This is a genomic window from Streptomyces sp. NPDC002734 (assembly GCF_040295685.1).
In the GTDB taxonomy this organism is placed as follows: Bacteria; Actinomycetota; Actinomycetes; order Streptomycetales; family Streptomycetaceae; genus Streptomyces.
This window is the reverse complement of sequence record NZ_JBEOVU010000020.1, coordinates 1-112741: the sequence shown is the minus strand read 5'-3', so window position 1 is coordinate 112741 and position 112741 is coordinate 1. Positions and strand designations below refer to the sequence as shown.

The window sequence follows — 112741 nt, the reverse complement described above, 5'->3', positions numbered from 1 at the left end:
GCCACCGGGGCCGACCCCACCGGGGAAGCGGCCACCGCCCCGTTAGGCTCGCACCGTGTCGTACGCAGGCCCGGAATTCGATCCCGCTCCCCCGCCGCGTCCCCGCCGGGGCCGCCGCGCGCTGATCGCCGCCCTGGTGGTGGCGCTGGCCGCCGCGGGGGTGGCCGTCCAGCGGGCGGTGACCGGCGGCCCGGACGACGGCGGCCGCGCCGACGCCGCCTCGTCGCCCGACTCCCGTAACCAGGGCAGCGGTTCACCAACAGACGACGCCAAGTCACCTACCCCCGAGGGAAGTTCCGCGCCGTCCGCCTCCTCCACCGCCCGGCTGCCCGCCCGTTCGGGTCCGCTGCGCGGCAAGGTGGTGGTGATCGACCCGGGGCACAACACCGGCAACGCCGCGCACACCGCCGAGATCAACCGCACCGTGCGGATCGGCAACGGCGGCAAGGAGTGCGACACCACCGGCACGTCGACCAACGCCGGTTACGCGGAGGCGAAGTTCACCCTCGACGTGTCCCGGCGGCTGCGCACCCTGCTGGAGGAGCAGGGCGCCACGGTGAAGTTGACGCAGGACGGCGACCGCCCGTGGGGGCCGTGCATCGACGAGCGGGCGGAGATCGGCAACGAGGCGAAGGCGGACGCCGTGGTGTCGGTGCACGCCGACGGCTCGTCGGCGGACGCCCGCGGTTTCCACGTGATCCTGCCCGGCGCGGTCACCGGGGGCGGCGCGGACACCCGTCCGATCGTCGGCCCCTCCCGTGAGCTGGGGGAACGCGTCGCGGGCAACTTCGTGCGGGCCACCGGCAGCGCGCCCTCCGACTACGTGGGCGACGGCACCGGGCTGGTCACGCGGAAGGATCTGGGGGGTCTCAATCTGTCGAAGGTCCCCAAAGTGTTCATCGAGTGCGGCAACATGCGGAACAGCAAGGACGCCGCGCTGCTGACCAGCGGCAAGTGGCGTCAGAAGGCCGCACAGGGCATTTCCGACGGAATCGTGGGGTTCCTGGGCGGATGAGCGTCGCACGTGCGTGGACCTGCCCACCGGGTGACCGCGGTGTCGGTGCGAACGGTAGGGTCCAATCCTCGGCAGAGCCCGGTACGACACGACGACACGAGACGACGAAGGACTTGTAGTGAACATCCGCTCCCTCACTCGGGGCGACGGCGTGGTGATCGGAGCAGCGCTGTTGCTGTTCATCGCGTCGTTCCTCGACCTCGTTGACAACGACTACGGCATCTCCTTCACGGCCTGGAGCAACCTGGCCGTCGCGCTGGGCGTCTTCATGGGCGGCGTGATCGGCGCCGCGCTGATCGTCGTCAACCGGTGCCTGCCCCAGCCCCGCAAGGTGGCCGGTCACGACCTCGGGACCGTCGGCGTCGCCTTCACGGTGTTCGTCTTCTGGTACCTGCTGTGGATGCTGCTGGACTCCGAGGGCGGCGCCGGCGCCGGGCTGATCCTCGGCTTCATCGCGGCGCTGGTGCTGGCCGGCGGGGCGGTCGCCGGGGGCGCGGTGGAGGCGCTCAAGGCGCCGCTGATCAGTGCCACGCCACGGCCGGCCGCGCAGCAGCCCTACGGTGCGCAGGCCGCGCAGCAGGGGTACGGCTACCCGGGGGCGCAGCAGCAGCAGTTCGGCGGCCAGCCGCAGCAGGGGCCGGGTCCGCAGGGCCAGCCGCAGCAGCCGTCGCCGGAGTTCTCGCCCTTCTGGTTCGCCGTGCCGGCGCCGCGTGCGCTGTACGCGGAGGACGGTTCGCCGACGCAGATCGCCGAACTCGCCCCGGGCGTCTGGTACCTGGCGGTCGACCAGCGGGGTCCGGGTCTGATCGCGCAGACCCAGGACGGCCGCCGTGGTCTGCTGCAGGACTCCTCGGGCATCCAGCGGGGCTGACGGCTCCCGTCAACTCGTGACAGGGCCCCCGCCGGTGACCGGCGGGGGCCTTCGTCGTACCGCGTCAGGGCTGGGCCGGGGCCTGCCTCACTGGTCGCTCTGCAGCTGACCGGCGGACGGCACCTTGTCCTGCACCTCGGCGCCGGCGGACTTGCCCGCGTCCTTCACGTCGCTGATCATGCTGTCGAAGTTGTTGACGATGTCGTCGGTGTTGTCGCCCTTGCGGAGCTGCTTGGGCAGGTCCTTCAGCTTGTCGAGGCCTTCCTCCAGCGGGGCGACCGCCTTCGAGAGGGTGGGGTCCCCCTTGGCGTTGTCGAGCGCCGCCTTGAGGCGGTTGTAGGTGAAGACGCCGGCGAGACCGGCCTTCACCAGGGACAGCCGGCGGCCGTCGGCGCCCTTCTTGAACTTGCCCGAGCGGAACGGCTTGACGATCCACTGGTAGGTGGCGCCCGCGGCGAGGCCGGCGTTCACCACGAAGCGGGTCTTGGCGAACTTCTGCTTCTCGGCGGAGCTGGTGGGCGTGGGCTCGGCCCGCATCTCCTGGGCCTGCGCCTGGTTCGCCTCGGCCTGCATCTGCGCCATGGCCTGGTCGTCGACGGACTTCGGTTGCGCGTGCGTGTTCGCCTGGGGGGAGGAGGTGGAGTGCTCCTCGCTGCCGCAGCCGGCGGTGCCGGCGACGAGGGCGCAGCACAAGGTGACGGCCAGTACCAGGCGGCGCATCGTGACGGGCATGGGTGTGCCTCCGGGGAAGAGAACGGTTCTCCCCGCAGCGTCACGCACCCACCGGCCCCGGGCGACCCCAGCGCCGCCGTCCGGGTGCTCCCGGCCCTCCACCCGGGGACACGGGGGTCCTCGGCGGCCTCGTGCGGGCGCCGGAGACGGCGTACGACGAGGTGGAGGACGGCGGCGTCGGACGAGGTGCGGAACGGCGGCGTCAGGCGAGGTCGGAGGCGCTGTCGCAGCAGTCGGGGTCCAGGCCCCGGGGAAGGCGGTCGCCGCCGAAGACGGCGCAGGTCGCCTCGTGGCCGCCCAGTGCCGCGACGGCCAGCAGCAGCGACCCGGCGGTCCAACTGGTGAGTTCCTCGGGCCATATGGCGCGGTCCTCGAAGACCAGCCCGGTCCAGTACAGCCCGGACTCCTCGTCGCGCAGGTGCTGCACGGACTGGAGGATCTCCAGCGCCCGGTCGGACTCCCCCGCCGCCCACAGCGCGAGCGCGAGTTCGCAGGACTCGCCCCCCGTGACCCACGGGTTGGGGACGACACAGCGCACCCCGAGCCCGGGGACGACGAACTCGTCCCAGCGCGAGGCGATCCGCTCCCGCGCCTCGGCGCCCTCCATCGCCCCGCCCAGCACCGGGTAGTACCAGTCCATGGAGTAGCGGTTCTTGTCGAGGAACCGCTCGGGGTGGAGCCGGACGGCGTGCCGCAGCGCGCCCACCGCGAGCTCCCAGTCGGGCTGCGGCTCCTCCAGCTGCTCGGCGACCGCCAGCGCGCACCGCAGCGCGTGATGGATGGACGAACTGCCGGTCAGCAGCGCGTCGTTCACCGCGGTGCCGTCGTCCTCGCGCTTCCAGCCGATCTGTCCGCCGCTCTGCTGGAGCCGCAGCACGAACTCCACGGCGGCGTGGACGACCGGCCACATCCGGTCCAGGAAGGTGTCGTCGCCGGTGGACAGGTAGTGGTGCCAGACGCCGACCGCCACGTAGGCGACGAAGTTGGACTCCCGGGACCGGTCGGTGACCTTGTCGTGGGCGCCGTCGGCGTAGGCGGCGTACCAGGAGCCGTCCTCGTTCTGGTGCCGGGCGAGCCACAGGTAGGCGCGTTCGGCGGCGTCGTGCTCGCCGGCCGCGTCGAGGGCCATGGCGGCCTCGGTGTGGTCCCACGGGTCGAGGTGGTGGCCGCGGAACCAGGGGATGGCGCCGTCCTCGCGCTGCACGGCGAGCAGGCCGCGCACGGTGGTGGCGGCCTGCTCGGCGGTGAGCACCCCGGGAAGGACGAGGTGCTCGGTACGCGGGGTGGTCACTTCGCGTCAGCCCCGACAGGCTCGTCGGCCCCGGCCCCGGCCGCGTCGGTCCCGGCGACGCCCGCGGCGGCGGCCGGCAGGTGCGGCTTGGTCGCGTACGCCACGAAACTCTTGCCCATGACCGGGTTGAGGGCGCGCTCGGCGACCCGGGTGGCCAGCGGCTTCTTCATGATGTCCCAGACCAGCAGCTTGTGGTACGCCCGCACCGGCAGCGCCTTGTCGTTGTCCACGCCGAAGGCGCACTTGAGCCACCAGTAGGGCGAGTGCAGCGCGTGCGCGTGGTGGGAGCCGTAGGGGCGCAGGCCGGCCTCGCGCATCTTGGCGAGCAGCTCGTGCGCCCGGTAGATGCGGATGTGGCCGCCCTCGACCTCGTGGTAGGCGTCGGAGAGCGCCCAGCAGACCTTCTCCGGCCCGTAGCGCGGCACGGTGACGGCGATGCGGCCGCCCGGCTTGAGGACGCGGACCATCTCGGCGAGGACGCCCTTGTCGTCGGGGATGTGCTCCATCACCTCGGAGATGATGACGACGTCGAACGAGGCGTCGGGGAAGGGCAGGTTGAGGGCGTCGCCCTCCATGGCGGTGGCGGTGGCGCCGGCCGGGGCCTCACCGGCCTCCTTCATGGCGGCGAACCACTTGGCGACCTCGCGGATCTCCTCGCCGTTGCGGTCGAGGGCGACGACCTGGGCGCCGCGCTTGTAGCACTCGAAGGCGTGCCGGCCTCCTCCGCAGCCGAGGTCCAGGACTCGGTCGCCCGGGGCGAGCGGGAACCGGGAGAAGTCGACGGTCAGCACGGGGTCCTGCTTTCGCGGTAGTGGCCGGTGGTCGGGGTGGGGGTGACGGGCGCGGCGCGGCCCGTCCGCCGGCGTGCGACGGCCTCGCGGTAGTGGGCGACGGTGCCCTCGGCGGCGCGCTTCCAGGTGAAGTGTTCCAGCACGCGGGCGCGGCCGGCGGCGCCGAGGCGGGCCCGCAGCGCGGGGTCGTCGAGGAGACGGCCGAGGGCGGCGGCCAGCGCGCCGGGGTCGCCGGGCGGCACGGCCAGGCAGGTCTCGCCGTCGGGGCCGGCGACCTCGGGGATGGCGCCGCCGGTGGTGGCGACCAGCGGGGTGCCGGTGGCCATGGCCTCGGCGGCGGGCAGTGAGAAGCCCTCGTACAGCGAGGGCACGCAGGCGACCTCGGCGGAGCGGACCAGGTCGACGAGTTCGGCGTCGCTGATGCCCTTGACGAACGCGACGGCGTCCTCGAGGCCGTAGCGCTCGATGGCCTGGGCGACGGGCCCGTCCTCGGCCCGCTTGCCGACCACCACCAGGTGGGCGTGCGGCTGTTCGGTGCGCAGCTTGGCGAGGGCCTCGACGAGGAAGACCAGGCCCTTGAGCGGGACGTCGGCGCTGGAGGTGGTGACGATCCGGCCGGGGACCTTGGCGACGGCCGCGTCGGGCGAGAACAGGTCGGTGTCGGCGCCGATGTACACCACGTGGACGCGTTCGGGTCTGACGCCGAGGTGGTCGACGATCTCCTGCCGGGAGCTGCCGGAGACGGTGAGCACCGAGGACAGGCGGCGGGCGACGCGCTTCTGCATCCGGGTGAAGCCGTACCAGCGGCGCACCGACAGGCGGCGCTTCCAGCCGTCGGCGGCGTCGAGGTCGAGCTGCCGGTCGACGGTGATGGGGTGGTGGACGGTGGTCACCAGGGCCGCGCCGAGGTCGCCGAGCTGGCCGTAGCCGAGGGTCTGGTTGTCGTGGACGACGTCGAAGTCGCCGCGGCGGGCGCGCAGCAGGCGGCGGGCGCGCAGCGAGAAGGTGAGCGGCTCGGGGAAGCCGCCGGTCCACATGGTGGCGACCTCCAGCGCGTCGACCCAGTCCCGGAACTCCTCGCGGCGCGGGGTGCGGAACGGGTCGGGCTGGCGGTAGAGGTCGAGGCTGGGCAGCTCGGTGAGGGAGAGCCCGGCGAGGTCGTCGCCCTCGTCGAGGACCGGGTAGGGCTGGGAGCCGATCACCTCGACGCTGTGGCCCAGCCGGGCGAGTTCGCGCGAGAGGTGGCGCACGTAGACGCCCTGTCCGCCGCAGAACGGGTTGCCCTTGTAGGTGAGGAGCGCGATGCGCAGAGCCGGCTGACCGTCGGCGGCCATGGCCTCAGCGGTCACGTACGGCCCCCTTCTCCTGAACTGTCCCGCGAGGTTACGTCGCGGCGGCTACCGGCAACAAGTCTCGGATGATCACTCGCGATCACCGGTCATCACCGGTGATCACAAAAGAGACTGTCCGAATCTACCCGCTGGTAGCCGGACGGGGGAAAGTCTGCCAGGTGATGCTCGCCACGGCGCGGGCAGCCCGACGTCCTTGCTGACATGGGGAGATGTCCGGTTCGGGCCGGCGCCCGTCCGCCCGCGCGGCGCTCCACGGCGCTCTAGGCCGCGCGCAGTCCGGTCACCTCCCGGACGGCCGCGCCCGCCTGGTCGAGGACGGTGACCTCACGCTGCGTCATGTTCGGGTCGGCCGCCCGATGCCGCAGCGCGTCCGCCAGCGCGGACGGGGTGAGGCGGGCCGCCTCCGGGTCGGACAGCAGCGCGGCGAGCACCTCGTGCGCCAGCGCGGCCGCACGGCGCCCGGCGGTGGCGGCGTACTGGGCGAGGATCACGGCGGTCATCGCCCAGTCGAGGCCGGGCGGACCCTCCGTGGCGGCGGCCCAGTCGATGACACGAGGGCCGGCGGAGGTGAGGAGGACGTTCTCGGGGTGCAGGTCGAGGTGGAGGATCCGCGTGGCCGGGTCCTCGGCGACGCGCGGCGGCACCCGGTGCAGCCGGGTGAGGAGCAGGGCGAGCAGGGTGCCGGCCTCCTGCGGCGTGACCAGGCCGGCGAGCAGCGCGCCGGCCAGGGTCGGCCCGTCCAGCCGCTCCAGCACCAGGTCGGTGCGGGCGGCGTGCTCGTCGCGGGGGCGCACCAGCGGTACGGGGTAGCCGCACGCGTGGAGGTGGGCCATCAGGGCGCTCTCGGCGTCCGTGTCCCCGACGGCGGCGTCGCGGTACCTGCGCAGGACCCACCGCTCGTCGAGCACGTACACGTCGGCGGTTCGGCCGACTCCGATCAGCACCATTCCCGGAATCTAGCCGTACCGCCGCCGTCGGTCGAGGGCCCCTCGGCCCTGTTCGCGGCCACCATGGCCGGATATATGCCCCCGTAGCGGCCCTCCGGCGGCCCTCGTGCCGCCGCCACGGCACGCCGGGGGCCGGAGCGGGCGGTTCCGGCCGGTACCGCGCCCCTGCCGGCGCCGGGGCGTGCCGGTAGAGTGGCCCGGTCGTCATCACACCCGTTCGGGGGGAAGCCGGTGTAAATCCGGCGCTGACCCGCAACCGTGAGCCGCCGCAGGACGGTGGCGAGCCGGAATGCCCCGACCGACCGTGACCGGCTCATGGCCGCCGGCTCCCGCCGGTGGCCGGCACCGTCGAGGTATACGGAGCCGAGCCGCCGGGCCCGCACCCTGCGCCCGTCGCTGCCTGGCTCCCCCACAGGGAGAGGCACTCCGCCGATCATGAACGTTCGCCGCGCCGCAGCGGTCCTGGCCGCTGCCGCCGTACTCGGCGCCGGAACGGCCCCGGCCGCCTTCGCCGACGACCCGGCGCCCGCCGCGTCGCCGTCCGCGCCCCCGGAGATACCCGCCGGTCTCCACGGCTCCACCGACCCCACCTACGACGGCGTCTGGCGCCAGTCGCTGACCCTGCTCGCCCAGGACGCCGCCGGCGTGAAGCCCTCCGCCGAGGCGGTCGGGTGGCTGACCGGACAGCAGTGCGCCGACGGCTCGTTCGCCGCGTTCCGCCCGGCCCCGTCGAGGGCCTGCGACCCGAAGACCATGGTGGACAGCAACAGCACCGCCGCCGCGGTGCAGGCGCTGGCCGCGCTCGGCGGGCACGACGACGTCGTCGGCAAGGCCGTCGACTGGCTGGCCTCCGTGCAGAACAAGGACGGCGGCTGGGGCTACAACCCCGGCACCCCCTCCGACGCCAACTCCACCTCCGTGGTGACCGGCGCGCTGGCCGCCGCGGGCAGGAAGCCGGCCGAGACCGTCAAGGGCGGCAAGTCGCCCCAAGACGCGCTGCTGACCTTCGCGCTGCCCTGCGAGGGCAAGGACGCGGGCGCCTTCGCCTACCAGCCCGACAAGTCCGGCAAGCTGCTCGCCAACGCGGACGCCACCGCCGCCGCGGTGCTGGGCTCGCTGGGCGCGGGTCTCGGCGGGGAGAAGGCGAAGCCGGCCGGTTCCGCCGCGAAGTGCGCCGAGGCGACGACCCCGGAGCAGGCCGCAGAGAACGGCGCCGCCTACCTGGCCGGGCCGCTCACCGAGGACGGCCACCTGACCTCCGCGCTGCCGGGCGCCGACCCGCAGCCCGACCTCGGCAACACCGCCGACGCGGTGATCGCGCTGGCCTCCACCGGTCACGCCGACCAGGCCGAGAAGGCCCTGGGTCACCTGCGGGACAACGGCGTCGCCTGGGCGAAGCAGACCGGCCCCGCCGCCTACGCCCAGCTGGTCCTGGCCGCCGAGGCGATGGGGGCCGACCCGCGCGACTTCGGCGGACAGGACCTGGTGAAGCTGCTGAACGCCACCGGCCCGGAGCCGAAGGCCGACCGGACCGACGCGAAGCCGGCGGGGAAGACGCCCGCCGAGGACGGCGTCTCCCCCGCCGTGTGGTGGGCCGGTGGCGCCGTGCTGGTGCTCCTGGTGGCCGCGGCGCTGCTGCTGACGGTCCGGAAGCGCCGGCCGTGAGGCTTCCGCGCACCCTTGCCGCGGCCGTCCTGGCGCCGCTGACCTGCGCCCTGCTCACGCAGGGCGCGGGCACGGCCCAGGCGGCCGGGTACCGGTACTGGTCCTACTGGGAGCTCGACGGGCAGAAGTGGGCGTACGCCACCCAGGGCCCGGCCACGCTGCGCCCGCAGGACGGGTCCACGCAGGGCTTCCGCTTCTCGGTCAGCGAGGACTCCGCCGACGCGGCCACCCCGCGGAACAGCAAGCCGTTCGCGGAGATCTGTGACGGCACCCCCGAGCGGGACGGCCGCAAGCGGATCGCCCTGGTGATCGACTTCGGCACCGCGTCGGACGCGCCCGGCGGCGAGAAGCCGCCCGCGGGCCGCACCGTCTGCGCGAGCGTGGCCGAGGACGCCTCCGCCGCGGACGCGCTGGCCGCCGTGGCCGCGCCGCTGCGCTACGACAGCAGCGCCATGCTGTGCGCCATCGAGGGCTACCCGCGGCAGGGCTGCGGCGAGCAGGTCGCCACCGCGGACCGCTCCGACGACGCCGCCGCGAAGGGCTCCGCCGACGCCGACGCCGACCCGGGTACCGACTCCGGGGCCGCCGAGGCCTCCGAGCCGGGCCCTTCGCTCGGCCTGTGGGCGGGCGCGGGCGCCGTGCTGGTGCTGGGCGGCGCGGCCGTCTGGCAGGCCCGGCGCCGGCGGGGATGACGGGACGACAGCGATGACCGTGACCGCGAACCGGGACGCCGCCAGGGCCCGCGCCTCCGCGCTGCACCCGGGCGCCTGGTGGGTGTGGGCGCTGGGCCTGGGCGTCGCGGCCTCCCGCACCCGCAACCCGCTGCTGCTGGCCCTGCTGATCGGGGTCAGCGCCTACGTGGTCATGGCCTGCCGCTCGAACGCCCCCTGGGCGCGTTCGTACGGCGCGTTCGTCAAGCTGGGTCTGCTGGTGCTGGGGATCCGGCTGGTGTTCTCCCTGGTGTTCGGCACCGCGATCCCCGGCACCCACCTGCTGTTCCGCCTCCCCGAGGTGCCGCTGCCCGACTGGGCGCAGGGGATGCGCCTGGGCGGCCCGGTGCACCTCGAGGAGGTGCTGTTCTCCCTGTACGACGGGCTGCGGCTGGCCACCCTGCTGGTCTGCGTGGGCGCGGCGAACGCGCTCGCGGACCCGTCGCGGCTGCTGAAGGCGCTGCCGGCGGCGCTCTACGAGGTGGGGGTGGCGGTGGTCGTCGCGACGACCTTCGCGCCGCACCTGATCGGCGACGTGCTGCGGCTGCGCGCCGCCCGGCGGCTGCGCGGGCGGCCGGACCGGGGTGTGCGGGGCCTGCTCCAGGTCGGCCTGCCGGTGCTGGAGGGCGCGCTGGACCGTTCGGTGGCCCTGGCCGCGGCGATGGACGCGCGCGGTTACGGCCGCACCGCCGCGGTGCCCGTCGCCGAGCGGCGCGTCACGGCGGCGCTCACCCTGGGCGGGCTGCTCGGCGTCGCCGCCGGGTCGTACGGCCTTCTGAGCGCGGTCGGCGGGGTGTACGGGCTGCCGCTGCTGCTGGCCGGGATCACGGCCGCGCTGGCCGGGCTGTGGCTGGGCGGCCGCCGCACCCCGCGCACCCGCTACCGGCCCGAGCGGTGGGGGCCGCGTGCCTGGCTGGTCTCCGGCTCGGGCGTCGCGGTGGCCGCGTTGACGGTCCTCGCCGCGGCGCACGACCCGGCGGCCCTGCTCCCCCCGGTGACGCCGCCGACCGCGCCGGTGCTCCCGCTGTGGCCCGCCGCCGCCGTGCTGCTGGGGCTGCTGCCGGCCTTCCTCGCCCCGCGCCCGCCCACCGGCCCCGCAGGCACCTCCGCCTCCGCGCCCGCCGGCACCTCCGTCTCCGCGCCCCCGCCCGCCTCCGTACCGAACGGCAAGGACCGACGACCGTGATCCGTTTCGAGGACGTCTCCGTCACGTACGACGGCGCGCGCGAACCCGCCGTCCGAGGGCTCGACCTCTCGATCCCCGAGGGCGAACTCGCCCTGCTGGTCGGCCCGTCGGGTGTCGGCAAGTCGACGGTGCTGGGCGCGGTGAACGGCCTGGTGCCGCACTTCACCGGCGGCACCCTGCGCGGCCGGGTGACGGTCGCCGGGCGTGACACCCGCACCCACAAGCCACGTGAACTGGCGGACGTGGTCGGCACGGTGGGCCAGGACCCGACGGCGCACTTCGTCACCGACACCGTCGAGGACGAACTCGCCTACGGCATGGAGTCGCTGGGCCTCGCCCCGGACGTGATGCGCCGCCGCGTGGAGGAGACGCTGGACCTGCTGGGTCTGGCCGACCTGCGGGAGCGGCCTCTCTCCACGCTGTCCGGCGGGCAGCGGCAGCGGGTCGCCATCGGGTCGGTGCTCACCCCGCACCCGCGGGTGCTGGTCCTGGACGAGCCGACCTCCGCGCTGGACCCGGCGGCCGCCGAGGAGGTCCTGTCGGTGCTCCAGCGGCTGGTGCACGACCTGGGCACCACGGTGCTGATGGCCGAGCACCGGCTGGAGCGGGTCGTGCACTACGCGGACCGGGTGGTGCTGCTGCCGGGCCCCGGCGAGGCCCCGGTGGTGGGCGGCCCGGCCGAGGTGATGGCCACCTCCCCCGTGTTCCCGCCGGTGGTCGAGCTGGGCCGCCTGGCCGGCTGGTCCCCGCTCCCCCTCACCGTCCGCGACGCCCGCCGCACCGCCTCCGGCCTGCGGGAACGGCTCGCCGCCGCCGACGACACGACGCCTCCGGTGCCGGTGCCCGCCGCCCTCGCCGTACCCGCCCTCACCTCCGGTCCCGCCCGCCGCCGCTGGTGGCCCGCGCGCCGCCGGACCGCGGAGCCGGCCCCCGGCCCGGTCGGGGCGGCCGGCGCCGCCGCGGTCACTCCCCCGCCGGCGCCGGGGACCTCCGACGAGACGCGTGCCGCTACGGCAACCCCGGCGGCCGCGGAGGCCGCCCCGGTGCCCGCCGTGGTGGACCGGCTGGTGGTGCGCCGCGGCACCCTTGAGGCGCTGCGGTCGGTGTCGCTCACCGTGTCGCCGGGCGAGACCGTCGCCCTGATGGGCCGCAACGGCGCCGGCAAGTCCACCCTGCTGTCCGCCCTGGTCGGCCTGGTGGAGCCGGCCTCCGGTGTGGTGCTGGCCTGTGGCGCCGTCCCGCACCGCACCCGGCCGCGTGACCTGGTCCGCCGGGTCGGCCTGGTCCCGCAGGAGCCCCGCGACCTGCTGTACGCGGACACCGTGGCCGCCGAGTGCGCCGCCGCCGACCGCGACGCGGGCACCGAGCCCGGCTCCTGCCGGGCCCTGGTGAGCGAACTCCTGCCGGGCATCGCGGACTCCACGCACCCCCGCGACCTCTCCGAGGGCCAGCGCCTCACCCTCGCCCTGGCGGTCGTCCTCACCGCGCGTCCGCCGCTGCTGCTGCTCGACGAGCCGACCCGCGGCCTGGACTACGCGGCCAAGACCCGCCTGGTCGGCCACCTGCGCCGGCTGGCCGCGGAGGGGCACGCGGTGGTCCTCGCCACCCACGACGTGGAACTGGCCGCCGACCTCGCCCACCGCGTGGTGATGCTCGCCGACGGCGAGGTCGTCGCCGACGGCCCCACCGCCGAGGTGGTGCTGGCGCTGCCCGCCTACGCCCCGCAGGTGACCAAGGTCCTCGCACCGCAGCGCTGGCTGACCGTGCGCCAGGTCAGGGAGGCGCTGGCATGACCGCCGCACCCCCGACGCCGGCCCCGGCGGCCGCCCCCGCCGCGGCGCCCGCCCGCACCCGTGCCGTCCGTCTCGGCGGGCGCTCCGCACTGACCCTGCTGCTGGTCAGCTGCGTCGGCCTGGCCGGTTTCCTGTGGCCGCTGCTGGCGCCGCCCGGCTCCTCGGTCGCCGCCCACCAGCAGGACGCCCCCTGGCTGTTCGCCGGGCTGCTGCTCCTCCTGGTCGCCGTCACCACGGCCACCATCGCCGAGTCGGGCCTCGGCGCGAAGGCCGTCGCCATGCTGGGCGTGCTCGCCGCGGCCGGCGCCGCGCTGCGGCCCATCGGGGCGGGCACGGCCGGACTGGAGCCGACGTTCTTCCTGATGGTCCTGGCCGGTCGGGTCCTCGGCCCCGGCTTCGGCTTCGTCCTCGGATCGGTGACCCTCTTCGCCTCGGCCCTGCTGACCGGCGGGGTGGGCCCCTGGCTGCCGTTCCAGATGCTCTCGCTGGGCTGGTTCACCCTCGGCGCGGGCCTGCTGCCCCGCCGGCTCGGCGGCCGGGCGGAGATCGCGGTGCTCACCGCCTACGGGTTCCTCGCCGCCTTCGGCTACGGGACGCTGATGAACCTGTGGGGCTGGCCGTTCATGACGGGCCAGATCGCCCCGGCCGTCGCGCCCGTCCCCGGCGCCCCGCTCACCGTCAACCTGGCCCATTTCGCGGCCTACTGCCTCACCACGTCGATGGGCTGGGACCTCGGCCGCGCCCTGCTCACCGCCGTGCTGAGCGTGACCGTCGGGCCGGCCGTCCTGCGGGCGCTGCGCCGGGCGACGCGGCAGGCGGCGTTCGAGGCGCCGGTGACCTTCGAGAAGCCCTGAGGGACGCACGGGAACGGCAGGGCCCGGCCCCGCGTGCGCGGGGGCCGGGCCCTTTTCCGTGGCGTGGACCGCGTCAGGAGATGAAGTCCGCGATGTCGCCGAGCACGGAGGTGTCGGCGAGGAAACCGATGTGCGTCTGGCAGAGCACCGGGTTGTTGTCGGCGCCCTCCAGCCGGGTGCTGGTGTACGGGAGGATGATGCCGTCGCAGGCCGAGTACCAGGTGGCGTACGCGGTGCTGCCGGGCGTCTCGTCGCCCGAGGAGATCTGGGAGATGAACGAGGAGCCCGGGTACATCTGCTGGCAGGTCACGTAGATCAGGCAGGCGCCGGCGTAGGTCGTGCCGTGGTTGGCGCCGGCGATCGAGGCGAGGTGGCTGACGTTGGCGTTGCCACCGAGGACCTTCAGGTAGTACTGGCTGACCAGGCCGCCCATCGAGTGGTTGACGACGGCGACCTTGCTCGCGCCGGTCCGCGACTTGACGTTCTGGACGAACGACGCGAGGCCCTGGGCGTTGCTCACGTTGTTGCCGTAGGAGTTGTACTCGTAGGCGAACAGCCTGTCGCTGGACCAGCCCTTGGCGCGGAACACCGACATGGCGGTCACCCAGTTGGACGCGTTGCCGGTGTAGCCGTGGACGAAGACCACCGGCGTGCTGGTGCTCAGCGGGGTGACCTCGGCCGCCGAGGTCCGCGGGGCCGCGGCGGCGGGACCGGAGACGGTGAAGGCGATGGCGAAGGCGGCGAGGACGCCGAGGAGACGGCGCAGGGGGCGGCGCATGGAACCCTCCGAACGGGGGTGGGGAAACCGACGCCGCCCAGAGTCGCGCCGCCCGTCCGCCCACGGCATCGGCGAAACTGCCGGTCTTGCGGAGGGCCGGCCGTCCGGGACGTCAGGGCGTCGGCGCTCCGGGGTCGGCAGGCGGCCCGTCCGGCGGGAGGAGTTCCTTGGCGAACCAGTGCTCGGCGTAGATGTCGTCGTTGTGCGGCGCGGTCTCCCGGTAGCCGAGCCGCGCGTAGAGCGCCCTCGCCTCGACCAGGTCGCTGCGGGTGTCCAGGATCATGCGCCGCGCGCCCAGCGCCCGGGCCGCGTCCTCCGCCGCTCCGACCAGCGGCGCCGCGCCGCCCCTGCCGCGGAACCCGGGCAGCAGGAACACCCGCTTGAGCTCGGCGACGCCGGCCTCGGCATCCAGCAGTCGCACGCCCGCCGTCCCCGCCGCCACGCCGTCGTGCCGCGCGACCAGCAGGGTGCCGTCCGGTGGCCGCAGCGCCTCCCCGGCGTCGGCGGCGATCTCCCGCGCCAGTTCCTCCGGATCGGTGCGCCGGCCCTCGTGGAGCAGGTACCAGCGGTCGCTGACCTCCGTGTAGTACGCGCTCCACAGGGCGACGGCGTCGGCCGAACCCACGTCCTCCACAGCCACCGACCAGGTCCCGGACACGCGCCCCGTGCGGGGCAGCGCACCAGGAGGACCGGGCGGCGGCGTGGGCGACGGGGTCGCGGAGGGAGACGGGGCCGGGGTCGGCGCGGGGGTGTGCGTGCGGTGCATGCCTCGATCCTGACGACGCGCCCCCGGCCCGCCAACCGATTTACCGCCCGCCCGGTAACAGCACTCCGTTTCCGCCCCGCCGCGTCGGACGGATTTGTAGGGTTTCGGCCATGCGACGAATTCCCCGACTGTTCCTGGGCGTCACGGCCGCCGTGCTGCTGACCGCCGGCTGCGGCCCCGAGGACGAGGCGGCCACGGGCGGCCCGGCGGACAAGCCGGGAGCCTCCTCCAGCCCGGCGCCGGCCCGCTCCACCGCGGACACCGGCCCGCTGGCGGTGCGGATCACCGGCCCCCAGAAGGGCGTGGCCACGAGCGGCTCGGACATGGAGGACCCGCCCGGCAAACCGGGCAGCGGCGCCGACTTCGTCAGCCAGGTCGAGTACGCGCTCCAGGGGGACCTGCTCAGCGACGCCCTGGTGGAGGGGAGGACCACCGCGGTCTGCCCCGACGGCGTCACCCGGAGGGCGAACGCCTCCAGCGCGTGCACCGTGACCTACGAGGGCGTCGAGATCCCCTACACCGTCACCATCGGCGAGTCCTACGAGGAGGGCGACATCCTCACCCCGTACCGCGCCGAGCCGAAGAAGCGGCTGCTGGTCGCCGAGCGCGTCCACCACGCGTTCTGGGAGCAGTTCGGCGGGTCCGCCGGCATGACGCTGAGCTGCGAGAAGATGCCGGTCGCCGAGGCCGTCGACGACGGGGCCCCCACCGGGCACGTCTGCCGGACGATCCGCGAGGGCGGGAGGGCCGCCGACTACGAGGTGACCGCCGATTCCTCCGGCCCGCGCTTCGGCCGCGTCCAGGACTGACCCGGCGGAGGGCCCGAACACCTGCGGCGCTCCCGCCCGGGGCGGCCCGGCCGGACGACAATCCTCGCAACGGGTGGGCGCACGGCCCGCCCGCCCGCCCCGCATCCTGAGGAAGGGTCACGCCCGATGAGCGACTCGGCTCGCTGGAACGACGTCGACGACTACCTGTCCCACCTGCTCGCCCCCGAGGACGAGGCGCTGGCCGCGGCGCTGCGCGACGCGGAGGCGGCGGGTCTGCCGCCGATCAGCGTCTCGGCCACCGCCGGGAAACTGCTGCGCCTGCTGGCCGAGACACAGGGCGCGCGGAACATCCTGGAGATCGGCACGCTGGCCGGGTACAGCACCATCTGGATGGCGCGCGCCCTGCCCGCCGACGGCCGCCTGGTCACGCTGGAGTACGAGGAGAGGCACGCGGAGATCGCCCGCGGGAACCTCGCCCGGGCGGGCCTGGACGGCGTCGTGGAGGTGCGGGTGGGCCCGGCGCTGGAGTCGCTGTCGAGACTGGCCGACGAGAACCCGCCCCCGTTCGACCTGGTCTTCGTCGACGCCGACAAGGTCAACAACGCGCGCTACGTGGAGTGGGCGCTGCGGCTCACCCGGCCGGGCGGCCTGATCGTCGTCGACAACGTGGTGCGCGCCGGCCGTATCGCCGACGCCGGGAGCGACGCGCCGGACGTCCGCGGCACCCGCGAGGCGCTGGAGCTGATCGCCGGGCACCCGCGCCTCAGCGGCACCGCGCTGCAGACCGTGGGCACCAAGGGCTGGGACGGCTTCGCGCTGGCACGGGTGGTCTCCTGACGGAGCGCCCGCCTCCGCCGCCGGTGCTGCACCGGCGGCGCCGATCACACCTCGTGGTAGAAGCCCACGTTGACGCTGCGGGGGGACGTGCGGTCCTGGACGACGACCTCGCCGGAACCGCCGGGCGGCAGGGCGACGGAGCCGCCGTAGGGCACCGGGTGGGTGACGCCGCCCATGAGGACGCCGACCTCCGAGGACGGGTCCGGCTGCGAGCCGCGCAGCCAGGTCAGGTGCCAGGCGCCGTCGGACCCGTACTGGAACTCGAGGTGGACCCGCGAGACGAACAGCCAGTCCGACGGGGTGCCCAGCCGGCAGACCGCCTTGTCGCGGCCGACCCGCAGGATGGAGCCGGGGGCACTGGGCGCGTCGGCCATCTGCATGCCGGCCGTGGCGCCCTCGTCGGTGCCGGAGACGGCCGCCATGGTCAGTTCGAGCACTGCGCTCAGCTCCTCGGGTGCGTACGGGCGGGACCGGTGCCGATGATAGATCGGCCGGATGCCGCTCGTCCCCCGGTCGGCCTCTCCTGGACAATGGACCCATGACCGATCGCAAGCCGCCGGGTGTGAACTTCGAGTCCTGGGTGGACCGGCAGATCCGCGAGGCGGAGGCCCGCGGGGAGTTCGCCGATCTCCCGGGTGCCGGGAAGCCGCTGCCGGATCTGGGCGCCACGCACGACGACCTGTGGTGGGTGAAGCGGAAGATGGCCCGCGAGGGCCTGTCCGTCCTGCCCCCGGCGCTGGCCCTGCGCAAGGAGGCGGAGGACGCCTACGAGGCCGCGCTGGACGCGCCGTCGGAGCGGGCCGCGCGCAAGATCCTCGAGGACGTCAACGTCCGGATCCGCGACATGATGTACAAGCCGCCGCCGGGCCCGCCGCTCGGCCGCAAGCCCTTCGACGTGGAGGGCGTGCTGGCCGAGCGGCGGGCCCGGCGGGGGTGAGCTCTGCGGTGCGCCGCGTGGGTCAGAGGCGCAGCAGCCGCTCGGTGAGCTCGCGGTAGTCGCGCAGGATCAGCCGCAGCTGCTCGGTGTCGGCGGCCGGGTCGGCCGTCTCGTCGCCCAGGGAGTGCCAGGCGGTGCGCAGCGTGCGGCGCCGCGCGGCCAGGCAGGACGTGAGGCGCTCGGACACCTCGTCCAGGACCTTCTCGGCCTCGGCCACCGAGCCACGGGGCTCGTCGACGAAGCCGCCGACCACGTGGTGCAGGCGGGTGGACATCTTGTCGGTGTCCTCGTGCGGGAACAGGCGGTGCAGGGTCTCGCCCGGACCGTCGTCCGTGTGGTGCTTGCCGCCCTGTGCGCCGCCACCATGGGTCAGGCCGCCGTGGGCCTTCTCGCCACCGTGGGTGCCGGAACCATGGATGCCGTCGCCATGGGTGCTGTCGCCATGGACGCCGTCGCCATGGGTGCTGTCGCCATGGGTCGGGGTGCCGTGGCTCGTGGCGCCGTACGTGGTGGCGTCGTGGGAGGCGTCGCCGTAGGACGGGTCGCCCTGGGCGGCGTCGCTGTGCCCGTGCGGTCCGTCGTGCGCACCGGTGACGCCGCCGAACGGCCCGCCGACCGCGGTGCCCGTGCCGTGCGAGGTGGTGTGGGCCGTGGTGTGGGCGCCGAGGGTGTCCTGGGTGCCCGTGGTGGAGGAGTCCGTCGTGGGGACGCCGGCGCCCCGGGCGCCGAGGTCGTCCGTGCCGACGCTGTGGGCGCCGGTGCCCGCGGCGCCGGCGGTGTCCGGGGTGCCCTGTCCGCTCCGCGCGCCGAGGCCGTCTGTGGTGTCGTGGCCGTCCTGGAAGATCTTGCCGTCCTTGATGCCCTGGCCGGCCGACCGGTCGTGCTCGTCGCGCAGGTCGTGGTTGTCCGCGGTCGGCGGGACGCCCGGGTCGCTGAGCGGGCGGACCGGCGTGACGGCGGTGTCGGACGCGCCGTGACCGTACTGGCCGTCGCCGTTCTGCGCGCCGTACGCGCCGTCGCCGTACTGGCCCCCGTTCTGGCCGGCCGCGTACTGCCCGTTGCCGTTCTGGCCGGTCGTGTGCTGCCCGTCGGCGCCGTGGCCGTCGGTGTACTGCCCGTCGGTGCCGAGGCCGTCGGCGTGCTGTCCGTCGGTCGCGCGGTGGGCGCCGTCCGTCGTGCCGTCGGTCCCGTGCTCGGTGGTGCGGTCGTCGTGGGTACGGCCGGTGAGTCGTTCGGTGATGCGGTCTGTCATGCGGTCGCTCATGCGTCAGCTCCCCTTCGCGTGGTTCCGGGTGAGGGCCCCGGGCAGGTGGGACCGGGTCGTGCCGCCGTCGCTCCCGTGCTGCCCGTGGGAGGTGTCGCGGGCGCCGGTGGTGGAGCCCGTGCGGTGGCCGCGGTCGTGGATCAGTTCGTCGAAGAGCGCGCGGGCCTCGACGAGGGCCTCGCGCAGTTCCTCGGTGGCGGAGCTGCTGTCCGCGGCGCCGCCCGCGGCGGCGAGCGCGGCGCGGTGGATGCGCCGGTAGCCGTTCACGTGGTGCGGGTGGTGGACGGAGAGCGCGGAGACCTGCTCGTCGTAGTCGTTGCCGCCCGGGAAGCCCCGGCCGGCGGCCACCTCGGCGAGCAGGCGGTCGGCCTCGGCCACCGACTCGCGCGGCGACTCGACGAAGCGCTCCTGCGCGGCCGCCCACCGGGTCTCGTACTGCTGGCGCTCGGCCGCCTCCAGCGGTCGCGTGCGCAGCTGACCGTGGCGCTCGACGCGGGCGGAGAGTTCGCGCTCTGCGGCGCCGGTGTCGCCGTCGTGACGGGCGACGGTGCGTTCGTACTCCGGCCCGAATCGCCTGCGCAGGTTCCGGCCGCCGTTGGCGTTGCGGGACTTGGCGAGGAAGGCCGCGATCAGTACGACGGCGGCCACGACGACGATCAGAGCGATGATCACGCCTTTGGACATGGATGCCTTCCGGGGTCGCTCCCGGCCCGCTCTGCACGCGGACCGCTTCGTCCCGTTCGTCTTGCCTCGGCCTCATCGCTCAAACGGCGCTTTCGGGGCGGGGCAGGCGGAAGGGCGCGCTCGCGGAGGTTCCCCGGTGTCGGTCAGGCGGCCCGCCAGTAGCGGTGCGAGGTGGAGCCGCCGGCCCGGCGCGGACGTTCGGCGTCCGATCCGGACAGCTCGCCGTTCAGTTCCTTCACCAGCTGGATCAGGTCCCTGGGCCGGTCGGGTCCCCACCAGTCGCCGAGCAGTTCGGCCATGGACTCCTCGCGCGCCCGGGACAGCCGGTCGGCCACCTCGTGCCCGGCGGGCGTCAGTTCGAGATTGATCCCGCGCCGGACCGCGAGGCCGCGTTCCTCGACCTGCCGTCCGGCCGCCATGATGCGCTCCAGCGGCACCTTGCTGTACTCGGCCAGCACGGCGGGTTCGGTCCATCCGTGGCGCCGGGTGCGCAGCAGCAGCCAGCTCGCCGCGGGCACCAGGTCGTAGCCGGCCCGTTCGGTGATCCCCCGGTAGACGTCGCGTCGTCCCTCGCGGCTGGCGAGCACCGACAGCCCTCGCGCCGCCTCGTCGCGGGAGGAGCGGTACACGGGGTTGCTGGCCAGCGTCTCCGTGCCGTCCGGCGCCGTCACCGAACCGCGCAGCGGGTCCTCGCGCAGCGCGAGCGCCAGCAGGAACGCCAGGGCGGCGACCGGGGCGGCGTAGAGGAAGACGTCGGTGATGGCGTCGGAGTAGGCGCCCAGGACCCGGTCGCGCAGCGCGGCGGGCAACGCCCCGATGCCGCGCGGGTCGGCCTTCAGGCTCTCCACGCTCACCCCGGGCGGCAGCGTGACGCCGCTGAAGGCGCTGACCAGTTTGTTCTCGAGGCGTCCGGCGAAGACCGTGCCGAACACCGCCACGCCGAAGGAGGCGCCGATGGAGCGGAAGAAGGTCGCGCCCGAGGTGGCGACGCCGAGGTCCTGGTAGGAGACCGCGTTCTGCACGATGAGCACCAGCACCTGGATGACCAGGCCGAGACCGACACCGAAGACGAAGAAGTACGCGCTCATCACCCAGGTCGAGCTGTTCACGTCCAGCAGGTGCAGCAGGACCAGGCCGAGCGCGGTGATCAGGGTGCCCGCCACCGGGAACGCCTTCCAGCGCCCGGTACGGCTGACCACCTGCCCGGAGGCGGTGGAGGCCAGCAGCAGGCCGACCACCATCGGCAGCATGTGCACGCCGGACATGGTCGGCGAGATGCCGTGCACGACCTGGAGGAAGGTCGGCAGGTAGGTCATCGCCCCGAACATCGCGAAGCCGACGATGAAGCTGATCGCGGCGGTCAGGCTGAAGGTGCGGATCGTGAAGAGCTTCAGCGGCAGCACCGGTTCCTCCGCCCGCCGCTCGACGGCCACGAAGGCGACCGCGAGCACCACGCCCAGTACCGCGAGCGAGACGATCCGCCAGGAGCCCCATGCCCAGGTGGTGCCGCCCAGCGAGGCGACCAGCACCAGGCAGGTGGCGACCGAGGCGATCAGGAGGGTGCCCAGGTAGTCGATGCGGTGCTTCTCCCGCCGGCGCGGGATGTGCATGACGGTGGCGATCACGGCCAGCGCGACGACGCCCAGCGGCAGGTTGACGTAGAAGACCCAGCGCCAGCTCAGGTGCTGGGTGAACAGTCCGCCGAGCAGCGGGCCGAGCACGCTGGTGGCGCCGAAGACGGCGCCGAACAGCCCCTGGTACCGGCCCCGGTCGCGGGGCGGCACGAGGTCGCCGACGATGGCCATGGCCAGCACCATCAGGCCGCCGCCGCCCAGTCCCTGAAGGGCACGGAAGCCGATCAGCTGGGGCATGTTCTGCGCCATCCCGCACAGCGCGGAGCCCACCAGGAAGATCACGATCGCGGTCTCGAAGAGGCGCTTGCGCCCGTACTGGTCGCCCAGCTTGCCCCACAGCGGGGTGGCGGCGGTGGCGGCCAGCATGTAGGCGGTGACCACCCAGGACAGGTGCTCCAGGCCCCCGAGTTCGCTGACGATGGTGGGCAGCGCGGTCGAGACGATGGTCTGGTCGAGCGCGGCCAGCAGCATGCCCAGCAGCAGCGCGCCGATCGACACCATGACGTTGGGCGCCACGTGGCTGGGTTCGTCGGGCACGCCGCCGTGCAGGTGCGGATCCCCGTCGCCGGGCGGGCCGGGCCGGCCGGCGGCGTCCGGAGCGTGCCCCGCGGCCCCGCCGGCGGCCGGGGCGGCCCGCTGCTCGTCCGGCGGTCCCGCACCGGAGCGCGCGTGCCCCGCACGGGCCTGTGCGCCGTCGGTCCTCCGCTGTGCGTCGTCGGCCATGGGTCCTCCCGGGCTCTCGACCTACACATCCATCGTGGCCGGAGTGACCCGTTATGGCCTGTTGAGTCCTCCGGGACGGCCGGGAATTGTGGGGCTGCGTATTCGTGTGGTCTGAAAATCTGCATAATCACGGGAGATTTACAGGGGAGGGGACCGTCGCGTGAACGAGAACCAGGGGAACGACTGCCCCGGGTGCGGTACGCCGCGCCGGGCGGACCGGACCCCGTCCTGCGCCTGCGCGCTGCGGGCCGCCGACGCGCTGCGTGAGGCGCGCGAGCGGGAGACCGCCGAGGCGGAGGACTTCGACCCGCTGCGGGTGAGGCCGTACGTCGGCCTGGGCGGGGCGTCCGGCGGATCGTCCGGTACGGCGCCGGGCGAGGAGCCGCGGGTGATCCAGGGGGAGATCGTCGCCGCCCGGGACTCCGAGGTGACCCTCGCGGGCCCCCTGCCGCCCGAGCAGCCGGGGCCGGGGGCCGGCCACGGCCCGCACGAGACCCACACCGCCCCGCAGGGCCCGGACGGCCACCCGCCGCACGGAGCGCTCGGCGTGGCGGCCGCCTCCGGCCCCGGGCCCGCGTACGCCGGGGCGGAGCCGCCGGAGGCCGCCGGGACACTGGACACGGAACCGGGGGCCGGGCAGGACGCCGCGGCGCGCGGCGCGCACCGCCGCCGCCGGACGCCCAAGCGGCGGGTCGCCATGGTGACGGCGGGGTCCGTGGTGGGCGTGGGCGCGGTGATCGCCGGCGTCACCAGCGGGCTTTTCTCGTACCAGGTGCCGTCCCGCACGACCTCGATGCCGCAACGCGCGAGCGTGCCGGACGTGGACCCGACCCAGGACGACGCCGATGCGACGGCCGAGGGCACACCGGCGGCCGCGGCGACGCGGAGCGGCTCGCCCTCCCCGTCACCGAGCACCTCGGCCGAGGCCTCGGCCGACCCGTCGCGTTCCACGGACGCCTCGCGGTCCCCCGAGCCGGAACGTTCCAGCACCTCGGCCTCCCGGCCCGCCGACGGCACGGAGAGCGGCACCACGCTGGTCTCCGGCTCACTGGGCCCCGGCGACAGCGGCCCGGAGGTGGTGGAGCTCCAGCGCCGCCTCGCGGAACTGTGGCTCTACAGCGGCCGGGCGGACGGGCGCTACGACGACCAGGTGCGCAACGCGGTCAGCGCCTTCCAGTACATCAACGGCATCAAGGACGACGAGCACGGCGTCTACGGTGCGGCCACCCGGGCCGCCCTGGAGGCCATCACCGAGGGCGACGGCGACAACGGCGGCCGCCGTGACGGACAGCGGGACGACGACGGACAGCGCGACGACGGCTCCCGGTGGGGCCGCTGACCCGCCGGTACCCGGCGGGGAACCGCCGACCCGCCGGAGACGGCGCCAGCGGCGCGGACATGGATAACCGGGCCCGGCCGGCGGGCGGTGGTGGGCCGGGCCCGGTTGGTCGATCGGCAGCGCCCGTCATGGGCCTGCCCGTTCGCCGCGACGACGGCGGCACACGGCCCGCGTCGCGGGCTTCCGCGGTGCCGCGCGTCACGTGGTCGCGCGTCACGTGGTCCTGCGCGCCGTCACGCCGTGCGCGGCGTCACGTGGTTCTTCGCGCTGTCACGCCTTGCGCGGCAGCACGTGATTCTCGTGCGGTCACGCGGTTTTCTTAGGTCCTGCGGTCTCTCGCGGTCGGACGGCCTTCGCCGGTCGTCCGGGCTTTCGCGGTCGGCCCGGGGGCGGCGTCAGTCCTGCTCCGCCCTGACCAGGACCGAACCGTCGCCCGCGTGTGACACCCGGATCGCCCGCAGGTCGGGCACGACCACGTCCGGCGCGTACGCGCGGGCCCGCGGACCGATCCCGACCACCCGCATGCCGGCGGCCTTGCCCGCGGCGATCCCGGCCTCGGAGTCCTCGAAGACGAGGCAGTCCTCCGGCGCGATCCCCAGCTCCGCGGCCGCCTTCAGGAAGCCCTCCGGATCCGGCTTGGAGACGGCGACGTCCTCAGCGGTGACCTTGATCTCCGGCGCCGTGAGCCCGGCCGCCGCCATGCGCGCGGTGGACAGCCCCACGTCGGCCGAGGTGACCAGGGCGTGCGGGACGTCCCGCAGCGAGGCCAGGAACTCGGGGGCGCCCGGCACGGCCACCACACCGTCGGTGTCGGCGGTCTCCTCGGCCAGCAGCCGGGTGTTGTCGGCGTAGTTCTCCGACATCGGGCGGTCGGGGAGCATCAGCGCCATCGTGGAGTACCCCTGGCGGCCGTGCGCCACCTTCATCACGAGGTCGCCGTCCAGCTCGTGGCTCGCCGCCCAGCGGCGCCAGACGCGCTCGACCGCGGCGTCGGAGTTGACGAGGGTCCCGTCCATGTCGAGCAGCAGGGCGCGTACGGACAGTTCTACGGCGGCACCCATGCGGCACGGCTCCAGACACGAGGGAGAAAAACCAAGGTGGCCCCGCCCGCCGGTCAGGGGGTGACGAGCGGGAACCACTTTGTTCCTCAACGATACAAAACCGTGGCGCTCCACGCCAGCCGGGGGTCCACGATGTGGACACGCCAACCCTCGGCTCAGCCGGTCACGGCCTCCCACAGGCTCCACAGACCCAGGCCCAGCATGACCACGGCGGCGATCTTGGTGATCAGCTCCAGCGGGACCTTCTTCATCAGCGCCTTGCCGCCGAGGATGCCGATCGCGGCCACCGACCACAGCGCCAGCACGGCCCCGAGACCCACCGACAGCGGGTCGTCGTACCGGGCCGCCATGTTGGCCGTCATGATCTGCGTGAGGTCACCGAACTCGGCGACCAGGATGAGCATGAAGCCGGCCCCGGAGACCTTCCAGAACGACTGGTTCTCCGGCTTGCGGACCTCCTCCTCGTCCTCGCCCTTCTTGAACAGCAGCACCGCCGCGCCGCCGAGGAAGAGCACACCGGTGATCGCGTGCACGATCTGCTGCGGCAGCAGCGTCAGCACGCTGCCCGCCGCCACGGCGAGCACCACGTGCACCAGGAAGGCCGCCGCGACGCCGGCGAAGACGTAGGAGGCGCGGTAACGCGTCCCGAGCACCAGACCGGCCAGAGCGGTCTTGTCGGGGAGCTCCGCGAGAAAGACGACGCCGAAGACGAGCGCCGTCACACCAATGCTGATCACAGTTCCTCAATCGGTCGGGCCACCCCGCCGAGAGCTTGCGCGATCGCGAACACCTCGGCACGGCAGCACACACGGATGTACACGGGTATGCACTGCTTGCCGAAGGTCTCGCCGGCCGTTCCGGTTCTCACCGGTCCACGGCCTCCGGGCGCCGGCTCAGCGAGCTGAGCAGTATGTCGACGGTCCCGGCGTAGGGCTACTCCCCTTCCGCTGCGCCCATCGTACGTGAACGTGCGGTGTGAACATCCGGGCGAACCCGCCGGAACCGCCTCCGGCCTCTTGTCGTGGCATGTACGCGTCGCTAACTTCTCACCGGCTGCTCATCCGCCGGCAACGTCACGCGAAGAGCATGCCGTCCGTCCGCGTTTCGCATCCCCACCACTCGAGGGACTCCGCATGCCCAAGTTCTACGCGCGTCACGGCCGCCGGTTCGGCATAGTCACGGCGCTGGCCGGGCTTCTCGCCTCGCTGGGCCTCTTCACCGCCCCGAGCGCCTCCGCCGCCCTCCCCACGCCCGTCAGCGCCGCCACCGCCCGCAGCTACCTCGCCGCCCTCCCGGTCCAGACCGAGGTCCGCACCGGCTACAGCCGCGACCTCTTCCCGCACTGGATCACCATCAGCGGCGCCTGCAACACCCGCGAGACCGTCCTCAAGCGCGACGGCTCGGGCGTCGTCACCGACTCGGCCTGCGCCGCCACCAGCGGCAGCTGGTACTCGCCCTACGACGGCGCCACCTGGAGCCTCGCCTCCGACGTCGACATCGACCACATGGTGCCGCTGGCCGAGGCCTGGGACTCCGGCGCCCGCAACTGGACCACCGCGCAGCGCCAGGCGTTCGCCAACGACCTCACCCGCCCGCAGCTGATCGCGGTCACCGACAACGTGAACCAGGCGAAGGGCGACCAGGACCCCGGCACCTGGATGCCGTCCCGCACCGCGTACCGCTGCACCTACGTGCGCGCCTGGGTGCAGGTGAAGTACTACTACGACCTCTCGGTGGACTCCGCCGAGAAGAGCGCCCTCACCAGCTACCTGGCGAGCTGCTGACCCACCACCCGGCCGACGCCGTCGAGCGTCGACCACCGGCCTTGGGCACCTCGACCCGCCTGCGGCCACCGGCCCTCCGGGTGCCGAACCGGCTCGGCGCGTCCCTCCCTCCTGGCGGTTGACGCGCCGGGCCGTCTCCCGCCCGGCCCCGGCGCCCCGGTCGCGGTTCCGCCTTCACTCTCCCCGGTGACCTGGCGGGCCACGGCCGGGGCGCGGCTCCTCGGTCCGATCACACTGACGTCGATCGGCCCACTCCGAGGAGCCCCCCATGCCCCAGCCCCCGCACGACGCGGACTCCGCGTCGATCCCGGCACCGGCCACCATGTCCGGTTCCGTCACCGATGCCTCGCCCTCCCGGGCGGCCACCGTTCCCCCGCCGTGCACCCGGACCCCCGGTGAGCCGGCGACGGCCACCGCACCCGCTGCCGCAGCCGCAGCCGCAGCCGCAGCCACGGCTCCGGTTGCGGCAGCGCCTGAACCGGAAGCCTCGGCCGCCGCCGGGGTGACGCCCGGGGCGACCTGTGCCGTCGAGCCCGCCCCGGACCCCGACCCCGGCTCCGGGTCCGGGTCCGCGCCGGGGCCGGGATCCGGGTCGGCAGGCGCCACTCAGCCTCCTGGGACTGCCCCCGAGGCATCCGTCGCCGCAGGTCCCGCCACCGACCCCGTGGCCGTCGCCGCCGTGCCTGCCACGCCCGGCGCGGCCGGCGCGTCCACCGCGTCCACCGCGTCCACCGCGTCCACCGCGTCCACCGGCGGCACGTTCGCCTCGCTCGCCGTCGTGGTGGACCAGGGGACCGCTGCCGCCCGTCGCCACGTGCTCGCTCTCTTCCGCGTCGTGACCGGTCTCCTCTTCGCCTGCCACGGGGCCGCGTCCCTGTTCGGCGTCCTCGGCGGAGCCCACGGCACCGGCGGTACCGTCCCGGCCGGCGCCTGGCCGGGGTGGTACGCCGCCGTCATCCAACTGGTCGGCGGCAGCCTCGTCCTGCTCGGGCTCGGCACCCGTACCGCCGCCCTGATCTGCTCCGGCTCGATGGCCTACGCGTACTTCGGCGTCCACCAGGCCCGCGGGCTGTGGCCCCTGGAGAACGGCGGTGAACCGGCCACCCTCTTCTGCTGGTCGTTCCTCCTTCTGGCCGTGTCCGGCCCGGGCGCCCTGTCGCTGGGCGCCCTGACCGGCCGTCGGTTCAGCGCGCGGTCGTCCAGCCGAACGGCACCGTGAAGCAACCCACCCTGGCTCCGGAGGAACCCGGCTTGTCGTGGATCACCACGGAGGACGCGCCGCCCTTGCGGAAGCCCCAGTCGTGGTGGGCCGTCGCCTTGCCGGAGCCCTTGCCGTCCGCCGTGAAGTCCAGCCAGACCTCGTTGCGGGGGTTCACCGCGGACGGGTCGGTGGACGGCCGGTGCTGGTAGTGCCCGCCCGCCGCGGCCGGGTCGGCGGCACACGGCTTGGTGTGCACGTGGACCCCGTAGGTGTGACCGGCCTTCAGCCCCTTGGCCCGCAGGGTCACCGTGGTCGCCCCGTCGACCGCCGTCCGCTGGCCGACCTCCACCCAGGAGCCGACCGGCACCAGCTTCTTGTCGTAGGTGAACGCCGTCGTCGCCTTCTTCTTCCCGGCGAACACTCCGTCGGTCGTCATCGTGTATCCCGGCCGACCGCTCTTCCCGTGCTGCCCGCCGTCGTCGGCGACGGCCACCCCGCCTGCTCCCAGTACGGCCGCCGCCGCGACCCCCGCGCACACTCCGACCCAAGCCGCCATCTCTGCCGCTCCTCGCTGTCGTCACTGCTCACCGTCGGTCTGCACCTCCGTTGATACGTGAGGCGGCCGCGCCGCGCTCGTCGGGCACCGGCACAAGGAGGAACGTGATCTTGCGGGCATACGTGCCCCTCATGCACGCCAATCACCTGATCGGCGTAGTCTTTGCCAGTTGTCCGCCATCGGCCGCCCTTGCCGCCCCCTGCGACGCCGCGGCCCGGCACCAGCCGGGAGAGAGGTCCGGGAGGAAGCCGTGTGGGAGAGTGCCGGAACGCTGGCCACCAGTCCGTGGATCTACGGGCTGATCGCGGCCTCCATCCTGCTCGACGTCTTCCTGCCGGTTCTGCCCAGCGGCATCCTGGTCGCCGCTGCGGCCACCGCTGCCGCTGCCGAGACCGGCGCGGCCGCCGTGGGTGCCGACGGGGTGGACGGAGCCGCCGCGGCCACCGCCCTTCCCGATCTCCTGGTCCTGCTCGTCTGCGCGGCGACCGCCTCGGTCCTCGGTGATCTGGCCGCGTTCCGGGTGGGCCTGCGCGGCGGGCGGCGGCTGGACCAAGTGATGGCCCGTTCACGCCGGCTGCGCACCGCGCAGGCCCGCCTGGGCGCCGCCTTGGCGCGCGGCGGCGGCGCGCTCGTCCTGGTGGCCCGCTTCGCCCCCGCGGGCCGTTCGGTGGTCAGTTTCGGCGCGGGCGTGGCGCAGCGACGGGTGGGCGAGTTCCTGCCCTGGTCGGTGCTGGCCGGGATCAGCTGGGCGGGCTACAGCGTGGCCCTCGGTTACTTCGGCGGCGAGTGGCTGGGCGCGGGCTGGCTGGCCACGGCGGTGTCGGTGCTCGCCCTGTTCCTGGCCGGCTCGGCCGCCGCGCTCCTGCTGCGCCGTCCGGTGCCCGAGGCGGGCGGCGCGGCCCCCGCCGGTCCCACCTGGGGACGTCCGCACGGCACGTGAGGGGCGCGGCCCCTACCGCCCGGCCCGTGCCGGACACGCCCCCGCCCCTGCCGGCTGAGGCCGGCAGGGGCGGGGGTCAGGTCGGTCGAGGTCAGCGGCGACCGTGGTGGCGGCCGTCGTAGCGGTCGCGGTCGTAGCGGTCACGGTCGTAACGGTCGCGGTCGTAGCGGTCGCGGTCGCGGTCGTAGCGGTGGTCACGGCCGTGGTGCCGGTGGTCGCGGCAACGCTCGCCACGCCAGTGGTGACGGCCGTGGTCGCGGTGGTTGTGACAACGGCGGTCGCGGCAACGGTCTCCACGCCAGTGGTCGTGACCGTTGTGCCGGTGGCAGTGCCGGTCCGCGCTGACGCTCTGCGTGGCCGAGGCGGTGGCCGCGGCCGAGGTCGCCGGCGCGGCCGACGCGGTGCCCGCGCCCAGACCCGCGACGAGCGCCAGGGTGGCGACTGTGGTAGCGGCGAATTGGCGGATGCGCATGATCCCCTCCATGGACGGCGTGACGCGGCGCACCCCAAGCGATTGCCCGGAAGGTACGTTTCCGCGTCCCGATGGACTTGCACCTCCGTTGTACGCACCGCATTGGCCCGGTTGCTGCATTATGCGAGGTCTGTCCCCCATTCGGCCCAGCGCACGGAGTCCGCCCACCGCGCGCAGGCGTACGGCGGACCCGACGAGCCACGAACCCCTGCGGGCGCCGGCCCGACGTGGCCGACGGGTGTGCCGAGCCGGCGGGCCCACCGGACGGCCCCACCCCGGCCGGACCCGCACCGGACGACCAGCCACGCCCCGGGCCGGGCCCGCGCCGGACGGGCGAACCGCGACCTGGCCAGGCCCGCCGGACAACCGGCGTCACCTCGGCCACGCCCACAGGACAACCGATCCCGCCCCGCCCGAGCGCACAGAACGACCAGCCTCACCCGGACTCGGGCCCGGCCGACGACCCGCCCGGCCGACCTTCCCGGCGGACGGCATGCCGACCCCGGCGAACGGCAGCGCGGGTGGGGCAGCCCTGGCCAACGGCAGCCCCGCTGCCGACGGGAGAAACGCCTACGCGGTCGGGGCCGGAGCCTTGCTCCCTCTCACCTCCAGGTGGGCGAGCAACTCGGCCGTGGCCTCGGCGACGGCGTCCACCGCCGCGTCGAACACCTCGCGGTTGTGGGCAGCGGGCGCCCGGAACCCCGAGACCTTCCGCACGTACTGCAGCGCGGCGGCCCTGATCTCTTCCTCCGTGGCCTCGCCCGGCAACACGGGCGGACGGAGCGTCTTGATGCTGCGGCACATACGTCAAGTGTCGCGCGGACCGCCCACCGCGGAAGCGTTTCCGCGCAGACGGGGACGCTCGGACGCGGGCCCCCGGCCATCCTCCGCCGTCAGGGCCGTCGCGCCACGAACACCAGCTCCCGCCCCGGCCGGTCGGGCGCGTCCCGCACGTCCTCCAGCACGAAACCGTGGTCGGCGAGGTCCCGCTCCACCTCGTCACGCTCCCGGAAGCGGAGTGTCGAGTCCGAGGTCAGCACCGCCCCGTCGGCGACGAAGACGTAGGTCCCGCGGAAGGTGACCAGCGGCAGGCTCACCTCGACCAGATCGAACCAGGTCTCGACCGCGCCCACCCCCTCGACCTCCGTCACTGCCCACGACGCCTCCCGGGTCCACCCCTCCCAGGCGCGCCGCGCCGGGTCACGGGTCTCGAACACCAGCCGTCCGCCCGGCCGGAGAGCCGCGTGGGCCCCTCGCAGCGTCCCGGCCCACATCTCGGGGTCGACGATCGCCTGGGCCACGTTCGCCGTCATCGTCGCGAGGTCCACCCGCAGCGGCGGCAGATCCGTCGCGTCGCCGTGGATCCACCGGACCCGCCCGGCCGCCGGCTTGGCCCGGGCGACGTCGAGGGACGCGCCGGCGGGATCGACGCCGGTCACCTCCACCCCCCGGTCGGCCAGCAGGAGCGCGAAGACACCCGTTCCGCAGCCGATGTCCAGAACCCGGCGGGCCCCGAACTCCTCCGCCATCCGCAGGTACGCGTCGAGATCACCGCGGTCGGGGTCGAGCGGATCGTAGAGCGCGGCGAGCCGTGGATGCCTGAATCCTTCGTCCGTCATGCCGCGCAACCTAGACCCGGCCGTCGTGAGCCACCAGGGACTTTTCGCCGACGCCCGATCAAACGTCGACAACGAGGGACACCCGTTCGAGGGAAACCGACGGGTCGAACTCGCTTCAAGAAATCGAACAGGCGTAGCATTGTCGATGTGGCCAAGACCTACGACTTCCCGAGCGACCTGCTCGACGGTCAGGCGGAGTTGCATCAGGTCAGGGCCGAGCTCTCGGCCCTCCTGAAGCGTCTTCCCTGGTCCGTCGCGCCCCACGACGGTTTCAGCGACGACAACGGCTGGCGCAAGGTCGAGCGCCCTGCCTCCCCCGGGTGGTCGCCGGACGAACAGGCCTACGTCGAGAAGCTGCGCCGCCGCGAGCACGAGCTGGCGGTGTTCGTGACCACCCACCCCTTCTGGCAGGACGTCCAGGGCGCCGACGCCGTCGAGGCGCGCTCGGGCGTGAAACACGCCACGGCCCGGCCCGACGACGCCTGACACCACCGCCGCCACCGGCGCGGGCACCAGCTGGCGCCACCCTTCGGACCCGCTCCCGCCCAGGCCCCGTGCCTACCGCTCGGCCCGGCGCTGGGAACGACGGTTCGGAAGGGAGGCGTACGAACGCGAGGGGCCCGCAGACGGGAGGCCGCGGGCGAGGCGGCGGACGGCCGCCGGTGACCGTCGGCGGCAACCGGTCACCGGACAGGACGCCTTACGCGACGGCCAGTTGGGGATATCTCCGCGCGGAGGAGGAAGAGGGAGGCTACGTCCACCCACCCGCAAGAGGGGACCTCCGCAGATGAGCAGTCTCACCACCAAGGCGTTCTGGAAGGCCACCGCCGAGCGCGCGGTCCGCACCTTCGCCCAGGGCACCCTCGGCGCGATCAGCGCCGACGGCATCGGCATCCTGGACGTCGACTGGGGCGAGGCCTTCGGCATCGGCGGGCTCGCCGCCGTCCTGGCGGTCCTCACCGCGATAGCGGCCAGTGGGAGCGGGACCGAGGGCCCCGGCATCACCGAGACCGTCGTCACCGCGGCCTCGACCGCCGCCCGTGCCGACCGCGCGGCCGCCCCGCCCGCCGGCCCGACGACGCGGTGACCGCTCGGCCGGGACGACCGACGTGACCGGACCACCGAGGTGGCTAGTAGCGGCCGGTGATTCCCCGCGCGGCGAGGACGTCCTTCGCGCCCGGGATCATGTGCTCCAGGGCGCGCACACCGGTGAACACCTTGAGGTTCGGCAGCAGGTCCAGGTCCTCCAGCGACCGCACGTTGAACAGGTCGTCCTCGCCGTCCCACACCGGGGCACACTCCATATAGACCTGATGCCCGCCGTCGAAGGTCAACTCTTCGACCGTGGCCAGCAGTTCCGCCGGTATCTCCAGGGCCTCGAAGTAGGCCCTGGCCTCGTCGAAGACCTGGTACTCCAGGTCGTGCTCCTCGGCGTAGTCGTGCAGGTCCTCCACGCCTCGCTCCGCCATGAGCCGGCGCAGGCTGAACGCCGGGACGAGGGTCTTGTCCCAGTACATGAGCTTCTCGACGACGAGGAGCTTGAAGTTGAAGTCGCGGAAGGCGGTCATGCCCCAGATATAGCAGCGCGGTACGACAGCGCAGACGGGTCGTCCGTGCCGGCGGGACACTTCATTGGCCGCAGCAGCGCAGGGTGACGCGGGCCTCGGACCCGGTGTCGTCGCCCCCGGCGCGGACCGCATCACGGCGTACCCCCGCCACCGTCACCGCCTCCCCCGGCGCCGTCGCCACCTCCCCCGGCGCCGTCGCCACCTCCCCCGGCATCACCACCGCCCCCACCGCCGGAGGCCGGGGACCGTACGCGGCGCGCCGCCCAGAACGCCAGCAGCCCCGCGCCGTACATGATCACGCCCAGCAGGGGGACGCCCGCGGGCCCCGCGCCCTGGAAGCCGTCCACGGTGAGCCGGAAGATCCCGAAGCAGGTCGCCGCGGTACCGGCCAGCACCAGGGCCACGGCGGACCCCTTCGCCGGAAGGGCGCCGTCCTCGGAGGGGCCCTTGCGGCGGCGGGGGCGCTCCACGGGAGCGAACACCGCGACCAGCACCGCGAGCAGCACGGCGCACGCCGCCACCCACACCGGCCGCCAGGCGAACCAGCGCCCCGAGCCGATCTCCGGCTGCGGCATGACGCCGGTCGGGTAGAGCGCCAGCGCCGCCACGAGCACCGGGACCATGTGCCACAGGAACAACGTCATGATCACCCCGTTGACGGCGATCACCACCATCCAGACGCGCCTGCGGTCCAGCCAGGGACGCACGAAGCCGGCGAGCAGCAGGGCCAGGCCGGTCTGCGCCACGGAGAGGGCGAGCAGCGCGACCGTCGGCGGCGAGGTGTTCTGGATCCGGGCCCCTGGTACGCCGACCATGCTGACCGGATACGGCCCGGCCGTCGTCAGCACGACCAGTGCCGCCGATCCGCCGAGGAACAACAGCCAGGGGCGGGCCCGGGTACGGGTCAGGGTGCCGTCCTGCCACGCGAAGCCGAGCTGGGGAAGGACCAGCCAGACGACCAGGAAGTTGGCCACCCCCAGGTAGCCGACGCCCGTGCTCAGCCGCAGGGCGTCGAAGCAGCCGGCGATCACGGCGAGGGCCGCGGGGACCATCAGGCCCCAGCGCCGGTGGGCGGCCAGCATCGCGGGCGTGAGGGCCACGATCATCAGGTACACCGCGAGGAACCACAACGAGATGGCCACCACCCAGGCGGCGAGCCGCACCAGGTCCGGATCGACGCCGGCCAGCCGGGCCACCGCGGCGGCCACCACGCCGATCGCCACGAACAGCGTGGTGGGCCGCAGCAGCCGGTCCGCCCGCGATCCCATCCAGTCCGCGTAGCCCTCCCCCCTTCTGCGGGCCGAGCGCCAGGAGGCCGCGTTGGCGTAGCCGCCGACCAGGAAGAAGAGGCCCATCACCTGGAACAGCCAGGTGAGCCACCGCGTCCAGGGCAGCACCGCGAGCACGTGCTCCCCGCCCAGCCGGCCGTCGCGGAAGGTGATCATCACCGCCAGCCAGTGGCCGATCACCACCGTGACGATGGCGGACGCCCGCAGGAGGTCGACGTAGCGGTCGCGACGCGCGGGGGTGGCGTCGGCGAGTTCCCCGATCCGCACCCGGTCCTCCTCTCCGCCCGTGGTACCGGCATCCTCCGGTCGTTCGGCGTACCGTGCATCACGAGGGCGGTCCGCCGTCCACGAACGCGGGTCCCCGTGCCGTGCCCGACGTGGCGGTCAGCCGTATCGGCACGAATCCGCCCGAATGGTGTGTAACGGCCATGTGGCGGAGACTGCTGACATGCGCGAGTACGAGATGCCTTCCGCCGTCCGGATTCCGCCGCAGGACCAGTTGGCCACCGCGGTCTTCCGGGACGACCGTCCGGAGCGCGTCCTCTTCGACCGGCCGCGGCCGGGCGGAGGGTGGGAGGCGGTGACCGCCGAGCGGTTCGCCGCCGACGTGCGCGCCCTCGCCGCGGGGTTCGTCGCCGCCGGGATCCAGCCCGGTGAGCGGGTCGCCCTGCTGGCGGCGACCAGCTACGAGTGGACGGTGACGGACTACGCCCTGTGGACGGTCGGTGCGGTGCCGGTCCCGGTCTACGACACCTCCTCGCCCGAGCAGATCCAATGGGTGCTCGAGAACTCCGAGGCGGTCGCGACGATCGTCGGGACGGCGGAGCACCGCAGGCGTCTGGAGGCCGTCGACGCGGCTCTTCCCGGCCTTGACCGGGTGTGGCAGATCGACGCGGGGGACCTCTCGCGGCTGCGGCAGGTGGGCGCCGCCGTGTCGCAGGCGCAGGTCGACGAACGCCGCCGCGCGGTTCGCGCGGACGACACCGCCACCATCATCTACACCTCCGGCACCACCGGCAGGCCCAAGGGGTGCGTGCTCACCCACGCCAACCTGCTCTACGACGCCCGCGCCGCGATCGTGGCGCTGCGGGAGGTCTTCGGCGAGAACGCCTCGACCGTGCTGTTCCTCCCCCTGGCGCACGTGTTCGCCCGGGTGATCCAGGTGGCCTGCGTGGAGCACGGCGTCCGGCTGGCCCACACCGCCGACCTCGACCGTCTCCCCGACCACTTCGCCGTCCTGCGGCCGACGTTCATCCTGTCGGTGCCCCGGGTGCTGGAGAAGGTGTACGGCCGTGCCCAGCAGCGCGCGCAGGCGCAGGGGCGGGGGCGGGTCTTCGCACAGGCCGAGAAGGTCGCCGTCCGCTACAGCCGGCGGCTCGAGCACGGGGGGCGCCCCGGCCTGGGGCTCCGTCTCGCCCACGCGCTGTTCGACCGGCTCGTCTACCGGAAGCTGAGGGCGGGGCTCGGCGGCCGTGTCACCCATGCCATCAGCGGCGGCGCACCCCTCGGGACCCGGCTGGGCCACTTCTTCCGCGGCGTCGGCGTGACGGTGCTCGAGGGCTACGGGCTGACCGAGACCAGCGCCGCCGCCACCGTCAACCAGCCCACCGCGGTCAGGATCGGTTCGGTGGGCAGGCCGTTGCCTGGGGTCACGGTCCGGATCGCCGAGGACGGCGAGATCCTGCTGCGCGGCCCGGTGGTGTTCCCCGGCTACTGGCGCAACGAGGCGGTCACCAAGGAGACCCTGGGACCGGGCGGGTGGCTGCACACCGGCGACGTCGGCTCCCTGGACGACGACGGTTTCCTGACCATCTCGGGCCGTAAGAAGGAGATCATCGTCACCGCCGGCGGCAAGAACGTCCTGCCCGCCGAGCTGGAGGACCGTCTGCGGGCCCATCCGCTGGTCAGCCAGGCGGTGCCGGTCGGCGACGAGCGGCCGTACATCGCCGGACTGATCACGCTCGACGAGGAGGGTCTGACGGCCTGGAAGAAGAGCGCCGGCAAGTCCGCCAAGGCCACCCCCGCCCAGCTCCGCGACGACCCCGACCTGCTGGCCCAGCTTCAGGCCGTGGTGGACGAGGCCAACGCGTCCCTCAGCCCCGCCGAGCGGATGCGCAGGTTCAGGGTGCTGCCCGACGACCTCACGGAGGCCGACGGCTACCTCACCCCGACCCTCAAGGTCCGCCGGGCCCGGGTGCTCCAGGACTTCGCGACGGAGATCGACGCCCTGTACGGCTCGTGACGTCCCCACCCCGCCGGGAGCGCGGCGCCGCCGGCGGTCCCGGGGCCCTGGACCGGCTGGTCGACGCGACCCCCGACCGGCGCGACCGGGTCGTCGACGCCGCACGGGTGCTCAGCATCGTGATCGTCACGCTGTGGCACTGGACCCTGTCGGTCACCCACCGCACCGCCGACGGCTCCCTCGTCATGCCCAACCCGGTCGACGCGATTCCCGGCGGCTGGCTGCTGACCTGGGTGCTGCAGATCATGCCGGTGTTCTTCCTGGTCGGCGGCTACGCGAACCTCGCCGGCTGGGAGAGCCACCGGCGTGCCGGCGGGTCCGCCGGGCGCTTCGTCGCCGACCGGCTCCGCCGCCTGTCGGTCCCCACCGCCGTGTGGGCGGGGGTATGGCTGGTGGGCGAGCTGGTCGCGGCGGCACTGCCCGGACCGCACCGCTGGATGTGGCAGTGGTTCCCCGGCTACCTGACGCCCCTGTGGTTCCTCGCCGTGTACAGCCTGCTGATCGTCGCGGTGCCGGTCACCGCGACGCTGCACGCCCGCCACCCCGCAGGCGCCCTGGCGGCGCCGGCGGCGCTGATCGCCCTCGGCAGCGTCCTGGGCCGGGGGCTCGACCTGGCCTGGGCCGAATGGGTGACCCTGGCGCTGGTGTGGCTGTTCTGCCACCAGCTCGGCTACGTCTGGCGCACCTGGCGGCTCGGCCGGCGGCCCACGGCGCAGCGGCTGGCGGTCACCGGGACCGGCCTGCTGGCCCTGGTCGTCCTCACGATGTTCGCCGGCTATCCCCGCTCGATGGTCGGGGCGGTCGGCGACGCCGAGTCGAACATCTTCCCCACCACCGCGGCCATCGCGGCGCTCGCCGTCTTCCAGCTCGGTCTGCTGGCGCTGGTCACGCCGGCCGCCACGCGTCTGCTGCGCCGGCGGGCGGTGTGGAAACCGGTGGTGGCCGTCAACGCGGTGGCGATCACCGTCTTCCTGTGGCACATGACCGCCTGGCTCGCCGCGCTGTGGGTCTGGGAACGCCTGGGCCACACGCTGCTGCCCGAGCCCACCGCCGCCTGGTGGGCCCAACGCTGGTACTGGCTGCTGGGGCCCCTGATCGCCCTCCTCCCGCTGATCGCCGTGTTCGCCCCGGTCGAGATCCGCACGCGCGGCTCCTCGCGGAAGTCCGGGCGGCGACGGTGAACACCCCCTGGGCCGTGCGCCGGATCCGCCGCCACCGACGACGCCACGCCCTCGGCGCAGTCGCCGCCGACTGCGTGACGGTTGGCCACGCCCCGGGCGATGCCCTCGCCGAACCCGTGACGGTGCGCCACGGAATGCCTCCGCCACCCGGCGCGGATCCGGCAACCGGACCGTCCTGACCTCCCGCGCCCCCGGGCGCCTCCCCTGGAGCGAACTGGCCATGGCAGAGAACATCGCATCCCCCACGAACGCTCTCGGCGACGACGAGTTGCGCGCCCTCGACGCCCACTGGCGGGCCGCCAACTATCTGTCAGCGGGCCAGATCTACCTGCTGTCCAACCCGCTGCTGACCGAGCCGCTGAGCACCGAGCACGTCAAGCCGAGGCTGCTGGGCCACTGGGGCACCTCGCCCGGCCTGAATCTCGTGTACACCCACCTGAACCGGGTGATCAAGACTCGCGGGGCGGACGTCCTGGCCATCTGGGGGCCCGGGCACGGCGGGCCCTCCGTCGTCGCCAACTCCTGGCTCGAGGGCAGCTACACCGAGGTCTATCCGGACGTCACACGGGACCTGGCCGGCATGCGGCGGATGTTCCGCCAGTTCTCCTTCCCCGGCGGTGTGCCCAGTCACGTCGCTCCGGAGTTCCCCGGGTCCGTCCACGAGGGCGGCGAACTCGGCTACTGCCTGGCACACGCCTACGGCGCCGCGTTCGACAACCCCGCTCTGGTGGTCGCCTGCGTGATCGGCGACGGCGAGGCGGAGACCGGCCCGCTCGCCGCCTCCTGGCACTCCAACAAGTTCCTCGACCCCGTCCACGACGGCGCCGTGCTGCCGATCGTCCACCTCAACGGCTACAAGATCGCCAACCCGACGGTCCTGGCCCGCCTCCCCCGGGCGGAACTCGACGCGCTGATGCGAGGCTACGGTCACGAGCCGATCCACATGTCCGGCAGCGACCCGGCCGAGGTGCACCGTGCCATGGCGGCCGCGCTCGACCTGGCCTTCGACCGCATCGCCGAGTTCCAGCGGGCCGCCCGCGAGGAGGGTGCGCGCGAGCGCCCGCGCTGGCCGGTGATCGTGCTGCGGACGCCCAAGGGCTGGACGGGCCCCCGCGAGGTCGACGGCGTGCCCGTGGAGGACACCTGGCGCTCCCACCAGGTCCCGCTCTCCGGGGTACGCGACAACCCGGAGCACCTGCGCATGCTGGAGGAGTGGCTGCGCTCCTACCGCCCCGAGGAGCTCTTCGCCCCCGACGGACACCCGCTGCCGCACGTCCTGGCCTGCGTCCCCGAGGGAAGCAGGCGGCTGGGCGCCACCCCGCACGCCAACGGCGGCCTGATGCTGCGCGAACTCCCCCTCCCCGCACCGGAGGACTTCGCCGTCCCCGTCGAACGTCCGGGCGCCACGCTCCACGAACCCACCCGCGTCCTCGGCGCCTACGTCGAGGAGGTCATGGCCCGCACCTCCGCCCGCCGGGACTTCCGCCTGGTGGGCCCCGACGAGACCGCCTCGAACCGGCTCGACGCGGTGTACGGCGCCACCGGCAAGGCCTGGCAGGCCGAGACCCTCGGCGTGGACGAACACCTCGACCCGCACGGCAGGGTGCTGGAGATCCTGTCCGAACAGCTCTGCCAGGGCTGGCTCGAGGGATACCTGCTCACCGGACGGCACGGCCTGTTCTCCTGCTACGAGGCCTTCGTCCACATCGTCGACTCCATGGTCAACCAGCACATCAAGTGGCTCCGCACCGCGCGCGGCCTGACCTGGCGCGCGCCGGTCGCCTCCCTCAACTACCTGCTCACCTCGCACGTGTGGCGGCAGGAGCACAACGGCTTCTCTCACCAGGACCCCGGCTTCGTCGACCACGTCCTCAACAAGAGCCCCGAGGTGGTCCGCATCTACCTGCCGCCGGACACCAACACGCTGCTGTGCGTCTCGGACACGGTGCTGCGCAGCCGGGACCTCGTCAACGTCGTGGTGGTCGGCAAGCAGCCCTGCTTCGACTGGCTCCCCCTCGACCGGGCCGAGGCCCACTGCGCGCGGGGCGCCGGCATCTGGGAGTGGGCGAGCACCGACGACGACGGGGATCCCAACGTGGTCCTCGCCTGCGCCGGCGACGTGCCCACCCTGGAGGTGCTGGCCGCGGCCAAGCTGCTCAGGACCCACCTGCCCGACCTCAAGGTGCGGGTGGTGAACGTGGTCGACCTGACCCGGCTGCTGTCCCGGGAGGACCATCCGAAGGGCCTCACCGACTTCGAGTACGACGGCCTCTTCACCCGCGACAAGCCGGTGATCTTCGCCTACCACGGCTACCCGTGGCTGATCCACCGGCTCACCTACCGGCGTGCGGGACACGGCAACCTGCACGTACGCGGCTACCGGGAGGCGGGCACCACGACCACGCCGTTCGACATGGTCGTCATGAACGACCTCGACCGCTACCGGCTGGTGATGGACGTCGTCGACCGGGTCCCCGGTCTCGCCGTCCGCGCCGCGAGGGTCCGCCAGGCCATGGCCGACGCCCGCACCCGGCACCACTCCTACATCCGCGCCCACGGGACCGACCTCCCGGAGGTGACGGAGTGGACCTGGGCCGGCTGAGGGGCCTCCCCTGCCGTCAACCACTGCCGTCGAAGGCCCCCGCGACCATGATCGCGGGGGCCTTCTCGCAGGTGCGCGCGGACGGTTTCGAACCGCCGACATCCGCCTTGTAAGGGCGGCGCTCTACCGCTGAGCTACGCGCGCAGGACAATACGAGCCGACAGCCTACCTTGCCGCGCCCGGCGCCCCGCAAACCGTCTGCCCGGGGCACGAACTGCCGGGGCCGTGTGGCGCGTCGACACAGGTGGGACAATGGCGGGGTCGGCCCGGCGGTGTGACGGGGAGTGGATGTGTCGGACAAGTCGTGGACGCCGGGGCCGGTCAAGGACCTGATGGCCCTGATGGCGCTGCCGTTGCTGCTGGCGCCGGTGCTGGCGGGCGCGTTCGCCGGCGGGGGGACGCGGCGCTGGTTCGGGGGGCGGACCGACGACCGGCGGGCCCAGGCGCAGGAGGCCAAGGACGCGGCGGCGCAGGCGTTCTACGAGCTGGACACGGCGCAGCGGGAGATGCGGCTGTCGATCGAGACGATCAGGGCGGTGGACGACTCCCCCGAGGCCCGGCGGGCGCTGGCCTCGTTCGAGGACTTCGGGCGGCGGGTCGACGAGGTCAGCCACCGGTACATCCAGGCGATCGACGCGCACGACCTGGACCGGGACGACCTGGACGCGGCCACGGCCGGGCGGGCGCGGGAGCAGCTGAGCCGGGCGCGGGACGAGCTGGACCAGGTGCGGCGCGAGCTGGAGCGGTTCGCCGAGGGGCTCGGGCCGCTGCTGGGCAAGGCGGAGACGCAGCTGGCCCGGCTGGCGCCGGCGGTGGAGCGGGCCCGGCAGGCGTTGCGGAACGCGGCCGAGCAACTGGACGCCACGCGGGGCGCGGGGCTGCGGGCGGACGACCTGGCGGCGCGGCTGGCGGCGCTGGGACCGGAGCTGACGTTGCTCAACGAGGGCGCCGGGCGGCACGGTGTGGCCGCCACGCTGCAGCGGGCCGACCGGGTCACCCGGGAGGCGGAGGCGGTGCGCGCCGAGGCGGCGCGGCTGCCGGAGCGGGCCGTGGAGATCGACCGGCGGCTGGTGTCGCTGCGGACCCGGGCCGAGGCGCTGGAGACGAGGACGGCCCAGGTCGGGCCCATCCTGAGCGAGCTGCGGCGGGGCTTCGCGCTGGCCTGCTGGCAGGACCTTCAGTCGGTGCCGGAGCAGGCGGCGCGGAGTGTCGCGCAGGCCGAGGAACGGCTGGCGGAGGCGCGGGCGGCGCGGCAGGAGCAGCGGTGGGCCGACGCGACGGCGCTGCTGGCGACGGTGCGGGCGCTGCTCAACTCGGCGGACGAGGCGGTGTCGGCCGCCGGGGACCGGCTGCGGCGGCTGGAGGCGGTCCGCAAGGACCCGCAGGCGGAGGTGGAACGCGCCCGGTTCGCCGTGCGGGACGCGCAGCGGCTGGCGATGGCGGGCCGGCACCGGCCCGACCCCCGGCACGCGGCTCCTCTGGACGCGGCGGCGGCGCGGCTGGAGCGGGCCGCCGCGGCGGTCGAGGAGGCGGGGCGGCACCCGGACTGGTGGCACTTCCTGGAGGAGACGCGGGCGGTCCGGGACGACGTGGCCCGGGTGGTCGCGGCGATACGGGAGGAGCGGGCGGCGGGCTGAGGCCGAGGAGGGCCGGGCCGGTCGGCGTCCCGGGTCGGTGCTTGCTGGGTCAGTGCTTGCCGGGCTGGTGCTTGCCGGGCTGGTGCTTGCCCGGTCGGTGCTTGCCCGGTCAGCGCTTGTGGGAGACCGCGAGTTCGAGCAGGTAGCGCTTGGTCACCCGGCCGCCGTACGCGCCGTCGATCAGGGCCGCGACGCAGTTCAGCAGGCCGTCCCTGGAGCGTTGCGGCAGAGCCCGGTGGTTCGAGTAGCTCCGGAGCAGGTCCAGGTAGTCCGCGGTGCTGTACGTGAGGTCCCGCAGGTGGCGGCGGAAGACGGTGGGGCCGAACCGGCCGCTGCGGGCCACCTCCTCGACGTGGTCCGCATTGTCCACGGCCTCGGGCGCGGGAGGTCGCATACCGGGTGTGGTGTCCGGGTCGAAGCGCTCGTAGCAGCGCTGGACGCCGACGAAGAACTGCTCGGTGCCGCCCTGCACGTGCTGCGTGCGGATGACGGCGAGGGCCCCGCCCGGGCGTAGCGCGTCGGCCGCCTTGCGCGTGCGGACGGCCGGGTCGATCCAGTGGAACGCGGTCGCCGAGAGGACGACGTCGTACGGCTCCTCGGGGAGGGGCCAGGTCTCGAAGTCCGTGGTCAGGACCTGCGCCGCCGGAGCGTGGGCGAGGTTGCGGCGGGCCACCGCGGCCATGCCGGGGCCGACGTCGAGGGCCGTGACGCGGTAGCCGCGGGCGGCCAGGGGCACGGTCGCCTGGCCGGTTCCGCAGCCGAGTTCGAGGACGCGGGCGCCGGGGTGGGCGCCGGTGAGTTCGGCGAGGTCGTCGTACAGCTCGGGCGGGTAGCCGGGGCGGACGCGGTCGTAGAGCTCGGCGTCCTCGTCGAAGGTGCGGCTCAGCTGGAGCCGCCGGGTCTCCTGGGGGCTGTCGTCACGTCTCATCCGCGCACGTCCGCTGCCGTAGGGCTGTCAGCCGCAGCAGCCGCCGCCGCAGCAGCCGCCTCCTCCGCCGGACGGCGCGGGGGCGGGCGCCGCGGAGCCGGCGGTGCGGCCGACGGCGACGGTGGAGAGCAGTTTCACGGTGTCCTCGTGACCCTCGGGGCAGGTCGCGGGGGCGGAGGACTCCGCCATGGGGCGGCTGAGTTCGAACGTGTCGCCGCAGCTGCGGCAGCGGTACTCGTAGCGAGGCATGGGGCCATTATGCGGGGCGGCGGCCCCGGGGGGACGGGCGCGGCTCGAGTGGTGCACCAAGCCGCGCGGCCGTCCCCGGGGGTCAGGCGCGGGTGGCGGTGAGGAACTCGCGGAGGATGCGTTCCCCGGCGAGGACGCCGCGTTCGACGAGGGGGACGACCGTCGGAGCGCCCCATCCCGTGTCGGCGAGTTCGCCGTGGTTGGGGCGCCAGCCGCGGTCCACCGCCAGCAGCAGGTCGGCGTCGAGGAGGGAGTCGCCCGCGCCGAGGACGAGGCCGGCGCCGGTGCGCCGGGCGACCTCGCGGACCGCGGCGCTCTTGGTGAGCGGCTTGGGCACGGCGTAGATCTTGCGGCCCTGGAGGGAGACCGTCCAGCCGCGGTTCTCGGCCCACTCGGCGAGGTCCTTGACCCACTGGTCGGGCAGCAGGTCGCGCTGCACCACGAGGTAGACGAAGAGATCCTCGGCGATGCGGTGCTTGAGCAGCCACTGCGGGTCGGCGGTGCGCCGGAGGTGTTCGGAGACCTCCTCCAGCGGCGCGCACTCCTCCGCGAGCCGCGCGGCCACCGCCCGCTGCCAGTCGGGGTCGGAGACGCCGTCGACCAGCAGGTGGCCGCCGTTGGCGCAGATCGCGTGGCGCGGTGCGGGGCCGGGCAGGCTGATCCGCTCGTACTGCGCGCGGGTGCGGGTGGTGGTGGGCACGAAGCTGGCGACCTCACCCAGTTCGGCGAGGAGTTCGGCCGCGGCCTCGGTCATGAAGGAGAGCGGTCTGTGCTCGTGGGTCTCGACGCACAGCAGCCGGGGGGCGTCCTGGTCCGGCATGGTGAGCGCGAGGGCGGCCGTGGAGTAGATCAGGGTCCGGTCCAGGTCGCTGGCGACGACGGCGCGAGGGCCGCCGGTATGGGACTCGGTCATCGTGCGGCCACCGCCCGTCCGTCGGTGCCGGTGGCCCCGCGCGTGTAGCGCGGGTGGATGAGTCCGACGCAGCTGTACGGCAGTTCGTCCACCTCCTCGACCGGCACCCCGCGCTGGGCGGCGAGCAGCCGGACGTGGTCAAGGTCGGCGCCCGCGTCCTTGAGGGCCAGGATCTTCCACGGTACCCGGCGCAGCAGCACCCGGGTGGTCTCGCCCACGCCGGGCTTCACCAGGTTGACGTCGTGGATGCCGTACTCCTCGCTGATCCGTTCGACGGCGGCCCAGCCCTCCCAGGTGGGCGTGCGGTCCGCGGCGACGAGCTCCTTGGCGCGGGCCTCGGCGGCGTCGGTGACCTCGTCGAAGCGGGCGGAGACGGCGTCCAGGAAGGCGACGGAGACGTCGGCGTCCGCGAGCTCGCGGTAGAACTTGCCGCCGTGGTAGTCGTGCGGGCCGACCAGGTCGGAGCGCAGCACGGTGCGCGAGATCAGCCCGGAGACGGTCGAGTTGAGGCAGGCGGACGGGATGAGGAAGTCCTCGCGGGTGCCGTAGGTCCTCACGCACGATCCCGGGTCGGCGAGCACCGCGATCTCCGGGTCGAAGCCGGTGATCCCTTCGGCCGCCTCGAACTCCTCGATGGCGGCGGCGAGTTCGCGGGTGATGGCGCCCTTGCCGGTCCAGCCGTCGACGAACAGGACGTCGCGGGGGTCGTGGTGGGCGGCGAGGTAGCGCAGGGCGTTGGCGTCGATGCCGCGGCCGCGCACGATGGAGACGGCGTAGTGCGGCAGGTCCAGGCCGTGACGGTGGCGGGCCCAGCGGCGCATCAGGACGCCGACCGGGGTTCCGGCGCGGGCCAGCGAGACCAGCACGGTCCGTCCGGCGCGCGCGCCGCGCTCGGCGAGGACGGTCTCGGTCACCACGCCGACGGCCTCGGCGATCCGGGTGGCGGAGGTGTCCAGAGCGGCGTGGAAGAGCCGCTGGTAGTCCTCGCTGGGCTGGTACTCGACGGGCAGCGACTCGGCGTAGTGGGCGCCGCCGCTCTGGATGGCCTCCTCACGCTCCTCGGTGGGCGCCTCGAGGGTGACGTCGGAGAGGTCCTGAAGCAGCCAGCCCACTTCGTCGGGGGCGTAGGAGGAGAAGTGTGGTCCGCGGAGGGGCTCCGGCAGCATGGCGGGCCTTTCGGATGCGCGCGCGGCGCCGCCCTCGCGGGCGGTCCGTGCGGGGGCGGGGCGGGAGACGTGGCGGGCGGCGCGGCCGGGGTCGTGACCTGCGGCGTCGCGACCGGCGCGGTCCTGACCGGCAAGGTCCTGACCGGCGACCTCGTGGCCGGCGCGGTCCTGACCGGTGGCGTCGTGACCGGCGTGGTCCTGACCGGTGGCGTCGTGGCCGACGCGGTCCTGACCGGTGGCGTCGTGACCGGTGGCGCGGCTGGGGACGTGGCTGGGGACGACGGCGAGCAGCACGTGCGGGGTGTGCGCGGCGAGTCGCGCGAGCAGGCCGTCGGGGGCGTGCAGCGCCGGGGTGTCGCCGGCGGAGTCGACGACGGCGATCACGGCGTCGAAGCCGGCGCCGGCCACGTTGTACGCGTAGCGGTCGCCGGGCCCGTCGGCCGGGTCGTCGTGGGCGGGGAAGACCAGGCGGCTGCGGATGGCGTAGCCGGGGTCGTCGACCGCGAGGACGGGCGAGCGGGTGGTGGTGGAGAACCGCACCCGCGCGTCGGTGAGCAGCTGTTCCAGTCCGGCGGCCAGGCGCAGCGGGGCGTACATCAGCTCCTCGAAGCCGAGGACGAGCACGCGGCCGTGACGGGCGCCGGCCGGCAGGGCCTCGGCGAGGCGCGCGGTCATCGCGGGCAGGGCGGCGTCGAGCCGGGCGCGGTGGTGCGGCGTGAACCCGTGCCGGCCGCCGTCGGGGAGACCCTCGGGCCAGCCGAGGTCCACCCGGCGGGCGAGCGGGGTGGGGGTCGTCCGCTGCCGCGGGACCATGTCCTCGCGGCGTGGGGCGTCGCCCGGCGCTGCCGGGGCCTGTGCCCGGGGCTGGGGCGCGGCGGCGGGGCTCTCGTGGGCCGCGACCAGGGCCTGGCCCTTCTCGAGGACGCCCTCCGGGAGCCGGACCCGGCCGGTCGCGGTGGCGACCAGGTCGACGCGGGCGCCGATCTCCGCGGCGAACTCGGCGAGCCGGCCGCTGTCGGCGGGCGAACGCGTGTCGACCAGCGCGACCACCACGTACCGCGCACGGGGGTAACGGGCGTGCAGGGCGCGGATGGTGTTCAGGACCGTGTTGCCGGTGGAGAACTCGTCGTCGACCAGCACCAGCGGGCCGTCCCCCGCGAGCAGGGCGGGGTCCTCCGGCAGCAGGAGGTGGCTGGTGGCGTGGGAGTGCGACTCCTCGAAGCCGCCGGCCGCGTCGACGCCGGGGACGGGGCGACGCGTGGAGTGCAGGCAGGGGGCGTCGCCGAGGCCGTCCGCGACCGAGTGGCCGAGGCCTGTGGCGGTCTCGGCGTAGCCGAGGACGACCGCCCGCGACGCCTCCTGCGGGCCCAGCAGCTCGCGGACCCGGCGGCCGAGGGCCACGCCGTGTCCGTGGACGACGGCGGGCGACTGCGGCACGTGCTTGCCGAGCACGTGGGAGACGAGCAGGTGGGCGCGGCGGGGGTTGCGGCGCAGGGCGAGCCCCAGCAGGTCGCGCAGGGCCGGGTCGCCCTCCAGGGCGACGCCGAGGCGTTCGGCCACCCAGGTGCCGGTCCAGGGGCCGGTGCGGTCCTCGGCGGTGTCGGCTGTCTTCATGAGTCCCTTGTGTGTCCGGCCGGTGGGGCGGCGTGTGCCGCCGCCCTCCGGCGTCCGTCTGCCTGCGGCGTGCGTGGGGCGCGTGCGGGGCGCCCGTCCGTGTTCACGAGGCCCGGGTGGTTGCGGTGACCCGGGCGGCCCCGTCGTCCCGGGCGGCCTGGGGGCCCGGGGGGCGTGTCCCCGGTGCCTGTGGGGCGCGGATCTGTGTGCCGCCCGCCTGTGTGCCGCAGCCCTGTGTGCGGCCCGCCTACATGCGGTCCGCCTGTGTGGACCGCACCTGTGTCGGCCAGGCCTGTGTGGCGCGAGCCCGCCCGGGTTCCCGGGCAGGAGAGGCCCGCGGCCTTGGGGAGGGCCGCTCGCGAGGTGCGGGCCCTCACGGGCAGGCGTCGGAGGCCGCGGCGAGCAGGTCGACGAAGCCCACGTCCTCCTGGGCGACGCCGAAGACCTGCGCGCGGAGCATGGTCCGCTCCGCCCACGCCCGGTGCGGCTTCACCTCGTTCATCTTGTTGGTGTACGCCGACCGCAGCACCCCGCCGCCGCCCCGCTCGGGCCGAAGGATGTCCTGCGCGTCGCAGAACTCCTCGTGGCTGACGACGGAGAGCGCGTGGACCGGCTGGACGTGGGTGGGGTGGATGCAGGTCTTGCCGAGCAGGCCGTTGGCCTGGTCGAGGGCGATCTCCCGCAGCAGGCCGTCCAGCGCGTGCTCGATGAGGTTCTCGCGCAGCTCCCGGGCGTCGCCGCGAAACGGGCTCTCCCGCAGCTGCGGCTTGAAGATACGTTCCTGCAACCGGAAGTACTCCCACACCGGTCCGGTGACGGTGAAGCCGGTGCCGTCGGCGCGCCCCAGCACGTTGACCACGTCGGAGATCACCGAGGCGATGATCCGCACGTCGTAGGCGGTCATGTCGGGGGCGCGGCGCAGGCCGTAGGCGGAGCAGAAGTCCGTGACGCCGAGCCGCAGCGCCAGCACCCGGTCGCGGTACTTGTCGACCGTGTCGAAGATGCCCGTCAGGGTCTCGGTGCGCGTCTCCAGGTGGAGGAGCTCGGGCGACTCCAGGACCGGCATCACGAACAGCCGCCGTCCGCTCTCCGCCTCGGCCTCGGCCGCCGCCTCCAGGAAGGGGGTGCCGTGCCGCTGGGTGAACTTGGGCACCACGAAGCCGGAGAGCAGCCGGGCGGACGCGCCGAACCGGCGGACCAGGTCGCCGATCTGCCCGGGGTGCCGCACCCGCACGAACAGCAGCGGCAGCCGCTCGCCGGAGGTCTCGCCGAGCCGGGCGTCCAGGTCGGCGAACTGCCGGACCAGGTTCTCCTCGCCGGCCTCGACGTCGGCGTCGTCGATGGAGTCCTCCAGGCACAGGACCATGGAGACGACACCGCGGGCCGCCTGCTTGAGGACGTCGTCGGCCAGCCGCGGGCGGGTGGCCGGGCTGTACAGGGTCGCGCCCAGCGCCGCGGAGAGCACGGGGGCGGGCGAGTCGGCCGTGAACTCGCAGGGCTCCTGGTGGAAGAGGCGCTCTCGCACCTCCGGGGCTACGTGCCCGAAGTGACGCATGGTGTCCCCCGTGAGAAATCAGCGGCCGAAGAGGGTGGCCGGTAATAGTACGTACAGATCTATTTCCGCAGTTCCCGAGGTCCGTGAAGTTCGGGTGACCGGCGTATGTCCGTTACGGACCGCGACAGTCCCTCCCGGGCCGAAACCGTCCGGATCGGTCCGGCCGACCCCCGCATTGTCCTGGCCGGACCCAGAGGGCAGGATTGCCCGTATGACGCACGCGATGCTGAAGGGCTCCAACGTCCCGCTGGAGGCGGGCACGGTACGCGCCGTGCTCCGGTGGTCGGCGGGGCCGGGCGCGCCCGACGTGGACGCTTCGGCGCTTCTGCTCGGGACGGACGGACGTGTGCGCTCGGACGGGGACTTCGTCTTCTACAACCAGCCACGGCATCCCTCCGGGAAGGTCTGGCGGCTCGGCAAGAAGCGCGTCACCGAGGGCCTCACCGACACGGTCCAGACGAACCTGAGCGGTGTCGAGGCGGATGTCGGCCGTGTTCTCGTCGTCGCCTCGGCGGACGGGGTGCCGTTCTCCCGCGTGGAGGACCTGCGCATCCTGCTGTACGACGCGGACGTGCCGGACGGGGATCCGCTGGCGTATTTCGACATCGTGCCGGAGACCGGCGAGGAGACCGCCATGATCTGCGGCGAGCTCTACCGGCGGGGCGGGAGCTGGAAGTTCCGGGCCCTCGGCGAGGGCTACGCCAACGGGCTCGAGGGGCTGGCCTCCGACTTCGGCATCTCGGTCGAGGACCCCGACGGGGGTGCGGCGTCGGCCGAACAGCCGGGGAACGGGATCGAGTCGCCCGGTTCGGGGCCGGACTTCTCGCGGCCGCTGCCGGCCGAGGAGCCGACGGCCGCGGCGGTCGTGGCGCCGCCCCCCACGACGGGGTACGGGTATCCGCCGGCCGGTGGCGCCGCCGCTGCGGGGTATGGCTATCCGCCGGCAGCGACGGTGCAGAGGGTGCCGGCGCAGGCGTCCGCGTACGGCTATCCCCAGCCGGTGGGCGACCAGGGCTTCCGCATGCCCCCCATGGGCCCTCAGTTCCTCTCCCGCTGACCTCGCACCCCATGTCCGCCGGGGCCCGCGGCGGACATGGGGTCAGCGGCCGGCGGACTTGTGGCCGCGGCCCCAGTTGAGGCCCCAGCCGTAGAGGCGGTCCAGTTCGGCCTGGTAGCCGTAGACGTACCGCGCCTCGCGGCGGACGAAGATCTCGCCCTTGACGTTCTCCACCGTGAACACCGCGCAGGAACGCGCCTGCGGATGACGTTCGTCGAGGTCGATCTCGATCACCGGGTCCGCCCCGGCGAAGAGCGTGACCGTCGCCTCGGTGCGGTCGAAGGCGGGGGTCTCGTCGTAGATGTAGGCGAACACCAGCAGCCGCCGGATGTCGTCCCGGTGGTCGAGGTTGATGTGCATCGTCTCGCCGGACCCGGAGCCCGCCCGGTCGTCGCCGTCCAGCTTCACGTAGGGCGGCTCGTTGATCGCCCCGTAGAGGCCGCCGAGCGGCTGCACGACGCCCTTGGAGCCGTCGGTGAGTTCGTACAGGCAGCCCAGGTCGAGGTCGACGCGGACCATGGACTGGGTGTGGCCGACGACCTCCGGCGGCCGGAGCGCCCGCAGCGGGTGGCGCAGCAGGCTCTCCCGCGTGCCGCCGCCGAGGTCGGAGGTCCGCATCCGCCAGGCCAGCTGGACGCGCAGGTTGCCGGTGTCGGCGCCCTGCTTGGTCAGCGACACCCGGCGCCGCCGGCTGGTCAGCCGGACGGGGCCGCCCCGGGCGCCGCGGGTGTCGAAGCCGGCCGCGTGCCAGGGCCGCAGGCCGTCGAAGAAGCCGGAGAACCCCGAGAACGCCGCGGCCCCCGGCCTCGTCCCCCGCTCGCCGGACCGCTGTTCCGTGGAAGCCATCCCCGCCCACCCCTCGCATCGCACCGTCACCGCCGGCCCGCTGCGCGCATACGCCGGCGGGGCGGCCTGGAGGACTGCCCGTCCTCGACGACCGCCCCGCTGAGAGCGTTCCCTTCGCGCGGGGTGCGGTACACGCGGCGAAGGTCACACGCGGGGTCGCACACGGGCACGAAGGGGGGTCACACGGCTCACACCCCGGAGGAGACCTCCGCCTTGCCGTCGGAGCCGCCCTCGGCCGCGGCCAGCCTGCGGTTGCGGCGGACCGAGGACCAGAACGAGCTGGCGATCAGGACGACACCGATCAGGCCGGTGATGATCTCGTGGATCTGGTACTGGATGGTGACCAGCAGGATGACCGCCAGGGCGCCGATCGCGTAGTGCGCACCGTGCTCCAGGTAGACGTAGTCGTCCAGGGTGCCCTGGCGGACCAGGTACACGGTGAGGGAACGGACGTACATGGCGCCGATGCCCAGACCCAGCGCCATCAGGATGATGTCGTTGGTGATGGCGAAGGCGCCGATGACGCCGTCGAAGGAGAACGACGCGTCCAGGACCTCGAGGTAGAGGAACATGAAGAAGGCCGCCTTGCCGACCAGCTCGACGGCGGACCGCGGCTTGCCCTCGGCGGCCGCCTTCTCCTCCGCCTCGTGCTCGCGCTCCTCCTCCTCCTCGAGCTTGTCCTCGAAGTAGCCGGAGAGACCGCCGACCACCAGGTAGGTGATCAGACCGCCGATGCCGGCCAGCATCACCGTGGCGGACTTGTCCGCGTGGCCGCTGTGCGTGTGGGCGTGCGTCGCGAAGGTCATCGCCGTGACCAGCAGCGCGATCAGCGCGATGCAGACGGACAGCATGTCGACCTTGCCGAGCTTGGCGAGCGGACGCTCCAGCCAGGCCAGCCACTTGATGTCCCGGTCCTCGAAGATGAAGTCGAGGAAGATCATCAGCAGGAACATACCGCCGAACGCGGCGATCGCCGGGTGGGCGTCCGTCACGTACTGCTCGTAGAGGTCCTTGTTGTTCAGCGCCAGGTCGACCGCGTCGATCGGGTTGAGCTTGGCGCTGATGGCGACGATGACGACGGGGAAGACCAGCCGCATGCCGAAGACGGCGATCAGGATGCCGATGGTGAGGAAGATGCGCTGCCAGAAGGCGCTCATCTTCTTCAGGATCCCGGCGTTGACCACCGCGTTGTCGAAGGACAGCGAGATCTCGAGGATCGACAGGATGGCCACGACGCCGAAGGCCGTCCATCCCCCGTAGATGACCGCTACGACCAGGCCGAGCGCGGTGACCGCGAACGACCAGCCGAAGGTTTTGAGTACCACTGGCTACCCCATCATGTGGCGGGGGACCGCCCCGCACCCGGCTTTACTCTTCGTTGACCCGAAGTCTAGGGTCGTGTCGCGTTCCTGTGACGCCCGGGGCTCAGGAGACGTCGACCCCGTGGTCGAGCGCGATGCCGCGCAGACCCGACGCGTACCCCTGGCCGACCGCGCGGAACTTCCACTCGCCCCGGTACCGGTACAGCTCACCGAAGATCATCGCCGTCTCGGTGGAGGCGTCCTCGGAGAGGTCGTAGCGGGCCAGCTCCTGGCCGTCGGCCTCGTTGACGACCCGGATGAAGGCGTTGGAGACCTGGCCGAAGCTCTGGCCGCGCAGGTCCGCCTCGTGGATCGACACGGGGAAGACGATCCGCTCGCACTGGGCCGGCACCTGGGGCAGGTCCACGACGATCGACTCGTCGTCGCCGTCCCCCTCGCCGGTGAGGTTGTCGCCCGTGTGGGTCACCGAACCGTCGGGGCTGGTGAGCTGGTTGTAGAAGACGAACCACTCGTCCCCGAGGATGCGGCCGCCCGCGCCGCAGATCAGGGCGCTGGCGTCGAGGTCGAAGGGCGCCCCGGTGGTGGAGCGCGCGTCCCAGCCGAGCCCGACCGTCACCTTGGTGAGGTTGGGGGCGGCTTTCGAGAGGGAGACGTTGCCTCCCTTGGCGAGCGTGACGCCCATGAACGGATCCTCCCCTTGTCGTACGGATGACGGCTGCCGAGCGGGCAGCCGGCGAGCGGCCGGGTGCGCCACGACGCCCGCCCCCACGGACCCGCGAGCCGTCCCGGCCCCCGGACCCGCCCGCGGCCCGGGCCCCGGGACCGCGGAACCCGGAGCCCCCCGGCCCGTGCCGCCCGCGCCCCGGCTCCCTGCCGGGGCGCCGCGGAGGCGGTGCCGGACGGGAGCCGGGGCGCGGGCCCGTGGCGCGTGCGGTGACGTCAGACGTTGACGCCGAAGTCCTGCGCGATGCCGCGCAGGCCCGAGGCGTAGCCCTGGCCGACCGCGCGGAACTTCCACTCCGCGCCGTGCCGGTAGAGCTCGCCGAAGACCATCGCCGTCTCCGTGGACGCGTCCTCGGAGAGGTCGTAGCGGGCGATCTCCGCACCGCCGGCCTGGTTCACCACGCGGATGAAGGCGTTGCGGACCTGGCCGAAGGACTGCTGACGGGCCTCGGCGTCGTAGATCGACACCGGGAAGGTGATCCGGTCGACGTCGGCCGGGACGGAGGCCAGGTTGACCTTGATCTGCTCGTCGTCGCCCTCGCCCTCACCCGTGCGGTTGTCGCCGGTGTGCTCCACCGACCCGTCCGGGCTGGTGAGGTTGTTGAAGAAGACGAAGTGCGCGTCGCTGGCGACCTTGCCGGCGGCGTTGAGCAGCAGCGCGCTGGCGTCGAGGTCGAAGTCGGTGCCGGTGGTGGTGCGGACGTCCCAGCCGAGGCCGACGATGACGGCCGTCAGACCGGGCGCCTCCTTGCTCAGCGAAACGTTGCCGCCCTTGCTGAGGCTGACTCCCACGAGTTCTCCCTTGTGCTGTCCGGGGGCCGGGAGCCCCTGGTGGTACGTCGGTAAGTGGTCAACGACCGATCGTAGTGACCCGTTCCCTCCCAGCGGGAGGTGAACCGGCCACGAGATCGGCGACGCGTCACATCGTCTCGAGCGCCTTCACGTAGTCGTCGAGGTCGCGCGCGTCGGGGAGGGCGTTGACGACGGTCCAGCGGACCATGCCCTCCTTGTCGATGATGAAGGTGCCGCGCACCGCGCAGCCCTTCTCCTCGTCGAAGACGCCGTAGGCGCGCGACACGTTCCCGTGCGGCCAGAAGTCGGAGAGCAGGGGGTACTCGAAGCCCTCCTGCTCGGCGTAGATCCGCAGGCTGTGGATGGAGTCGGCGGACACCGCGAGCACCTGGGTGTCGTCGTTGACGAAGGCCGGCAGGTTGTCCCGGATGTCGCAGAGCTCGCCGGTGCACACCCCGGTGAAGGCGAAGGGGTAGAAGAGGAGCACCACGTTCTTCTCGCCGCGGTACTCCGAGAGCCGCACCGTCCGGCCGTGGTTGTCCTTCAGCTCGAAGTCCGGGGCCTGGTTGCCGACCTCGATCGCCATCTCTTCGTGTTCCCTTCGGGTGGCACCGCGCTGCTGCTGATCAGGTGGATCACACCCTACGCGGCCCGGTGCGGGGCGAGCGGAGAACACCGCGGGGGGACGTCCGGACCGTGTGGTCCGGACGTCCCCCCGCGGGGCGGTCGTGCAGCCGGTCCCCTCGGGGCCGGCGGGGGCGTCACCGCTTGGTCTTGGCGCCCTTCGGCGTCAGCAGGCGGCTTCCGCTCCAGTCCTTGCCCACGCTGACGCCCTTGGTCGCGGAGAGACCCGCGGTCGTCGCGGCCTCGGCGATGTCGCTCGGCTCCACGTAGCCGTCACGGCCCGTCTTGGGCGTGAGGAGCAGGATCGAGCCACCCTCCTCGATGTACGTGGTGGCGTCCACCAGCACATCGGTCAGGTCGCCGTCGTCGTCGCGGAACCACAGCACCACGGCATCGGCGACGTCGTCGTAATCCTCGTCGACCAGCTCGCTGCCGATGACTTCCTCGATGGCCTCGCGGAGCTCCTGATCGACGTCGTCGTCGTAGCCGATCTCCTGGACCACCTGCTCGGGCTGGAACCCCAGCCTGGCGGCAGGGTTCGTCCGCTCCTCCGCGTGGTCCGCGGTCGCGCTCACGGGTTGCCTCCTGATCATGTTGCGTTTGTGTCTCCTCCGGCTCGCTCCAGTGCTGCCGGGGGAAGGGTTCGAGCCACGCGCGTACGCGAAGCATTGGCCGTAGTCCACACGGGCGGGACCGATCGCGCAAGTACCCGGCCGTCGAGACCGCCGAAACGGTGACGTTCCCGGCGGCACCGTGGCAAGTTCCGGGCGCCGATACCGGGCCCGGGTGACGCAGGCCACACTATTCTGTCCTCTTTGCCGCTTTCGGCGGACACCATGCGTGCGACGTGCGAATTGTTTTGCGAAACGTGTCTGGAGTGAGCGTATTCGCTTTCCGTGACCCGCGCGCCACGGGGGTCGGCCATCGGCTCGACTCCCGCCCGGACGCACGGGAGGTGAGGTTCACGATCAGCGGGTACACCATGGGAGATACCCACCGAGAACGACTGGACCCCCAGCGAGAGCGAAGGAACGCCGTGGCTTCCGGACCCGGACCAGATCGCGCCCCGATCATCATCGGCGGCCTGCCCAGCCAGGTCCCCGACTTCGACCCCGAGGAAACCAAGGAGTGGCTCGACTCCCTCGACGCCGCGATCGACGAGCGCGGCCGGGACCGGGCACGCTACCTGATGCTGCGCATGATCGAGCGGGCCCGCGAGAAGCGCGTGGCCGTGCCCGAGATGCGCAGCACGGACTACGTCAACACGATCGCCACCAAGGACGAGCCGTTCTTCCCCGGCAACGAGGAGATCGAGCGCAGGATCCTCAACGCGACCCGGTGGAACGCCGCGGTGATGGTCTCCCGCGCGCAGCGCCCGGGCGTCGGGGTGGGCGGTCACATCGCCACCTTCGCCTCCTCCGCCTCGCTGTACGACGTGGGCTTCAACCACTTCTTCCGGGGCAAGGACCGCGGTGACGGCGGCGACCAGATCTTCTTCCAGGGCCACGCCTCCCCCGGCATCTACGCCCGCGCCTTCCTGCTGGACCGGCTCTCCGAGGCACAGCTGAACGGGTTCCGCCAGGAGAAGTCGAAGGCGCCCGAGTGCCTGTCCTCGTACCCGCACCCACGCTCGATGCCGGACTTCTGGGAGTTTCCGACGGTCTCCATGGGCCTGGGCCCGCTGGGCGCGATCTTCCAGGCGCGGATGAACCGCTACATGCACGCCCGGGGCATCGCGGACACCTCGCGCTCGCACGTGTGGGCGTTCCTCGGCGACGGCGAGATGGACGAGCCGGAGTCGCTGGGCCAGCTCTCCCTGGCCGCCCGCGAGGGGCTGGACAACCTGACCTTCGTGGTCAACTGCAACCTCCAGCGCCTCGACGGCCCGGTGCGCGGCAACGGGAAGATCATCCAGGAGCTGGAGTCGGTCTTCCGGGGCGCCGGCTGGAACGTGATCAAGCTGATCTGGGACCGCAGCTGGGACCCGCTGCTGGCGCAGGACCGCGACGGCGTCCTCGTCGACCGGATGAACCGGACCCCCGACGGCCAGTTCCAGACGTACGCCACCGAGTCCGGCGGGTACATCCGCGACCACTTCTTCGGCGACGACCACCGGCTGCGCGCGATGGTCGAGAACATGACCGACGACCAGATCCTCCATCTGGGGCGCGGCGGCCACGACCACCGGAAGATCTTCGCGGCCTACGCGGCGGCGCTGGCCCACAAGGGGCAGCCGACGGTCATCCTGGCCAAGACGGTCAAGGGCTGGACGCTGGGGCCGAACTTCGAGGGCCGCAACGCGACGCACCAGATGAAGAAGCTGACCGTCGACGACCTCAAGCGCTTCCGGGACCGGCTGCACCTGCCGATCTCCGACAAGCAGCTGGAGGACCCGTACGAGGCGCCGTACTTCCATCCGGGCAAGGACTCGGAGGAGATCCAGTACATGCACGACCGGCGCCGGTCGCTGGACGGGTACGTGCCCACCCGGGTGCTGCGGAGCAAGCCGCTGGAGCTTCCGGGCGACCAGGCCTACGCCGCGATGAAGAAGGGCTCAGGCAAGCAGACCATCGCCACCACCATGGCGTTCGTGCGGCTGCTGAAGGACCTGATGCGGGACAAGGAGATCGGCAGGCGGTTCGTGCTGATCGCGCCGGACGAGTACCGGACGTTCGGCATGGACTCGTTCTTCCCGAGCGCCAAGATCTACAACCCGATGGGCCAGCAGTACGAGTCCGTCGACCGGGAGCTGCTGCTCGCCTACAAGGAGTCGCCGACCGGCCAGATGCTGCACGACGGCATCTCCGAGGCCGGCTGCACCGCCTCGCTGATCGCCGCCGGCTCGGCCCACGCGACGCACGGCGAGCCGCTGATCCCGGTGTACGTCTTCTACTCGATGTTCGGCTTCCAGCGCACCGGCGACCAGTTCTGGCAGATGGCCGACCAGATGGCGCGCGGTTTCGTCCTGGGCGCGACGGCCGGCCGGACGACGCTGACCGGTGAGGGCCTCCAGCACGCGGACGGCCACTCGCAGCTGCTGGCCTCCACCAACCCGGCCTGCGTGGCCTACGACCCGGCCTTCGGGTTCGAGATCTCGCACATCGTGCGGGACGGTCTGCGGCGGATGTACGGCTCCTCGCCGGAGCACCCGCACGGCGAGGACGTGTTCTACTACCTGACCGTCTACAACGAGCCGATCGTGCACCCGGCCGAGCCGGAGGACGTGGACGTCGAGGGCATCCTCAAGGGCATCCACCGGTACGCGCCGGGCAGCGCGGGCTCGATCCCCGCGCAGATCATGGCCTCGGGCGTGGCGCTGCCGTGGGCGCTGGAGGCGCAGCGGATCCTCGCCGAGGACTGGGACGTGCGGGCCGACGTCTGGTCGGCGACCTCCTGGAACGAGCTGCGGCGCGAGGCCGTCGACGTTGAGGAGCACAACCTGCTGCACCCGGAGGAGGAGCCGCGGGTGCCGTGGGTGACGCAGAAGCTGTCGGGTGCGGAGGGTCCGTTCGTGGCGGTCTCCGACTGGATGCGGTCGGTTCCCGACCAGATCGCGCGGTGGGTCCCGGGTCCGTACACCTCGCTGGGCGCCGACGGCTTCGGGTTCGCCGACACCCGCGGGGCGGCGCGCCGCTTCTTCCACATCGACGCCCAGTCGGTGGTGGTGGCGGTGCTTTCCGAGCTGGCCAAGGCCGGCCGGGTCGACCGCGGGGTGCTGAAGCAGGCGATCGACCGGTACCGGATCCTCGACGTGCGGGCGGCCGACCCCGGCACCATGGGCGGCGACGCCTGACCCTTCGCGTGTCCCGGGCCCCCACCGCCCTTCCGGGCGGTGGGGGCCCTTTCTACGATTCACGGATGGTCATGGACGAATCGACTGCCTCCGCGGCTCCCGCGCCTTCCACGGCTTCCACGGCTTCCACCGCCTCCGCGACGGCGAAGGGCCCGCTGGAGGCCTGGGAGCGGCGCACCCAACGGCCGCTGCTGTTGCTCGCGGTGGTGTTCGCGGTCGCCTACGCGGTGCCGATCGTGGACCCGGACGCGACGACGGCGGTGGTCCGGACGTGCCGGTGGGTGGAGTGGGTGGTCTGGGCCGCGTTCGCGGTGGACTACTCGGCTCGCCTGCGGCTCTCGGAGGACCGCCGGCACTTCTTCCGCACGCACGTGCTGGACCTGCTGGCGGTGCTGCTGCCGCTGCTGAGCCCGCTGCGGCTGCTGCGACTGGTCTCCACGCTGGTCCTGGTGGGCCAGCGGGCGCGGCTGAGCTCGCAGGTACGGCTGACCACGTACGTCGCCGGGTCGGTGGTGGGGCTGCTGGTCTTCGGCTCGCTGGCCGTGCTGTCGGTGGAACGCAACGCGCCGGGCGGCAACATCAGGACACTGGGCGACGCGGTGTGGTGGGCGTTCACCACGATGACGACGGTCGGCTACGGGGACCTCGCGCCGACCACCGGGCTGGGGCGGCTGCTGGCGGTCGGGCTGATGCTGTCCGGCATCGCGCTGCTCGGTGTGGTGACCGCCAACATCGCGGCCTGGTTCATCGCCCAGTTCGACAAGGACGACGCGGAGGAGCGGCGCCAGACGGAGGAGATCCGCACCCTCACCGAGGAGGTCCGCGCCCTGCGCACGGAGATCGCCGCCCTCACCGCCGCCCACTCCGGCTCTCCCGGCCTCGCCACGACGCCCACCGCCAAGGACCGCTGACGGCACCGCCGAGGACCGCTGACGGCACCGCCGAGGGCCGCCGGGGCACCGCAGAGGACCCCAGGGTCCGCCGAGGGCCGCCCAGAGCACCGCGGAGGGCCGCCGGGGCACCCGCCGCGGCCGCCGGCATCACCCGGGGCGTGCGCCGCGGCGCCGCCGCCGGGCCCTGAACCTCCGCGACGGCGGCCCGGGCATGCCGAAGGGCGCCGGAGCGGAGAGGAGGCGCTCCGGCGCCCTTCGGCCCAGGGACGGGCGGGTCAGAGGATTCCCGCGCCCGTTCCTGCCCCGGCGAGAGCGATCAGCGCCAGGACGGTGTCGATCGCACCGAGGACGACCGCGACCAGCGCGGGCCATCCCGCGTTCGCGCCCTTCCAGGTGCGTCCCATCGCGAGCCAGCCGCACACGACCGCCGCCGGGCCGAGGATGATCCCGGCGACGAAGAGTCCGGCGACCGCGCAGACGACTCCGATGATCGCGAGCGTCGCGCTGTCCAGCCCGGTCCGTGACGAGCTCACGCCACGTGAGCGGGGGTGCCTGCGCGCGCCTTGTCCGAAGCCGGCCATATCAACTCCCTTGCACCCTCTGCCTTGTAGGGGCGCCTATCGGGTTCACTGTTCGGATTGCCCGCAATCGGCGTGCCATTCATGCCAGTTACGGCTTTCCGGCGACCGGGCCGGTCTCCTAGGGTTCCCCCCGATGACGACCTCGCCGACCCGTCCCGCCTCCGGCCCGCCCCGCCGCGGCCTGCGGCGGAGAGCGGCCCACGCCCTGCCCGCCCTCGCGGTGGTCTTCGCGCTGCTGACCACCTCCGGCTGGGCCGCGGTCACCGAACCCCGGCCGGCCGGCGCGCTCGCCGCGGACGTCGCGGCGTGGGGGCGGGGCCGGATCGACGGCCGGCCGCTGCCCGACCCGGCCTCTCCCCCGGACCTGCTGGCCGCCTTCTTCGCCTCCCTCACCTCCCGCGAGCGGCGCCGCCTGGCCCGCAGCCACCCGCTGGCCGTCGGCAACATGAACGGCGCGCCGGTGCGGCTGCGGTACTACGCCAACCGGCAGGCCCTGGCCGAGGCGCTGCGCGGCGAACGCGCCCGGCCCCGCGACCCCCGGCTGGGCGCGGAGGACCGGGCCGAGGCCCGCCGCAGACTGCATCGGTTCGCCTCGCTGGTGGACGGGGACCGCAAGGTGCTGGCGTTCGACCCGGAGGGACGCGGGCGGGTCGCGGAGGTCTTCGGCGACCTGGAGCGCGCCGACCGGATCTCCGTGGTGGTGCCCGGCGCGGGCACCGATCTGCTCACCTTCCAGCGCTCCGCCCTCCCCCGCTCCGCCCCGGTGGGCATGGCGCTGGCGCTCCGCCGGGCCCAGCGGGAGGCACGGCCCGAGGTGCGCACCGCGGTGATCGCCTGGGCCGACTACACCGCCCCGGAGGGTCTGGGCGTGGACGCGGCGACCGCCTCGCTCGCCGCCGCGGGCGCGGGCCGGCTGTCCGCGCTGGTGAGGGCCCTGCCGGGCGAGGCGGGCGTCGCGCTGTTCTGCCACAGCTACGGCTCGGTGGTGTGCGGGCTGGCCGCGCGGTCGCTGCCCGGCCGGGTCACCGACATCGTGGTGGCCGGCAGCCCCGGCATGCGCGCCGAGCGTGCCTCCCGGCTCGGCTCCCGGGCGCGGATCTGGGCCGCCCGCTCCGCCGGGGACTGGGTCGGGGAGCTGCCGCACGTGGAGCTCGGCGGGCTGGGCCACGGGGCCGACCCGGTCTCCCCCGCGTTCGGCGCGAGGGTGCTGTCCGCGGCGGGGGCCAAGGGGCACACCGGATACTTCGCGCCAGGCAGCGAAAGTCTGGGGAATTTCGCTCTGATCGCGGCCGGGGATCCCTCCGCCGTGCACTGCGCACGCGAAGAAGACGCGTGCGGAACCCTTCCTACCGGAGGGTCGCCGGTCAGAGGCACGTAGCGCCGGAAAAATTTGGGGCCTGTCGGACACGGGACGGCGAGGGGGAGGCACGCTTACGATGAGCCGCATGGGTGACGTACTGGCCGGATTTCATGCCGCCTGGGAGTTCGAGTCCGACTCCGTGCTCATCCGCTACGAACGGGGGATCCGCACACCGAGACTGTTCCAGGCGCTCGGCGAGCGCCGTGTGCCGCTCGCCGCCCTCGCCGGGGTCGAGCTGTCCCGCGGGCGGCGCGGCACCGTCGTGCTGCGCGCGCGGCCGAGGGCGGGGGCCGACCCGCTGATGGACGCCGCCGACGGCCAGCTGCCCGAGGGCAGCGACCCGTACCGGCTGGTGCTGCCCGCCGACCGGGAGACGCTGGCCGAGTACTACGCGGACGAGCTGCGCGCCCTGCTGCCGGGCGACCCGGGGCCGACGACGAGCTGTCTGGTCGCGCCGCCGGAGCCGCCGCGGCAGTTCAAGGCCTACGACGCGAAGGCGTCCTTCGACGGCTCGACGGTGACCTTCCGCTGGTCCTGGACGGGCGCGTCCTCCGCCAAGTGGAAGACGGGCGACCAGTACGTGCCGGTGGCGGACCTGGCCGGGGTGGAGTGGAGGTCCCCGGAGGCGCTGGAGGGCCACCTGCGGCTGCTGCGGCGCGGCACCTCGGACCACGGGGCGCACGTGCCGGTGGACCAGGACCCCTCGGCGGTGGTGTTCGGGCTCGGGTACGGCCCGGTGCACGAGTCGCTCCCGTTCGCGGCGGCGGTCCTGGCCGCGGCGCGGGCCGCCGGCGGCGCGGCGGCCAAGAGCACGACCGAGCGGATGACGCCGGTGGCGGTCGGGGTGACCCGGCGCGACCCGGCGGACATCGCCGACCGGATCCGCCACCTCGGCGAGCTGCACCAGGCGGGGCTGGTCACCGACGAGGAGTTCACCGCCAAGAAGGCCGACCTCCTCGCCGAACTCTGAGCACGCCGGTCGGTGAGCGTCCCCGGCGTGCTCAGAGTTCGGCGAGTCGGTGCGCGTCCCGGCGGTCGACGCGTCAGTACGCGTCCCCGGTGGTCGACGAGGTGATGATGCCGTCGTGGGCGAAGTCCCCCGGCGGGATGCCCGGGTGGTGGCCCCCGGGACGCGGGCGCGGGCCGGGCGGACCGAGGGCCAGCCGGGAGACGATGCGGTAGCGGTCGCCCCGGTAGACGGAGTGGACGTACTCGACGGGGCGTCCGGAGGTGTCCGTGGTGAGGCGCTCGATGAGCAGCGCCGGGGAGAGCACCGGCACGTCGAGGACGGCGGCCTCCGCCTCGTTGACGACGGTCGGCTCGATGGACTGGGTGGCCTCGTGCACGGTCACCCCGTGGTGCTCCCTGAGGTGGTCGTAGAGGTCGCCGGCCTCCAGTTCGTCCGAGGTGAGCGAGGCGGGCACCAGGGTGGCCGGGAAGTGCAGGTGCTCGACGGCCATCGGGGCCCCGTCGACCAGGCGCAGCCGGGCGATGTAGACCAGCTCGGCGGCCGGCGAGATCCGCAGCCGGCGGCCGATGCGGGCCCCGGCCTGAAGGGTGGCGCGCTCCAGGATGCGGCTGGACCAGGAGCCGGAGGCGGAGGGGACGTCCAGCGGGGCCCGGTCCGAGGTCAGCTCCTGGGTGATCTTGGCGGGGGCGACGAAGGTGCCCCGGCCCTGTTCCCTGGTCAGCAGGCCGGTGGCCACCAGGCCGTCGACCACCGCGCGCAGGGTGGGCCGGGACACGCCGAGTTCGGCGCACAGGGCGCGCTCGGAGGGGATCGCGTCGCCCGGCCGGCTGGCCTCGATCAGCACGCGCAGGTGCTCGCGGACACGTTCCCGTTTGAGCATGGCGCTCGACGACCCGCTCCGCACGGCGGCCTCCCTCCCCGGCCGCGGACGGACCGGCTGGTCAACTACCCAACCCGCCGACCGGTCAACTGGTCAAGCGCCGTGCCACACCTTCCCTCAGACCCAAGTGGGCAGTATTTCCAAGGGTGTTGAGTAATTCCTGGTGGGATTGACGGGCCCTCCGGAGGGTGCCAACTTCGTTTACCACTCAATGCCGGATGACCAATTGGTCAGGTCTCATCGAGGTGACCGTGAAGATCCGCATCATCGCCGGACTGTCCGCCCTGGCGGCGGCAGCCGCGCTCACCAGCTGCAGTTCGGGTTCGTCCTCCGACAAGGGCGACGGCCCGCAGAAGATCACCGTGTGGATCATGAAGGACAGCGTCACCGACGACTTCCTCGCCCGCTTCACCAAGGCCTTCGAGAAGGACCACCCCGATCTGGACCTGGACGTCCAGATCCAGGAGTGGAACGGCATCGGGGAGAAGGTCACCGCGGCCCTGGCCAGCAACGACGCCCCGGACGTGATCGAGGTCGGCAACACCCAGGTCGCGCAGTACTCGGCGAGCGGCGGGGTGAAGGACCTCAGCGACAAGGTGGAGGAACTCAAGGGCTCCGACTGGCTGCCGGGCCTGGCCGAGCCGGGGAAGATCGACGGCAAGCAGTACGGCATCCCCTGGTACGCGGCCAACCGGGTGGTCATTTACCACAAGGACCACTTCGCGAAGGCCGGCATCAAGGAGCCTCCGAAGACCCGGGACGAGTGGATCGAGGTCACCGAGAAGCTGAACAGCGGCAAGGTCCAGGGCATCTACCTGCCGGGCCAGAACTGGTACACGCTGGCCGGCTTCGTCTGGGAGGACGGGGGCGACCTCGCGGTCCACACCCAGGGCCCGTGGAAGGGTTCGCTGGACAGGCCCGAGGCGCTGCGCGGCATGGAGTTCTACAAGAAGCTCCAGGCGCTCGGCAAGGGCCCCAAGGACTCCGACGAGGCCGAGCCGCCGCAGGCGGAGGTGTTCGCCAAGGGCGACGTCGCCCAGGTGATCGCGGTGCCCGGCGGCGCGAAGATCATCGAGCAGGCCAATCCCGAACTCGCCGGCAAGCTGGGCTTCTTCCCGGTCCCCGGCAACACGGCGGGCAAGCCGGGCGCGACCTTCACCGGCGGGTCCGACCTGATCGTCCCTGAGGCGTCCGCGCACCAGGACGCCGCCTACCAGGTGATCGAGGCGCTGGCCGGAGACACGTGGCAGAGCGACATGGCCAGGACCATGAGCTACGTGCCCAACCGGACCTCGCTGGCCTCCGTCATCCAGGACAACGAGGGCACCGCGGCGATGGCCGCGGCCGCCGCCCAGGGCCGGGCGACGCCCAACTCGCCGCAGTGGGCCGCCGTCGAGGCCGCCAACCCGATCAAGGAGTACATGACGGCCGTCCTCACCGGCCAGGACATGGCGAAGGCGGCGAAGAAGGCCTCCGAGAGCATCACCAAGACCCTGAACTCATGAACCGGCCGGCATCCGCGGACGCGCGGGAGGGGACGGCGGCGGGCGCCCCTGCCGAGGTCCCCGGCCCCTCCCCCGTCTCCTCCCGGAGCCGTGGCCGCTTCGACCCGCGCGGCCTGTGGCCCTACCTGCTGATCGCCCCCACCGTCGTGGGCGCCGTGCTGCTGCTGGGCTACCCCCTGATCCGGAACCTGCTGATCTCGGTGCAGGCGTTCGGGATGGGCGAGCTCATCCGCGGCGACGCCGGTTTCGTGGGGCTGGACAACTACCGGGAGATCCTGTCCGACCCCGAGCTGTGGGAGGTCGTCCGCCGCACCCTGTGGTGGACGCTGCTCAACGTCGTGCTGATCATGGTGCTCGGCACGCTGGTGGCGCTGATGCTCCAGCGGCTGGGCCGGGTGATGCGGATCGTGGTGACCAGTGGCCTGGTGCTCGCCTGGGCCAGCCCGGTCATCGCGACCACCACGGTCTTCCAGTGGCTGTTCGCCTCCCGGCTCGGCGTCGTGAACTGGGCGCTCACCCGCCTCGGCTTCACCTCCTTCGAGGACTTCTCCTGGACGGCGAACGGCACGGCCGCCTTCACCGTGCTGCTGCTGATCGTGGTGTGGCAGTCGGTGCCCTTCGTCGCGATCACCCTGCACGCGGCGCTGCTGACGGTGCCGGCCGAGCTCTACGAGTCGGCGCGGCTGGACGGGGCGGGGGCGTGGCGGATCTTCCGGTCGATCACCCTGCCGATCCTGCGGCCGGTCTTCGGGCTGATCCTGTGCCTGGAGATCATCTGGGTCTTCCGCTGCTTCGCCCAGATCTGGGCGATCACCGGCGGCGGACCCGACCAGGCCACCACCACGCTGCCGGTCTACGCCTACCGGATCGCCCAGTCCCTGCACCGCTACGACCTCGGCGCGGCGGTGTCCACCCTGACCGTGCTCCTGCTGCTGGTCGTGCTGATCCCGTACCTGCGCCAGATGCTCCGTCAGGAGGCCGAGGAATGAGCAGAGGAGTGAGCCGGGCGGCGCGGCGCCGTCTGCCACTGAACGCCGGGGCGCTGATCGTCTTCGTCCTCTCGGCGTTCCCCGTCTACTGGATGATCCTCACGGCGTTCAAGCCGACGCCGGAGATCCAGGCGGAGACCCCGGTCTTCTGGCCCACCTCCCTGACCCTGGAGCACTTCGCCACCGCCGCCCGGGCCGACGGCTTCGCGCAGTTCTGGCGCAACAGCCTGCTGGTGACCCTGACCTGCGTGGTGCTGGCGCTGCTGGTGGCGCTGGGCGCGGCCTTCGCGGTGGCGCGGATGCGCTGGAAGGGCCGCCGGGCCTTCGTGCTGATGGTGTTCGTCGCCCAGGTCGCGCCCTGGGAGGCGCTGCTGATCCCGATGTACGTCATCGCCCGGGACACCGACATGCTCGACCGGCTGCCGACGCTCACCCTGATCTACTTCATGATCACGCTGCCCTTCACGGTGGTGACCCTCCGGTCGTTCCTCACCGGCATCCCGGTGGAGCTCGAGGAGGCCGCCCGGGTCGACGGGTGCACCCGCTCCCAGGCGTTCCGCCGCGTCACCTTCCCGCTGCTGGCGCCCGGCCTGCTGGCGACCTCGCTCTTCGGCTTCATCACCGCCTGGAACGAGTTCGCCTTCGCCAACATGCTGATCATCAAGAACCAGGACGACCGCACCCTGCCGGTCTGGCTCTCCTCGTTCTCCAACGTCTTCGGCACCGACTGGGGGGCCACCATGGCCGCCTCCACGCTGTTCGCCCTTCCCGTCCTGCTGCTCTTCCTGGTGCTCCAGCACCGGGTCGCCGCCGGCATGGCCGGCGGCGCGGTGAAGGGGTAGGGCGCCGCCGCAGCGCGCGCCGCTCCCCCCACCCCGCACGTCCCACCCGCACGTCCTCCGGGCCGGCGCCCTCCCCTGCCGGTCCGGCCCCCACCCCTCAGGAGAGGACGCTCGCATGACCTCCAGCACGAGCCCCACGCACGTCAGAGGCAACCGGATCCGCGCCACCCTCCTCGCCGCCGCGCTCGCCGCCGGCGTCGGCTGCGCCACCCTCACCACCCTGCCCGCGGCCGCCGCCGGGGAGCAGGTCAAGGTCCAGTACCGGCAGAGCTCCACCGGCGGCGACCAGGCCGAGCCCTGGTTCAAGGTGGTGAACACCGGCTCCTCCTCGGTGTCCCTCGGCCAGGTGAAGCTGCGGTACTACTTCAAGGCCGAGGCGGGCGCCTCGTACACCTTCCGCTGCTCCTGGGCGGTCAAGGGCTGCGCCAACATCACCGGGACCTTCGGGACCCTCGCCAACCCGACCTCCACAGCCGACCGCTACCTGGAGATCGGCTTCACCTCCGGGGCCGGCAGTCTCGCCGCGGGCGCCGACAGCGGCGACCTGCAGCTGCGCTTCTACCGCTCCGACTGGCGCCCGCTGGTGCAGAGCGACGACTACTCCTTCGGCCCCTCCCAGACCTCCTACGGGGACTGGAACAAGGTCACCGCGACCGTCGGCGGCACCCCGGTCTGGGGCACCGCGCCCGCCGGCAACACCCCCTCCCCCGACCCGACCGACCCCACCGACCCGCCGACGAACCCGCCGGGCGGCGGCGCCACGCTCTTCGACGACTTCACGTACACCTCGCACACCGACCCGGCGCTCGCCTCCCACGGCTGGAGCGTGCGCTCCAACTCCGGCGGCCCCGGCGTGCCCGGCGCGACCTGGGCGCCGGACAACGTCACCTTCGTGCGCGACGGCTCCAACACGGTGATGAACCTGGAGACCTCCACGGCCGGCACCGCCGGGACCACCGAGATGACCGAGGTCCTCACCCGCGCGGTCAAGTTCCGCAACGGCACCTACGCGGCCCGGGTCCACTTCTCCGACGCCCCGCGCAGCGGTCCGGACGGCGACCGTCTCGTGCAGACCTTCTTCACCATCAACGACCTCACCGCGCCGATGGCCGACGACTACGCCGAGTACGACTTCGAGTACCTGCCCAACGGCGGCTGGGGCGAGCCCTCCAACATCCTGTACACCACATCCTGGGAGACCTACCGGCCCGACCCGTGGGAGGCGGTCAACGCGCACAGCGAGTCCCGCACCAGCTACGCCGGCTGGCACGACCTGGTCGTCACGATCGACAACAGCAGCATCGTCTACTACGTGGACGGCCAGGAGTTCGGCCGTCACGACTCCCGGTACCTGCCGGAGCGGCCGATGTCGATCAACTTCAACCAGTGGCTGATCGACCTGGCCGGCCAGACCAGCACCACGCCGCGCTCCTACGACCAGAAGGTCGACTACGTCCTCCACGTGAAGGACCAGGTCCTCACCCCGGCCCAGGTGGCGGCCAAGGTGGCGGCCTACCGCACGGCCGGGACCGCCTTCCAGGACACGGTGCCCACCGCGTAACGGGCGCGGGAAAGGTGGGCGGCGCGGAGGGGAAGGACCTCCACGCCGCCCCATCTTCCGCACACAGGTGCGGATATTTCACCCGTTCAGGTGAGCCTGGATTGGGCGCCATGCCCCATGGGCAGCCCAAGGTCACAGCGGGTCAGGCCCTCCGCAGGACATACGGAGGGCGCCGGTCCGTTCGTGCGCGGCCGGAGGGGAGCGGCGGACGAACGGACCGGCGGCGTATCGTCGCGGCATGGTCTTCGCCCGACGCGCCCTGCCCGACGACGCCCGTGAGGTGCTGCGGCTCCGCCAGGTCATGCTCGACGCTGTGCATCCCGGACGCACGCCGTCGGATCCGGGCGGTACGCCCGAGTGGCACGCCGGGGCGCTGGAGCCGCTGCGGCGCCGGCTCGCCGACAAGGACGGCGACTTCGCCGCGTTCGTGGTCGACCACCCCGAGAACCCCGGGGCGCTGGCGTCGCTGGCGGTCGGGCAGATCGGTTACCACATCGGCGGGCCGGACAACCCGGGCGGGCTCGACGGCCACGTGTTCAGCGTGGCGACCGATCCGGACGCGCGTCGCCGTGGGTACTCGCGGGCCTGCGTGGAACTGCTGCTCTCCTGGTTCCGCGAGCAGGGCTGCGGGCGGGCCGGGCTCACCGCGTCGGCCGACGCCGAGCCGCTCTACACCTCGCTCGGTTTCGTCCCCAACCCGTACCCCTCGATGCGGCTGGTGTTCTGATCCGCCTACGCTTTTCGACATGAACAGCTTGGCGATGATCGAGTCCTGGCCCGTGACCACCGCCGCGGCGGGCGTGGTGCGGGCGGACGGCACGGTGGCCGGCGTCCACGGCCCCGTCGACCACCGGTTCCCGCTGGCCTCGGTCACCAAGCCGCTGGCCGCGTACGCGGTGCTGGTGGCGTACGAGGAGGGCGCGCTCGAGCTGGACGAGCCGGCCGGCCCCGAGGGCGCGACCGTCCGCCACCTCCTCGCACACACCTCCGGTCTCGCCTTCGACGAGCACAGGGTGATGGCCGCCCCCGGGGAGCGGCGGATCTACTCCAACGCCGGCTTCGAGGAGCTGGGCCGCCACCTGGAGAAGGCGACGGAGATGCCCTTCGCCGAGTACGCCCGTCAGGCCGTGCTGGAGCCCCTCGGCATGACCGCCACCACCCTGGACGGCTCGCCCGCCAAGGACGGCGTCTCCACCGTCTCCGACCTGCTCCGCTTCGCGGCCGAGGTCCAAGCCCCGCGCCTGCTGGACCCGCGGACGGTGCTGGAGGCGATGACCGTGCAGTTCCCCGGCACCAAGGGGGTGCTCCCCGGGTACGGGCACCAGAACCCCAACGACTGGGGCCTCGGCTTCGAGATCCGCGACGGCAAGTCCCCGCACTGGACCGGCTCCTCGTCCTCCCCCGCCGTCTTCGGCCACTTCGGCCAGTCCGGCACCTTCCTGTGGGTCGACCCCCACGCCCGCCTCGCCTGCGTCGCCCTCACCGACCGCCCCTTCGCCCAGTGGGCGATCGACGCCTGGCCCCCGTTCACCGACGCGGTACTGGCCGAGGCCCGCTAGACGGTCAGGCGGTCAGATGGCCGGGGCGGCCTGAGGCCGGTCGGGGAACTCCCACACCAGGAACTCCGCCGCGTCGGCCGCCTCCGCCACGAGGCCCTTCTCGTCCGAGAGACGGGCCGCGTCACCCGGGGCCAACACCCGTCCCTCCAGGACCAGTTCACCGGTGGCGAGGTGGAGGTAGAGCGAACCGGTGTCGGGCAGCACCACGTTCTCGCCCGCGGCGAGGCGATGGATGTGCAACACCGCGCCCGCCTCCGGGAGTTCGTACGCCCCCGCCCCCAACTCCCGCACCAGCGTGTACGCCGGCTCGCCGCCCGCTGCCACGGGCGTCAGCCACATCTGAAGGAAGCGCAGCGGTACGGTCCCGTCGTTGCGCTCGACGTGGCGGACCCCGGCCGCGGCGCTGAGGTGCTGCAGGTCGCCGCGGCGCACCCGCCGCTCGCGTCCGCCGGAGTCGCGGTGGGTGAGCTCGCCCTCCAGGACCCAGGTGACGATCTCCACGTGGCGGTGCGGATGCTCGTCGAATCCGGAGCCCGGCTCCAGCCGCTCCTCGTTGACGGCGATCAGCGGGCCGAAGCCGAGGTTGTCCGGGTCGTAGTGGGAGCCGAAGGAGAAGGCGTGGCGGGTGGTGATCCCCGCGCCGGGGTCACCGCCCGGGTACCGGTCGCCGGCCCGCCGTACGTCGATGGTCACACCGGCCACGCTACCGGCGCCGCACCCCGCGGCCCGCGGGGCCCGCCGAGCGGTTGCCAGCCCGGTGTGACGGTCCGCACACGTACCGCTGCCACCCGGCGCGTCGCAAGCCCACCGGCATGGGGCACCCTTGGGGGCGTGCCCGCACCAGATCCTTCCGAAGCCGCTCCGTCCGCGTCCGGCCCGCCCGCCCCGCACCGCTACTCCGCCACGCTGAAACGGCTGGAGCGGTCGTCCGGCAGCCTCGCCGCGCAGGCGATCGCGCGGATGGACGAGACGCTGCCCTGGTACCGGGCGATGCCTCCGGAGAACCGGTCCTGGATCGGCCTGGTCGCGCAGGCGGGCATCGCCGCGTTCACCGAGTGGTTCCGCCGCCCGCAGACCCCGACGCAGGCGATCTCGACCGACGTCTTCGGCACGGCCCCCCGCGAGCTGACCCGCGCCATCACGCTGCGGCAGACCGTGGAGATGGTGCGCACCACCATCGAGGTGATGGAGTCGGCGATCGACGAGGTCGCCGCTCCGGGCGACGAGTCGGTGCTGCGCGAGGCACTGCTGGTCTACGCGCGGGAGATCGCCTTCGCCACCGCCCAGGTGTACGCCCAGGCCGCCGAGGCGCGCGGCGCCTGGGACGCCCGCCTGGAGTCGCTGGTGGTCAACGCGGTGCTCTCCGGGGAGGCCGACGAGGGCGCGGTGAGCCGGGCCGCGGCGCTGGGCTGGAACTCGCCGGAGCACGTGTGCGTGGTGCTGGGCACCGCCCCCGAGGGCGACAGCGAGCTGACCGTGGAGGCGATCCGCCGCGCCGCGCGGCACACCAAGCTTCAGGTGCTGACCGGCGTGCTGGGCCACCGCCTGGTGGTGATCGCCGGCGGCAGCGACAACCCGATGCACGTGGCGAAGTCGCTGATCGGGCCGTTCGCGGCCGGTCCTGTGGTGGCCGGCCCCGTGGTGCCCGACCTGCTGGCGGCGACCCGTTCCGCGCAGGCGGCGACCGCCGGGCTCAAGGCGTGCTCGGCCTGGCCGGACGCCCCTCGTCCGGTGCTGGCGGACGACCTGCTGCCGGAGCGCGCGATCGCCGGGGACCCGATGGCGCGCGAGCAACTGGTGGAGGAGATCTACAGACCGCTGGAGGAGGCCGGATCGGCGTTGCTGGAGACGCTCAGCGTCTACCTGGAGCAGGCGAGCAGCCTGGAGGGCGCGGCCCGCATGCTGTTCGTCCACCCCAACACCGTGCGCTACCGGCTCCGACGTGTGACCGATGTCACCGGGTGGTCACCCTCCGACGTCCGCTCCGCGTTCGCCCTGCGGGTGGCCCTGGTCCTCGGGCGTCTCACCGACGGTGATCACCTCGCCTGAGCGTTTGTCCAGGTCCTACAACTAGCCTTGCCGTTCTTCGTCCCTGTCCCCACGGGCGGGGGCCGCCGTCTCCGAGAGAGAGTGTGAAAGTGCTCGTACTCGTCGCTCCCGGCCAGGGCGCCCAGACGCCCGGCTTCCTGACTCCCTGGCTCGAACTCCCCGGCGCCGCCGACCGCCTCGCCGCGTGGTCGGACGCGATCGGCCTCGACCTCGTCCACCACGGGACCGAGGCCGACGCCGACGCGATCCGTGACACCGCGGTGGCGCAGCCGCTGCTGGTCGCGGCCGGTCTGCTGTCCGCGTCCGCGCTCGGCGACGTGACGCCCGGCGCGGTCGCCGGTCACAGCGTCGGCGAGATCACCGCCGCCGCGTTCGCCGGCGTGCTGGAGGACTCCGCCGCCCTGTCGCTGGTGCGTACCCGCGGTCTGGCGATGGCCGAGGCCGCCGCCGTCACCGAGACGGGGATGGCCGCGCTGCTCGGCGGCGACCCCGACGTGACCGTCGCGCACCTGGAGAAGCTGGGCCTGACCCCGGCGAACATGAACGGCGCGGGCCAGATCGTGGCGGCGGGCACCGCCGCGCAGATCGAGGCGCTGGTCGAGGACAAGCCCGAGGGCGTGCGCCGCGTGGTGCCGCTGAAGGTGGCCGGCGCGTTCCACACGCACCACATGGCCCCCGCGGTCGACACGCTCGCCGCGGCCGCCGAGGCGCTCACCCCGGCCGACCCGCGGGTCGCCTACGTCTCCAACAAGGACGGCGCGGCGGTCTCCTCCGGCGCCGAGGTGCTGAAGCGGCTGGTCGGCCAGGTCGCCAACCCGGTCCGCTGGGACCTGTGCATGGAGACGTTCCAGAAGCTCGGTGTGACCGCGCTGATCGAGGTCTGCCCCGGCGGCACCCTCACGGGCATCGCCAAGCGCGCCCTGCCGGGCGTCAAGACGCTCGCCCTCAAGACCCCCGACGACCTCGACGCGGCCCGCGCGCTCATCGCCGACCACGCCTGACGCCCCAGAAGGAGCCGACCGAACATGTCGAAGATCAAGCCCAGCAAGGGCGCCCCGTACGCGCGGATCCTGGGCGTGGGCGGCTACCGCCCCGCGCGGGTCGTGCCCAACGAGGTGATCCTCGAGACGATCGACTCCTCCGACGAGTGGATCCGGTCGCGCTCCGGCATCCAGACCCGGCACTGGGCGAACGACGAGGAGACCGTCTCCGCGATGTCCCTGGAGGCGGCCGGCAAGGCGCTGGCCGCCGCCGGGATCGGCGCCGAGCAGGTGGGCGCGGTCGTGGTCTCGACGGTCTCGCACTTCGAGCAGACCCCGGCCGTCGCCACCGAGATCGCCGCGAAGCTCGGCACGAACAAGGCGGCCGCCTTCGACATCTCGGCCGGCTGCGCGGGCTTCGGCTACGCGCTGACCCTCGCCAAGGGCATGGTCGTCGAGGGGTCCGCCGAGTACGTGGTCGTGATCGGCGTGGAGCGCCTGTCGGACCTGACGGACCTGGAGGACCGCGCGACGGCCTTCCTGTTCGGCGACGGCGCGGGCGCCGTGGTGGTCGGCCCGTCCGACGAGCCCGGCATCGGCCCGACGGTCTGGGGTTCCGAGGGCGACAAGTCCGGCGTCATCAAGCAGACGGTCTCCTGGAACCGCTACCGCGTCGGCGACCTCGACGAGCTGCCGCTGGACGAGGCCGGCCGGGTGAAGTTCCCCGCCCTCACCCAGGAGGGCCAGACGGTGTTCCGCTGGGCCGTCTTCGAGATGGCGAAGGTCGCCCAGCAGGCGCTGGACGCGGCGGGCATCGCCCCGGACGAGCTGGACGTGTTCATCCCGCACCAGGCCAACGAGCGCATCATCGACTCGCTGTTCAAGACCCTCAAGCTCCCCGGGACGGTCACCGTCGCGCGGGACGTCCGCACCACCGGCAACACCTCGGCCGCCTCCATCCCGCTGGCGATGGACCGGCTGATGGAGACGGGCGAGGCCAAGAGCGGCGACACGGCCCTGGTCATCGGATTCGGTGCCGGACTGGCCTACGCCGCGACGGTCGTCACCCTCCCCTAGCCGTTCCGTCCGGGACGAGGCGTTCCGGCACGGACATGTGGACATCGAGCGCCACACCCTCAGAAATACATCTACGAAGGAGCGCCGACATGGCCGCCACCCAGGAAGAGATCGTCGCCGGTCTCGCCGAGATCGTGAACGAGATCGCCGGCATCCCCACCGAGGACGTCCAGCTGGACAAGTCCTTCACCGACGACCTGGACGTCGACTCCCTGTCCATGGTCGAGGTCGTCGTCGCCGCCGAGGAGCGCTTCGACGTGAAGATCCCGGACGAGGACGTCAAGACGCTCAAGACGGTGGGCGACGCCGCCGACTACATCCTCAAGCACCAGAGCTGAGCGACCCTCAGCACCTGGGCTTGGCCCCCGCCACCCGGCAGCGTCGCCGCCGCGGGTGCCTCGCCTCCCGGGCGTAGGCACCCGCCGCGGTGACAGTGCGGTGGCGCCGTTATTCCTCGTACCTCGTTGGAGAAGAGTTCCCGTGAGCCCGACCAATCGCACCGTGGTCGTCACCGGTATCGGCGCAACCACACCGCTGGGTGGCGACGTAGCCTCGACCTGGGAGGGCCTGGTCGCCGGACGTTCCGGCGTCACCCCCCTCACCCAGGAGTGGGCCGCCGAGCAGCCCGTCCGCATCGCCGCGCAGATCGCCGTGGAGCCGACCGAGGTCATCCCCCGCCCGCAGGCCCGCCGGCTGGACCGTTCGGCGCAGTTCGCGCTGGTCGCCGCCCAGGAGGCGTGGGCCGACGCCGGTTTCACCGCCAAGGCCGGTGAGGAGGGCGCGGGCGTCGAGCCCGAGCGTCTGGGCGCCGTCATCGCCTCCGGCATCGGCGGCGTGACCACCCTGCTGGGCCAGTACGACGTGCTGAAGGAGAAGGGCGTCCGCCGCGTCTCCCCGCACACCGTCCCCATGCTGATGCCGAACAGCCCCTCGGCCAACGTGGGCCTGGCCGTGAACGCCCGGGCGGGCGTCCACACGCCGGTCTCCGCCTGTGCCTCGGGTGCCGAGGCCATCGGCTACGCCATCGAGATGATCCGCAGCGGCCGCGCCGACGTGGTCGTCGCGGGCGGCACCGAGGCGGCGATCCACCCGCTGCCGATGGCCGCGTTCGCGAACATGATGGCGATGTCGAAGAACAACGACGACCCCGAGGGCGCCTCGCGTCCCTACGACACGGACCGCGACGGCTTCGTGATGGGCGAGGGCGCCGGTGTCCTGATCCTGGAGTCCGCCGAGCACGCCGCCGCGCGCGGCGCCCGCGTGTACGCGGAGGCGGTCGGCCAGGGCATCTCCGCCGACAGCCACGACATCGTGCAGCCGGAGCCCGAGGGACGCGGCATCCAGGCCGCCCTGCGCAACCTGCTGGACTCCACCGACCTGGACCCGGCCGAGCTGGTCCACGTCAACGCGCACGCCACCTCGACGCCCGCGGGCGACATCGCGGAGCTCAAGGGCCTGCGCGCGGTGTTCGGCGACGACACGGACCACATCGCGGTCTCCGGCACCAAGTCGATGACGGGTCACCTGCTCGGCGGCGCCGGCGGCGTCGAGTCGGTCGCCACGGTGCTGGCGCTGTACAACCGGGTGGCGCCGCCCACGATCAACATCAAGGAGCTGGACCCGGCGGCCGCGGGACTCGCCGACGTGGTCCGCGACGAGGCGCGCAAGCTGCCGGTCGACGGCCGGATCGCCGCGCTGAACGACTCGTTCGGCTTCGGCGGCCACAACGTGGTGCTGGCCTTCCGGACGGTCTGACACCGCCCGCACGGCTGAGGGCCCCCGCTCCGGCGGGGGCCCTCTCGCGTTCCGTGCGGGGTGTTCCGTGCGGGGCCTGACGTGCGGGGCGCGGCGTGCTCTGCGGGTCAGACGACCTGGTGGAGCCAGCGGACGGGGGCGCCCTCGCCGGCGTGGCGGAAGGACTCCAGCTCGTCGTCCCACGGCTTGCCGAGCAGCTTCGCCACCTCGGCCTCGAGCTCCGTCTCGCCCTTGCGGGCGCGGGCCAGCGCGGCGCGCAGCCGGTCCTCGGGGATCATGATGTCGCCGTGGATGCCGGTGACGGCGTGGAAGATGCCGAGCCCGGGCGTGCAGCTGTAGCGCTCGCCCTCGGCGCCGGCGCAGGGCTCCGAGGTGACCTCGAAGCGCAGCATCTGCCAGCCGCGCAGCGCGGAGGCCAGCTTGGAGGCCGTGCCGGCCTTGCCCTGCCAGGACAGCTCCGAGCGCCAGGTGCCGGGCGAGGCGGGCTGCCGGATCCAGTCCAGGTTCACGCGCGCGCCGAGCACTCCGGCGACCGCCCACTCGACGTGCGGGCACAGCGCGCGGGGAGCGGAGTGCACGTACAGAACCCCACGTGTCGTCACCGAGACCTCCTCGAAGCGGCGCGCTTGCCACGGACAGAACGGACGGACGGGGCTCCTGGGTTCCCGGACAGCGGCCTGACGGCGTGTCGGGGGAGCCACGGAGCGAGGCTATCGTGCCGACGGGTGGCGAGTGTGACGTACGGTCGGTCCCACGGCCGCGAAACGCCGCCATTCACCCGGTGGGACGCTTGTACGGGCGGGCGGGGCGGCATCCGGGCGGCACCGGGAACTCCCGCGCGTTCTCATGGTGGGGGGCACGAGCGACCTGTGCCCCCTTTCGCCGGAACCATGGGCGCCACGGCCCACGAGAGCACCGGAAGGAGCCCCGGGCATGCCGACCCCCTGCCGCGTGAGGCCGCGGCCCGCCGTCCTGGCGGCCGTCGCGCTCGCCGCGCTGCCGGCGCTGGCCGCGTGCGGCGGCGGCGAGGAGGCCGCGGCGCCCCGTCCGAAGGCCTCGCCGTCGCCCTCCTCCTGGGACCGCTCGCCCGACTCGGTGGCCGCCGTCGGCGACTCGATCACCACGGGGTTCGACTCCTGCCAGGTCCTCTCCGACTGCCCGAGCGTGTCCTGGTCCACGGGGGACTCCCCGGAAGTGCGGAGCCTGGCGGCCCGGCTGCTGGGGGACGGCGCGACCGCCCGGGCGCGCAGCTGGAACTTCGCGGAGACCGGCGCCCGGATGTCCGACGTGGAGGGGCAGATGCGGCTGGCCGCCGCCAGGCGGCCGGAGCTGGTGACGGTGCTGGCCGGCGCCAACGACGCCTGCCGCGGGTCGGTGAAGGGGATGACTCCGGTGGAGACGTTCCGCGAGCAGTTCGGGACGGCCCTGCGCACGCTGCGCCGGGAGTCCCCGAAGACGCAGGTGTACGTGGCGTCGATCCCGGACCTCAAGCGGCTGTGGGAGGTCGGCCGGGGGACGTCGATGGCACAGGAGATCTGGAAGCTGGGCATCTGCCCGACGATGCTGGGGGAGGCTGAGGCGATGGACCGCAAGGCCGTCGAGCGCCGCAGGAAGGTGCGCGAGCGGGTGGAGGAGTACAACGAGGCGCTGGCCGAGGTGTGCGCGCGGGACCGGCGGTGCCGCACGGACGGCGGGGCGGTCTACGCCTACCGGTTCGGCCCTCGGCAGCTGAGCCGGTGGGACCTTTTCCATCCGGGCGTGGACGGCCAGGCGAGGCTGGCCGACATCGCCTACCGCGCGGTCACGGCCTAGGGTGGCGATCATGAACAGCGAACTCTTCGGCGCCCTTCCCGACGGCGCCTCGGTGCACCGATGGACCCTGGAACGGGCCGGGGTGCGGGTGCGGGTCCTGTCGTACGGCGGCATCGTCCAGTCGGTCGAGACGCCGGACCGCGAGGGCCGCACGGCGGGCATCGCGCTCGGCTTCGACGAGCTCGACGGGTACCGGAAGTTCACCGGCCCGTTCTTCGGCGCGCTGATCGGCCGCTACGCCAACCGGATCGCGGGCGCCCGGTTCACCCTGGACGGCGCCGAGCACACGCTGCCGCGCAACGACGGGGAGAACTGCCTGCACGGCGGTGACGACGCCTTCGACAAGCAGGTCTGGGACGTCGAGCCGGACGGCGGGCACGCGCTGCGGCTGACCCGGGTGAGCCCGGCGGGCGAGGACGGATTCCCCGGCCGCCTGGAGGTCTCCGCGGTGTACGCGCTGGAGGAGGACGGGTCGCTGTCCCTGACGTACGAGGCGGTGACCGACGCCCCGACGGTGGTGAACCTGACCAACCACACGTACTGGAACCTGGCGGGCGCGGGGTCCGGCACGGCGCGCGGGCACCGGCTGCGGCTCGATTCCTCCCGGTACACGCCGGTGGACGAGGCGAACATCCCGGACGGCCCGGTGGCGGAGGTCGAGGGCACGCGCTTCGACTTCCGTGGGACCGAGGGGCGCCTGACGGGTGCGGGCTACGACCACAACCTCGTCCTCGACAAGGGGGTCACCGCCCAGGCGGTGCCGGTGGGCGAGATGTGGGAGGAGTCCACCGGGCGGGTGCTGACGGTCGCCACGACGGAGCCGGGCATCCAGGTGTACACCGGGGACTTCCTGGAGGGCGGCTTCGCCCCGGGCGACGGCGTCGCCCTGGAGACCCAGCACTTCCCGGACTCCCCCAACCGCCCCGACTTCCCCACCACCGTCCTGCGGCCCGGTGAGACGTACCGCTCCCGCACGGTCTACGGCTTCACGACCCGCTGACACTCCGGCGGGGCCGCCCGGACACGGCGGCCCCGCCCCTCACGGCGACAGACCTCGCCGCGAGGGGGCCGGTGGCGACCGGGCCGGCCGCGGGGTGCGAGGTCAGGGCTTGGTGAGGTCCAGCGTGGCGGCGTCGCGGGCGGGCCGGTCCTCGTCCTCGCCGAGGAGGTCGCGGGCCATCAGGGTGGCCCCCGCGACCGCTCCCGGCATCAGGAACACCGCCACGAACGGCACCAGGAAGCACGCCGCCAGCGGCGCCCCGAAGCCCCACACCAGCAGCTTCCGCGACCGCAGCAGCCGCAGCCGCTCCCGCAGCCGGACGTCGCGCCGCTGGAGGGCCACCGAGGTCAGCTCCTCGGTGAGGAAGAACCCGGTGACGAACAGGCCGATCACCGGCACCGCCGTCTGCCCCACCACCGGGACGAACCCGCAGCAGAACAGCAGCAGCCCCCACAGCGCCGCGCGGACCATCACCCGCAGGCTGTCCCGCGCGGAGATCCACAGCTCCCGCAGCAGCGGGAGGTCGGAGACGGCGGCCGTGCCGTCGGGCGACACGTCGCGGTCGACCCGCTCGGAGAGCGCCTCGTAGAAGGGCTGTCCTATCAGCAGCGTCATCGCGGTGAAGGTGAGCACCGCCGCGAGCAGCGCCGCCGCCCAGAGCAGCACGGTGAACGCCACGCGCACCACGTCGGCCCAGGTCTGCGACCAGTCGTCGGCGAAGGGCGTCGCCCAGGCCACCAGATCGGCGCCCCAGACGGCCAGCGCCACCAGCAGGCCCACGTACAGGACCAGCGTGATCAGCCCAGGGATGAGGCCGAAGCCGTACTGCCTGCCGTGCCCGGCCACCCAGCGCTGGCCCTTGAACAGATAACCGAAACCGACCCCGAGATCACGCATGCCGGGAACTCTAGCGGTGCGCCTTCCGGAGCGACCAGGCACCATGGAACGCATGTCCCATACACCTGAACTTCCCGCACAGACCCGCGCCTGGCACCTGCTGAGCCGTCCGGTCGGCGAGCCCAAGCCCTCCGACTTCGCCCTGGTCGAGAGCGAGCTCCCTGAGCTGAAGGAGGGCCGGGTCCTCGTCCGCAACCTGTACTTCTCGGTCGACCCCTACATGCGTGGCCGGATGTCGGACGCCAAGTCCTACGTCGCGCCGTTCGAGCTGGACAAGCCGATGCAGGGCCACGCGATCGGCGAGGTCGTCGCCTCGAACTCCCCGGACCTCGCGGTCGGCGACCATGTGGTGCACATGCTGGGCTGGCGCGACTACGCCTCCCTGGACGCCCGGCACGCCACGAAGGTGGACCCGGACGCCGTCCCGCTCTCCGCCTACCTGGGCGTCCTGGGCATGACCGGCCTGACCGCCTACGCGGGCCTGTTCCGGGTGGCGTCGTTCAAGGAGGGCGACAGCGTCTTCGTCTCCGGCGCGGCCGGCGCGGTCGGCTCCCAGGTGGGCCAGATGGCGAAGCTCAAGGGCGCCTCGCGGGTGATCGGCTCGGCCGGCTCCGCGGACAAGGTCCGGCTGCTCACCGAGGAGTACGGGTTCGACGCGGCCTTCAACTACAAGGACGGCCCGGTGAGCAAGCAGCTCCGCGAGGCCGCCCCGGACGGCGTCGACGTCTACTTCGACAACGTGGGCGCCGACCACCTGGAGGCGGCGCTCGGCTCGCTGAACGTGGGCGGCCGCATCGCGGTCTGCGGCATGATCGCCGTCTACAACGCCACCGAGCCCGTCCCGGGCCCGCGCAACCTGGCCCGGCTGATCCAGACCCGCGGCCGCATCGAGGGCTTCCTGGTCGGCGACCACGAGGACCTGCGCCCGGCGTTCGTCGAGGAGGCCGGCGCCTGGATCCGCTCCGGCGAGCTCAAGTACCGCGAGACGGTGACCGAGGGCATCGAGAACGGGCTGGACGCCTTCCTCGGCATGCTGCTGCGCGGCGACAACGTCGGCAAGGCGGTCGTCAAGGTCTGACACCGCCCGCGGCCCCGCCGCGGCCCCGCCGCCTCTCCCGGCCCGCGCCTAGGTGCACCACCACAGCACCCGCTCGCAGGTGGGCGAGGGGGTGGGCGTCGTGCGGGGCGGGGCCGAGGTCGCGGTCGCGGTCGGGGCCGGTCGCGAGGGGGCCGGTTCGGGGTCCGCGGCCCCCGGCGGCCGCGCGTCCTGGCCGGACTCGGCGGACGCCTGGTCCGCCGGTTCCGCGGCCGACGGCGACGGCGTGGGGCTCGTGGTCTCCGCCTCCGAGGCGGTCGCGGAGGCCGACGGGGACGCCTCGTCCCCGGCGGGGGTGGCGCTCGCGGTCTCCCGCTGCGGCGACGGGGCGGACCGGGGCTCCTCGGCGGGCGCGGTGTCCGCCGCCGCGGCCGCGGGCGTCGTGGGGTCCTTCTCGCCGCCGACGGCCGTCACGGCCGCCACTCCCAGCCCGAGGGCTCCGAGCAGGCAGCCGGCGATCAGCAGCGCGCGGCCCGGCCCGCGCCCGCCGTGCCGCCGTGCGGCGGTCCGGGGCGCGGCCGGCTCCGTCCGCGGTGTGCGGAGTCCGGCGCGGCGGCCTCCGGGGCTCCTGACATCCCCTCCGCGCCTGGTGTCCCCGGCGCCGGTCGCCTCCACGCCGGACTCCTCCACCGCTGCCGTGACGTCCGCCTCACCGGCCGCCCCGCCGACGACGTGGCCGGCCGGCTCGGGGGGTTCGGCGGTTTCGTCAACAGCCTCGGCGTACTTGTGGAGTTCCCACGCCGGCGTTCCACAACCCGGGCAGTTGAACTGCAGGTTGAGATGCCGCCGGCACCGCGCGCAATAGTCCATGAGGCTGGAAGGGTAGGTGCCCGACCGGTGACTTGTCGGGGGGCCCTGGTGAAGGTCGTGTGCGGCATTGGCGGACACCGGCACGCCCCCCGCCGGCGCCCGACAGCACGTGACCGCGCAACAGCGTTCGGTGCACGTCCAGTTGGGTGACGGGCCGGATCAGGTCAGCCAGCCCCTGGCCCGGGTGAGCTCCAGGACGCAGGAGCGGACCTGCTTGAGCTGGGCGGCCGTGAGGGTGGGGACGCCGTCGATCAGTGCCTCGGTGAGCTCCGCGCGGAAGCCGTCGGAGCCGGGCCGCGCCGCTCCCGCCGTCGCAGCCCGCGGCGCCGGGCCGAGGAGCCGGATCTCCGATCCCTTGGGGCCCTTCTCGCCCATCTCCAGGACGAACTCGACCTGGCAGCCCTCCCCGTACAGGTACTTGTCGTCGAGCAGGTCGTTGGCGTGCATGAACACGTCCTCCCCGCCCTCGTCGGGGGCGATGAACCCGTACCCGCGCACCTCGTCGAACCGCAGCACCCTGCCGGTCATCAGCACCGCGAACCCACCCACTCCTTCTTCGGCCGCCGCAGCCCCCGGTCGGCACGGCTGCGGTCGGCGCCTCTTCGGTCGGCACAGCTCCGGTCGGCGCCGGGGACGGGGCACTGCCGGGCGGTGCCCGAAGTTACCGGTGCGGCGCGGGGTGCCGGGCGGCTTTTCCCCGGTCGCGCCCGATCGGTGCGCGCCGACGCCCGCACGAAAGCGGCATAACGGCCGCAACCGGGCGCCGTCGGGGTCCGTCGGACCCCGTCGGGTGCGGCCCCTGTGGAGAATGGGGCGCGCGCGTCGATGTGGCGCGGGAGTCGGCGGAGGTTCTGTTGGTGTTCACCAGGCGTACGTTCGGTGCTCTGGCCGGCACGGCCGTGCTGGGGGTCGCGCTCGCGGCCGACAGCACGGCGGCGCCGCCGACCGAGTCCGCCTCGCGGAACGTGCCGACCGGCCGTCCGCCCGCCCCGCCGCGCGCGGACCGGCGGCCGCACTCGGTGCGGCACGACGGCTACTCGATGATCGTCGACGGGCAGCGCCTGGTGCTGTGGTCCGGGGAGTTCCACCCGTTCCGGCTGCCCAGCCCCTCGCTGTGGCGGGACGCGCTGCAGAAGATCCGCGCCTCGGGTCACAACGCGGTGACCGTGCCGGTGGCCTGGAGTCACCACTCCCCCGCTCCGGGACGGTACGACTTCACCGGGGTGCGCGACCTGGGCCTGCTGCTGCGCACCGCCGCCGAGGAGCACCTGTACGTGGTGCTGCGCCCCGGCCCGTTCCTCGGCGCCGACCTGGACGAGGGCGGCCTGCCGGGCTGGCTGGCCGGCACCGGGGGCGGCGCGGGCGCGGACGACCCCGCCTACCTGGAGCACGTCGACGCCTGGCTGACCGCGGTGGACCGGATCGCCCGCCGCCACCAGTACACCGAGGGCCGCGGCACCGTCCTGCTGTACCAGTTCACCGACGTCAGCGGCGCCGCCTCCACCGCCTACCGGGAACATCTGTACGCCAAGGTGCGGGGCGACGGGATCGAGGTCCCGGTGTTCCACAAGGAGCTCGACCCGGCCGCCGGTCCGGCCGAGCAGGGCCCGGCGGAGGTCCCGCCGGACCGCGGGCTGTACTTCGGGGCGGCGACCTCCGAGCGGGCCCGCCCGCGCACGGCCGGCGTGCTCGCCGAGTTCACCGCCGGCCGCCCGGTCCCCTGGGGCGGCGGCCGCGACGGGCGGCAGGCCTTCGAGGCGGTGCGCCGGGAGTTCGACGCCGTGCAGGTGCGCCGCACCTGCCTGACCGACATCGCCAACGGGCTCACCGTCCACAACACCCGCACGGCCTTCGGCGGGACCAACTGGGGCTGGCAGGGCGGCCCGTCGACCGTCACCTCCTACGACCTCGCGGCCGGCCACGACGAGGCCCGCGCCCCCACGCCCCAGCTGGCCGCCTTCCAGCAGATCGGGCACATGCTGCGCACCGTTCCCGACCTGGCGAAGCTGCACCGGGCGGCGGACGTGCGGGCCGACGACGACCGGGTGCGGGTCTACCACCTCGCCAACCGGGACACCGGCTCGCACACCTACGTGCTGCGCAACGACTCCCAGGACCAGGTCACCACCTCACTGCGGCTCGCCGGGTCCGAGCTGCCGGTGACCGTCACGCTGCCGCCCCGCGAGGCCCGGCTGATCATGTCGGGGCTGCGGCTCGGCGAGCGGCGGCTGCGCCACGCGACGGCCCAGCCGATGCTCTTCCTGCCGATCGGCTCGATGGACGTCGCCGTGTTCACCGGCACCCGCGGCGAGCTGGTCGAGCTGGTGCTGGAGACCCCCGGCTCCCCGGTGACCACCCGGCTGGACCCGGAGCCGGCCTGGGCGCTGGACCGCAACCTGCTGCGGGTGACCGCGCCGCTGGGCAAGGGCGGCCTGAGCCGGGTGCTGGTCGAGGGCGGCGGCAGCAGCCGGCCGCTGCTGCTGATCCTCGCGGACGAGGACGACGCGGCGCGGATGTGGCCGGTGGAGACCCGCAAGGGCGACTTCCTGGTCTACGGCCCGTCGCTGGTGCGCACGGTGACGCCGCACGGGTCCGGCGTGAACCTCACCGGCGACGTACGGACCACCACCGGCCTGGAGGTGTGGGCGCCGGGCCGGATCGGCTCGCTCACCTGGAACGGCGAGCGGGTGCGCACCACGGTCTCGCGGGCCAACGCGCTGGTGGCGACCCGGCACCTGAAGGCGCCGCCGGCCGTGGAGCTGCCCACGCTCACCGGCTGGCGCCGCCGCGAGGAGAACCCGGAGGCCGACCCGCGCTTCGACGACGGCCGCTGGCGGGTCGCCGACCGCACGGAGTCCTCGGGCGCGACGCCGGTGCCCGAGGGGCAGCCGGTGCTCTTCGCCGACGACTACGGCTTCCACTACGGCGACCTCTGGTACCGGGGCCGGTTCGCCGACGCCCGCGGCGCCGCCTCGGTACGGCTCTCCTACCGGGCGGGGCCGCAGGGCCTGGTGATGGCCTGGCTGGACGGCGAACCCCTGGGCGTGCACCGGCGGCCCGACGACGCCGCCGGGGCGGGCACGGGCGCCGACGGGACGGACGGCGCCAGGGCGGGCACGGGCCCCGACGGGACGGACGGCGCCAGGGCGGGCACGGGCGCCGACGGGGCGGACGGCGCCGGGGCGGGGACCGACGCAGCGGACGGCGGGAGCGACGCGTCCGCGCAGGCGGCGCCGGCGGGCGGCGGCGAGGTCACGGCGGAGTTCGCGGTGCCCGAGGAGCTGCGCACCCCGGGCGCCCACGTGCTGGCGGTGCTGGTGCGCCCCATGGCCCGCGAGGAGGGCGGCGGTTCGGCCGGCCCCCACAGGACGGCGCGCGGCCTGACCTCGGTGACCTTCGAGGGCGCGCGGCCCGGGATGGAGTGGCGGCTCCAGGGCGCGGCGGGTACGGATCCGGTGCGCGGCCCGCTCAACACCGGTGGCCTGTACGGCGAGCGGGAGGGCTGGCACCTGCCCGGACCGGTCGACGAGAAGGGCTGGGACGCCGTCGAGCTGCCGGTGGGCAAGGAGGACGAGGAGGAGCGGCAGGGCGTCGTCTGGTACCGCACCTCCTTCACCCTGGACGTGCCTAGGTCGGTGGACGCCTCCGTCGGACTGGCCCTGGAGGACGACCCCGGCCGGGCCTACCGCGTGCAGATCTTCCTCAACGGCTGGAACCTCGGCCTGTACGTCAACAACGTGGGGCCGCAGCATGTGTTCGTGCTGCCGAACGGAGTGCTGCGCACACGTGGGGAGAACACATTGGCGCTGGCCGTGCTCTCCGACGGGACCACACCGTCGGGCCCGGGCAGGGTGAGCCTCCGGCTGCTGGGCGCGGCCGCGGGCGGGACGCCGGTGACCGACGTCGAGTCCCCGGGCCGGTAGGCGGCCGCATGCCCTCCTCCCCCGACCGCCCCGGCCGCCCGGGTCACTCAGGCCGCTCCGACCGCCCGGGTCACCCCGGCTCCGGCGGCTCCGGCGCGCCCTTCACCCGGCTGGACTTCCAGCTGGTGCTGCTGCGCCGGATGGCGGACCACAACCCGGAGCTGGTGGAGGACGCCCGCCGCCGGCTGGGCGTCTCGGCCGCCGCCATGCGGGAGGCCAACAAGCGGTGGCAGGCCATGGTGCGCTCGCCGCGCGGCCGGTCCGCGGCCTCCCGGTACCGCTCGGTGCTGGGCGAGCCGGAGCTGACCCGGCGCCGGGTGCTCGGCGACCTGGAGTGCGAGGCGCGGCTGTGGCCGGTGCCGCTCTGGCCGGACCTGAGGTTCGAGGTCCTGGTCGGGCCCTCGGGTGCCGTCTGGAACGAGTGGCTGGTGCGCGCGCCGGGCGACCCCGGTCCCGCCCTGCGCACCCTGGCGGACCTGACGCCCTGGTCCTGCACCGTCGACGAGGCCGCCCGCGCGTTCCCCGGGGCGCGGCCGCTCCAGGGCAGCGCTCCGACGCGCTGGGGGCTGGCGCTGACGGTGCCCGACGGGGACGGCGGCCGCTGGGAGTGCGTGGCGGAGTTCACCTGGGGGCTCCTTCAGCGGCTGGCGGTGACGGGGGCCGCGTCCGGGTAGGTTCCGGGCGCGATGTCCCGCCCCGAGTGCGAAGGAGCCCGCCCCGATGACCTCGTCGCCGCCGTCCCCCCTGCCGCTCTTGCCTCCGCTCCACGACCCCGCCGTGGCCGACCGCCCGGCGCTGGCCTTCCCGGGCCGTTCCCTGACGTACGGGGAGCTCGCGGGCGAGGCGGGGGCGGTGGCGGCCCTCGTCGGGGGCAGGGCGCGGCACGCGAGCGGCCGGATCGCGGTGTGGGCGACACCGGGGCCGGAGACCGCGGTGGCGGTGGCCGGCGTCCTGGCCGCCGGGCTGTGCGTGGTCCCGCTGAACCCGCGCTCGGGGGACAAGGAGCTGGCCCACGTCCTGGCCGACAGCGACCCGGACGCCCTGCTGGCCCCGCCCGGCGCCGAGCTGCCCGGAGCGCCGGACGGCGTGGAGCGCCTGGACGTCGTGCTCGGCGGCCCTCCCGCCGCCCTTCCCCCGGACGCCTCCGGCCCTCTCGACCCCGCGCTGGTCGTCTACACCTCCGGCACGACCGGCCCGCCGAAGGGCGCGGTGATCCCCCGCCGGGCGGTCGCGGTCACACTGGACGCGCTGGCCGAGGTGTGGGCGTGGACCGCCGAGGACGTCCTGGTGCACGCACTGCCGCTGTTCCACGTGCACGGTCTGGTGCTGGGGGTGCTCGGCCCACTGCGGCTCGGCGGCGCGCTGCGTCACCTGGGCCGGTTCGACACCGCCGGGGTGGCGCGGGAGCTGAACGCGGGCGCGAGCGTGCTGTTCGGCGTGCCGACGATGTACCACCGGATCGCGGAGTCGCTCGCCGAGGAGCCGGAGCTGGCGAAGGGCCTGGCTTCCGCCCGGCTGCTGGTGTCCGGCTCGGCCGCGCTGCCGGTCCACGACCACGAGCGGATCCTCGCCGCCACGGGCCGTCGCGTCGTCGAGCGGTACGGGATGACCGAGACGCTGATGAACACCAGCGTCCGCCTCGACGCGGGGCCCGGCGCGGCGACCGCCGGGACGGTCGGCGTCCCGCTGCCGGGCGTGGAGCTGCGGCTGGTGGACGACGACGGCGCCCCGCTGCCCGCCGCCGACGGCGAAGGCATCGGGGAGATCCAGGTCCGCGGCCCCCACCTGTTCACCGAGTACCTGGGCCGCCCGGACGCCACCGCCGCCGCCTTCACCGCCGACGGCTGGTTCCGCACCGGCGACATGGCGGTCCTGGACCCCGGCGGGGCGGTGCGGATCGTGGGGCGGCGGGCCACCGACCTGATCAAGAGCGGCGGCTACAAGATCGGCGCGGGGGAGATCGAGAACGCCCTGCTGGAGCACCCCGCGGTGGCCGAGGCCGCGGTCACCGGCGCGCCCGACGCGGACCTGGGCGAGCGGATCGTCGCCTGGATCGTCCCCGCCGATCCGCGGACGCCGCCGGACGCGGACGAGCTGGCGGACCATGTGGCGCGCCGGCTGGCGCCGCACAAGCGCCCCCGCGAGGTGCGCCTGCTCGACGCGCTGCCCCGCAACGACATGGGCAAGGTGATGAAGCGTGCATTGGACACCAGTTCCCCCGCTCCCTTGATCAGGTGAGCCGGACTCGGACGCCTGCACGGACACGCTCCGGGGCGGCATAGTCACTGTGTGCCAACAACGGGCTGCAGACCGGCAGTTGGCGCATGTCCCAGTACGAACCCATGTCCCGAGGAGCAGTACCCCATGAACGTCATCACCGACGCGCTCGCCTGCATCGCCCACTTCCTGGGCTGGCTGGTCTGACCCTTCCTGGCGAGCCGCCGGAACGCGGACGCACAGCGGCGCCGTCTCCCCGTCCCAGGGAGGCGGCGCCGCCGTCGTTCCGCGGTGACCCGGCGTCGGTCCACGCCGGGCGCCCGGCCCGGCACGTCACGCCGATCGCGCGGACGACCTCCCGGCGGACCGGGCCGTCCCGGGCGGACCGGCGGACCGGCGGACCACCCGTCCGGTCCGCACTCGGCCGGGCGGCTCCAGCGGGCGCCCGGTGGCGGAACCTCGCAGGATGCGGGAAGGGACGCCGGCCGGGCGTCTCCGACCGCACCCGGGAGGATCCACAAGTGACCGCCGACCTGGACCAGTTGCGCCGCTGCCACTTCGCCGTGGACCTCGGCGCCGCCCGTACCCGCGTCTACGTCAAGGGCGCGGGACTGGTCGTCGACCAGCCCTCGGTCGCCGCCGTGAACACCCGCACGGGCGCGCTGATCGCGGTCGGCGAGTTCGCCGAGAAGATGACCGGCCGCACCCCCGAGTACATCAAGACGGTCCGCCCCGTCTCCGGCGGCACGGTCGTCGACATCGAGATGGCGCAGCGGATGCTCCGTCACCTGCTCGGTGAGAAGACGCGGCGCCTCCTGCGCCGCAAGCCGCGGCTGCGGGCGGCCGCCTGCACCCCGCACGACGCGGACCCGCTGGCCCGTCGCGCCACGGTGGAGACGCTGGTGGGACTGGGCGCCCGCCGGGTCGAGCTGGTGGACACCCTGATCGCGGCCGCGGTGGGCTGCGGCCTTCCGGTGGAGCGCGCCGAGGCCACCATGATCATGGTGTGCGGGGCGGCCGCCACGCAGGTGGCGGTGCTCTCGCTCGGGTCGATCGTGACGGCGGAGCGCATCCCGGTCGGCGGCGAGGCGGTGGACAACGCGATCGTCCAGCACCTGCGGCACGAGCACGAGCTGATGCTGCCCAGCCAGTCGGTGCGCCCCCTCCAGCTCGCCCTGTCCGGCAACGGGCTCACCCCGCACGGCCCGGCCACCACCGAGATCAACGGCCGTGACGTGGCCACCGGCCTGGCCCGCTCGGTGCAGGTGGACACCGCGGCGGTGCGCAACGCGATCCAGACGCCGCTGACGGCGGTGCTGGACGGCATCGGCAAGGTGCTGCGCGACTGCCCGCCCGACCTGGTCGCCGACCTCGCCGACCGCGGGATCATGATGGTCGGCGGCACGGCGCTGCTCCCGGGCTTCGACCAGATGCTCCGCCAGGCCACGGGCATGCCGGTGCACATCGCCGAGCGCCCCGACGTGTGCGCCGTGCAGGGTCTGGGCGCGATGCTGGACGGCAAGATCGAGCCGCTGGTCCTCAACCCGCTGGCCGGCTGAGCCGCCCGGGTCAGGACACCGGGCCGGCCGCCCGGGTCAGGCGACCGGGAGCGCCAGGTAGACCCGGATCGTGGTCCCGTAGCTGCCGGTGTGCACGCGCACCAGGTCGGCCAGCAGGTTGACGGTGAGCAGGCCGCGCCCGCCGATCTGGTCGCGGCCCGCCGGGCGGCGTCCGGCCAGCGGGTCGGTCAGCAGGCCCGCGTCGCGGACCTCGCAGACCAGGCTGCCGTCCTCGGCCCACAGCCGCAGGGCGCCGCGGCCCCCGCCGTGGACCACGCTGTTGGTGGTGAGCTCGGCCACGATCAGGGCGAAGTCGTCCAGCCGCTCGCCCACCAGGCCCATCTGGGCGGCCTCGGCGACGCTGCGGTGGCGGGCCGTCGGCAGCGAGTCGGCGTCGTACGCGTACGTCAGCCGGACCCCGCCCGCGGCCTCCGGCAGCGGCAGGTTGTAGCGGGCCACCAGACCGTCCGGGTCGTAGGCGGGGCTGTCGCTCTGCCGCCCCTCGCCGTCGATCACCACGGGGTGCGTGACGTAGGCGTCCGCGAGGGAGCGCTCGTCGAGCCGGGTGGTGTCGTAGGGGCACAGGATGCTGACCTCGCGCCCGGTGAAGGCGTGGTTGATCAGCGCCTCGTGCTGGGCGCAGGCCGGGTACTCCGTCTCGGAGCGGCCGGCCCAGATCGGCTCCCCGATCAGGCGGACCCGCGGGGCGTCCGGGTGCGCGTCGGCGAAGGCGCGCAGCACGCCCGGGATGATCCGGCCGGGGTTGCGGCCGGCCTGCTGCATGTCGAGGAAGCGCACCCGCCCGGCGTCCTCGCCCAGGGCGGCCTCTATCAGCTTCAGGTTGTACGAGGGCACGGCGACGGCCACCGGCTCGCCCCGCTCCAGTCCCTCGCGCACGAACGCGAGGCAGCCGGCCAGGTACTCGTCGGTGTTCCCGTAGAACAGGGCAGGGTGCACGAACGGTTCGGTCACGGTACTCACGACGTCGGCACCTCGATCCCCGGCAGGCCGGGCCAGTACATCTCCAGGACCCGGACGAGGGTCCCCGGCGGGTTGTGCAGGACGAGTCGGCGCCCGGTCCCCAGCCGGTCCGCGGCGGCGGCGAGCTCCTCGGCTCCCGCCACGTCCACGAAGACGACCTCCGCCAGGTCGAGCACGTAGGCGCACCGGCGGGCCCGCACGGCCCCGGCCAGCACGTCCGTCCAGGCGGGACGGGTGAGGAGTCCCACCTCCCCGCGGAGCCGCACGCCGTCCCCTTCGGGGAGCGGGTGGACCGTCAGGTACGGGGCCGCGGTCGCGGCCGTGGGGCCCGCCGTCGCGGCGGTCCTTTCCTGGCTCTGCACACCGTCTCCTGTCCGGGTCGCTTCGGCGCCTCGTCCAGTATGCCTGGCGCCCCGGCACTCCCCGGCTCCGCGCCCGGCCCGCGGACGAGAGGTCCGCCACGCGTCAGGCGCTCCCCGCGCGGGTACCCGCCGCGCGAGGCCCCGAGGCGGTGGGCCGTGTCACCGCGTGCCCCCGCGCCGGCTCCAGACCCGCGACCAGACCCGCAGCCCCAAGGAGAACCCCATGAGCGACGAGCCGATCCCGATGTCCTCCCAGGCCGAGGGCGAGCGCGAACCGGAGCCCGGGGAGGCGGCGCCCGAGCAGCACACCAACCCGCCGCACATGACGCCCTCCCAGGCGGAGGGCGAGGCGGACGACGAGCCCGGCGACCGGTCCTGACCCGCCCGGTCCTGACCCGCCCGGTCCGGCTCCGCGCCTGCCCGCACGAGACCTGCCGGTACGACGAAAGCCCCCGGACCTGTCCGGGGGCTTCGACGATCCGTGGTGGGGCGGGTGGACCCGGTCCCCCTTGCGGGGACTCGGCCCCCTTGTGTGACGCCTCTCACCTGGGACGATGCCCGGCCGGCCGGTGCTACCGCCGCGGAGGTGCGCGTCGCGGCAGGTGAGGCCCGGCCGTGGGTCACTTGGCGAGGAACGCCAGGAGGGCCTCGGAGACGTCCTGGGCGTGGGTCCACAGGAGGCCGTGGGGCGCGCCGTCGACGACGACGTAGTCGGCCTGCGGAAGCGCCTGGTGGAAGAGCTCCCCGGTGGCCTCGATGGGCAGGATGCGGTCGGCGGTGCCGTGGAGGATCAGTGCCGGGACGTCGATCTTGGGAAGGTCGGCGCGGAAGTCGGTGGTCCAGGTCGCCACGCAGGCCAGCGAGGCGTACGCGGAGGCTCCGGCGGCGACGTTCCAGCTGTTGCGGACGGCTTCCTCGCTGATGCGGGTGCCGAGGTTCTCGTCGAGGTTGTAGAAGTCCTCGTAGAACGCGGTGAAGTACGCGTAGCGGTCGGCGGTGACGGCGCCTTCGATGTCCTTGAACACAGTGCCGTCGACGCCGCCGGGATTGTCGTCGGTCTTGAGGAGGAAAGGCTCGAGGGAGGCGAGGAAAGCTGCCTTGGCGATCCGGGCGGAGCCGTAGGTGCCGAGGTAACGGCCGACCTCGCCGGTGCCCATGGAGAAGCCCACCAGGACGACGTCGGTGAGGTCGAGGGTCTCCAGGAGCACATTCAGGTCGCCGGCGAAGGTGTCGTAGTCGTAGCCCGTGGTGGGCCGGCCGGAGCGGCCGAAACCGCGCCGGTCGTACGTGATCACGCGGTAGCCGGCCGACAGGAGCGCGGCCGACTGCTTCTCCCAGGAGTGGCCGTCGAGCGGGTATCCGTGGATGAGCACGACCGGCTGCCCCGTGCCGTGATCCTCGTAGTACAGCTCGATGCCGGTGGAGTTCTCCTGACCGACGGTGATGAACGCCATGGTGGTTGTTGCCTTCCGTTGTGGATGCGTCTGGACGGGACGTGCCCGATCGGGCACGGCGATGAGGTGAGGTGAGGTGAGGTGAGGTGAACGGCCACGCGGGCCGTCGGTCATCGGACCGTGCGGGCCGCCTGCTCGACGATGCGGGTGACGGCGTCGGGGCGGGACACCGACACCGCGTGCGACGCGTCGACGACCGTCGTGCGGGCGTTGGCGCGGGCAGACATGAAGCGCTGGGCGGCCACGGGGATGTTGCGGTCCTCGGTGGTCACCAGCGACCAGGAGGGGATCGTCTTCCAGGCGGCCTGGGTGGACTTCTCCTCGAGAGCGGCGGCGGCGATCGGGCGCTGCCCGGCGGCCATGAGCCTGGCCTGGTCCTTCGGCACGTCCGCGGCGAACTGGCCGCGGAACTTCTCCGGCGTGATGTACACGTCCGCGCCCTGACCACCGTCGGGCAGCGAGTAGTCGACGGTCTCGACGGCCTGGCCGAGGGTGCTGCCCGGGAACTTGTCCGTCAGTCCGATGGAGCTCTCACCCGTGTCGGGCAGGAAGGCCGCGATGTAGACCAGTGCCTTCACCTTGTCCTCGAGGCCCGCGGCGGCCTGGCTGATGACGGTGCCGCCGTACGAATGACCGACCAGGACCACGGGCCCGTCGATGTGGTCGAGGACGCTGCGCAGGTAGGCGGCATCGGTCGCCGGCCCTCGCAGCGGGTTGGCGGCGGCCACCACCGGGTAACCCGCCCGCTGCAGCCGGGCGGCGACACCGTCCCAGCTCGCGGCGTCGGCGAACGCGCCGTGTTCCAGCACGATCGTCGGACGTGCGGGGTGGTGGGTGTCGGCCGTGGCGGGCAGGGTGACGGCGGCGACGGACAGGCCCGCGGCCGCGGTGACACCGAGCAGCGCGGATCTGCGGCTCGGACGGACGAGGCGGGTGTTGCGCATCGGTGAGCTCCCTGATGTTCGGTGGACGGTCCTCGACGGACCGTGCGGAGGATGCGGAGGGGCACGTTCGGGGAACGGGCCCCGGGGGATGTCGTGGGTGACCGGTCGGCATGCGTGCGGCCCGCGCGCCCGGGGGTGCCCCGGTGTCACCCCCGCCAAGGCCGCGGGGGTGACGGGACCGGTTCACCCGTCGGCGGACGGACCTCGCGGCGCCGGATCAGGCGTGCTGCGAGGGTGAGGGCGCCGGGGCGGCCATGGTGCTGCTCTTCCTGAGACGGTCGGCGGCGCCGATGGGCGCCGGCGCCGCGCCCTCGGGCTCCCGGCCGAGTTCGTGGGCACAGCTCAGCCGGTGTGCTCCAGGGCTTCGCGGACGAGCCTGAGGTAGCTGTGGGTGCGCTCCGAGCCGAGGAGCCCGTCACCCACCCGGTTCATCGTGTACGCGAACGTGACCCGCCGGTCGAGATCCATCACGACGATCGAACCGCCCCGGCCGACCCAGAAGCAGATCCTTCCGGTGGGCATGTGCGGCATCGTCCTCGGATCGGCGAGTGCGTAGCCCATGCCCCAGCGGACCGGAACGCCCAGGAACAGGTCGACTCCGTCGGCCTGCACGTCGAACACCTTGTCCACCGTCTCGGCGGACAGAAGCCGCGAGCCGTTGACCTGGCCGCGCCGTGAGATGACGGAGAGCGCACGTGCCAGGCCCCGCGCGTTGCCGTGTCCGTTGACGGCTCCGAGTTCGGCGGCACGCCATGGCGGGGTGTCGACGTGCTCGTCACGTGCGGGGCTTCCGAGCAGCGTCCTGGTGAAGATCCCCTCGGGATCCAGACCCGCGGGGATGCCGCCCGGCTCGGAGGGGACCACCAGATCAGCGATACGCGGCCAGTCGGCCCTGCGCGCGCCGATCTGGACGTCGGCCTGCGCCGGCTCGGCGATCTCGGTGGCGACGAACTCCTTCAGGTCACGGCCACTGACCCGCCGGACGAGTTCTCCCACCAGCTGCCCCTGGGTCTGCACGTGGTAGCCGGAGGCTGAGCCCGGCTCCCACCAGGGTGCCTGCGCGGCCAGCCGGGCACTCGCGGTGGGCCAGTCGTAGAGGTCCTCCACGGAGAAGGGCTGCTCCCAGCCGGAGAGTCCCGAGGTGTGGGACAGGACGTGCCGCACCTCGATGTGCTCCTTTCCCTGTGCGGCGAACTCCGGCCAGTAGTGCGCGACCGGACGGTGCAGGTCCAGGGCACCCCGGTCGACGAGGACGAGAGCCGCGAGACTGGTGAGGGTCTTCGTGGTCGACCACAGGCTCACCACCGTGTCCCGGTGCCACGGAACCGTCCGTGCCGCGTCCGCGTAGCCACCCCAGAGGTCGACCTCCATGACCCCGTCCACGTCGACGGCGATCGACGCCCCCAACTCCTCGCCGTCCTCCAGGTGCGCCGCCAGCGCCGCTCGTACCGGTTCGAACCGGTCGGTGCTCGTGCCCTCGATGTCCATGCTCTTCTCCACATCCCACGACGAACCGCCCGGTCACGTCACGGGCGGGATGTCGCGTCATTCCTTGCAACGATTTCTCCGGAGCCTGCGGGTCCCGGGCCCAGGCCCTGGGGAGGCGTTCCTGATCGCCCCGCAGGAGGCGGGGACCGGTCAGACCCGGTTCTCCGCCTGGAACATCCAGCTCTGCTTCTCCAGCGCGGCCGTGAGTCCGATGAGGAGGTCCTCGGTGACGACGTCCACCGAGCCCATTCCGGCGATACGCTCACGCAGCCTTCCGGTCACCGCGGACAGCGCGTGCACCAGGGCCTCGACGGCGTCGCTGTCCTTGGTCCAGCCCGGCGGAAGGGCGGGCACGCAGCTGGCTTCCGCTACGGTCCTGGCCCGCCCGTCCGGGCTGACGCCCAGCGCGGCCGCGCGCTCGGCCACCGTGTCGGCGTGCGTCCGGGCAACGGTGGCGGCCTCGTCGAGCTGGACGTGGACCGAGCGGAAACGCGGGCCGTACACGTTCCAGTGGGCCTGCTTGGCCACCAGGGACAGGTCGAGAAGGTCGGCCAGGGTCGCCTGGAGCGCCGCACCCGCGGTCTCGCGGTCGTGCTCCGGGAGAGAGTTGTCGATGACCGGCACGGAGTGCGGTCCTTTCGTGAGGGCCGCCGACGTCCTGTCGCGGACGTCGACGACCGGCGTCGGAGGTGCCGGCGTTCAGGCGGCGAGGAAGTCGAGCAGGGCGGCGTTGACCTCGGCCGCGTGGGTGAGGAGCAGCCCGTGCGGAGCGCCCTCGATCTCGACGTATCGCGCGTCGGGCAGGCGGCGGCGGAACTCGCGGGCGGTGGCGTCGATCGGCAGGATGCGGTCGGCGGTTCCGTGCAGGATCAGCGCCGGCACGTCGATGCGCTCGACATCGGCCCTGAAGTCCGTCAGCCATGTCGGGACGCACGCGTACGCCGCCATGGGCGCCGAGTTGACGGCGGTGACCCAGTTGGCCCGCAGCGCTGCCTCGCTGAGCCGCGACCCGAGTGTCTCGTCGGTGTTGAAGAAGTCGGCGAAGAAGTTGTCGTACCAGGCGTGGCGGTCGGCCTCCGCCTGCTCCGCGATGCCGTCGAAGACGCTCTGCGGCACACCGGCGGGGTTGTCCGGCGTCTGCAGCAGGAACGGCTGGAGCGAACCGAGAAACGCCGCCTTCGCCACGCGCTGCGAGCCGTGGACGCCGAGGTAGCGGGCGACCTCGCCCGAGCCCATCGAGAACCCGACGAGAACCACGTCACGCAGGTCCAGCGTGGTGAGCACGGTGTCCAGGTCGGCGGCGAAGGTGTCGTAGTCGTAGCCGGTCATGGTCCTGCTCGACCGGCCGAAGCCACGGCGGTCGTAGGTGATGACGCGGTAGCCGGCCTTGACCAGCGCATCGGTCTGCTTCTCCCACGACTGCCCGTCGAGGGGGTAGCCGTGGATCAGGACGACCGGCTGCCCCGACCCGTGGTCCTCGTAGTAGAGCTCGATGCCGGTCGAGCCCTCGGCGCCGACGGTGATGGTTCCCATGGTGTGCCCTCCCGCCCGTCCGCGGAGTGCGGACCGGGCATGGCACGAACCTAGGCAACCGGCGGGGACGACCGCGTCCGTCAGGCTACGTCTTCGGCGTACGTCATGATGCCGGGCCTGCGGCATACGTCATCGTGCCGCCCAGCACCGCGGCGAGCTCGCCGCGGGAGGTCAGACCCAGCTTGGGGAAGATCCGCTGGAGGTGGGTGCTCACCGTCCTGGGTGAGACGTACAGCCGCTCGCCGATCTCCCGGTTCGTCAGGCCCTGCGCGGCGAGCTGGGCGACATGCAGCTCGGTCGAGGTCAGCCGGTCGACCGCGGCCGGGTCCTGGCGAGGGGACGACGCGCCCGCGGCGCGTAGCTCCTGACCTGCCCGCTCGGCCCATGCCGACGCGCCGAGGGCGTCGAAGATCTCGCGTGCGGCCTGGAGGAGGAGGCGGGACTCCGCGGGCCGCCGGTGCCGCCTCAGCCACTCGCCCAGGGCGAGGCGCGCCCGCGCCCGCTCGAACGGCCAGTCCGTGGGGACGGCGTCGAGGGCCGCCCTGTAGAGCGGCTCGGCGTCGTCCTGCGGGCTCAGCAGAGCCTGGCCGAGGCGCAACCCGCAGAGCAGGGCGGGCGAGGAAGTCGTCCGTCCGAGCGGGGCCAGTTCCCGCACGATGTCGCGTGCCGTCTCCACCGATTCACTGCGCACAGCCGCCTCGACCAGCTCCGCGACCGCGTAGAAGCGCAGCCAGGGGTGGAAGGCGGGGTCTGCCGGGTCGAAGGCGCGGTGCAGGTGGCCGAACGCGTCGCCGTAGCGGCCCTCGCAGAGCGCCACCTGTCCACGGGCCATCTGCACGATGGCCAGCACCGGGCGCCCTCCGCTGGGAAGGGCAACACGCTCCGCCTCCGCCGCCCACGCCTCCGCCCCCGGGTCGCCGCTGACGGCGGCGAGCTGCGCGCGGATGGCGTTCACCATCGCGTGCACGAGAGGCTGACCGGTCTCGCGGGCCAGTGACGCGGCCTCCTCCGCGGCAAGGGCGCCGGCGCGAACGTCACCCAGCCGTGCGGCGCTCCCCGCCAGGACGCACAGAGCGCGGGCCAGCATCGACAGCCTTCCTTGCGCGCGCAAGGCGTCCAGCGACCTCGCCGTCAACCGGCCCGCCAGGGCGGGAGCGCCCACCGTCACGGCGGCGCCCCCCAGGAGCTGGTCCCCCTCCGCGTTCTCGGACGAGCGCTCCAGCTGACCCGCCAGGCCTTCCATGACCCCACTGCCACGCTCGACCGGCGACGAGTACGCCCGCAGGGCGACCAGGTCGGCGTTGTCCGCATGCAGGGGCATCCGGTCCGCGGCGGCGGCGACCCGCTCGCAGGCGGCCGGTCCCGGCTCGCCCCAGAAGCACTGCAGGACCGCGCCCCACAGCATGCGCAGCCCCAGTACCGGCTCGCCTCCGGCGGCGATCTCGACCGCCAGCTCGGCCAACTCGGCCGTCGCGGCGCTCTCGCCCCGCGTCCCCTCGGCCAGAGCGATGCTGACCCAGGCCGCGCGGCCCTGGTCCCGGACCGAAAGGTCCAGCGACCGCGCCTGGGCCAGCAGATGCTCCGCGACGTCGCCTTGGCCCGACTCCAGTGCGAGCTCCGCCGCCCGGAGCAGCCGGTCGGCCCTCGCGGACGGGTCCTTCGTCAGCTCCGTCGCCCGCCTCAGCGCGGCGAGGGCCACGGCGACACCCCCGCGCCGCAGGGCCCTGCCGGCAGTGGAGTCGAGATCCCGTGCCACTCGTTCGTCGAAACCGGCGGTGGCGGCGGCACGGTGCCAGGCCTGCCGGTCGGGCTGCCCCTTGAGCGCGGCGGCCAGAGCGGCGTGTGCGGCCTGTCGTTCGGCGGCCGTGGCGGAGTGGTACATGGCCGAGCGGACGAGCGGATGCCGGAAGGCCATCGCCTGTGCCTCCACCAGACCCGCGTCGATCGCCGCTTCGAACGCGGCGACGTGGATCGCCGTCCCGAGCATCCGGGTCGCCGCGGCAAGGCATTCGTCCATCGTCCCGTCACCGTTGAGCGCCGAGAGGAGCAGGACCGCACGGGTGTCGGCCGGAAGGCGGGAGACCCGTGCCGAGAAGGTCCGTTCCAGCCGCGCGGTCAGCGGCAACGGCCCCTGGGTGAGCGCGTACGCCCCACCGACCGACTGCAGCGCGACCGGCAGCTTGGTCAGCGCCAGCGGGTTGCCCGCCGACTCCTCCAGCAGCCGCCGCCTGACCTGCCGGCCCAGGCCGGGGGCCACCGCGTCCAGCACCTCACCAGACACCTCGTCCGTCAGCGGCCCCAGATGCAGCACGGGCAGGCCGGCGCTGCTGAGGCGGTCGTCGAGGCCCCGGGTGACGGCGACGAGGACGAGGGGGTCGGACTCGATCCGCCGCGCCACGAACCCGAGCACGTCGAGGCTGGCACCGTCCATCCAGTGGGCGTCCTCGACGACCACCAGCAGCGGCGACTTCGCTGCCGCGTCCGTCAGCAACGTCAGCGCTGCCAGGCCGACGAGGTACAGATCAGGGACGGCCTCGTCGACGAGCCCGACGGCTGCGAGCAGCGCGGTGCGCTGCCGTTCCGGCAGGTCGTCGATCCCGTCCCGCAGTTGGTGAACCAGCTGGTGCAGGCCGGCGCAGGGCAGGTTCTCCTCCGACTGGACCCCCACGGCGGTGATCACACGGGTCCCGCCGCGCGCTGCCGCCGCCGCGGCCTCGGCGACCAGAGCCGACTTGCCGATCCCCGGCGCGCCGACGATCACGATCGCGCCGCCCGCCCCGGCGGCCCCCCGCTCGACGAGAGCGGCCAGCGCGCGACGCTCCGCCTCACGGCCCAGCAACGCCCCCCGTTGCATCCCTCACTCCGTTTCTCCGCGCCTCCCGGGCACCCGAGGATTCCGCTTCCTCGCGGGAGCAGGCGGCCGGCGGCATCCGCGTCGGCAGACGATCTGCAGGTCAGAGCGCGATGCCGCCCATACCATGGTAGGCACGCTGCTGGGCGGGAACGACCGCGGACCGTGTCCGCCGGCCTCGGGCCGGCAGCGTTCCGGCCGGCCCGCTGCCGGAGCAAGAGAAAAGCCCCCGCCGGGGCGGGGGCCGGAGCGCGTCACCAGGGTCGGCGACCCTGCGACACGCCGATCCGTGGTGGGGCGGGTGGGACTCGAACCCACGGCCGGCGGATTATGAGTCCGCTGCTCTAACCGGCTGAGCTACCGCCCCTTCACGGCGCGTCGCGCACATATGTGCGCGCCGTCTGCCGCAGCATAGCCGCTCATACGATCTCCTGCCTCAGGTAGGTCAACTGCATGGACATGACCGGCCATGACGGACGCCGCGGGGCGCGTCAGCAGAGGCGGAGCACGGTGGTGCGGGGTGCGGTGGGGCATGAAAAAGGACCCCGTCGGGGCCCTCGTTCAAGCGTGCTCCTCCAACTGGACTCGAACCAGTAACCTGCCGATTAACAGTCGGCTGCTCTGCCAATTGAGCTATGGAGGACCGAAGCTCCCCCGACTGGACTCGAACCAGTAACCTGCCGGTTAACAGCCGGCTGCTCTGCCAATTGAGCTACGGAGGATCGCCTCGCTGCATCGAACGCCTCCACCCGGGTATTCGCCAGGGGGCGCGCGCTCGCTGCGAGACATACATTAGCGCAAGCAGGGGGGTGCTCCGCCAATCGGTATCCCCTGCGATCTTGCCGAAGCCGAAGGAAGGGTGGCCGACCATGCGTAACCGGCTCACATTCATGTCCGGAATGGCCCTGGGCTACGTGCTCGGCGCGAAAGCCGGGCGGGAGCGGTACGAACAGATCGTCGCGAAGGCGCGACAGATCACGCAGAACCCCGCGGTGCGCAACACCGCCGAGACCGCGGCCCAGCAGGGCCGTCAGGTGGCGGGCAAGGCCTACCACACCGTGAGCGACAAGATGCCCGACTCGGTGTCCCAGCGGGTGAAGTCCGTCCGCGGGAGCCGCTCCGGCGCCAACGGCCAGAGCGGCACGGACGACTGGGGAACCGGCACCGTCTGAACCCACTCGACGACAGGACCGGATGACGGGGCCCAGGCCCCGGTCGCCCGGTCACGGGCCCGTGCCGCGTGCGGTGCGGGCCCGAGCCGTGTCCGGGCAGGATCCGTGTTTCCACCGGCCTGCCGCATCCGGGTGTGAGATGACGTCCGTGGTGCACAATCACCCTCATGGGGATAGTCGCCGGCTTGGACAGTTCGTCCGATTCCACTCGCATCGTGGTCTGTGACGCGGAGACCGGTGCCGTGCTGCGGCAGGGCTACGCTCCGCATCCGATCGAGCCCGCCGAGGGCGGAGGGCGCCCGGCGGACGTCGATCCGCAGGCGTGGCTGCGCTCCCTGGGCGAGGCGGCGGGCGGCGGTCTGCTGGAGAACGTCCAGGCCATCGGCGTCTCCTCGCAGCGCAACGCCCTGGTCCCGCTGGACCGCAACGGCAGCCTCGTGCGGCCCGCGCTGACCGGCGCCGACCGGCGGGCGCAGACCTCCGCCGCCGACCTGATGGACGCGTTCGGCGGCCGTGAGGCGTGGGCGCAGGCCGTCGGCCTGGTGCCGCAGGCCGCGCAGCCCGTCACCAAGCTGCGCTGGCTGCGCCGTGCCGAGCCGGAGAACGCCGACCGCGTGGCCTTCCTGATGCAGGCGCACGACTGGCTGGTCTGGCAGCTGCTGGGCCGCCCGGTCCGGCGCACCACGGACCGGGGAGGCGCCTCCGGCACCGGCTTCTGGTCCGCGGCGACCGGCTCCTGGCGCCCCGACCTGGTCGAGCTCGCGCTCGGGCACCGGACCGGTCTGCCGGAGGTGCTCGCCCCCTGGGAGGCGGCCGGCACCACCCCGGAGGGCCTGCTGATCTCGGCCGGCACCGGGGAGACGATGGCCGCGGCGTTCGGGCTGGGCGTCGGGGTGGGCGACGCGGTCGTCTCGCTGGGCGTCTCCGGCTCCGTGATGGCCGTGCACCCGGAGGCGGTGAGCGACGGCGGCGGCGCGGTGACCTCGCTGGCCGACGCCACGGGGATGCACCTGCCGGTGGTCTCCACCTCCAACGCGGTCCGGGCGCTGCGCGCCACCGCCGCGATGCTGGACCTGGAAGGGCCCGAGGCCCTGTCGGAGCTGGCGCTGAAGTCCACCCCGGGCGCGCACGGGCTGGTGCTGCTGCCGTACCTGGAGGGTGAGCGGACCCCGAACCTGCCGAACGCGGCGGGCACCCTGAGCGGGCTGCGCACCGAGTCGATGCGGCCCGAGCACCTGGCGCGGGCCGCCTTCGAGGGCATGCTGTGCTCCCTCGCGGACGCGCTGGACCTGCTGCGCGGCCGGGGCGTGGAGGTCCGGCGGGTCTTCCTGCTGGGGCAGGCCGCCGAGCTCCCGGCCGTGCGGGCGATCGCTCCGGCGCTGTTCGGGGCGCAGGTCGTGGTGCCACAGCCGGCCGACTACGCGGCGCTGGGCGCGGCCCGGCAGGCCGCCTGGGCGCTGGGCGTCGCGCAGGGCTCGCCGGACCCGCACCGCCCGCCGGCCTGGCAGGGCGCGATGGGGCAGCTCCTGGAGCCGGGCGACGACCTGCCGGTCGGCCAGGCGGTCCGCCGCCAGTACGCCACGGTCCGCGAGCAGACCCACCCGGGCGCCTTCACCTCCTGAACGCGCGACGCGCGCGCCCCCGCCGCCCCGCGCGGCGGGGGCGTGCCGCGCGCGCGGGCCCTCACCTGCGGACGAAGGGGTGCGCCGCCCAGGCAGCCGGGCCGGGACCGCGCCGCGTCCAACCCCTCCTGATACCCCCACGGCTGAACCATGACCGCGTTTTGGCCCGCGCTTGGCTCAATCGGCTTGAGGTAACACCACGGGAGTGTCCGACGATAGGGACGCGTGGGGGTCCTCTCCGCCCAGCGGCGGCGGACCCCGCCTCCTCCTCGTCGGCCTCTCGAAAGTATCGGCGTGCTCATACGACTTCTCAGGGCCCATCTGCGGCCCTACCGCAAACCCATCGCCGTCGTCGTGGTGCTGCAACTGCTGCAGACCTGCGCGACCCTCTACCTGCCCACGCTCAACGCCGACATCATCGACAACGGCGTGGTGAAGGGCGACACGGGCTACATCCTGGCCTTCGGCGCCCTGATGCTGGGGATCTCCCTGGTGCAGGTGGTCTGCAACATCGGCGCCGTCCGCTTCGGCGCCCGGACCGCCGCCGCGCTGGGCCGTGACGTGCGGGCCGCGGTCTTCGACCGGGTGCAGTCCTTCTCGGCGCGCGAGGTGGGCCGCTTCGGCGCGCCCTCGCTGATCACCCGCACCACCAACGACGTCCAGCAGATCCAGATGCTGGCGCTGATGTCGTTCACGCTGATGGTGTCCGCCCCGATCATGGGCGTGGGCGGCGTGATCATGTCGCTGGGTCTGGACGTGCCGCTGTCCGGCGTCCTGCTGGCGGTGCTGCCGGTGATGGCGGTGGCGCTGACCTTCCTGATCCGGGCCCTGCGCCCGCTGTTCCGCACCATGCAGGAGCGCCTCGACCAGGTGAACCGGGTGCTGCGCGAGCAGATCACCGGCAACCGGGTGATCCGGGCCTTCGTGCGCGACGAGTACGAGCAGCGGCGCTTCCGCAAGGCCAACGAGGAGCTGACCCAGGTCGCGCTCGGCACCGGCAACCTGATGGCCCTGATGTTCCCGATCGTGATGACGGTGGTGAACCTGGCGTCCATCGCGGTGCTGTGGTTCGGCGCGCACCGCATCGACTCGGGCAGCATGGGGATCGGCGACCTGACGGCCTTCCTGGCCTACCTGATGCAGACCGTCATGTCGGTGATGATGGCCACCTTCATGTTCATGATGGTGCCGCGCGCCGAGGTCTGCGCCGAGCGGATCCAGGAGGTCCTGGACACCGAGTCCAGCGTGGTGCCCCCGGTGGCGGGCGTGACCGAGCTGCGGACCAGCGGGACGCTGGAGCTGCGCGGGGCCGGCTTCCGGTACCCGGGCGCCGAGGAGCCGGTGCTCAAGGGCGTCGACGTGACGGCGCGGCCGGGCGAGATCACGGCGGTGATCGGCTCGACCGGTTCCGGCAAGTCGACCCTGCTGGGGCTGGTGCCGCGGCTGTTCGACGCCACCGAGGGCGAGGTCCTGGTGGACGGGGTGGACGTCCGGGAGATCGACCCCCGGGTGCTGGCGAAGACGGTGTCGCTGGTCCCGCAGAAGCCGTACCTGTTCGCCGGGACGGTGGCCACCAACCTGCGCTACGGCAACCCGGACGCCACGGACGAGGAGCTGTGGCACGCGCTCGAGGTGGCGCAGGCCAAGGAGTTCGTCTCCGCGCTGGAGGGCGGCCTGGACGCCCCGGTCGCGCAGGGCGGCTCCAACGTCTCGGGCGGCCAGCGGCAGCGTCTGGCGATCGCCCGGACCCTGGTGCAGCGGCCGGAGATCTACCTGTTCGACGACTCCTTCTCGGCGCTCGACTACGCCACGGACGCGGCGCTGCGCGCGGCGCTGACCCGGGAGACGGCGGACGCGACGGTGGTGATCGTGGCGCAGCGCGTCTCGACGATCCGGGACGCGGACCGGATCGTGGTCCTGGACGAGGGCCGGGTGGTCGGCACGGGCCGGCACGCGGAGCTGATGGACGGCAACGAGACCTACCGGGAGATCGTGCTCTCCCAGCTGACGGAAGCGGAGGCAGCCTGATGGCCGGGCCTGCGGGGCGGATGATGGCCGGGACGGGCCCGGAGAACCGGTCGATGGACTTCAAGGGGTCGACCAAGCGGCTGCTGGGGCAGTTCAAGCCGGAGCGGGTGGCGCTGTGGGTGATGCTCGTCTCGGTCGTGGCGAGCGTGAGCCTGACGGTGGCCGGGCCGAAGATCCTGGGCCGGGCCACCGACCTGGTCTTCGCGGGCATCGTCGGCCGGCAGATGCCGGCCGGGGCCTCCAAGGAGCAGGTGCTGGAGACGATGCGGGCCCGCGGCGAGGACGGCGTCGCGGACATGCTGGGCGGGGTGGACTTCACCCCGGGCCAGGGCGTCGACTTCTCGGCGGTGGGCAGCGTGCTGCTGCTGGCGCTGGGCATGTTCCTGGCCGCCGGCGCGCTGATGGCGGTGGCGACCCGGATGGTGAACCGGGCCGTCAACCGGACGATGCTGCGGATGCGCGAGGACGTGCAGACGAAGCTGTCGCGGCTGCCGCTGTCGTACTTCGACAAGCGGCAGCGCGGCGAGGTGCTGAGCCGGGTCACCAACGACATCGACAACCTGGGGCAGACGCTCCAGCAGTCGATGGGCCAGCTGGTGAACGCGGTGCTGTCCGTCGTCGGCGTGCTGGTGATGATGTTCTGGGTGTCCTGGCTGCTGGCGCTGGTGGCGCTGGTGACGGTGCCGCTGTCGTTCGTGGTGGCGACCCGGGTCGGCAAGCGGTCCCAGCCGCACTTCGTGGCGCAGTGGCGCACGACGGGGCAGCTGAACGCGCACATCGAGGAGATGTACACCGGCCACTCGCTGGTCAAGGTGTTCGGCCGGCAGGACGAGTCGGCGGAGAAGTTCGCCGAGCACAACGACGAGCTGTACGAGGCCGCTTTCAAGGCGCAGTTCATGAGCGGCGTCATGCAGCCGCTGATGATGTTCGTCTCCAACCTGAACTACGTGCTGGTGGCGGTCGTCGGCGGTCTGCGGGTGGCCTCGGGCTCGCTGTCGATCGGTGACGTGCAGGCGTTCATCCAGTACTCGCGCCAGTTCTCGATGCCGCTGACGCAGCTGGCCTCGATGGCGAACCTGGTGCAGTCCGGCGTCGCCTCGGCCGAGCGGGTCTTCGAGGTGCTGGACGCCGAGGAGCAGGACGCGGACCCGATCCCGGGCGTGCGGCCCGAGGAGCTGCGCGGGCGGGTCGGCTTCGAGCACGTGTCGTTCCGCTACGACCCGGACAAGCCGCTGATCGAGGACCTGTCGCTGGCCGTGGAGCCGGGGCACACGGTGGCCATCGTCGGCCCGACCGGCGCGGGCAAGACCACGCTGGTCAACCTGCTGATGCGGTTCTACGAGGTCACCGGCGGGCGGATCACGCTGGACGGCGTGGACGTGGCGACCATGTCGCGCGACGAGCTGCGCTCGGCGATCGGCATGGTGCTTCAGGACACCTGGCTGTTCGGCGGGACCATCGCGGAGAACATCGCCTACGGCGCGCCCGGCGAGGTGACCCGCGGCGACGTCGAGGAGGCGGCGCGGGCCGCGCACGCCGACCGGTTCGTGCGGACCCTGCCGGACGGCTACGACACCGTGATCGACGGCGAGGGGTCGGGGGTGAGCGCGGGCGAGAAGCAGCTGATCACCATCGCCCGGGCGTTCCTGTCCGACCCGACGATCCTGGTGCTGGACGAGGCCACCAGCTCGGTCGACACCCGCACCGAGGTGCTGATCCAGAAGGCGATGGCCAAGCTGGCGCACGGCCGGACCTCGTTCGTGATCGCGCACCGGCTGTCCACCATCCGCGACGCGGACACCATCCTGGTGATGGAGGACGGCGCGATCGTCGAGCAGGGCCGCCACGCGGAGCTGCTGGCGGCCGACGGCGCCTACGCCCGCCTGTACCAGGCGCAGTTCGCCCAGGCGGTCGCCGAGGTGGAGTGACGCGGCACGCCCGACGGGGAGAAGACGTCGGCCCCATCCGCGCCTGCGGATGGGGCCGATACGTTCACGACTGGTGGGGCGGAGGGAAGCCGCACCTCCCGCCACTTCTAAGGTATAGCGCAAGGGGGGCCTTGCGGCAAGGCCCCCTCGGTGCCGCACAATCGCTCCTCCGCCCCGGTGTCCACCGGCGCGGAGCCGCGATCGCGACCTTCTACGGAGCTGATTTGCTGAACCCCCCTGCCCTGCCCGCCCGTGCCTTCGCCCTGCCCGAGCGGCTGGCCGCCAAGGCCGACCCCGCGCTGATCGCCGGCGACGAGGCCCACTTCGCCGACATCGCGGCGAGCCTGGAGCAGGCGATCGCCGAGCTGTCCGACCGGCTCGACGCACAGCGGCGGGCGCCCGGCGGCGTGGGCCGGGAGGCGATGGAGCGCGACCTGGAGATCCACCGGCTCTCGGCCCGCCTGCGGGCGCTGCGCCGTTTCGGCCTGGACCTGTGCCTGGGCAGGATGGTTCCGGCGGGCCCCGCCGGGTCCGAGGAGCCGGTCTACGTCGGGCGGCTCGGCCTGACCGACAGCTCGGGGCGCCGGCTGCTGCTCGACTGGCGCTCCCCCGCCGCGGAGCCGTTCTTCGCCGCCACCCACGCCAACCCGATGGGGCTGGCCGGCCGCCGCCGCTACCGGTGGTCGGGCGGCCGGATCGACGACTACTGGGACGAGGTGTTCACCTCCGGCGGTCTGACGGAGGGCCACGCGGCGCTGGACGACCAGTCGGCGTTCATCGCGAGCCTGGGCGCGCACCGCTCCGAGCGGATGCGCGACGTGCTGGCCACCATCCAGGCCGACCAGGACGCCGTGATCCGCGCGGGCTCCCGCGGGGCGCTGGTGGTGGACGGCGGGCCGGGCACCGGCAAGACCGTCGTGGCCCTGCACCGCTCGGCGTACCTGCTGTACTCCGACCCGCGGCTCGGTCACCGCCGCGGCGGGGTGCTCTTCGTGGGCCCGCACCAGCCGTACCTGAACTACGTCGCCGACGTGCTGCCCAGCCTCGGCGAGGAGGGCGTGCGCACCTGCACCCTGCGCGACCTGGTCGCCGAGGGGGCGCGGGCGGTGCCGGAGGCGGACCCGGAGGTCGCCCGGCTGAAGTCGTCGGTGGAGATGGTGCGGGCGATCGAGAAGGCGGTCCGGTTCTACGAGTCGCCGCCGACCGAGGCCCTGACGGTCACCACGCCCTGGGGCGAGGTGTCGCTGAGCGCCGCCGACTGGGCGGAGGCCTTCGACGCGGCCGAGCCCGGCACCCCGCACAACGAGGCCCGCGAGCAGATCTGGGACGAGCTGGTCGCCATGCTCCAGGACCGGGTCAAGGGCGAGGTCCCGGCCGTGCTGTTCCGCAGGGCGCTCGCGAACGACGACGAGCTGACCGGCGCGCTGAGCGCCGCCTGGCCGATGATCGAGGCGGCCGACCTGGTCGGCGACCTGTGGACGGTCCCCGCCTACCTGCGGCTGTGCGCCCCCTGGCTGGACCGCGACGAGGTGCGCCTGCTGCAGCGCGGCAGGCCGGACGCGTGGACGCTGTCCGACCTGCCGCTGCTGGACGCGGCCCGGCAGCGGCTCGGCGACCCGCGCACGGCCGTGCGCAAGCGGCGGCAGAAGGCTGCGGTGGCCACCGAGCGGGAGCGGATGGCGGGCGTCATCGACAGCGTGGTGGCCGCCGACCCGGACGGCGAGGGCGCGGTGACCATGCTGGTCGGCGAGGACCTCAAGGAGAGCCTGGTCGACGAGTCGGCGCTGCCGTCCCACGCGGCCGATCCGCTGTCCGGTCCCTTCGCCCACGTGGTCGTGGACGAGGCGCAGGAGCTGACCGACGCCGAATGGCAGATGCTGCTGCTGCGCTGCCCCTCCCGCAGCTTCACCGTGGTCGGCGACCGCGCGCAGGCGCGGCACGGCTTCACCGAGAGCTGGCAGGAGCGGCTGGCGCGGGTGGGGCTGCACCGGGCGGAGGTGGCCTCGCTGAATATCAACTACCGCACGCCGGAGGAGGTCATGACGGAGGCCGAGCCGGTGATCCGGGCGGCGATCCCGGACGCCAACGTGCCCACCTCGGTGCGGCGTTCGGGTGTGCCCGTCACGCACGGGAAGGTCGCGGACCTGTCCGCGGTCCTGGAGGAGTGGCTGGCCGCCGACGAGGACGGGACGGCCTGCGTCATCGGTGACCCCTCCTTCACCGAGAGGCCGCGGGTGCGGTCGCTCACGCCCGAGCTGGCCAAGGGCCTGGAGTTCGACCTGGTGGTGCTGGTGGAGCCCGGCCGGTTCGGCGACGGCGTCACGGGCGCGGTGGACCGCTACGTCGCGATGACCCGCGCGACCCGGCGGCTGGTGGTGCTGTCGGACGCGTCGGGAGGGCCGGCCGGGGGCTGAGGCCCGCCGGCGGCGTGAGCGCGGGAGGGCCCGCACCCATCGGGGTGCGGGCCCTCCCGCGTGCGCGGTCACTCGGGGCGAACCTCGTGCGGGCTCACTTCGGGCAGACGTCCTGGGTCACCGGGCCGCCTGCGACGGTGGCGGTGGCCGGGTCGACGGCCATGCACAGGCCGGTCCACTGGTTGACGAAGGCGTAGGCGGTCCTGGAGGAGCCCGCGACCTCGACCTTGGTGGGGACGATGTTCCACATCTGGCTGCCGGAGAACCAGCGGGTCTCGCACCCCCACCAGAAGAGCTGGGTGCCGGCCGACGGCGGGGTGCCGTTGTTGTAGGGGACGGTCAGGCAGGTGCCGTTGCTCGCCTTGATCCAGAAGTAGCCCTTGGGGTCGAAGGAGCTGGGCTGCTCGGCCTGCCACTGGTGGCTGACGGGCGGCGTCGACTGGCACGCGCGCTGGGTGACCAGCCCTCCGGTCTTCGAGCTGTCGAATTCGGGGCCGCGCACCAGGCACCGGCCGTACTTGGTGTTCACGTAGGTCTTGTCGGCGTTCACCAGCCAGAGGCCCTGATGGCTGCCCTTGACGATGTCGCCCTTGTTGCGGTCGACGATGTTCTGGATGAGGGCCCAGCCGGGGAAGTCCATCATGACGATGCCGATGCGGCCGGGGGCGACACTGCTGTTGAGGTGGTTCATCAGCCGGATGTTCTGTCCGGCGACGTAGGTGGTCACGCCCGCCGTGGTGTCGATGTAACCGCCCGCCCACTCGGCCGGACTCGGGGAGAGCAGCGGCGAGGTGGCGGAGGTGTACGACACGTACCAGTCGTTGCCCTTGTCGGCGATCGCCGCCTCGACGTTCCGCCGGACGCCCTCGAACTTCGCGTCGTCGTCGCTCGGCTTCCAGTCGTCCACCAGGTGGGAGTGGAAGCCGCTCGTCCCGTAGGAGTAGGAGGCGCTGCCGTCCTTCTCCGTGACGCCGAAGGTGCCGAGCACGATCTTGCCGCGGACCTGGGAGAGGGTGGGCGTGGGCGCGAGGCTGTTCCGCGTGATCGACGGCTTGTGGAAGAGGCCGTCGTACTTCTTCGCGTACTGGTCGAAGATGGCCGCGATCACTCCCGCGGACACGTTGGACGGGTCGTTCGTGCACTCGCCGATGCCGCCGCTGCTGCCGATCGGGCACTCGGCCTTCAGCCGCATCACGACCGTCTCGCCCGGGTGCTGGGCGAGGAACGCCTTCGCCCTGGTGAGGACGTCGTCGAAGTTGGCGTTCTGGTAGACGACGCCGTGGTGGACCGTGAAGTACTGGTTCTCGGTGACGCGGACCCGGATGTCGAGGGCGCGGATGCCCCGGTCCAGCTGCGCGGTCAGAGTGGCGGCGCTGTCGCCGTAGTCCTGCTGCGTCTCGGTGCTGGAGCCACCGTGGATGGAGAGCGTGTCGTGGGTGCCGGGCAGCGAGACCCGGGACAGCGGGGTGGCTCCGTCGAGGGACTTCATCCAGTCCTGCCGGAGGGGAGCCGAGCCGAGGGAGTTGTAGGCGTCGGCGTTGACCGACCCGGCCGCCTGCGCGGGGGCCGAGGCGAGCATCAGCGAGCTCGCGGCGACGCAGCCCGCCACCAGCTGGGCGAGCGGGCCGAGGCGGCGCCGTGACGCGACGCGGAGGCGGTGGAGAAGCGGAGGGGACATGGGACTCCTGTCCTGGACCGGGCGGGCGGAAGGGGGTGGGGAGGTGCTGTTGCCGGGATGGCGTCACTGCTGGGTGGTGTCGGCCTGCCGCATCGAGGCGACGGCTTCGGCGACGGTGCCGCGGTACAGGCCGAGCCTGGGGGCGGACACCTGGAGGCCGGAGCCGAGGCCGAACGCGCGGGTCTCGGCGTTGGGCATGTGGGACGGGCTGACCAGGACGTGCATCTCGTCGACGTCCTCACCCCCGCCGCCGGGGGTGAGGTCGAGCACCGCGTAGGCCTTCCCGCCGGCGAGCAGGGCGTGGTCGGGGCCGCCGAGCCCACCGGGGACCAGCGGGTGGAGGTTGTCGCTGCGGTCGGCGTCGTCCGCCCGGCCGAGGTCGACCGCGGGCAGCAGGTCCAGTCCGCAGGCGCTCGCACCCGTGTTGGCGACCTCGATGACCCGCCGCGTCCCGTCCTTGCGGACGGTCAGCGAGAGCTGCTTCATCGCGCAGGGGTGCCGATAGGCGTACTCCGGCGTGTTGTCCGCCGAACCCTCCGCCGAGCCGCCGCCGGTCTTCCGCGCGGAGCCCTGCGCCTGGGGCGCCTTCCCGCCGGCGGGGGCGGCCGAGGAGCCCGCCTCCGCATCGGCAGCGGGGGTCTTCGCGGCGTCCGCGTCCACCGGCGCCCCGGTGGAGGCCTTCGCGTCCGCCCCGCCCGCCGTGCCGGAGGCGGTCCCGTCGCCGCCGCAGGCGGTCAGGGTGAGGGCCAGGACCGCGGTGGCGGCGGCGAGGAGCGTGCGGTGCGGGACGTGGATGCGCATGAGGAGCCCTAAGGAGCGGAGACGGTGAGGTGGCCTGACGGCATGCTCAGTCCACCAGCGGACACCGGGACGCCACCAGGAAGTCGTCCCGGCAGAAGTAAACTGGGGATCACTTCTGCCGGTCCGTCACCGGCCGTACGACGTCCGGGGGATACGCATCATGAGCACCGACGATCCGGTGCGCGGGGACTTCGCCGCGCTGCTGCGCACGCTGCGAGGGCGCGCCGGGCTCAGCCAGGAGGAGCTCGCGCACCGGTCCGGGCTGAGCGTGCGGGCGGTGGCCGACATGGAACGCGGGCGCACCCGGGGCCCTCAGCGCCGCACGGTGGCCGCACTGGTGGCGGCGCTGGCGACCGCCGAGGCGGAGGCCGAGGCACTGGAGCGGGCCGCGGCCGCGGGCCGGCCCCGTCCGAAGCCGGTCCCCGCGGCGCCGGCCGGGCTGCGACTGCCGCGTGACGTAGGGGACTTCACCGCCCGGGAGGCGGACCTGGAGCGGCTGCGGGCGGTGGCCGAGGCCGCCGGCGCCGCGCACCCGCCGGTGGTGCTGGTCACCGGCCAGCCGGGGCTGGGCAAGACGGCCTTCGCGGTCCGGGCGGCGCACGGCCTCACCGGCCGCTACCCGGACGGGCAGCTCGCCGTCGACCTGCGGGGGACGCGGGCCGAGCCCGCCGATCCCCGCGAGGTCCTCGGGGCGCTGCTCCGCGCGTGCGGGGTCGCCGACGCCGCCGTGCCGCAGGACCTCGAGGGCCGGTCCGGCCTGTTCACGGCCGTGCTCGAGGACCGGCGGATGCTGCTGCTCCTGGACAACGCCGCGGACGAGGAGCAGGTGCGCCCGCTGCTGCCCGCCGCCGGTCCCACGCTGACCCTGGTGACCAGCCGCAACGCCCTGGCCGGGCTGGAGGGGGTGCACCGGTTGGCGCTCGGGGTGCTGCGCCGTGAGGAGTCCGTCGCCCTGATGGCGCGCGTCCTCGGCCCCGACCGGGTGGCGGCGGAGGCGCAGGCGGCGCGTGATCTGGCCGACCTGTGCGGGCAGCTGCCGCTCGCGGTGCGGATCGCCGCCCAGCGGCTGGCGGCCCGGCCGCAGGAGAGGCTCGCCAAGCTCGCGGCCGAGCTCTCCGACGAGGGCCGCCGGCTCGACGCCCTCCAGGCCGGGGACCTCCAGGTGCGGGCCGCCTTCGCCCTCTCCTACCGGCAGCTGGACCCGCGGGCCCGGCGGGTGCTGCGGCGCTCGACCCTGGCCGCCGGTTCCGACTTCTCCCCGCGGACCGCCGCGTTGCTCGCCGGGACGACGCCGCGGCAGGCGGAGCACTGTGTCCGGGAGCTGGCCGACCGCGGGCTGTTGCAGCCGGACCCGGTGGCCGACCGCTACCGCTTCCACGACCTGCTGCGGCTGTTCGCCGCCGAACAGCTGGCCGAGGAGGACCCCGCCGAACCGGCCCGCGTCCGGGAGGCCGCCGCCCGCTGGGTGCTGGCCCGGGCCGGTGCCGCGGCGCTGTACTTCGACCCCGAGCGCTCCCCCGCCGGCGACCCCGAGCCGGACTCCGCGCCCCGGGGGGCCGAGGAGGCGCGCGCCTGGCTGGAGGCGGAACGGGCACAGTGGCTGGACGCCCTGCACCAGGCGCTCGCGGACGGACACCACCGCGAGGTCCTGGACGCGGCGGAGGCCATGCACTGGTTCTCCGACCGCGTCCAGCACTGGGAGGAGTGGGCGGAGGTGTTCCGCTGCTCGGTGGCCGCCGCCCGGGCCCTGGGAAGCCGGCGTGAGGAGGCCGTGCACCTCAACTACCTGGCCTGGTCGTACAACCTGTGCGTCCACGACAGCGCCGCCGGGCTGGCGACGGCCCGCGAGGCGCTGACCGTGGCGCGCGAGGTGGGCGACCTGCTGCAGGCCGGGTGGGCGTACGGGTACGGGGCGGGGGCGCTGCACCGTCTCGGGCGGGCCGAGGAGGCGGTGGAGTGGCTGGAGAAGTCCGCGGCCTGCCACCGGGAGAACGCCACGCCGCAGGCGCGGCTGGCCGAGCTCGCGACGCTCAACGCCCTGGGCGCCCACCTGCGGTCCATGGGCCGGCCGGAGGAGGCCCTGGCCGTCCACCGGCGGAGCGAGGAGCTGTGCGAGGCCGGGATCGCGGGGCGGTCGTCCGAGGTGCTGTCGACGTTCCGGGCCAGCACGCGTCACCATCTGGGCCAGGATCTCGGCGAGCTGGGCCGCTGGGCGGAGGCGGAGCCGCTGCTGCGCCGCGCCCTGGCCGTGTTCGAGGAGGCCGGCATGGCCGCGTGGAGCGAGCCGGCCCGCCTGGACCTCGCCATCACGCTGCGCCGGCTCGGCCGCGAGGAGGAGGCCCGCACCATGCTGGAGACGGCCCGGCGAGGCCTCGTCGAGCAGAGCCACCCCCGGCGGGCGGAGGCCGACGCGGAGCTGGCGGGGCCCGCCACTCCCGACACGCCCGCGGTGCCGTCCTAGCGGCTGCCGCACCGTCCGGCCGCCCGGACCCGTCGGCGCGTGGCCCGGGGTGGGTCAGTGGACGACGTCGAAGACGTTCTTCTGCAGGCCGTTGGCGTACACCTCGTGCTCGACGAGCTTCAGCTTCTGGGCGTCCTTGTCCGTGGCGCTGAACAGCCGCTTGCCCGCGCCGAGCAGCAGCGGGAAGACGAGCAGGTGGTAGCGGTCGATCAGGCCCGCGTCGGACAGGCCGCGGTTCAGCGCCGCGCTGCCGTGGACGATGATCGGGCCGCCCTCGGTCTCCTTCAGCGCGGCCACCTCGTCGAGCGACCGCAGGATCGTGGTGTCGCCCCAGTTCGACACCAGGTCGTCCTCGGTGAGCGTGGTGGAGACGACGTACTTCGGCATCACCTTGTAGTCGGCGAAGTCCTCCATGTCCGGCCACACGGCGCTGAACGACTCGTAGCTGACCCGGCCGAGCAGCATCGCGCCGGCCTCCTTCTGCTCCCTGCCCTTGATCTCGTAGGCCTCGGGGAGGAAGTCGACGTCCTTGAAGGTCCACCCGGAGTTCCGGTACCCGGGCTCGCCGCCCGGCGCCTCGACGACGCCGTCCAGGGAGACGAACGCGGTGCTGATCAGGGTGCGCATGGGGTTCCTCCGAGCTCGTGGTCGCTTCACCGGTACAGACGGCGCGGCCGGGCGAAACTCATCGCCCGCGGGCGGGCGACCGGAAGGAACCTGGTCGTCCACGCGCCCACACCGTAGCCCCGGGTGCGGTCGCCGCAGGGTGTCCTCGGCCCCGACGCGAGGGAACGGCCCGGATTCCGTCCGGCGGACCACAGGGAACCGTCTCCGCCCGGGCGGCCGTCGGCGCACCGGACCTCACGACCGCGCCACCGGAGGGGACCTAGTGACCTGAGTCGGAGATTCGTCGGCAGTAGGCGGCGACTTTGTCGAGGATCTCGTCTGCCGTCTTCGTCCAGACGAAGGGTCTGGGGTGCTCGTTCCAGTCGGCGAGCCAGCCCCGGATGTCACGCTCGAGGGCCTGAACAGAGCGGTGGACGCCACGCTTGAGCTTCTTCTGGGTCAGCTCGGCGAACCACCGCTCGACCAGGTTCAGCCAGGACGCGCTGGTGGGCGTGAAGTGCAACTGGAACCGGGGATGGGCAAGGAGCCACTTCTTGATGTCGGGGGTCTTGTGCGTCGCGTAGTTGTCGAGGATCAGGTGGACCTGGAGGTCGGCCGGTACTTCCTTGTCGAGTTTGGCGAGGAACTTCTTGAACTCGGCGGCCCGGTGGCGCCGGTGGAGCGAGCCGATGACTTTGCCGGTCGCCACTTCCAGGGCGGCGAACAAGGTGGTGGTGCCGGCACGGACGTAGTCGTGGCTGCGGCGTTCGGGGACGCCGGGCATCATCGGCAGGACGGGCTGGGATCGGTCCAGTGCCTGGATCTGCGACTTCTCGTCCACACAGAGCACCAGTGCCTTCTCCGGCGGGTCTAGGTAGAGGCCGACGACGTCACGGACCTTGTCGATGAACAGCGGGTCGGTGGACAGCTTGAACGTCTGCGACCGGTGCGGGGCGAGGGCGAACGCCCGCCAAATTCGCGAGATCGTCGACTGCGACATCCCTGTGGCGGCCGCCATCGATCTGGTCGACCAGTGGGTGGCGTTCTTCGGTGTCTCCTCGAGCGTCTTGACGATGACCCGCTCGACGTCCGCGTCGGTGATCTTGCGCGGGACGCCCGGACGCGGGTCGTCGCACAGGCCGTCCAGGCCCCGCTCGAGGAAGCGGCGTCGCCAGGTGCGGACGGTGTCCGGCGTGATCCGCAACCGCCGGGACACTTCCATGATCGAGTGGCCCTCGGCGCACTCCAGCACGATCCGCGACCGCTGGGCCAGGGCTTGGGCCGTCGTGCGACGACGGACCCATCCCTCCAGCGCGGCTCGTTGGGCATCAGTCACCGACAACGGTGGAATCTTCGGACCCGGACGACTCATGCCCAACCAACGACGAATCTCCGACTCAGGTCACTAGGGCCTGTCCGGCGGATCATGC

General features: G+C 73.4%; 99 protein-coding genes, 4 tRNA genes and 1 riboswitch. Of the genes, 50 read left to right on the top strand and 53 right to left on the bottom strand.

All coding sequences use genetic code 11. The annotated features are described in order from the left end of the window. Window positions 1-55 precede the first annotated feature (55 nt). Window positions 56-1015, top strand: a complete 960-nt coding sequence (locus ABT026_RS19430) for an N-acetylmuramoyl-L-alanine amidase (protein WP_351115856.1) — start codon at window positions 56-58, stop codon at window positions 1013-1015. 118 nt (window positions 1016-1133) lie between these two features. Continuing rightward, complete coding sequence (locus tag ABT026_RS19425; protein ID WP_351115854.1) at window positions 1134-1886, top strand: hypothetical protein; 753 nt, start codon at window positions 1134-1136, stop codon at window positions 1884-1886. An 87-nt stretch (window positions 1887-1973) separates the two neighbouring features. On the opposite strand, the gene ABT026_RS19420 is transcribed toward ABT026_RS19425, so the two are convergent. The 5 genes from ABT026_RS19420 to ABT026_RS19400 form a co-directional block, all read right to left on the bottom strand. After that, the gene (locus tag ABT026_RS19420) at window positions 1974-2618 is read right to left on the bottom strand and encodes a hypothetical protein (RefSeq protein WP_351115853.1); all 645 of its coding nucleotides are present in this window, start codon (window positions 2616-2618) and stop codon (window positions 1974-1976) included. Window positions 2619-2820: 202 nt separating this feature from the next. After that, window positions 2821-3909 carry a prenyltransferase/squalene oxidase repeat-containing protein gene (locus tag ABT026_RS19415; protein WP_351115852.1) on the bottom strand — a complete coding sequence of 363 codons (1089 nt, stop codon included), beginning with the start codon at window positions 3907-3909 and terminating at the stop codon, window positions 2821-2823. Next, window positions 3906-4700, bottom strand: a complete 795-nt coding sequence (locus ABT026_RS19410) for a class I SAM-dependent methyltransferase (RefSeq protein WP_351115850.1) — start codon at window positions 4698-4700, stop codon at window positions 3906-3908. Before ABT026_RS19410 ends, ABT026_RS19415 begins: the two co-directional genes overlap by 4 nt. Then, the gene (locus ABT026_RS19405; protein WP_351115892.1) at window positions 4694-6034 is read right to left on the bottom strand and encodes a glycosyltransferase family 4 protein; all 1341 of its coding nucleotides are present in this window, start codon (window positions 6032-6034) and stop codon (window positions 4694-4696) included. Before ABT026_RS19405 ends, ABT026_RS19410 begins: the two co-directional genes overlap by 7 nt. Before the next feature lie 278 nt (window positions 6035-6312). Further along, window positions 6313-6999 carry a phosphotransferase gene (locus tag ABT026_RS19400; RefSeq protein WP_351115849.1) on the bottom strand — a complete coding sequence of 229 codons (687 nt, stop codon included), beginning with the start codon at window positions 6997-6999 and terminating at the stop codon, window positions 6313-6315. A 221-nt stretch (window positions 7000-7220) separates the two neighbouring features. Beyond that, window positions 7221-7294: riboswitch (cobalamin riboswitch) on the top strand. 140 nt (window positions 7295-7434) lie between these two features. On the opposite strand from ABT026_RS19400, the gene ABT026_RS19395 reads away from it, so the two are divergent. From ABT026_RS19395 to ABT026_RS19375, 5 genes are read left to right on the top strand one after another with little or no spacing between them, the layout of a single operon-like run. Next, on the top strand, window positions 7435-8664 hold the full coding sequence (locus ABT026_RS19395; protein WP_351115848.1) for an SCO2321 family membrane protein: 1230 nt from the start codon (window positions 7435-7437) through the stop codon (window positions 8662-8664). Further along, window positions 8661-9356, top strand: coding sequence for an SCO2322 family protein (locus tag ABT026_RS19390; RefSeq protein ID WP_502968010.1), 696 nt, complete (start codon window positions 8661-8663; stop codon window positions 9354-9356). The genes ABT026_RS19395 and ABT026_RS19390 overlap by 4 nt, the downstream gene beginning before the upstream one ends. A gap of 13 nt (window positions 9357-9369) precedes the next feature. After that, window positions 9370-10560 carry a CbiQ family ECF transporter T component gene (locus tag ABT026_RS19385; RefSeq protein WP_351115846.1) on the top strand — a complete coding sequence of 397 codons (1191 nt, stop codon included), beginning with the start codon at window positions 9370-9372 and terminating at the stop codon, window positions 10558-10560. After that, a complete protein-coding gene (locus tag ABT026_RS19380; protein ID WP_351115844.1) occupies window positions 10557-12353 on the top strand; it encodes an ABC transporter ATP-binding protein in 1797 nt (598 codons plus the stop codon). Before ABT026_RS19385 ends, ABT026_RS19380 begins: the two co-directional genes overlap by 4 nt. Then, complete coding sequence (locus tag ABT026_RS19375) at window positions 12350-13207, top strand: ECF transporter S component (protein ID WP_351115843.1); 858 nt, start codon at window positions 12350-12352, stop codon at window positions 13205-13207. The genes ABT026_RS19380 and ABT026_RS19375 overlap by 4 nt, the downstream gene beginning before the upstream one ends. 73 nt (window positions 13208-13280) lie before the next feature. Here ABT026_RS19375 and ABT026_RS19370 read toward each other — a convergent pair whose 3' ends face one another. Both ABT026_RS19370 and ABT026_RS19365 read right to left on the bottom strand, forming a co-directional pair. Beyond that, complete coding sequence (locus tag ABT026_RS19370) at window positions 13281-13985, bottom strand: esterase/lipase family protein (protein WP_351115842.1); 705 nt, start codon at window positions 13983-13985, stop codon at window positions 13281-13283. A gap of 112 nt (window positions 13986-14097) precedes the next feature. Further along, window positions 14098-14625 (bottom strand): GNAT family N-acetyltransferase, encoded by a 528-nt coding sequence (locus ABT026_RS19365; RefSeq protein ID WP_502968009.1) that lies wholly within the window; start codon window positions 14623-14625, stop codon window positions 14098-14100. A gap of 236 nt (window positions 14626-14861) precedes the next feature. Between ABT026_RS19365 and ABT026_RS19360 the strand changes: the two genes are divergently transcribed. Both ABT026_RS19360 and ABT026_RS19355 read left to right on the top strand, forming a co-directional pair. Further along, window positions 14862-15560, top strand: coding sequence for a hypothetical protein (locus tag ABT026_RS19360; protein WP_351115841.1), 699 nt, complete (start codon window positions 14862-14864; stop codon window positions 15558-15560). 126 nt (window positions 15561-15686) lie between these two features. Further along, on the top strand, window positions 15687-16358 hold the full coding sequence (locus ABT026_RS19355) for an O-methyltransferase (RefSeq protein WP_351115839.1): 672 nt from the start codon (window positions 15687-15689) through the stop codon (window positions 16356-16358). Window positions 16359-16402: 44 nt separating this feature from the next. Here the strand turns inward: ABT026_RS19355 and ABT026_RS19350 are convergent, their stop codons facing one another. Beyond that, window positions 16403-16795, bottom strand: a complete 393-nt coding sequence (locus ABT026_RS19350) for an FHA domain-containing protein (RefSeq protein ID WP_351115838.1) — start codon at window positions 16793-16795, stop codon at window positions 16403-16405. A gap of 101 nt (window positions 16796-16896) precedes the next feature. Between ABT026_RS19350 and ABT026_RS19345 the strand changes: the two genes are divergently transcribed. Next, window positions 16897-17295, top strand: coding sequence for a DnaJ family domain-containing protein (locus ABT026_RS19345; RefSeq protein ID WP_351115837.1), 399 nt, complete (start codon window positions 16897-16899; stop codon window positions 17293-17295). A 22-nt stretch (window positions 17296-17317) separates the two neighbouring features. On the opposite strand, the gene ABT026_RS19340 is transcribed toward ABT026_RS19345, so the two are convergent. The 3 genes from ABT026_RS19340 to ABT026_RS19330 all read right to left on the bottom strand — a co-directional run bounded on the left by ABT026_RS19340 (window position 17318) and on the right by ABT026_RS19330 (window position 21600). After that, on the bottom strand, window positions 17318-18559 hold the full coding sequence (locus ABT026_RS19340; protein WP_351115836.1) for a hypothetical protein: 1242 nt from the start codon (window positions 18557-18559) through the stop codon (window positions 17318-17320). A gap of 3 nt (window positions 18560-18562) precedes the next feature. Continuing rightward, complete coding sequence (locus ABT026_RS19335; protein ID WP_351115834.1) at window positions 18563-19243, bottom strand: hypothetical protein; 681 nt, start codon at window positions 19241-19243, stop codon at window positions 18563-18565. 143 nt (window positions 19244-19386) lie between these two features. Continuing rightward, the gene (locus tag ABT026_RS19330; RefSeq protein WP_351115833.1) at window positions 19387-21600 is read right to left on the bottom strand and encodes an MDR family MFS transporter; all 2214 of its coding nucleotides are present in this window, start codon (window positions 21598-21600) and stop codon (window positions 19387-19389) included. Between the two features lie 160 nt (window positions 21601-21760). Between ABT026_RS19330 and ABT026_RS19325 the strand changes: the two genes are divergently transcribed. After that, complete coding sequence (locus tag ABT026_RS19325; RefSeq protein WP_351115832.1) at window positions 21761-22939, top strand: peptidoglycan-binding protein; 1179 nt, start codon at window positions 21761-21763, stop codon at window positions 22937-22939. Window positions 22940-23334: 395 nt separating this feature from the next. On the opposite strand, the gene ABT026_RS19320 is transcribed toward ABT026_RS19325, so the two are convergent. Further along, the gene (locus ABT026_RS19320; RefSeq protein WP_351115830.1) at window positions 23335-24000 is read right to left on the bottom strand and encodes an HAD-IA family hydrolase; all 666 of its coding nucleotides are present in this window, start codon (window positions 23998-24000) and stop codon (window positions 23335-23337) included. A 155-nt stretch (window positions 24001-24155) separates the two neighbouring features. After that, entirely contained in the window at window positions 24156-24737 is a 582-nt protein-coding gene (locus ABT026_RS19315) for a TMEM165/GDT1 family protein (RefSeq protein WP_351115828.1), read from the bottom strand. Between the two features lie 396 nt (window positions 24738-25133). Between ABT026_RS19315 and ABT026_RS19310 the strand changes: the two genes are divergently transcribed. Together ABT026_RS19310 and ABT026_RS19305 are read left to right on the top strand one after the other, a co-directional pair. Then, on the top strand, window positions 25134-25784 hold the full coding sequence (locus ABT026_RS19310) for an HNH endonuclease family protein (RefSeq protein WP_351115827.1): 651 nt from the start codon (window positions 25134-25136) through the stop codon (window positions 25782-25784). Window positions 25785-26565: 781 nt separating this feature from the next. After that, window positions 26566-27003, top strand: a complete 438-nt coding sequence (locus tag ABT026_RS19305) for a DoxX family protein (RefSeq protein ID WP_351115889.1) — start codon at window positions 26566-26568, stop codon at window positions 27001-27003. On the opposite strand, the gene ABT026_RS19300 is transcribed toward ABT026_RS19305, so the two are convergent. Continuing rightward, complete coding sequence (locus ABT026_RS19300) at window positions 26969-27541, bottom strand: superoxide dismutase family protein (protein ID WP_351115826.1); 573 nt, start codon at window positions 27539-27541, stop codon at window positions 26969-26971. The two genes, ABT026_RS19305 and ABT026_RS19300, sit on opposite strands and share 35 nt — an antisense overlap. 250 nt (window positions 27542-27791) lie before the next feature. Here ABT026_RS19300 and ABT026_RS19295 point away from each other — a divergent pair, with 250 nt between their 5' ends. Beyond that, a complete protein-coding gene (locus ABT026_RS19295; RefSeq protein WP_351115824.1) occupies window positions 27792-28481 on the top strand; it encodes a DedA family protein in 690 nt (229 codons plus the stop codon). Between the two features lie 91 nt (window positions 28482-28572). On the opposite strand, the gene ABT026_RS19290 is transcribed toward ABT026_RS19295, so the two are convergent. From ABT026_RS19290 to ABT026_RS19280, 3 genes are all read right to left on the bottom strand, one after another. Beyond that, window positions 28573-28953 carry a hypothetical protein gene (locus ABT026_RS19290; RefSeq protein ID WP_351115823.1) on the bottom strand — a complete coding sequence of 127 codons (381 nt, stop codon included), beginning with the start codon at window positions 28951-28953 and terminating at the stop codon, window positions 28573-28575. A gap of 570 nt (window positions 28954-29523) precedes the next feature. Continuing rightward, window positions 29524-29757, bottom strand: a complete 234-nt coding sequence (locus ABT026_RS19285; RefSeq protein ID WP_351115822.1) for a DUF2277 domain-containing protein — start codon at window positions 29755-29757, stop codon at window positions 29524-29526. An 89-nt stretch (window positions 29758-29846) separates the two neighbouring features. After that, window positions 29847-30572, bottom strand: a complete 726-nt coding sequence (locus ABT026_RS19280) for a class I SAM-dependent methyltransferase (protein WP_351115820.1) — start codon at window positions 30570-30572, stop codon at window positions 29847-29849. Between the two features lie 147 nt (window positions 30573-30719). Between ABT026_RS19280 and ABT026_RS19275 the strand changes: the two genes are divergently transcribed. After that, the gene (locus ABT026_RS19275; RefSeq protein ID WP_351115819.1) at window positions 30720-31058 is read left to right on the top strand and encodes a DUF8825 domain-containing protein; all 339 of its coding nucleotides are present in this window, start codon (window positions 30720-30722) and stop codon (window positions 31056-31058) included. 301 nt (window positions 31059-31359) lie between these two features. Beyond that, a complete protein-coding gene (locus tag ABT026_RS19270) occupies window positions 31360-31659 on the top strand; it encodes a holin (RefSeq protein ID WP_351115817.1) in 300 nt (99 codons plus the stop codon). A 43-nt stretch (window positions 31660-31702) separates the two neighbouring features. On the opposite strand, the gene ABT026_RS19265 is transcribed toward ABT026_RS19270, so the two are convergent. Beyond that, window positions 31703-32140, bottom strand: coding sequence for a DUF6892 domain-containing protein (locus ABT026_RS19265; protein ID WP_351115816.1), 438 nt, complete (start codon window positions 32138-32140; stop codon window positions 31703-31705). A gap of 131 nt (window positions 32141-32271) precedes the next feature. Beyond that, the gene (locus ABT026_RS19260) at window positions 32272-33696 is read right to left on the bottom strand and encodes an acyltransferase family protein (RefSeq protein WP_351115815.1); all 1425 of its coding nucleotides are present in this window, start codon (window positions 33694-33696) and stop codon (window positions 32272-32274) included. A gap of 181 nt (window positions 33697-33877) precedes the next feature. On the opposite strand from ABT026_RS19260, the gene ABT026_RS19255 reads away from it, so the two are divergent. The 3 genes from ABT026_RS19255 (at window position 33878) to ABT026_RS19245 (ending at window position 39454) form a co-directional block, all read left to right on the top strand. Further along, the gene (locus ABT026_RS19255) at window positions 33878-35671 is read left to right on the top strand and encodes an AMP-dependent synthetase/ligase (RefSeq protein WP_351115814.1); all 1794 of its coding nucleotides are present in this window, start codon (window positions 33878-33880) and stop codon (window positions 35669-35671) included. Next, complete coding sequence (locus ABT026_RS19250) at window positions 35668-36852, top strand: acyltransferase family protein (protein ID WP_351115813.1); 1185 nt, start codon at window positions 35668-35670, stop codon at window positions 36850-36852. Before ABT026_RS19255 ends, ABT026_RS19250 begins: the two co-directional genes overlap by 4 nt. Window positions 36853-37072: 220 nt before the next feature. Then, entirely contained in the window at window positions 37073-39454 is a 2382-nt protein-coding gene (locus ABT026_RS19245) for a phosphoketolase family protein (protein WP_351115811.1), read from the top strand. 72 nt (window positions 39455-39526) lie between these two features. On the opposite strand, the gene ABT026_RS19240 is transcribed toward ABT026_RS19245, so the two are convergent. Next, a tRNA-Val gene (locus tag ABT026_RS19240) sits at window positions 39527-39598 on the bottom strand. Window positions 39599-39795: 197 nt separating this feature from the next. Between ABT026_RS19240 and ABT026_RS19235 the strand changes: the two genes are divergently transcribed. Further along, window positions 39796-41091 carry a hypothetical protein gene (locus tag ABT026_RS19235; RefSeq protein ID WP_502968012.1) on the top strand — a complete coding sequence of 432 codons (1296 nt, stop codon included), beginning with the start codon at window positions 39796-39798 and terminating at the stop codon, window positions 41089-41091. Between the two features lie 109 nt (window positions 41092-41200). Here ABT026_RS19235 and ABT026_RS19230 read toward each other — a convergent pair whose 3' ends face one another. The 5 genes from ABT026_RS19230 to ABT026_RS19210 form a co-directional block, all read right to left on the bottom strand. Next, window positions 41201-42019 carry a class I SAM-dependent methyltransferase gene (locus ABT026_RS19230; RefSeq protein WP_351115810.1) on the bottom strand — a complete coding sequence of 273 codons (819 nt, stop codon included), beginning with the start codon at window positions 42017-42019 and terminating at the stop codon, window positions 41201-41203. 27 nt (window positions 42020-42046) lie between these two features. Next, complete coding sequence (locus ABT026_RS19225) at window positions 42047-42268, bottom strand: FmdB family zinc ribbon protein (RefSeq protein WP_351115809.1); 222 nt, start codon at window positions 42266-42268, stop codon at window positions 42047-42049. Window positions 42269-42350: 82 nt separating this feature from the next. After that, complete coding sequence (locus tag ABT026_RS19220; RefSeq protein ID WP_351115808.1) at window positions 42351-43181, bottom strand: HAD family hydrolase; 831 nt, start codon at window positions 43179-43181, stop codon at window positions 42351-42353. Beyond that, the gene (locus ABT026_RS19215; RefSeq protein WP_351115807.1) at window positions 43178-45961 is read right to left on the bottom strand and encodes a phosphoribosyltransferase; all 2784 of its coding nucleotides are present in this window, start codon (window positions 45959-45961) and stop codon (window positions 43178-43180) included. The genes ABT026_RS19220 and ABT026_RS19215 overlap by 4 nt, the downstream gene beginning before the upstream one ends. 373 nt (window positions 45962-46334) lie before the next feature. Then, window positions 46335-47516, bottom strand: coding sequence for an HpcH/HpaI aldolase/citrate lyase family protein (locus ABT026_RS19210; RefSeq protein ID WP_351115806.1), 1182 nt, complete (start codon window positions 47514-47516; stop codon window positions 46335-46337). Window positions 47517-47727: 211 nt separating this feature from the next. Between ABT026_RS19210 and ABT026_RS19205 the strand changes: the two genes are divergently transcribed. After that, a complete protein-coding gene (locus ABT026_RS19205; RefSeq protein WP_351115804.1) occupies window positions 47728-48573 on the top strand; it encodes a TerD family protein in 846 nt (281 codons plus the stop codon). 42 nt (window positions 48574-48615) lie between these two features. Here the strand turns inward: ABT026_RS19205 and ABT026_RS19200 are convergent, their stop codons facing one another. The 6 genes from ABT026_RS19200 to ABT026_RS19175 all read right to left on the bottom strand — a co-directional run bounded on the left by ABT026_RS19200 (window position 48616) and on the right by ABT026_RS19175 (window position 53455). Then, complete coding sequence (locus ABT026_RS19200) at window positions 48616-49419, bottom strand: Tellurium resistance (RefSeq protein ID WP_351115803.1); 804 nt, start codon at window positions 49417-49419, stop codon at window positions 48616-48618. Window positions 49420-49607: 188 nt separating this feature from the next. Further along, window positions 49608-50744: a DUF475 domain-containing protein gene (locus tag ABT026_RS19195; protein WP_351115802.1), complete on the bottom strand. Its 1137-nt coding sequence runs from the start codon at window positions 50742-50744 to the stop codon at window positions 49608-49610. A gap of 100 nt (window positions 50745-50844) precedes the next feature. After that, window positions 50845-51423, bottom strand: a complete 579-nt coding sequence (locus tag ABT026_RS19190; protein WP_351115801.1) for a TerD family protein — start codon at window positions 51421-51423, stop codon at window positions 50845-50847. A gap of 257 nt (window positions 51424-51680) precedes the next feature. Next, window positions 51681-52256 carry a TerD family protein gene (locus ABT026_RS19185; RefSeq protein ID WP_351115799.1) on the bottom strand — a complete coding sequence of 192 codons (576 nt, stop codon included), beginning with the start codon at window positions 52254-52256 and terminating at the stop codon, window positions 51681-51683. Window positions 52257-52383: 127 nt separating this feature from the next. Next, a complete protein-coding gene (locus tag ABT026_RS19180) occupies window positions 52384-52842 on the bottom strand; it encodes a peroxiredoxin (RefSeq protein ID WP_351115798.1) in 459 nt (152 codons plus the stop codon). Between the two features lie 175 nt (window positions 52843-53017). Continuing rightward, a complete protein-coding gene (locus tag ABT026_RS19175) occupies window positions 53018-53455 on the bottom strand; it encodes a DUF3052 domain-containing protein (RefSeq protein ID WP_351115797.1) in 438 nt (145 codons plus the stop codon). 461 nt (window positions 53456-53916) lie between these two features. On the opposite strand from ABT026_RS19175, the gene aceE reads away from it, so the two are divergent. Both aceE and ABT026_RS19165 read left to right on the top strand, forming a co-directional pair. Next, entirely contained in the window at window positions 53917-56673 is a 2757-nt protein-coding gene (aceE, locus tag ABT026_RS19170; protein WP_502968008.1) for a pyruvate dehydrogenase (acetyl-transferring), homodimeric type, read from the top strand. 71 nt (window positions 56674-56744) lie between these two features. Further along, entirely contained in the window at window positions 56745-57584 is an 840-nt protein-coding gene (locus ABT026_RS19165) for a potassium channel family protein (protein WP_351115795.1), read from the top strand. A gap of 257 nt (window positions 57585-57841) precedes the next feature. On the opposite strand, the gene ABT026_RS19160 is transcribed toward ABT026_RS19165, so the two are convergent. Next, on the bottom strand, window positions 57842-58147 hold the full coding sequence (locus ABT026_RS19160) for a small hydrophobic protein (RefSeq protein ID WP_351115794.1): 306 nt from the start codon (window positions 58145-58147) through the stop codon (window positions 57842-57844). Between the two features lie 133 nt (window positions 58148-58280). Here ABT026_RS19160 and ABT026_RS19155 point away from each other — a divergent pair, with 133 nt between their 5' ends. Continuing rightward, the gene (locus ABT026_RS19155) at window positions 58281-59525 is read left to right on the top strand and encodes an alpha/beta hydrolase (protein ID WP_351115793.1); all 1245 of its coding nucleotides are present in this window, start codon (window positions 58281-58283) and stop codon (window positions 59523-59525) included. Between the two features lie 58 nt (window positions 59526-59583). Further along, a complete protein-coding gene (locus ABT026_RS19150; protein WP_351115791.1) occupies window positions 59584-60477 on the top strand; it encodes a DUF4429 domain-containing protein in 894 nt (297 codons plus the stop codon). Window positions 60478-60550: 73 nt separating this feature from the next. On the opposite strand, the gene ABT026_RS19145 is transcribed toward ABT026_RS19150, so the two are convergent. Continuing rightward, window positions 60551-61357 (bottom strand): GntR family transcriptional regulator, encoded by an 807-nt coding sequence (locus tag ABT026_RS19145; protein WP_351115886.1) that lies wholly within the window; start codon window positions 61355-61357, stop codon window positions 60551-60553. 251 nt (window positions 61358-61608) lie between these two features. On the opposite strand from ABT026_RS19145, the gene ABT026_RS19140 reads away from it, so the two are divergent. From ABT026_RS19140 to ABT026_RS19115, 6 genes are all read left to right on the top strand, one after another. Further along, window positions 61609-62862, top strand: a complete 1254-nt coding sequence (locus ABT026_RS19140; RefSeq protein WP_502968011.1) for an extracellular solute-binding protein — start codon at window positions 61609-61611, stop codon at window positions 62860-62862. Next, window positions 62859-63851, top strand: a complete 993-nt coding sequence (locus ABT026_RS19135) for a carbohydrate ABC transporter permease (protein WP_351115789.1) — start codon at window positions 62859-62861, stop codon at window positions 63849-63851. Before ABT026_RS19140 ends, ABT026_RS19135 begins: the two co-directional genes overlap by 4 nt. Continuing rightward, window positions 63848-64693, top strand: a complete 846-nt coding sequence (locus ABT026_RS19130; RefSeq protein ID WP_351115787.1) for a carbohydrate ABC transporter permease — start codon at window positions 63848-63850, stop codon at window positions 64691-64693. Before ABT026_RS19135 ends, ABT026_RS19130 begins: the two co-directional genes overlap by 4 nt. A 115-nt stretch (window positions 64694-64808) precedes the next feature. Beyond that, window positions 64809-66254, top strand: a complete 1446-nt coding sequence (locus tag ABT026_RS19125) for a cellulose binding domain-containing protein (protein WP_351115785.1) — start codon at window positions 64809-64811, stop codon at window positions 66252-66254. 238 nt (window positions 66255-66492) lie between these two features. After that, the gene (locus ABT026_RS19120; RefSeq protein WP_351115784.1) at window positions 66493-66981 is read left to right on the top strand and encodes a GNAT family N-acetyltransferase; all 489 of its coding nucleotides are present in this window, start codon (window positions 66493-66495) and stop codon (window positions 66979-66981) included. A gap of 19 nt (window positions 66982-67000) precedes the next feature. Then, on the top strand, window positions 67001-67813 hold the full coding sequence (locus ABT026_RS19115; protein ID WP_351115783.1) for a serine hydrolase domain-containing protein: 813 nt from the start codon (window positions 67001-67003) through the stop codon (window positions 67811-67813). A gap of 12 nt (window positions 67814-67825) precedes the next feature. Here ABT026_RS19115 and ABT026_RS19110 read toward each other — a convergent pair whose 3' ends face one another. After that, the gene (locus ABT026_RS19110; RefSeq protein ID WP_351115884.1) at window positions 67826-68500 is read right to left on the bottom strand and encodes a pirin family protein; all 675 of its coding nucleotides are present in this window, start codon (window positions 68498-68500) and stop codon (window positions 67826-67828) included. A 144-nt stretch (window positions 68501-68644) separates the two neighbouring features. Here ABT026_RS19110 and ABT026_RS19105 point away from each other — a divergent pair, with 144 nt between their 5' ends. The 5 genes from ABT026_RS19105 to ABT026_RS19085 all read left to right on the top strand — a co-directional run bounded on the left by ABT026_RS19105 (window position 68645) and on the right by ABT026_RS19085 (window position 73674). After that, window positions 68645-69862: a PucR family transcriptional regulator gene (locus tag ABT026_RS19105; RefSeq protein WP_448317426.1), complete on the top strand. Its 1218-nt coding sequence runs from the start codon at window positions 68645-68647 to the stop codon at window positions 69860-69862. Window positions 69863-69951: 89 nt separating this feature from the next. Continuing rightward, window positions 69952-70863, top strand: coding sequence for an ACP S-malonyltransferase (locus ABT026_RS19100; RefSeq protein ID WP_351115781.1), 912 nt, complete (start codon window positions 69952-69954; stop codon window positions 70861-70863). A gap of 24 nt (window positions 70864-70887) precedes the next feature. Next, entirely contained in the window at window positions 70888-71919 is a 1032-nt protein-coding gene (locus tag ABT026_RS19095) for a ketoacyl-ACP synthase III (RefSeq protein ID WP_351115779.1), read from the top strand. 89 nt (window positions 71920-72008) lie between these two features. Continuing rightward, window positions 72009-72257: an acyl carrier protein gene (locus ABT026_RS19090; protein ID WP_108953593.1), complete on the top strand. Its 249-nt coding sequence runs from the start codon at window positions 72009-72011 to the stop codon at window positions 72255-72257. Window positions 72258-72399: 142 nt separating this feature from the next. Then, window positions 72400-73674, top strand: coding sequence for a beta-ketoacyl-[acyl-carrier-protein] synthase family protein (locus ABT026_RS19085; RefSeq protein ID WP_351115778.1), 1275 nt, complete (start codon window positions 72400-72402; stop codon window positions 73672-73674). A gap of 107 nt (window positions 73675-73781) precedes the next feature. Here the strand turns inward: ABT026_RS19085 and ABT026_RS19080 are convergent, their stop codons facing one another. Continuing rightward, on the bottom strand, window positions 73782-74276 hold the full coding sequence (locus tag ABT026_RS19080) for a DUF3145 domain-containing protein (RefSeq protein ID WP_351115776.1): 495 nt from the start codon (window positions 74274-74276) through the stop codon (window positions 73782-73784). A gap of 331 nt (window positions 74277-74607) precedes the next feature. Between ABT026_RS19080 and ABT026_RS19075 the strand changes: the two genes are divergently transcribed. Together ABT026_RS19075 and ABT026_RS19070 are read left to right on the top strand one after the other, a co-directional pair. Next, window positions 74608-75486 carry an SGNH/GDSL hydrolase family protein gene (locus ABT026_RS19075; RefSeq protein WP_351115775.1) on the top strand — a complete coding sequence of 293 codons (879 nt, stop codon included), beginning with the start codon at window positions 74608-74610 and terminating at the stop codon, window positions 75484-75486. A 10-nt stretch (window positions 75487-75496) separates the two neighbouring features. After that, a complete protein-coding gene (locus ABT026_RS19070; protein ID WP_351115773.1) occupies window positions 75497-76486 on the top strand; it encodes an aldose epimerase family protein in 990 nt (329 codons plus the stop codon). Window positions 76487-76588: 102 nt separating this feature from the next. On the opposite strand, the gene ABT026_RS19065 is transcribed toward ABT026_RS19070, so the two are convergent. Next, complete coding sequence (locus tag ABT026_RS19065) at window positions 76589-77383, bottom strand: EI24 domain-containing protein (protein ID WP_351115772.1); 795 nt, start codon at window positions 77381-77383, stop codon at window positions 76589-76591. A gap of 52 nt (window positions 77384-77435) precedes the next feature. Between ABT026_RS19065 and ABT026_RS19060 the strand changes: the two genes are divergently transcribed. Continuing rightward, window positions 77436-78461, top strand: coding sequence for an NADP-dependent oxidoreductase (locus tag ABT026_RS19060; protein ID WP_351115771.1), 1026 nt, complete (start codon window positions 77436-77438; stop codon window positions 78459-78461). A 48-nt stretch (window positions 78462-78509) separates the two neighbouring features. Here the strand turns inward: ABT026_RS19060 and ABT026_RS19055 are convergent, their stop codons facing one another. Next, window positions 78510-79289 carry an SCO2400 family protein gene (locus ABT026_RS19055; protein ID WP_351115770.1) on the bottom strand — a complete coding sequence of 260 codons (780 nt, stop codon included), beginning with the start codon at window positions 79287-79289 and terminating at the stop codon, window positions 78510-78512. Between the two features lie 159 nt (window positions 79290-79448). Continuing rightward, window positions 79449-79823, bottom strand: a complete 375-nt coding sequence (locus tag ABT026_RS19050) for a cold shock domain-containing protein (protein WP_351115881.1) — start codon at window positions 79821-79823, stop codon at window positions 79449-79451. Window positions 79824-80143: 320 nt separating this feature from the next. On the opposite strand from ABT026_RS19050, the gene ABT026_RS19045 reads away from it, so the two are divergent. The 4 genes from ABT026_RS19045 (at window position 80144) to ABT026_RS19030 (ending at window position 86988) form a co-directional block, all read left to right on the top strand. After that, on the top strand, window positions 80144-83212 hold the full coding sequence (locus tag ABT026_RS19045) for a glycoside hydrolase family 35 protein (RefSeq protein ID WP_351115769.1): 3069 nt from the start codon (window positions 80144-80146) through the stop codon (window positions 83210-83212). Between the two features lie 8 nt (window positions 83213-83220). Next, window positions 83221-83886: a hypothetical protein gene (locus ABT026_RS19040; protein WP_351115768.1), complete on the top strand. Its 666-nt coding sequence runs from the start codon at window positions 83221-83223 to the stop codon at window positions 83884-83886. A gap of 46 nt (window positions 83887-83932) precedes the next feature. Next, window positions 83933-85450, top strand: a complete 1518-nt coding sequence (locus ABT026_RS19035) for an acyl-CoA synthetase (RefSeq protein WP_351115766.1) — start codon at window positions 83933-83935, stop codon at window positions 85448-85450. 500 nt (window positions 85451-85950) lie between these two features. Next, window positions 85951-86988, top strand: a complete 1038-nt coding sequence (locus tag ABT026_RS19030) for a rod shape-determining protein (RefSeq protein ID WP_351115765.1) — start codon at window positions 85951-85953, stop codon at window positions 86986-86988. Between the two features lie 36 nt (window positions 86989-87024). Here ABT026_RS19030 and ABT026_RS19025 read toward each other — a convergent pair whose 3' ends face one another. Together ABT026_RS19025 and ABT026_RS19020 are read right to left on the bottom strand one after the other, a co-directional pair. Continuing rightward, window positions 87025-87969 carry an anti-sigma factor RsbA family regulatory protein gene (locus ABT026_RS19025; RefSeq protein WP_351115763.1) on the bottom strand — a complete coding sequence of 315 codons (945 nt, stop codon included), beginning with the start codon at window positions 87967-87969 and terminating at the stop codon, window positions 87025-87027. Beyond that, complete coding sequence (locus ABT026_RS19020; RefSeq protein WP_351115762.1) at window positions 87966-88331, bottom strand: STAS domain-containing protein; 366 nt, start codon at window positions 88329-88331, stop codon at window positions 87966-87968. Before ABT026_RS19020 ends, ABT026_RS19025 begins: the two co-directional genes overlap by 4 nt. Before the next feature lie 223 nt (window positions 88332-88554). Between ABT026_RS19020 and ABT026_RS19015 the strand changes: the two genes are divergently transcribed. Continuing rightward, window positions 88555-88710, top strand: a complete 156-nt coding sequence (locus ABT026_RS19015; protein WP_351115760.1) for a hypothetical protein — start codon at window positions 88555-88557, stop codon at window positions 88708-88710. A gap of 241 nt (window positions 88711-88951) precedes the next feature. Here ABT026_RS19015 and ABT026_RS19010 read toward each other — a convergent pair whose 3' ends face one another. The 9 genes from ABT026_RS19010 to ABT026_RS18970 all read right to left on the bottom strand — a co-directional run bounded on the left by ABT026_RS19010 (window position 88952) and on the right by ABT026_RS18970 (window position 97323). Continuing rightward, a complete protein-coding gene (locus tag ABT026_RS19010; RefSeq protein WP_351115759.1) occupies window positions 88952-89785 on the bottom strand; it encodes an alpha/beta fold hydrolase in 834 nt (277 codons plus the stop codon). Between the two features lie 110 nt (window positions 89786-89895). Next, the gene (locus ABT026_RS19005; protein WP_351115758.1) at window positions 89896-90729 is read right to left on the bottom strand and encodes an alpha/beta fold hydrolase; all 834 of its coding nucleotides are present in this window, start codon (window positions 90727-90729) and stop codon (window positions 89896-89898) included. A gap of 342 nt (window positions 90730-91071) precedes the next feature. Beyond that, complete coding sequence (locus ABT026_RS19000) at window positions 91072-92217, bottom strand: serine hydrolase domain-containing protein (protein WP_351115757.1); 1146 nt, start codon at window positions 92215-92217, stop codon at window positions 91072-91074. Between the two features lie 150 nt (window positions 92218-92367). After that, window positions 92368-92841 (bottom strand): Dps family protein, encoded by a 474-nt coding sequence (locus ABT026_RS18995; protein ID WP_351115755.1) that lies wholly within the window; start codon window positions 92839-92841, stop codon window positions 92368-92370. Window positions 92842-92916: 75 nt separating this feature from the next. After that, window positions 92917-93750, bottom strand: a complete 834-nt coding sequence (locus ABT026_RS18990) for an alpha/beta fold hydrolase (protein WP_351115753.1) — start codon at window positions 93748-93750, stop codon at window positions 92917-92919. Window positions 93751-93853: 103 nt separating this feature from the next. After that, window positions 93854-96604, bottom strand: coding sequence for an AAA family ATPase (locus ABT026_RS18985; RefSeq protein WP_351115752.1), 2751 nt, complete (start codon window positions 96602-96604; stop codon window positions 93854-93856). 287 nt (window positions 96605-96891) lie between these two features. Then, window positions 96892-96968: transfer RNA gene (locus ABT026_RS18980), tRNA-Ile, on the bottom strand. A gap of 203 nt (window positions 96969-97171) precedes the next feature. After that, a tRNA-Asn gene (locus tag ABT026_RS18975) sits at window positions 97172-97244 on the bottom strand. Between the two features lie 6 nt (window positions 97245-97250). After that, window positions 97251-97323 (bottom strand) — tRNA-Asn (locus ABT026_RS18970). Between the two features lie 168 nt (window positions 97324-97491). Between ABT026_RS18970 and ABT026_RS18965 the strand changes: the two genes are divergently transcribed. From ABT026_RS18965 to helR, 5 genes are all read left to right on the top strand, one after another. Then, window positions 97492-97773 (top strand): YtxH domain-containing protein, encoded by a 282-nt coding sequence (locus ABT026_RS18965; protein WP_351115751.1) that lies wholly within the window; start codon window positions 97492-97494, stop codon window positions 97771-97773. Between the two features lie 167 nt (window positions 97774-97940). Further along, window positions 97941-99395 carry a xylulokinase gene (locus ABT026_RS18960; RefSeq protein WP_351115749.1) on the top strand — a complete coding sequence of 485 codons (1455 nt, stop codon included), beginning with the start codon at window positions 97941-97943 and terminating at the stop codon, window positions 99393-99395. 294 nt (window positions 99396-99689) lie between these two features. After that, window positions 99690-101423, top strand: coding sequence for an ABC transporter ATP-binding protein (locus ABT026_RS18955; RefSeq protein ID WP_351115747.1), 1734 nt, complete (start codon window positions 99690-99692; stop codon window positions 101421-101423). Then, complete coding sequence (locus ABT026_RS18950; RefSeq protein WP_351115746.1) at window positions 101423-103351, top strand: ABC transporter ATP-binding protein; 1929 nt, start codon at window positions 101423-101425, stop codon at window positions 103349-103351. The genes ABT026_RS18955 and ABT026_RS18950 overlap by 1 nt, the downstream gene beginning before the upstream one ends. A 224-nt stretch (window positions 103352-103575) precedes the next feature. Then, a complete protein-coding gene (gene helR, locus ABT026_RS18945; RefSeq protein WP_502968007.1) occupies window positions 103576-105765 on the top strand; it encodes an RNA polymerase recycling motor ATPase HelR in 2190 nt (729 codons plus the stop codon). A gap of 94 nt (window positions 105766-105859) precedes the next feature. On the opposite strand, the gene ABT026_RS18940 is transcribed toward helR, so the two are convergent. Continuing rightward, the gene (locus ABT026_RS18940) at window positions 105860-107443 is read right to left on the bottom strand and encodes a phosphatidylinositol-specific phospholipase C domain-containing protein (RefSeq protein ID WP_351115745.1); all 1584 of its coding nucleotides are present in this window, start codon (window positions 107441-107443) and stop codon (window positions 105860-105862) included. 63 nt (window positions 107444-107506) lie between these two features. Further along, window positions 107507-108244 (bottom strand): DUF4232 domain-containing protein, encoded by a 738-nt coding sequence (locus tag ABT026_RS18935; protein WP_351115743.1) that lies wholly within the window; start codon window positions 108242-108244, stop codon window positions 107507-107509. Between the two features lie 160 nt (window positions 108245-108404). Here ABT026_RS18935 and ABT026_RS18930 point away from each other — a divergent pair, with 160 nt between their 5' ends. Beyond that, on the top strand, window positions 108405-110705 hold the full coding sequence (locus ABT026_RS18930; RefSeq protein WP_351115742.1) for an ATP-binding protein: 2301 nt from the start codon (window positions 108405-108407) through the stop codon (window positions 110703-110705). Between the two features lie 54 nt (window positions 110706-110759). Here the strand turns inward: ABT026_RS18930 and ABT026_RS18925 are convergent, their stop codons facing one another. Continuing rightward, window positions 110760-111332: a dihydrofolate reductase family protein gene (locus ABT026_RS18925; protein WP_351115741.1), complete on the bottom strand. Its 573-nt coding sequence runs from the start codon at window positions 111330-111332 to the stop codon at window positions 110760-110762. Window positions 111333-111591: 259 nt separating this feature from the next. Then, complete coding sequence (locus ABT026_RS18920) at window positions 111592-112683, bottom strand: IS630 family transposase (protein WP_351115740.1); 1092 nt, start codon at window positions 112681-112683, stop codon at window positions 111592-111594. Window positions 112684-112741: the final 58 nt, after the last annotated feature.

Excerpts from the sequence above, each read along its gene's own strand:
- ABT026_RS19420 (WP_351115853.1), bottom strand. The coding sequence starts at position 2,618 with ATGCCCGTCACGATGCGCCGCCTGGTACTGGCCGTCACCTTGTGCTGC.
- ABT026_RS19405 (WP_351115892.1), bottom strand. The coding sequence starts at position 6,034 with ATGGCCGCCGACGGTCAGCCGGCTCTGCGCATCGCGCTCCTCACCTAC.
- ABT026_RS19400 (WP_351115849.1), bottom strand. The coding sequence starts at position 6,999 with ATGGTGCTGATCGGAGTCGGCCGAACCGCCGACGTGTACGTGCTCGAC.
- ABT026_RS19395 (WP_351115848.1), top strand. The coding sequence starts at position 7,435 with ATGAACGTTCGCCGCGCCGCAGCGGTCCTGGCCGCTGCCGCCGTACTC.
- ABT026_RS19385 (WP_351115846.1), top strand. The coding sequence starts at position 9,370 with ATGACCGTGACCGCGAACCGGGACGCCGCCAGGGCCCGCGCCTCCGCG.
- ABT026_RS19375 (WP_351115843.1), top strand. The coding sequence starts at position 12,350 with ATGACCGCCGCACCCCCGACGCCGGCCCCGGCGGCCGCCCCCGCCGCG.
- ABT026_RS19370 (WP_351115842.1), bottom strand. The coding sequence starts at position 13,985 with ATGCGCCGCCCCCTGCGCCGTCTCCTCGGCGTCCTCGCCGCCTTCGCC.
- ABT026_RS19360 (WP_351115841.1), top strand. The coding sequence starts at position 14,862 with ATGCGACGAATTCCCCGACTGTTCCTGGGCGTCACGGCCGCCGTGCTG.
- ABT026_RS19355 (WP_351115839.1), top strand. The coding sequence starts at position 15,687 with ATGAGCGACTCGGCTCGCTGGAACGACGTCGACGACTACCTGTCCCAC.
- ABT026_RS19345 (WP_351115837.1), top strand. The coding sequence starts at position 16,897 with ATGACCGATCGCAAGCCGCCGGGTGTGAACTTCGAGTCCTGGGTGGAC.
- ABT026_RS19340 (WP_351115836.1), bottom strand. The coding sequence starts at position 18,559 with ATGAGCGACCGCATGACAGACCGCATCACCGAACGACTCACCGGCCGT.
- ABT026_RS19335 (WP_351115834.1), bottom strand. The coding sequence starts at position 19,243 with ATGTCCAAAGGCGTGATCATCGCTCTGATCGTCGTCGTGGCCGCCGTC.
- ABT026_RS19330 (WP_351115833.1), bottom strand. The coding sequence starts at position 21,600 with ATGGCCGACGACGCACAGCGGAGGACCGACGGCGCACAGGCCCGTGCG.
- ABT026_RS19320 (WP_351115830.1), bottom strand. The coding sequence starts at position 24,000 with ATGGGTGCCGCCGTAGAACTGTCCGTACGCGCCCTGCTGCTCGACATG.
- ABT026_RS19310 (WP_351115827.1), top strand. The coding sequence starts at position 25,134 with ATGCCCAAGTTCTACGCGCGTCACGGCCGCCGGTTCGGCATAGTCACG.
- ABT026_RS19300 (WP_351115826.1), bottom strand. The coding sequence starts at position 27,541 with ATGGCGGCTTGGGTCGGAGTGTGCGCGGGGGTCGCGGCGGCGGCCGTA.
- ABT026_RS19290 (WP_351115823.1), bottom strand. The coding sequence starts at position 28,953 with ATGCGCATCCGCCAATTCGCCGCTACCACAGTCGCCACCCTGGCGCTC.
- ABT026_RS19285 (WP_351115822.1), bottom strand. The coding sequence starts at position 29,757 with ATGTGCCGCAGCATCAAGACGCTCCGTCCGCCCGTGTTGCCGGGCGAG.
- ABT026_RS19280 (WP_351115820.1), bottom strand. The coding sequence starts at position 30,572 with ATGACGGACGAAGGATTCAGGCATCCACGGCTCGCCGCGCTCTACGAT.
- ABT026_RS19270 (WP_351115817.1), top strand. The coding sequence starts at position 31,360 with ATGAGCAGTCTCACCACCAAGGCGTTCTGGAAGGCCACCGCCGAGCGC.
- ABT026_RS19265 (WP_351115816.1), bottom strand. The coding sequence starts at position 32,140 with ATGACCGCCTTCCGCGACTTCAACTTCAAGCTCCTCGTCGTCGAGAAG.
- ABT026_RS19255 (WP_351115814.1), top strand. The coding sequence starts at position 33,878 with ATGCGCGAGTACGAGATGCCTTCCGCCGTCCGGATTCCGCCGCAGGAC.
- ABT026_RS19245 (WP_351115811.1), top strand. The coding sequence starts at position 37,073 with ATGGCAGAGAACATCGCATCCCCCACGAACGCTCTCGGCGACGACGAG.
- ABT026_RS19235 (WP_502968012.1), top strand. The coding sequence starts at position 39,796 with ATGGCGCTGCCGTTGCTGCTGGCGCCGGTGCTGGCGGGCGCGTTCGCC.
- ABT026_RS19230 (WP_351115810.1), bottom strand. The coding sequence starts at position 42,019 with ATGAGACGTGACGACAGCCCCCAGGAGACCCGGCGGCTCCAGCTGAGC.
- ABT026_RS19225 (WP_351115809.1), bottom strand. The coding sequence starts at position 42,268 with ATGCCTCGCTACGAGTACCGCTGCCGCAGCTGCGGCGACACGTTCGAA.
- ABT026_RS19220 (WP_351115808.1), bottom strand. The coding sequence starts at position 43,181 with ATGACCGAGTCCCATACCGGCGGCCCTCGCGCCGTCGTCGCCAGCGAC.
- ABT026_RS19215 (WP_351115807.1), bottom strand. The coding sequence starts at position 45,961 with ATGAAGACAGCCGACACCGCCGAGGACCGCACCGGCCCCTGGACCGGC.
- ABT026_RS19210 (WP_351115806.1), bottom strand. The coding sequence starts at position 47,516 with ATGCGTCACTTCGGGCACGTAGCCCCGGAGGTGCGAGAGCGCCTCTTC.
- ABT026_RS19205 (WP_351115804.1), top strand. The coding sequence starts at position 47,728 with ATGACGCACGCGATGCTGAAGGGCTCCAACGTCCCGCTGGAGGCGGGC.
- ABT026_RS19200 (WP_351115803.1), bottom strand. The coding sequence starts at position 49,419 with ATGGCTTCCACGGAACAGCGGTCCGGCGAGCGGGGGACGAGGCCGGGG.
- ABT026_RS19190 (WP_351115801.1), bottom strand. The coding sequence starts at position 51,423 with ATGGGCGTCACGCTCGCCAAGGGAGGCAACGTCTCCCTCTCGAAAGCC.
- ABT026_RS19180 (WP_351115798.1), bottom strand. The coding sequence starts at position 52,842 with ATGGCGATCGAGGTCGGCAACCAGGCCCCGGACTTCGAGCTGAAGGAC.
- ABT026_RS19165 (WP_351115795.1), top strand. The coding sequence starts at position 56,745 with ATGGACGAATCGACTGCCTCCGCGGCTCCCGCGCCTTCCACGGCTTCC.
- ABT026_RS19160 (WP_351115794.1), bottom strand. The coding sequence starts at position 58,147 with ATGGCCGGCTTCGGACAAGGCGCGCGCAGGCACCCCCGCTCACGTGGC.
- ABT026_RS19155 (WP_351115793.1), top strand. The coding sequence starts at position 58,281 with ATGACGACCTCGCCGACCCGTCCCGCCTCCGGCCCGCCCCGCCGCGGC.
- ABT026_RS19150 (WP_351115791.1), top strand. The coding sequence starts at position 59,584 with ATGAGCCGCATGGGTGACGTACTGGCCGGATTTCATGCCGCCTGGGAG.
- ABT026_RS19145 (WP_351115886.1), bottom strand. The coding sequence starts at position 61,357 with ATGCTCAAACGGGAACGTGTCCGCGAGCACCTGCGCGTGCTGATCGAG.
- ABT026_RS19135 (WP_351115789.1), top strand. The coding sequence starts at position 62,859 with ATGAACCGGCCGGCATCCGCGGACGCGCGGGAGGGGACGGCGGCGGGC.
- ABT026_RS19130 (WP_351115787.1), top strand. The coding sequence starts at position 63,848 with ATGAGCAGAGGAGTGAGCCGGGCGGCGCGGCGCCGTCTGCCACTGAAC.
- ABT026_RS19125 (WP_351115785.1), top strand. The coding sequence starts at position 64,809 with ATGACCTCCAGCACGAGCCCCACGCACGTCAGAGGCAACCGGATCCGC.
- ABT026_RS19120 (WP_351115784.1), top strand. The coding sequence starts at position 66,493 with ATGGTCTTCGCCCGACGCGCCCTGCCCGACGACGCCCGTGAGGTGCTG.
- ABT026_RS19115 (WP_351115783.1), top strand. The coding sequence starts at position 67,001 with ATGAACAGCTTGGCGATGATCGAGTCCTGGCCCGTGACCACCGCCGCG.
- ABT026_RS19095 (WP_351115779.1), top strand. The coding sequence starts at position 70,888 with ATGTCGAAGATCAAGCCCAGCAAGGGCGCCCCGTACGCGCGGATCCTG.
- ABT026_RS19090 (WP_108953593.1), top strand. The coding sequence starts at position 72,009 with ATGGCCGCCACCCAGGAAGAGATCGTCGCCGGTCTCGCCGAGATCGTG.
- ABT026_RS19075 (WP_351115775.1), top strand. The coding sequence starts at position 74,608 with ATGCCGACCCCCTGCCGCGTGAGGCCGCGGCCCGCCGTCCTGGCGGCC.
- ABT026_RS19070 (WP_351115773.1), top strand. The coding sequence starts at position 75,497 with ATGAACAGCGAACTCTTCGGCGCCCTTCCCGACGGCGCCTCGGTGCAC.
- ABT026_RS19065 (WP_351115772.1), bottom strand. The coding sequence starts at position 77,383 with ATGCGTGATCTCGGGGTCGGTTTCGGTTATCTGTTCAAGGGCCAGCGC.
- ABT026_RS19060 (WP_351115771.1), top strand. The coding sequence starts at position 77,436 with ATGTCCCATACACCTGAACTTCCCGCACAGACCCGCGCCTGGCACCTG.
- ABT026_RS19055 (WP_351115770.1), bottom strand. The coding sequence starts at position 79,289 with ATGGACTATTGCGCGCGGTGCCGGCGGCATCTCAACCTGCAGTTCAAC.
- ABT026_RS19040 (WP_351115768.1), top strand. The coding sequence starts at position 83,221 with ATGCCCTCCTCCCCCGACCGCCCCGGCCGCCCGGGTCACTCAGGCCGC.
- ABT026_RS19035 (WP_351115766.1), top strand. The coding sequence starts at position 83,933 with ATGACCTCGTCGCCGCCGTCCCCCCTGCCGCTCTTGCCTCCGCTCCAC.
- ABT026_RS19015 (WP_351115760.1), top strand. The coding sequence starts at position 88,555 with ATGAGCGACGAGCCGATCCCGATGTCCTCCCAGGCCGAGGGCGAGCGC.
- ABT026_RS19010 (WP_351115759.1), bottom strand. The coding sequence starts at position 89,785 with ATGGCGTTCATCACCGTCGGTCAGGAGAACTCCACCGGCATCGAGCTG.
- ABT026_RS19005 (WP_351115758.1), bottom strand. The coding sequence starts at position 90,729 with ATGCGCAACACCCGCCTCGTCCGTCCGAGCCGCAGATCCGCGCTGCTC.
- ABT026_RS19000 (WP_351115757.1), bottom strand. The coding sequence starts at position 92,217 with ATGGACATCGAGGGCACGAGCACCGACCGGTTCGAACCGGTACGAGCG.
- ABT026_RS18990 (WP_351115753.1), bottom strand. The coding sequence starts at position 93,750 with ATGGGAACCATCACCGTCGGCGCCGAGGGCTCGACCGGCATCGAGCTC.
- ABT026_RS18985 (WP_351115752.1), bottom strand. The coding sequence starts at position 96,604 with ATGCAACGGGGGGCGTTGCTGGGCCGTGAGGCGGAGCGTCGCGCGCTG.
- ABT026_RS18965 (WP_351115751.1), top strand. The coding sequence starts at position 97,492 with ATGTCCGGAATGGCCCTGGGCTACGTGCTCGGCGCGAAAGCCGGGCGG.
- ABT026_RS18960 (WP_351115749.1), top strand. The coding sequence starts at position 97,941 with ATGGGGATAGTCGCCGGCTTGGACAGTTCGTCCGATTCCACTCGCATC.
- ABT026_RS18950 (WP_351115746.1), top strand. The coding sequence starts at position 101,423 with ATGGCCGGGCCTGCGGGGCGGATGATGGCCGGGACGGGCCCGGAGAAC.
- ABT026_RS18940 (WP_351115745.1), bottom strand. The coding sequence starts at position 107,443 with ATGTCCCCTCCGCTTCTCCACCGCCTCCGCGTCGCGTCACGGCGCCGC.
- ABT026_RS18935 (WP_351115743.1), bottom strand. The coding sequence starts at position 108,244 with ATGCGCATCCACGTCCCGCACCGCACGCTCCTCGCCGCCGCCACCGCG.
- ABT026_RS18930 (WP_351115742.1), top strand. The coding sequence starts at position 108,405 with ATGAGCACCGACGATCCGGTGCGCGGGGACTTCGCCGCGCTGCTGCGC.
- ABT026_RS18925 (WP_351115741.1), bottom strand. The coding sequence starts at position 111,332 with ATGCGCACCCTGATCAGCACCGCGTTCGTCTCCCTGGACGGCGTCGTC.
- ABT026_RS18920 (WP_351115740.1), bottom strand. The coding sequence starts at position 112,683 with ATGAGTCGTCCGGGTCCGAAGATTCCACCGTTGTCGGTGACTGATGCC.